Annotated in this window: 78 protein-coding genes and 2 tRNA genes; 38 read left to right on the top strand and 42 right to left on the bottom strand. The window is 60.0% G+C overall.

The genetic code is table 11. From position 1 onward, the window contains the following. From VMW12_05550 to VMW12_05525, 6 genes are all read left to right on the top strand, one after another. The coding region (locus tag VMW12_05550) for a hypothetical protein (GenBank protein ID HUZ49193.1) at positions 1 to 195 on the top strand (195 nt) is incomplete at its 5' end. Between the two features lie 7 nt (positions 196 to 202). Further along, complete coding sequence (locus VMW12_05545; protein HUZ49192.1) at positions 203 to 817, top strand: SCO family protein; 615 nt, start codon at positions 203 to 205, stop codon at positions 815 to 817. Next, positions 814 to 1,761 carry an SCO family protein gene (locus VMW12_05540; protein ID HUZ49191.1) on the top strand — a complete coding sequence of 316 codons (948 nt, stop codon included), beginning with the start codon at positions 814 to 816 and terminating at the stop codon, positions 1,759 to 1,761. Before VMW12_05545 ends, VMW12_05540 begins: the two co-directional genes overlap by 4 nt. 49 nt (positions 1,762 to 1,810) lie before the next feature. Then, positions 1,811 to 2,380 (top strand): sigma-70 family RNA polymerase sigma factor, encoded by a 570-nt coding sequence (locus VMW12_05535; protein ID HUZ49190.1) that lies wholly within the window; start codon positions 1,811 to 1,813, stop codon positions 2,378 to 2,380. Next, entirely contained in the window at positions 2,377 to 2,913 is a 537-nt protein-coding gene (locus VMW12_05530; GenBank protein ID HUZ49189.1) for a zf-HC2 domain-containing protein, read from the top strand. Before VMW12_05535 ends, VMW12_05530 begins: the two co-directional genes overlap by 4 nt. Continuing rightward, positions 2,900 to 3,931: a sigma-E factor regulatory protein RseB domain-containing protein gene (locus VMW12_05525; GenBank protein HUZ49188.1), complete on the top strand. Its 1,032-nt coding sequence runs from the start codon at positions 2,900 to 2,902 to the stop codon at positions 3,929 to 3,931. The genes VMW12_05530 and VMW12_05525 overlap by 14 nt, the downstream gene beginning before the upstream one ends. Before the next feature lie 13 nt (positions 3,932 to 3,944). On the opposite strand, the gene VMW12_05520 is transcribed toward VMW12_05525, so the two are convergent. The 6 genes from VMW12_05520 to VMW12_05495 form a co-directional block, all read right to left on the bottom strand. Further along, positions 3,945 to 4,949 (bottom strand): histone deacetylase, encoded by a 1,005-nt coding sequence (locus VMW12_05520; protein HUZ49187.1) that lies wholly within the window; start codon positions 4,947 to 4,949, stop codon positions 3,945 to 3,947. Positions 4,950 to 4,968: 19 nt separating this feature from the next. Then, complete coding sequence (locus tag VMW12_05515; GenBank protein ID HUZ49186.1) at positions 4,969 to 6,501, bottom strand: tetratricopeptide repeat protein; 1,533 nt, start codon at positions 6,499 to 6,501, stop codon at positions 4,969 to 4,971. 68 nt (positions 6,502 to 6,569) lie between these two features. Further along, positions 6,570 to 7,547 carry an electron transfer flavoprotein subunit alpha/FixB family protein gene (locus VMW12_05510; protein HUZ49185.1) on the bottom strand — a complete coding sequence of 326 codons (978 nt, stop codon included), beginning with the start codon at positions 7,545 to 7,547 and terminating at the stop codon, positions 6,570 to 6,572. Next, positions 7,547 to 8,335 (bottom strand): electron transfer flavoprotein subunit beta/FixA family protein, encoded by a 789-nt coding sequence (locus VMW12_05505; protein HUZ49184.1) that lies wholly within the window; start codon positions 8,333 to 8,335, stop codon positions 7,547 to 7,549. The genes VMW12_05510 and VMW12_05505 overlap by 1 nt, the downstream gene beginning before the upstream one ends. Positions 8,336 to 8,436: 101 nt before the next feature. After that, positions 8,437 to 9,510 carry an NADH:flavin oxidoreductase/NADH oxidase gene (locus VMW12_05500; protein ID HUZ49183.1) on the bottom strand — a complete coding sequence of 358 codons (1,074 nt, stop codon included), beginning with the start codon at positions 9,508 to 9,510 and terminating at the stop codon, positions 8,437 to 8,439. A gap of 55 nt (positions 9,511 to 9,565) precedes the next feature. Beyond that, positions 9,566 to 10,240 (bottom strand): response regulator transcription factor, encoded by a 675-nt coding sequence (locus tag VMW12_05495; protein ID HUZ49182.1) that lies wholly within the window; start codon positions 10,238 to 10,240, stop codon positions 9,566 to 9,568. A gap of 617 nt (positions 10,241 to 10,857) precedes the next feature. On the opposite strand from VMW12_05495, the gene VMW12_05490 reads away from it, so the two are divergent. The 14 genes from VMW12_05490 (at position 10,858) to VMW12_05425 (ending at position 28,547) form a co-directional block, all read left to right on the top strand. Then, complete coding sequence (locus tag VMW12_05490) at positions 10,858 to 11,229, top strand: hypothetical protein (GenBank protein ID HUZ49181.1); 372 nt, start codon at positions 10,858 to 10,860, stop codon at positions 11,227 to 11,229. After that, positions 11,226 to 12,155: a glycosyltransferase family A protein gene (locus VMW12_05485; protein HUZ49180.1), complete on the top strand. Its 930-nt coding sequence runs from the start codon at positions 11,226 to 11,228 to the stop codon at positions 12,153 to 12,155. Before VMW12_05490 ends, VMW12_05485 begins: the two co-directional genes overlap by 4 nt. Then, positions 12,152 to 14,497 (top strand): hypothetical protein, encoded by a 2,346-nt coding sequence (locus VMW12_05480; protein ID HUZ49179.1) that lies wholly within the window; start codon positions 12,152 to 12,154, stop codon positions 14,495 to 14,497. Before VMW12_05485 ends, VMW12_05480 begins: the two co-directional genes overlap by 4 nt. 145 nt (positions 14,498 to 14,642) lie before the next feature. Continuing rightward, positions 14,643 to 16,262: a nucleoside-diphosphate sugar epimerase/dehydratase gene (locus VMW12_05475; GenBank protein ID HUZ49178.1), complete on the top strand. Its 1,620-nt coding sequence runs from the start codon at positions 14,643 to 14,645 to the stop codon at positions 16,260 to 16,262. Then, a complete protein-coding gene (locus tag VMW12_05470) occupies positions 16,262 to 17,623 on the top strand; it encodes a nucleotide sugar dehydrogenase (GenBank protein HUZ49177.1) in 1,362 nt (453 codons plus the stop codon). The genes VMW12_05475 and VMW12_05470 overlap by 1 nt, the downstream gene beginning before the upstream one ends. Then, positions 17,620 to 18,630, top strand: coding sequence for a Gfo/Idh/MocA family oxidoreductase (locus VMW12_05465; GenBank protein ID HUZ49176.1), 1,011 nt, complete (start codon positions 17,620 to 17,622; stop codon positions 18,628 to 18,630). Before VMW12_05470 ends, VMW12_05465 begins: the two co-directional genes overlap by 4 nt. Then, positions 18,630 to 19,223: an acyltransferase gene (locus VMW12_05460; protein HUZ49175.1), complete on the top strand. Its 594-nt coding sequence runs from the start codon at positions 18,630 to 18,632 to the stop codon at positions 19,221 to 19,223. Before VMW12_05465 ends, VMW12_05460 begins: the two co-directional genes overlap by 1 nt. Beyond that, the gene (locus VMW12_05455) at positions 19,220 to 20,344 is read left to right on the top strand and encodes a DegT/DnrJ/EryC1/StrS family aminotransferase (protein ID HUZ49174.1); all 1,125 of its coding nucleotides are present in this window, start codon (positions 19,220 to 19,222) and stop codon (positions 20,342 to 20,344) included. Before VMW12_05460 ends, VMW12_05455 begins: the two co-directional genes overlap by 4 nt. Then, positions 20,341 to 21,432 (top strand): UDP-N-acetylglucosamine 2-epimerase (non-hydrolyzing), encoded by a 1,092-nt coding sequence (gene wecB, locus VMW12_05450; protein HUZ49173.1) that lies wholly within the window; start codon positions 20,341 to 20,343, stop codon positions 21,430 to 21,432. The genes VMW12_05455 and wecB overlap by 4 nt, the downstream gene beginning before the upstream one ends. Then, entirely contained in the window at positions 21,429 to 22,802 is a 1,374-nt protein-coding gene (locus VMW12_05445) for an O-antigen ligase family protein (protein HUZ49172.1), read from the top strand. The genes wecB and VMW12_05445 overlap by 4 nt, the downstream gene beginning before the upstream one ends. Then, the gene (locus tag VMW12_05440; protein HUZ49171.1) at positions 22,780 to 23,982 is read left to right on the top strand and encodes a DegT/DnrJ/EryC1/StrS family aminotransferase; all 1,203 of its coding nucleotides are present in this window, start codon (positions 22,780 to 22,782) and stop codon (positions 23,980 to 23,982) included. Before VMW12_05445 ends, VMW12_05440 begins: the two co-directional genes overlap by 23 nt. A 404-nt stretch (positions 23,983 to 24,386) precedes the next feature. Continuing rightward, on the top strand, positions 24,387 to 25,244 hold the full coding sequence (locus VMW12_05435) for a hypothetical protein (protein HUZ49170.1): 858 nt from the start codon (positions 24,387 to 24,389) through the stop codon (positions 25,242 to 25,244). Positions 25,245 to 25,597: 353 nt separating this feature from the next. Further along, positions 25,598 to 25,762, top strand: coding sequence for a hypothetical protein (locus VMW12_05430; GenBank protein ID HUZ49169.1), 165 nt, complete (start codon positions 25,598 to 25,600; stop codon positions 25,760 to 25,762). Between the two features lie 502 nt (positions 25,763 to 26,264). After that, entirely contained in the window at positions 26,265 to 28,547 is a 2,283-nt protein-coding gene (locus tag VMW12_05425; GenBank protein HUZ49168.1) for a fibronectin type III domain-containing protein, read from the top strand. A gap of 10 nt (positions 28,548 to 28,557) precedes the next feature. On the opposite strand, the gene VMW12_05420 is transcribed toward VMW12_05425, so the two are convergent. Beyond that, positions 28,558 to 30,423 (bottom strand): hypothetical protein, encoded by a 1,866-nt coding sequence (locus tag VMW12_05420; protein ID HUZ49167.1) that lies wholly within the window; start codon positions 30,421 to 30,423, stop codon positions 28,558 to 28,560. A 106-nt stretch (positions 30,424 to 30,529) separates the two neighbouring features. Between VMW12_05420 and VMW12_05415 the strand changes: the two genes are divergently transcribed. Genes VMW12_05415 through VMW12_05405 form a run of 3 tightly spaced genes read left to right on the top strand, consistent with a single transcriptional unit; the run spans position 30,530 to position 34,001 of the window. Then, positions 30,530 to 31,507 (top strand): GNAT family N-acetyltransferase, encoded by a 978-nt coding sequence (locus VMW12_05415; GenBank protein HUZ49166.1) that lies wholly within the window; start codon positions 30,530 to 30,532, stop codon positions 31,505 to 31,507. After that, positions 31,504 to 32,745, top strand: coding sequence for a glycosyltransferase (locus VMW12_05410; protein HUZ49165.1), 1,242 nt, complete (start codon positions 31,504 to 31,506; stop codon positions 32,743 to 32,745). Before VMW12_05415 ends, VMW12_05410 begins: the two co-directional genes overlap by 4 nt. Positions 32,746 to 32,762: 17 nt before the next feature. Beyond that, on the top strand, positions 32,763 to 34,001 hold the full coding sequence (locus tag VMW12_05405; GenBank protein ID HUZ49164.1) for a glycosyltransferase: 1,239 nt from the start codon (positions 32,763 to 32,765) through the stop codon (positions 33,999 to 34,001). Here VMW12_05405 and VMW12_05400 read toward each other — a convergent pair. Then, positions 33,944 to 35,167 carry a glycosyltransferase family 4 protein gene (locus tag VMW12_05400; protein HUZ49163.1) on the bottom strand — a complete coding sequence of 408 codons (1,224 nt, stop codon included), beginning with the start codon at positions 35,165 to 35,167 and terminating at the stop codon, positions 33,944 to 33,946. The genes VMW12_05405 and VMW12_05400 overlap by 58 nt on opposite strands. Before the next feature lie 122 nt (positions 35,168 to 35,289). Here VMW12_05400 and VMW12_05395 point away from each other — a divergent pair, with 122 nt between their 5' ends. The 7 genes from VMW12_05395 to VMW12_05365 all read left to right on the top strand — a co-directional run bounded on the left by VMW12_05395 (position 35,290) and on the right by VMW12_05365 (position 44,004). Continuing rightward, entirely contained in the window at positions 35,290 to 36,771 is a 1,482-nt protein-coding gene (locus VMW12_05395) for an exopolysaccharide biosynthesis polyprenyl glycosylphosphotransferase (protein HUZ49162.1), read from the top strand. A gap of 136 nt (positions 36,772 to 36,907) precedes the next feature. Beyond that, positions 36,908 to 38,215, top strand: a complete 1,308-nt coding sequence (locus VMW12_05390; GenBank protein HUZ49161.1) for a polysaccharide biosynthesis C-terminal domain-containing protein — start codon at positions 36,908 to 36,910, stop codon at positions 38,213 to 38,215. Positions 38,216 to 38,835: 620 nt separating this feature from the next. Further along, complete coding sequence (locus VMW12_05385; GenBank protein ID HUZ49160.1) at positions 38,836 to 39,624, top strand: hypothetical protein; 789 nt, start codon at positions 38,836 to 38,838, stop codon at positions 39,622 to 39,624. Further along, a complete protein-coding gene (locus tag VMW12_05380; GenBank protein ID HUZ49159.1) occupies positions 39,585 to 40,352 on the top strand; it encodes a hypothetical protein in 768 nt (255 codons plus the stop codon). Before VMW12_05385 ends, VMW12_05380 begins: the two co-directional genes overlap by 40 nt. Positions 40,353 to 40,518: 166 nt before the next feature. Next, positions 40,519 to 41,400 (top strand): polysaccharide biosynthesis/export family protein, encoded by an 882-nt coding sequence (locus VMW12_05375; protein ID HUZ49158.1) that lies wholly within the window; start codon positions 40,519 to 40,521, stop codon positions 41,398 to 41,400. An 11-nt stretch (positions 41,401 to 41,411) separates the two neighbouring features. Continuing rightward, entirely contained in the window at positions 41,412 to 43,583 is a 2,172-nt protein-coding gene (locus VMW12_05370; protein HUZ49157.1) for a polysaccharide biosynthesis tyrosine autokinase, read from the top strand. Positions 43,584 to 43,599: 16 nt separating this feature from the next. After that, positions 43,600 to 44,004 carry a hypothetical protein gene (locus tag VMW12_05365; GenBank protein ID HUZ49156.1) on the top strand — a complete coding sequence of 135 codons (405 nt, stop codon included), beginning with the start codon at positions 43,600 to 43,602 and terminating at the stop codon, positions 44,002 to 44,004. Positions 44,005 to 44,007: 3 nt separating this feature from the next. Here VMW12_05365 and VMW12_05360 read toward each other — a convergent pair whose 3' ends face one another. Next, the gene (locus VMW12_05360) at positions 44,008 to 44,715 is read right to left on the bottom strand and encodes a hypothetical protein (GenBank protein ID HUZ49155.1); all 708 of its coding nucleotides are present in this window, start codon (positions 44,713 to 44,715) and stop codon (positions 44,008 to 44,010) included. Positions 44,716 to 44,835: 120 nt separating this feature from the next. Here VMW12_05360 and VMW12_05355 point away from each other — a divergent pair, with 120 nt between their 5' ends. From VMW12_05355 to VMW12_05345, 3 genes are read left to right on the top strand one after another with little or no spacing between them, the layout of a single operon-like run. After that, a complete protein-coding gene (locus tag VMW12_05355) occupies positions 44,836 to 45,441 on the top strand; it encodes an acyltransferase (GenBank protein ID HUZ49154.1) in 606 nt (201 codons plus the stop codon). Further along, positions 45,416 to 45,703 carry a hypothetical protein gene (locus tag VMW12_05350; protein HUZ49153.1) on the top strand — a complete coding sequence of 96 codons (288 nt, stop codon included), beginning with the start codon at positions 45,416 to 45,418 and terminating at the stop codon, positions 45,701 to 45,703. Before VMW12_05355 ends, VMW12_05350 begins: the two co-directional genes overlap by 26 nt. Positions 45,704 to 45,709: 6 nt before the next feature. After that, complete coding sequence (locus VMW12_05345) at positions 45,710 to 46,726, top strand: D-glucuronyl C5-epimerase family protein (protein ID HUZ49152.1); 1,017 nt, start codon at positions 45,710 to 45,712, stop codon at positions 46,724 to 46,726. A 97-nt stretch (positions 46,727 to 46,823) separates the two neighbouring features. Here VMW12_05345 and VMW12_05340 read toward each other — a convergent pair whose 3' ends face one another. From VMW12_05340 to VMW12_05330, 3 genes are read right to left on the bottom strand one after another with little or no spacing between them, the layout of a single operon-like run. Then, a complete protein-coding gene (locus VMW12_05340) occupies positions 46,824 to 47,138 on the bottom strand; it encodes a HigA family addiction module antitoxin (protein HUZ49151.1) in 315 nt (104 codons plus the stop codon). A gap of 12 nt (positions 47,139 to 47,150) precedes the next feature. Next, positions 47,151 to 47,447 carry a type II toxin-antitoxin system RelE/ParE family toxin gene (locus VMW12_05335; GenBank protein ID HUZ49150.1) on the bottom strand — a complete coding sequence of 99 codons (297 nt, stop codon included), beginning with the start codon at positions 47,445 to 47,447 and terminating at the stop codon, positions 47,151 to 47,153. A 45-nt stretch (positions 47,448 to 47,492) separates the two neighbouring features. Further along, entirely contained in the window at positions 47,493 to 48,446 is a 954-nt protein-coding gene (locus tag VMW12_05330) for a S41 family peptidase (protein ID HUZ49149.1), read from the bottom strand. Positions 48,447 to 48,659: 213 nt separating this feature from the next. Between VMW12_05330 and VMW12_05325 the strand changes: the two genes are divergently transcribed. Next, entirely contained in the window at positions 48,660 to 49,085 is a 426-nt protein-coding gene (locus tag VMW12_05325; protein HUZ49148.1) for an Lrp/AsnC family transcriptional regulator, read from the top strand. A gap of 92 nt (positions 49,086 to 49,177) precedes the next feature. On the opposite strand, the gene VMW12_05320 is transcribed toward VMW12_05325, so the two are convergent. The 11 genes from VMW12_05320 to hrcA all read right to left on the bottom strand — a co-directional run bounded on the left by VMW12_05320 (position 49,178) and on the right by hrcA (position 56,733). Continuing rightward, positions 49,178 to 49,261 (bottom strand) — tRNA-Leu (locus tag VMW12_05320). A 14-nt stretch (positions 49,262 to 49,275) separates the two neighbouring features. After that, on the bottom strand, positions 49,276 to 49,518 hold the full coding sequence (locus VMW12_05315) for a DUF2630 family protein (GenBank protein HUZ49147.1): 243 nt from the start codon (positions 49,516 to 49,518) through the stop codon (positions 49,276 to 49,278). An 8-nt stretch (positions 49,519 to 49,526) separates the two neighbouring features. Further along, positions 49,527 to 50,492 (bottom strand): hypothetical protein, encoded by a 966-nt coding sequence (locus VMW12_05310; GenBank protein ID HUZ49146.1) that lies wholly within the window; start codon positions 50,490 to 50,492, stop codon positions 49,527 to 49,529. Between the two features lie 15 nt (positions 50,493 to 50,507). Then, complete coding sequence (locus tag VMW12_05305; GenBank protein HUZ49145.1) at positions 50,508 to 50,864, bottom strand: hypothetical protein; 357 nt, start codon at positions 50,862 to 50,864, stop codon at positions 50,508 to 50,510. Further along, entirely contained in the window at positions 50,861 to 51,193 is a 333-nt protein-coding gene (locus VMW12_05300) for a hypothetical protein (GenBank protein HUZ49144.1), read from the bottom strand. The genes VMW12_05305 and VMW12_05300 overlap by 4 nt, the downstream gene beginning before the upstream one ends. Beyond that, on the bottom strand, positions 51,190 to 52,170 hold the full coding sequence (locus tag VMW12_05295; protein ID HUZ49143.1) for an acetyl-CoA carboxylase carboxyltransferase subunit alpha: 981 nt from the start codon (positions 52,168 to 52,170) through the stop codon (positions 51,190 to 51,192). The genes VMW12_05300 and VMW12_05295 overlap by 4 nt, the downstream gene beginning before the upstream one ends. Then, positions 52,167 to 53,006, bottom strand: coding sequence for an acetyl-CoA carboxylase, carboxyltransferase subunit beta (gene accD / locus VMW12_05290; protein ID HUZ49142.1), 840 nt, complete (start codon positions 53,004 to 53,006; stop codon positions 52,167 to 52,169). The genes VMW12_05295 and accD overlap by 4 nt, the downstream gene beginning before the upstream one ends. Positions 53,007 to 53,023: 17 nt before the next feature. Then, positions 53,024 to 53,740, bottom strand: coding sequence for a polyprenol monophosphomannose synthase (locus VMW12_05285; GenBank protein ID HUZ49141.1), 717 nt, complete (start codon positions 53,738 to 53,740; stop codon positions 53,024 to 53,026). 57 nt (positions 53,741 to 53,797) lie between these two features. After that, complete coding sequence (locus tag VMW12_05280; GenBank protein HUZ49140.1) at positions 53,798 to 54,535, bottom strand: RsmE family RNA methyltransferase; 738 nt, start codon at positions 54,533 to 54,535, stop codon at positions 53,798 to 53,800. A gap of 3 nt (positions 54,536 to 54,538) precedes the next feature. Next, positions 54,539 to 55,663 carry a molecular chaperone DnaJ gene (gene dnaJ, locus VMW12_05275; GenBank protein ID HUZ49139.1) on the bottom strand — a complete coding sequence of 375 codons (1,125 nt, stop codon included), beginning with the start codon at positions 55,661 to 55,663 and terminating at the stop codon, positions 54,539 to 54,541. A 23-nt stretch (positions 55,664 to 55,686) separates the two neighbouring features. Continuing rightward, entirely contained in the window at positions 55,687 to 56,733 is a 1,047-nt protein-coding gene (gene hrcA / locus VMW12_05270) for a heat-inducible transcriptional repressor HrcA (GenBank protein HUZ49138.1), read from the bottom strand. A 127-nt stretch (positions 56,734 to 56,860) separates the two neighbouring features. On the opposite strand from hrcA, the gene acs reads away from it, so the two are divergent. Next, positions 56,861 to 58,813 carry an acetate--CoA ligase gene (gene acs, locus VMW12_05265; GenBank protein ID HUZ49137.1) on the top strand — a complete coding sequence of 651 codons (1,953 nt, stop codon included), beginning with the start codon at positions 56,861 to 56,863 and terminating at the stop codon, positions 58,811 to 58,813. 74 nt (positions 58,814 to 58,887) lie between these two features. Here the strand turns inward: acs and VMW12_05260 are convergent, their stop codons facing one another. From VMW12_05260 to add, 5 genes are read right to left on the bottom strand one after another with little or no spacing between them, the layout of a single operon-like run. Continuing rightward, positions 58,888 to 59,934, bottom strand: coding sequence for a S1/P1 Nuclease (locus tag VMW12_05260; GenBank protein HUZ49136.1), 1,047 nt, complete (start codon positions 59,932 to 59,934; stop codon positions 58,888 to 58,890). Beyond that, positions 59,931 to 61,829 (bottom strand): ATP-dependent DNA helicase, encoded by a 1,899-nt coding sequence (locus tag VMW12_05255; GenBank protein HUZ49135.1) that lies wholly within the window; start codon positions 61,827 to 61,829, stop codon positions 59,931 to 59,933. The genes VMW12_05260 and VMW12_05255 overlap by 4 nt, the downstream gene beginning before the upstream one ends. Next, positions 61,829 to 62,485, bottom strand: coding sequence for a rhomboid family intramembrane serine protease (locus tag VMW12_05250; GenBank protein HUZ49134.1), 657 nt, complete (start codon positions 62,483 to 62,485; stop codon positions 61,829 to 61,831). The genes VMW12_05255 and VMW12_05250 overlap by 1 nt, the downstream gene beginning before the upstream one ends. Beyond that, on the bottom strand, positions 62,482 to 63,147 hold the full coding sequence (locus VMW12_05245; GenBank protein ID HUZ49133.1) for a metal-dependent transcriptional regulator: 666 nt from the start codon (positions 63,145 to 63,147) through the stop codon (positions 62,482 to 62,484). Before VMW12_05245 ends, VMW12_05250 begins: the two co-directional genes overlap by 4 nt. Then, positions 63,134 to 64,210 carry an adenosine deaminase gene (gene add, locus VMW12_05240; GenBank protein ID HUZ49132.1) on the bottom strand — a complete coding sequence of 359 codons (1,077 nt, stop codon included), beginning with the start codon at positions 64,208 to 64,210 and terminating at the stop codon, positions 63,134 to 63,136. The genes VMW12_05245 and add overlap by 14 nt, the downstream gene beginning before the upstream one ends. Positions 64,211 to 64,271: 61 nt before the next feature. On the opposite strand from add, the gene VMW12_05235 reads away from it, so the two are divergent. Continuing rightward, a tRNA-Met gene (locus VMW12_05235) sits at positions 64,272 to 64,348 on the top strand. A 60-nt stretch (positions 64,349 to 64,408) separates the two neighbouring features. Here VMW12_05235 and VMW12_05230 read toward each other — a convergent pair. The 6 genes from VMW12_05230 to VMW12_05205 form a co-directional block, all read right to left on the bottom strand. After that, entirely contained in the window at positions 64,409 to 65,218 is an 810-nt protein-coding gene (locus VMW12_05230; GenBank protein ID HUZ49131.1) for an IS3 family transposase, read from the bottom strand. Positions 65,219 to 65,223: 5 nt separating this feature from the next. Then, positions 65,224 to 65,517, bottom strand: coding sequence for a transposase (locus VMW12_05225; GenBank protein ID HUZ49130.1), 294 nt, complete (start codon positions 65,515 to 65,517; stop codon positions 65,224 to 65,226). A 341-nt stretch (positions 65,518 to 65,858) separates the two neighbouring features. Continuing rightward, the gene (locus VMW12_05220) at positions 65,859 to 67,121 is read right to left on the bottom strand and encodes a hypothetical protein (protein HUZ49129.1); all 1,263 of its coding nucleotides are present in this window, start codon (positions 67,119 to 67,121) and stop codon (positions 65,859 to 65,861) included. A 384-nt stretch (positions 67,122 to 67,505) separates the two neighbouring features. Further along, positions 67,506 to 68,060, bottom strand: coding sequence for a hypothetical protein (locus tag VMW12_05215; GenBank protein ID HUZ49128.1), 555 nt, complete (start codon positions 68,058 to 68,060; stop codon positions 67,506 to 67,508). 12 nt (positions 68,061 to 68,072) lie between these two features. Continuing rightward, a complete protein-coding gene (locus VMW12_05210) occupies positions 68,073 to 68,687 on the bottom strand; it encodes a hypothetical protein (GenBank protein HUZ49127.1) in 615 nt (204 codons plus the stop codon). 398 nt (positions 68,688 to 69,085) lie between these two features. Beyond that, positions 69,086 to 70,510: a hypothetical protein gene (locus VMW12_05205; GenBank protein HUZ49126.1), complete on the bottom strand. Its 1,425-nt coding sequence runs from the start codon at positions 70,508 to 70,510 to the stop codon at positions 69,086 to 69,088. A 462-nt stretch (positions 70,511 to 70,972) separates the two neighbouring features. On the opposite strand from VMW12_05205, the gene VMW12_05200 reads away from it, so the two are divergent. Further along, positions 70,973 to 72,172, top strand: a complete 1,200-nt coding sequence (locus VMW12_05200) for an IS256 family transposase (protein ID HUZ49125.1) — start codon at positions 70,973 to 70,975, stop codon at positions 72,170 to 72,172. Here VMW12_05200 and VMW12_05195 read toward each other — a convergent pair. Together VMW12_05195 and VMW12_05190 are read right to left on the bottom strand one after the other, a co-directional pair. Continuing rightward, positions 72,152 to 72,706 carry a hypothetical protein gene (locus VMW12_05195; protein ID HUZ49124.1) on the bottom strand — a complete coding sequence of 185 codons (555 nt, stop codon included), beginning with the start codon at positions 72,704 to 72,706 and terminating at the stop codon, positions 72,152 to 72,154. The two genes, VMW12_05200 and VMW12_05195, sit on opposite strands and share 21 nt — an antisense overlap. A gap of 792 nt (positions 72,707 to 73,498) precedes the next feature. Next, a complete protein-coding gene (locus VMW12_05190; GenBank protein ID HUZ49123.1) occupies positions 73,499 to 75,181 on the bottom strand; it encodes a hypothetical protein in 1,683 nt (560 codons plus the stop codon). A gap of 579 nt (positions 75,182 to 75,760) precedes the next feature. Here VMW12_05190 and VMW12_05185 point away from each other — a divergent pair. Next, the gene (locus tag VMW12_05185) at positions 75,761 to 77,194 is read left to right on the top strand and encodes a hypothetical protein (protein HUZ49122.1); all 1,434 of its coding nucleotides are present in this window, start codon (positions 75,761 to 75,763) and stop codon (positions 77,192 to 77,194) included. 121 nt (positions 77,195 to 77,315) lie between these two features. Here VMW12_05185 and VMW12_05180 read toward each other — a convergent pair whose 3' ends face one another. The 6 genes from VMW12_05180 to VMW12_05155 all read right to left on the bottom strand — a co-directional run bounded on the left by VMW12_05180 (position 77,316) and on the right by VMW12_05155 (position 83,070). Beyond that, the gene (locus VMW12_05180) at positions 77,316 to 78,356 is read right to left on the bottom strand and encodes a methionine synthase (GenBank protein ID HUZ49121.1); all 1,041 of its coding nucleotides are present in this window, start codon (positions 78,354 to 78,356) and stop codon (positions 77,316 to 77,318) included. Positions 78,357 to 78,401: 45 nt separating this feature from the next. Further along, on the bottom strand, positions 78,402 to 78,785 hold the full coding sequence (locus tag VMW12_05175) for a tautomerase family protein (protein ID HUZ49120.1): 384 nt from the start codon (positions 78,783 to 78,785) through the stop codon (positions 78,402 to 78,404). Positions 78,786 to 78,841: 56 nt separating this feature from the next. Next, entirely contained in the window at positions 78,842 to 79,642 is an 801-nt protein-coding gene (locus VMW12_05170) for an enoyl-ACP reductase (protein ID HUZ49119.1), read from the bottom strand. 21 nt (positions 79,643 to 79,663) lie between these two features. Next, positions 79,664 to 81,082, bottom strand: a complete 1,419-nt coding sequence (locus tag VMW12_05165; protein HUZ49118.1) for a nitronate monooxygenase — start codon at positions 81,080 to 81,082, stop codon at positions 79,664 to 79,666. An 89-nt stretch (positions 81,083 to 81,171) separates the two neighbouring features. Continuing rightward, positions 81,172 to 81,795, bottom strand: a complete 624-nt coding sequence (locus VMW12_05160; protein HUZ49117.1) for a cytochrome c — start codon at positions 81,793 to 81,795, stop codon at positions 81,172 to 81,174. A gap of 81 nt (positions 81,796 to 81,876) precedes the next feature. Beyond that, positions 81,877 to 83,070 carry a glycine C-acetyltransferase gene (locus VMW12_05155; protein HUZ49116.1) on the bottom strand — a complete coding sequence of 398 codons (1,194 nt, stop codon included), beginning with the start codon at positions 83,068 to 83,070 and terminating at the stop codon, positions 81,877 to 81,879. Positions 83,071 to 83,143: the final 73 nt, after the last annotated feature.

The following is an 83,143-nucleotide window of genomic DNA, read 5'->3' as shown; positions in this document are numbered from 1 at the left end:
TACGTCGAGGCGTTCAACGGCTTCGTATTACCGATCGTGCTCTGTTTCTTGCTCGTTCTCGTCAACGATAAACGCGTGATCGGCGAGCGGCACAACCGGCCGCTCGGAAATATCATCACGGTCGCTTTATCGCTGGTCATCGTGGCACTGGGTATCTGGATGACGATTACCACCATCACGCATCCCGGCACCTAAGTCGTAGGTGACGACTTGGGCTAGGCGTACCGTTGAAGCGATGCGCCCGAGCCAAATCCTCGCAGCGGCGACGCTATTGCTGCTTACCGCCTGTGCCGCCCCGCACTTTCGTGGCACGGCGCTCGTCCCGGTGCGCGCGGCTCCCCCGATCTCACTAACCGATAGCTCCGGAAGCGCTTGGCAGCTCGCCGGCCAAACGGGCAAAAACGTTGCGCTTTTTTTCGGCTACACGCACTGCGCCGACACGTGCCCGCTCGCCCTTGCCAAGCTCGTGAAAGCGCGAACGCTCGCCGACCCGGCGGGAACCCGCTGGGAGATTGCGTTCGTCACGGTCGACCCCGAACGCGACACGCCACCGGTGCTGGCAGCGTACCTAAAGCGGTTCGGCGGCGATATCGTCGGCCTTACCGGTTCGCAGCCGGCCATCGCGAGTGTCGAGCGCGCCTACCATGTCTGGGCGCAGAAGATTCCGGGCAAGCGTGCCGGAGGCGACTACGGCTACGATGAAGCGCACGCCTCGGTGATCTTCCTCATCGACGCCCATGGCAACCAACGCGTCTTGCAGGATGCGAGCGATAGTGTTGCGTCGCTCGCGCACGATATGCGACTCTTGAACGAATGATCGCCGCACTCGCGTTCGCCCTGGCCTTATTTCCGATGCACGGCGTGGTGCTCGGCACGATGCCGGGCGACCGTGTGGTTATTCGCAACGACGCCGTGCCGCTGACGCTGCCTCAAGGCGACCGCGTCTACCGGCTCGCTCCCAAGATCGCGGTACGCGCGAACGTCGGCATCGACGGCTACGTCGATCGTTCGACGCAGCCGTGGACGCTTCGCTCGCCGATGGTCGCGGCGCCGTTCTCGCCGGGTCTGCCGGAGACCGGGCGCGTGATCGCGGTTGATGTCGGGAGCACGCTGCCCCATACGGAGCTCATCGACCAAGACGGCCGCCGCTTGCTTCTCGACCAAGCTTTCCGCGGTAAGGTGCTGTTGCTGAGTTTCGTCTTTACGCGCTGCCCGGATGCCACGCTCTGCCCCGCGATTAGCGGCAAGCTCGCCTACATGCAGTCGCACTTGGACCCGGCGAAGTTTGCGATTGCGGAGATCAGCCTCGACCCGCAGTACGATTCCCCCGCGATCCTGCAGCGTTATGGCGCCACCTACGGCGCCGATCCGAAGATCTGGTCGCTCCTCACCGGGACCGGCTCCTCGATCCAGCGCGCGCTCGACCAATTCGGCATCAATTCGCTGCGCGTCAGCTCGAACAACTTCATCCATAACGACAAGCTGTTTCTGGTTACCCCTCAGGGGCGCGTCGCCTACGTCGTGGATACGGCCGGGTGGGACCCCAGCGGCGTGATGGCCGAGGCCCGCAGCATCGCGGGCATGGAGAGCAACCCCTTCGAGCGGGCGAAGCTCTCGCTGCTCGCGGGCGTGGTTGCCATGTGCGGCGGCAGCCAGTACGCGGGGATAGTCTTTCTCGAGCTGGGGCTGGTGCTCATCATCACGATCCTGGTCACCTATGCCCTCTGGCGGGTGGCCCGCGTGCTCTGGCGGACGGAATAGCAGCCGCAGGAGGCGGTCGCGCGCTAAACGGGTATAAGCCGAGCAACCGATGGCAGCACCGCGTAAACCGTTCGACCCGCCCACGCAAGAACAGCGTGCGTTTCTCGAACAGGCGATCGAGCAGTACGGCAAGGCGATCTACAACTTCGCCCTACGCCTGACCCACAACGAGGCGGATGCCCGGGACCTCACCCAAGAGGCCTTCATCCGCGTCTACCGGGCGTGGCGGAGCTTCGTCCCAGGCACGTCCTTCCTCTCGTGGGCCTATCGCATCGTCACGAATTTATACCGCGATGAACTTCGCCGACGAAAAGGACGTTATCAGGAAGAGATCCCTGAAGATAACGCCCCTCAAGCGTTCGGAGGGCAACGGCCCCTAGCCGTAACGCCGATCGACGAGTACGTCGACCGGCAGCTCAGCGAACCGATTTCGAAAGCGCTCCAGGCGCTCTCGGTAGATCAGCGACAGGTCGTGATCCTCGCGGACCTCGAGGAGTACAGCTACCAAGAGATTGCGGATATCGTCGGTTGTTCTATCGGGACAGTCCGTTCGCGGCTGCATCGGGCTCGCAGCCAGCTCCGCAATCTCATCCAGCACTATTCGGCGACATCAACATGAACGAACACCTCAACCACGACGACTTTATCGACTACCTGCACGGCGAATGCGCTCCGGGGCGCGATGCGGCTATTCTCGCGCATCTGAACGGATGCGAAGCGTGCACCACGGCCTACGACGAAGAGGCGCGACTCGGCGAGCTTCTGCGCGCGCATGCCAAACGCACCGAGCGCGAATTGCCGTACGGTATGAGCGCGAGCATTTGGGAGCGCATCGAACGCGAGCAAACCGCACAGCGTCCCGGGTGGGCGGGCGCCGTCGCGGCACTCCTGCGCCCGGCCATCGCCGTACCCGCCGCAGCGGCACTCCTCGTTGCCGCCTACTTCGGGGTGACGGCTCTACAGCACGGCCCGGCTCGGCCTTCGATCGAAGCAGCGTTCTACTTGAACGATCACGCCGCGCTCACGCGCACCGTGCCTTTTAGCGAAGGCGGCTCGGTCGTGCCCTCGACCCTGGCCAGCGATAACGTAGGCACCGATCAGCAAGCGATCGCGCTCACCGGCTCGACATCGGAATCGAATGGATCTCCGTAAGCGCGGTTTTCTCGTCTGCGCGGGCGCGCTCTGCGCGCTTGCGCTGACGCTTGGAGCTACCGCGCCGAAGCCCGCCTCCATTGCGCTGCTACGCGACGCGATGGATGCGCCGGCCCACATCTCGTACATCGGCGAAGTCCAAACGATGCGGATCGGCAAAAAACAATCGGAGGCTGCCGTCTACCGCGTCTATCATCGCGCGCCGAATTTGACGCGCCGATGGTATCTCGCACCGCAAGATCTCTACGGCGACTCGATCGTCTCGCGCGGCAAAACGACGTACTCGGTAGACATCAAACGAAAACGCATCGTCGTGACGCAAGACGACGCGAGCGACGACCAGGTCACCGAAGACGATAATTTTGGATTGCTCGCGAGCAACTATCGCGCGTTGGCGGAGCCGAGCGAATCGATCGCCGGCCGTCGCACCGACGTCATCGCCCTGGTGAACAACTACACCGGGCAGACGACGATGCGCGTCTGGATCGACGATGCGACCAAGCTGCTCCTACAGAAAGAACAATTCGCCCCCGACGGTTCGCTGGTCACCGAGATGCGGTATACCGCCATCCATTTTACCAATTCGATTCCGAACCAATTCTTCGCGATTCCATCGCACCTGCAATCGGTCAAAGGGCCGGACCCCGGCGAACCCAGCCAGGATTACACGCGCATCGTGAAAGCGGCGGGCTTCCAGGCGCGCAGTCCCAAGTATCTTCCCGACGGATTCTTCGCCGTAGCCGGCGACGTGATGGACGTACACGGTATTCGCACGCTCCATTTGCTGTACTCCGACGGCATCCGAACCGTCTCGCTGTTCGAGAACGCACGCGGCGCCGCGGTCGACCTCTCAGCCTACAAAGCAACCAAGATCACGATCGAGCACCACGATGCCGAATACGTGGTCGATGGCCCCACGACGTTGCTGACGTGGTCCGAGCAACACTTGCATTTCGCGCTCGTCGGCGAACTCGACCGCGCCGAACTCCAACGCATCGCCATCTCGGTCGTTCCGTAGCCGCTTCGGGCCGCTAGTCGCCCGAGAGATCTTCGATGCGATCCAGCAGTAGCGACTCGCGCGCGGGGATTGCGGATGCGTGCGCGCCGCTCGGCGCATAATCGCCGCGATCCACGCACCGCGCTATCAGCGCGATCGACGCTGCGAGCGCATCGATGTCGTAACCGCCTTCGAGAACGTAGGCTACGCGACCGCCGCAGAACGCTCCGGCCACCGCGCCGATGGCGGCGGCCAAGGCTCCGGCGGCTTCGACCTCAACCCCTAAATCGCCGACCGGATCGCCGCGAACGTAGTCGAAGCCGGCGCTGACGACGATGGCCGATGGGCGCAGCCGTCGCACGACCTGCGTCAACAGGCGCTCCCAAATGGCGACGAAAGCTTCGGTCGCAATCCCCCTTACCGGCAGCGGGACGTTTGCTATGAGCGCGTCACCCCGCATCTCGCTCTCTTGTCCGGTTCCCGGATAAGCCGGTGACGCATGCGTCGAGACGTACGAGAGGCCGTCGCCGGCGACGCTTTGCGTGCCGTTGCCGTGGTGGTAATCGAAATCGACGATCAACACGTCGCCCCCGTGCCGTGCTTGATATGCGCGGGCGGCGATCGCCGCGTTATTAAAGAGGCAAAAGCCCATACCGCGCGCGGATTCGGCGTGATGGCCCGGCGGTCGCACCAACGCGAACGCCGCCTCTCCCGCGGCCGCCGCATGCTCGAGCGCGACGATCGCACCGCCGGCTGCACGGCGTGCAATCGTTAGCGAGTGCGCGTCGACGACGACGTCGCCGGTGGAGAGATAGCGCGGCGTCTCCAGCGCGCCGATCTCTCGTTTGACCAATTCGAGATACGCCGCATCGTGCACGCGCACGATGTCGGCGTCGGTCGCGTCGCGCGCGGCGAGCGTGTGGTTCAAAAGCCCGCGCGCCCGTAAACGCGCAGCGACCACCTCCACGCGGTCGGGCGATTCAGGATGCCCGAGCCCGCGGAGATGGTCGCCGTAGATGTCGTCGGTGACGAAGCGCAACGAGGTTGCCGCCCGGCGGTTAGCCCTTCTTTTTCTTTGCGGGAACCGGCTTGGAGAGCTGCGCGATCGCGGCTACCACCTGCTTGTACAGGGGGCTACCGCGCTTCATCAGCGGCAGAACGCGGCGATACGCGTGGAGGGCCTTATCGCGCTGATTCGTCTGCTGGTACGCCTTACCGGCCATGAACAGGTACTCCGGCTGCGCCGTTAAGAACTGCGGAGCGGCCTTATCGAGAACGTCGAAGATCTGCGAGGCTTCCTTGTAATTCTTCAGCTCGAAATCCGCACCGGCGATGCACCCGAGCGTCTGGGGCGAACGCTGGATCTGGAAGCTCTTGCTGCAGGCATCGCGTTGTCCGGTGTAGTTGTGGGAGGCGAAATATGCCTGGCCCAAAAGGGCGAAGCCCTGCGCATTGGGCGCGGCAACGGTCAGACGCTTGAGATATCCGATCGCGTCGGTGATCTTATTCTGTCCGAGGGCTACCTGTCCGAGCGAGAGGAGCGCGGGGCCATTGTTCGGGTCGAGGCCGAGCGCCAATTGCCATTGCTGCTGCGCGCTAGTGATGTTCTTCTGCGAGGCAAAGTAATCGCCGTACGCGACGCGCGCCTGCGCGTTCTTCGGAAATTGGGCGAGCAGTTGTTGGAAGACGGCCGTCGCCTGGTCCGGCTTCTTCTCGCCCGAAAAGTACGCAGCCTTACGAACGAGGATCGCGACTTTTTCATCGTCGGTCGTGGCAGCCACGAACGCGTCATCGTAAGCCGAGGACGCGTGCGCATCGTCGTGCTGACGAGCGTAGAGATCGGCCTTGAGCGTGAGAAGATCGACGTCCTTCGGCGAGACGGCGATCGCGCGATCGACGGCCTTTAACGCCATGGGGATGTTGTTCTGTTGAGCCCACGTTTGCGTGATCTCGTAGAGCGGCTGCGGATCTTTCGGATCGAGCGCATACGCTTTTTCAAATTCCGCACGCGCCTGATCCCACTTCTGCTCCGCACCGTAGACGGCGCCCAGGGCGCTGTATGCCTGCGGCTCCTTGGGATTAAACGTGACGGCACGGTTCGCGATGCGCTCTGCGTCGGTCGGACGGTTCGTTCGGAGGTAGAGCGTCGAGAGTTCGCCGAGCACGCCCAGGTTTGTCGGGTCGAGATTGGAGGCTTGCTCGAGGTCGGCAACCGCGGCCGGGATATTCCCCAACTGCTGCTGTGAGTAGCCGTCGAGGTAGTACACCTGCGCGGTCTTATTTCCGAGCTGCAAGAGATGCTGCGTGACTTGCACGGCGAGATCGGGGCGATTGATCCCCAAGAATTGTCCCGCGAGTTCGACCAGCGCTTGCTGGTCGTTTGGATTCGCTTTGAGCTTGGCTTGGAGCCGCGGGATCGCGACGCTCGGTGGCTCGGGCGATGCGGTCGGCAGTGGCGACGGCGACGCCGACGGGGTCGGCGACGCGGCCGGCTTTCCTCCGAAGAGTCCGGCATCGGCGTGGGGCGATGTAGCGGCAATGGCGGCGGCAAAACCGAGAGCCATCAGAGCGGCGAGAGCGAATCGTTTCAAGACGTCGTTTTCCTTTTTCAACGTAACGAACGCGGGAACGCCCGCATTCGTCACGCCATGGGTGTTTTTTAAGCCTTCGAGGCTTGGATCAGCTTGGTGAGTTCCGGTACGATAGCAAAAGCATCGCCGACAACCGTCAGATCCGAGAATTCGGCGATTGGGGCTTGGCCATCTTTGTTGATGGAGACGATCGTTCCCGAGGAACGCATCCCGACTTTATGTTGGATCGCACCCGAGATACCGACCGCGACGTACAGGTTCGGGCTCACCGTTTTACCGGTCTGTCCGATCTGCAGGCTATACGGTACCCAGCCCGCATCGGCCGCCGCGCGCGACGCACCGACGGCACCGCCGAGCGCGTCGGCCAGCGGCTTGAGCAGCGTTTCGAAGGGCCCCGGGCCACCCAGGCCGCGTCCCCCGGCAATCACTGCCGGCGCTTCCTCGAGCGCCATCTCGCCGGTGCCTTCTTCTACATCTTTATCGACCGCGAGCGCGTAGCTCGCCCCAGCCGGCTTGGCCAGCGCGGCAATCGATGCCCCGCTGCCGCCCGAAACCGCCGCGAACGCATTCGGGCGCACCGTGGCGATGCCGTAATCGGCCGGCTTGAGCAGGCACGTGGTGACCGCGGCGCCGCCCATTTTCGGTGAAATGCAGGCGACCGTGCCGCCTTCGATGCGAAACTCGGTGACGTCGGCGCCGATGCCGGCATGCAGCCGTCCGACAAGCCGCCCCGCCACATCCCGCCCGGTGAGCGTGTTGGGCACGAGGATCAGCGCCGGGCCGACGGCCTTTGCGGCGGCTTCGAGATAGTCGATGACCGGATCGAGGAGAAAGCCGTCGACGTCGGCATCGTCGTTGACGTGCACGGTGTCGAGCGGGTAGGCCTTGAGCTTTTCGGCAAGCGCGGTTGAGCCCGCACCGACGACCACCGCATGCGCCGTGCCGCCGAGCGAATCCGCCAGGGTACGAGCCTGCGTGGCGAGCTCGAAGGTCACCTTGGGCGTTTGGCCGTTCTTGTGTTGGACGTAAACGATGACGTTCTTCATCAGACCAGCTTCTTTTCTTTAAGGAAATCGAAGATCGCCTCGGCGCCTGACGGACCGTCGGCAGCCTCAACGATGCGACCCTTGCCGCGAGCGGCGGGCGGCGCGAAGCCGAGCAACTCGGTCTTCGAGCCGGCGGTTCCGACCGGCTGATCCAGGCCGAGATCGCTCAGTGCGAGCGTTGCGATCGTCTTTTTCTTTGCGCCCATGATGCCCTTGAGCGAGGCGTAACGCGGCTCGCCGAAGGTTAGGGCGGTCGTGATCACGCAGGGCAGCGGCCCGTGCACGATTTGATAACCGGTGTCGGTCTCGCGTTCGATCTGCAGCTTGCCCTCGACCACCTCGGCCTTGCGCGCGTTCGTCACCAGAGGCAAGCCCAGGTATTCGGCCAGCGCACCCGGCACGGCGCCGGTGCTGCCGTCGTCCGTGAGACCGCCGACGATCAGAAGATCGAACGGCTGTTTCTTGAGCGCGTGCGCGATGGCGTAGGAAGACGCCCAAACGTCGCTGCCTTCGAGCCCCGCGTCCGTTAGGAGCACGGCATCGTCCGCACCCATTGCGAGCGCCTTGCGGAGCGTCTCTTTGAGCGACTCGGGAGCCATAGAGAACACGGTGACGGTCGAATCGCCGCCAACCTTTTCTTTGATCTGCAGAGCCGCTTCGAGAGCGTACTCGTCATAGGGATTCAACACCGTTTCTACACCGGTGCGAACCAGCCGCTTCGTCGCCGGATCGATGCGTTTTTCCGCATTGGGATCCGGCACAAGCTTGACCGTAACCACGATCTTCACGTGGACTCATGACCTCGTAAGCGTGTGGGGGGAACCCGGGCCCATTAGTGCCGGGCCGCGTCTCTCCCTGCTGATATCCCGACGAGTTTGCGTAGCTGCGACTAAGGGCGCAGGGTCTTGCGAGCCCGCGCATACTGCGGCGGGACGAAAACTTCGGCCCCAAGCTGGTCGGCGGCAGTCCAGGCCCATCGCGGGTCGCGCAGGAAGCCGCGCGCCAGTTCCACCATATCGGCATCGCCTTCGGCGACGATGCGCTCGGCGAGCTGGGGGTCGACGATCATGCCGACGCTCATCGTAAAGATGGCCGCCTGTCTGCGAATCTCCCGCGAGAACTCCACCTGGTAACCGGGGCCCAACGGGATCTGTTGATCGGGCGAGAGGCCGCCGGACGAGACATCGATGAAATCGCATCCGCGCGCTTTGAGCGCATGGGCGAAGGCGATCGACTGCTCGAGATCCCAACCGCCGGGCACCCAATCGGTCGCCGAGATCCGGACGCCGACCGGAGTATCTTGCGGTACGGCCGAGCGCACCGCATCGAAGAGTTCGAGCGGAAAACGCATCCGGTTTTCCAGCGAGCCGCCGTACGCATCCGTTCGCTGATTCGAGAGCGGCGAGAGGAATTGGTGCGCGAGGTAACCGTGCGCGAAATGCAACTCGATAACGTCGATGCCGATACGAATCGAACGCTCGGCCGAAGCCGCGAAATCGCGCTTGACCTTTTGTAAGCCCGCGTCGTCGAGCGCCATCGGAACGTCCCACGCGTCGAACGGAATCGCCGATGGTGCCACGGTCTGCCACTTATCGGGGCCGGTCACCGAGCCGTTGCCCTCCCATGGGGCAAACGTCGAGCCTTTGCGCCCGGCATGCGCGAGTTGGACGCCGACTTTCGCAGGCGTCCAACGGTGAATGTAGTCGACGACACGGCGCATCGCGGCTTCGTGCTCGTCGCCGTAGAGGCCCAGGCATCTGGGCGTAATGCGCCCCTCCGGGCTCACGTGCGTGGCTTCAAAGAAGGCGAGGCTCGCTCCGCCCAGCGCCAAATGCCCCAGATTGACGACGTGCCAATCGTTGCCGACGCCGCCCTGCGCCGAGTACTGGCACATCGGCGAAACCACGATGCGATTATCGAGATGAACGCCGCGAAGATCGATCGGCGAAAACAAGGAACTCATGCCCAAGTGGACCGCTCAATCGGTATAAGGGTTGCGGGATCGCGGCGCTCCCGCGCTATACCAGGCCGTTTTTGATTGCGTACACGGCCGCTTGCGAGCGCGAGCAAATATTGAGCTTTGAAAAAATGCGGCTGAGGTGATTCTTGACCGTCTTCTCCGAGAGCAAGAGATGCACGCTGATCTCTTTGTTCGAGAGGCCTTCGGCGATAAGACGGATGACCTCAATTTCACGCGGCGACATCTCGTTGATGTCCGGGCGTCCGTTATATTGGCTCCGGCGACGCAGCAGGCCGCCCGCCACGCGCGGGTCCACGTAATTCATGCCGGCCCCGACCATCTTTACGGCTCGCAATAATTCGGACGGCATGATGTCCTTCACGATGAACGCTTCGGCTCCCGCGCTCAAGCAGTGCTGCATCACCTCGGCTTGCGGACGGATCGAAAGCACGCACACCTTCGCATTGGGGACGGCATCGTGACACGCCGACATCGCTTGCTCTAAATTGACCTGGACTCCATCCAAATCGAGCAGGATCAGGTTTGGATTCGCTTTGATAAGGGTTGCCGCCACGACGCCTTGCGCGTCGCCGCAAATCTGCAGCGACGGGTCTTGCCCGAAGACGTGGTATAACGCCTTTGCGAATAACGCCTGGCTTTCGATGATAAACAGGCGAGTCGTGGTTGCTGTAGCGGCAGTGCCGACGGTTGTGGAAACGGTGGAAGAAAGCACAATCGAACCTCTTAACCAGTGATAAAAGACCTGGTCTCCGTAGTCTATCAAAACGCCTACGGTACCGTAGTCCCCAAACGACGCATTATTTAATGGGTCCTTTGAAGCGGGCGGACAACAAATGGCGCATGCGACGGCCGAAAACGTCCCGCTTCACTTGCTACCAAAGACCTAGGTCGCGAGCGAGCCCACGCCTGCGGTTAGAACCTCCGACGCTCCGCGGTTTGCATGTTATGCACTTCTGCGAAAACGTTGTGTGCATTGAATCGCCATCTTAGGCCGTTCGGGTTACAACGCTGGGAATTTCGGGCAGACGTGGTTGGAATCGCATCGTTTACCCTCATACTACGTGCATACGTTCCGCAACAGACGGTGGCTAGCTTTGGGAGGGCTCTCACATGGTTCGTTGTTCGCAGTTAGGACGCCGGCATTACTGTCTCGCACGCGCGATCTACATGTGTAGCGATCGCGCGTGCGTCGCTGCCTTTTGCGGGACACACGTCGTCCGCGCCCTGGGGTCCGCGTTACGATGCGCCCAATGCAACGCAACAGTCGAACCGATGCGCCCGATCGCAATCAAGACGCACGTGCCGCATCGTTTCGGGCAGTTCTGAAACATGAGGTGGGCTATCGACACGCGAGATAACGATTCCGTGCGTGCGATTCGCTGCGCGGTCGCCGCCGAACTGATAGGGTACGGTCCGTCGGATAAAGATCGCGTTTTTATCAAAATGCTCACCGACGAAATTCTCACCGTCGAGTCCACGAATCCGTTGGGCGGAATCGCCGTCGAAGTGGTCTCGGCGCCGGACGGAGCGATTTTGGAATGCTGGGGCCAAGGCGACCCGTGGTATCGGCGCGTCTACCCGCTCATCGACGGCCTTTTAGATTACCTGGGGCACGAGATGGAGATCGATAAATCGGAGCAGGGAAACCACGTTCGGGTGCACTTTCGCTTTCGCCTTGACAAACAATCGGGCCCGGCGTGAGCGCTCCGACCGTCACGGTCGTGATCCGAACGACGGGCGAAGCAGAGCGCGTCCCGCTGCTTCTTCGATCGATCCCATCCGCGCTCTCTCAAGCTGACGTCGATGTCACACTCGTGCTGGTCGTCAACGGCGCATCTTTCGACGCCGAGTTCTTTTGCCGCGCGCAGCATGACGAACGCATATCGGTCTTCTACATAGACAAACGGGATAGCGCCATTGCAACCACCGTCGGCCGATCGCTCGTTTCGGGATCATTTTTCTCGTTTATCGACGATGACGATGAGTTTCTACCGAATGCCCTTCGCTCTCGAATAGCCTATCTTCTCGAGGATCCAACTGTCGATTGCCTGGCGACAAACGGCTACTATTTCACGCAGGGGACGCGGCGCCACGTATTCCCAGACGTGCGGATGTTTCACGATGATTACGTGCTGCCGTTGCTCTGCGGGAAGAACTGGATGGCATCAAACGGTGCTACCTTCCGCACCCGGACCGTCGGCCAAAAGTATTTTGACAACGTTTCACAACACTGCGAATGGACGCTCATCGCATTCCGCGTTGCGCTGGAGCGACGCGTGCGCTTCGTCCCGGAAATGACCTTTAACGTCTACGATACCCCAGGCTCGTCCTCGAAGGATCCCCGATATGTACAAGGGGTCGCAGAGATGTTTGCGCTAATGCTTCGCGAGCAACCGCCGGCACGGTATCTTCCGTACATTAAACGCGAGTACATGAGATCGCTCCATTGCGTCTGCTCGTATGCCCGCATAAACGGCGACTGGGAGACCGCATGGCGCTACTACCGCGCGACGCTCGCCCAGAGAGCCGGATGGAAGTATCTTCCCTACGCCGCATTACTGCTGGCAAAGTATCGGCGTCCGGCGCGGGACTTATGGCCGCTCAAGGGCATCGGAGCATCGTGGTGAACCGCAAGCGTACGTGTGTCGTCATCGGAAGCAGCGCTCGCGCCGGATCTCTCTGCGAGCTCCTCGCGGAAGCCGGTGACTGGCAACCGATTCGATACTCGGGACGCAGTGGGCTCATTCGCGCCCTCATTGGGATTCGCAGTACACAAGCGCTGATTCTCGATTGCCGCGAGGTGCCGCATTTTCTCTTGACGCAATCCGCGGCCAATAGGAATATTCCAATACTGTTTCTGTGGGATGCCGCAGGGCTGGAGACGATCGCTCGGTCGCCGGAGGCACTACTAGCGGCCTCGCACGAGGCCTCGATGCACCTGACCATGGATGCGGAGATCCGCGATCGGCTTCTCACCCATGGCATTCGTGCCGGCCACATCCGACCGGCCGATGCCGCGTCCCTGACCGAGCGCTTAGATGCGGCGGTTGCGGCGGCGCACGCTACGGCGACGGGCTTGCGCGTAGCCGTCGACGGGCTCCCGTATTTCGCCAAACAGCTGCTCGACGTACATCGCGACGGGTCGTTTGGCAGCGCGGCCACATACCTGCGGACCGCTTCTAAATTGGAATCCCTGGTTGCCGCGTGGTATCTGGCGCGAGCGCACGTTTGGTATACGATCGGCCCGCCGCCGAATAAATCGAGGCTGGTAAGCATCGTGGGCCGGATATTACGCAAACGTCAAATATTTCACTGGGTGGGCACCGACATCGTGCATCTGCGTTCGAGCCCAAACTTGCAGCGCAAGTATTCTTCGCGCGCATACACCCATTTAGCCGAAAACGACGGATCTGCGGCCGAGCTTCGCGACATGGGGCTTCACGTCCACGTCGCCCCATTGCCGGTCGCGACGCTGCCGACCCGCGTGGCCCCGATGCCGGCGACGTTTACGCTGCTCATGTACGTTCCGCCATCGCGCAGCGAACACTACGGCGAGATGGAATATCTACGGCTTATTGCGGACCTCAAGCAGCCAGACATCCGATTCTGCTTTGTCGGCGGCACGCTCCCGATAGCTGCGGCATCGGATTCCCGCGTTTTCAACTACGGCACGGTCGCAAACATGCAGCCGATCTACGATGCAACAACCGTACTCTTGCGGCTGACACGCTCCGACGGGCTCTCGTTCATGGTTCTCGAAGCCTTGGCCGCCGGCCGATATGTTTGCTGGTCCAAGCCGCTGGAGGAGTGTGAATACGTCACCGATTACGAAGATCTAAAAAAGAGCGTTCTCCGGCTTTACACGCTGCACAACCTCGGTCGGTTGCCGGCTCGCCAAGACTCCGCGCGCAGAATAGGGGAGCGCTATTCGGCCGAAGCCGCCCTAGCGGCCATCGAAGCGTTCTGGGAACGTACCGGGAGGCTTCGCTCGCTATGTTGCGGTGCCGGCGATCCGCTCGACAAGCGTCTTGCTCAGGCGGGGGGGGAGAAACGAGATACCCCTGTGATTCAAAGAGCATTCGAAATGGCGTTTCGCCTACCGTCCTGGAACATCGGCATCGTGAGATCCGCCAAGCGGACGGACTTGCGAGCGGACCTATTAAAGACGGGCAGTCTTCCGGCCCCTATGTGGTTGCCGCCTGCGCCGGGTTTAACATTTCTGGCGGATCCCTTCGTCTGGGAACGAGATGGACGAACGGTCGTGTTCGCGGAACTCTTCGATTACCGCACCGGTAAAGGGCATATCGGCGCACTGGACATCACCAGCCCCGACGGTAGCGGCGAATGGCATCCCATCATTCGCGAGCCTCACCACCTCTCGTACCCCTATTTGTTTCAGGTCGACGGTTCGCTCTATTGCGCGCCCGAAGCGAGCGCCTCGGGCCGGCTCACCGCCTTCGCGTGCGTAGATTTCCCCTATCGATGGGAACGCGCGGGGACGCTGTTCGATCAGCCGGCGATCGATGCGTCCATCGTCTTTACCGGCGGGCTGTGGTGGCTCTTCTGCACGTTTCCCCAGGATTCGAGCGGCGGCTTGCATGCGTTTTGGAGCCGGAGTCCCATGCGCGGTTGGAGCCCCCATAGGCTGAATCCCATAAAGGTCAATTCGGCGAATTCGCGCCCGGCCGGTGCGCTATTTCACTTGGATGGCGCGCTCATTCGCCCCGCGCAAGATTGTTCGCAGCGCTATGGGAGCGCCGTCGTGCTCAACGAAGTTCGAGTCCTTACCCCGAATGAATTTTCCGAAATTCCTCGAGCACGCATCTCGCCGCACATCGAATATCCGGCCGGCTTACATACCGTCAATGCAACCGGCTCGTGCATCGTCGTCGACGGACTCAAAGACTATTGGGAACCGCGCAAGCCGTTTCTTCTCGCGCGTCGCGGCTTTCGCCGTTTCGGCCATTAGGGGTCACCCGAGCAACTAGGACTTTCGCCGCCTTCGGACCGGCAGGCTTGCCCACAATGCCCTACGTGTTGGGCAATTCCGTTCTCCGTGTCGCCCGGATCGTTCGCTATCCTTAGTGCATGAACCGCAATGAAGGTCCCTTGTTGTGATTGCGATCGAAGGGCTAACCATCGTCCTTTGTCTCGTGGTGGCAATCGCGTTGGTGCTGCGTTTTCGCGCTCGCTCGGCGACGAACGCGGGAACCCGGCCGGCTCTATTCGTCGGCACGCACAACAATGCGAGAATCATCGCCCGCTTTTTAGCGAGCAATCCCTACTACGGGTATCACATCGTCAAAGAGTATGCCGACGGTTTACGCGTTTCCCACAGAGAGCCCGATGAAGCGCTGAAGACCGTGCAACTTGCCCTACACCACAGCGGTGCATGCTGCGTCTTTATCGAGCGCGCGTTCATGCGCGTAAAGCCGATCGTGGAAAGCGCCGTCGCCGGCATCGACCGGCCGCCGCAGATTAAGGTCGTGAGTAATCCCGCAAATTTGCTCTTAGGAGCGCAGGACGTGTCCTTCGTATGCGACCTCGGATCCCAGGAATTGCTTCAACGTGGCCCGGTCCATATCGATCTGCGCAACGTCGGAGAGTGCATCGAGAACCAAACCGTGCTTGTCACTGGTGCCGGCGGCTCGATCGGTTCGGAACTCTGCAGACAAATTAGCGTTTTCAACCCCGCGCGACTCATTTTGGTCGGGCATGGTGAAAACAGTCTGTTTTCGATCCAGCAAGAACTCGCATTACATTACGGTTTTACTCGCGCGGTGCCGGTGCTTGCCGACGTGGCCGATGCGGCGCGAATCCGCAGCGTGTTTTCCGAATATCGACCGTACATCGTGTTTCATGCGGCCGCACACAAGCACGTCCCGCTCGTGGAAAACAACATTTGCGAAGCGGTCAAGAATAATATCCTGGGCACCCATGTGGTGGCGCTTGCGGCCGCCGCGGCCGGTTGCGCAAAGCTCGTCCTTCTCTCCACCGATAAAGCCGTCCAACCATCGAGCGTCATGGGCGCGACCAAGCGCGTCGCGGAGCTGATCTGCCAGTCGTTCGCTCACCGGACGCCCACAGAATTCGTATCGGTGCGCTTTGGGAACGTCCTGGGCAGCCGCGGGAGCGCTCTTTCCCTCTTTAAGCTGCAGATCGATAACGGCGGGCCGGTAACGGTAACGCACCCGGCGATGGAACGCTACTTCATGAGCATTCCCGAAGCCGTCTCTCTCGTACTTGAGGCGATGGCCATCGGGCGCGACGGCCAAGTGATGGTTTTGGAAATGGGGAAACCGGTCAACATCACGACCCTTGCAAAAGCGTTTATCCGTCTGCTCGGCCTGCGCCCGGGGACCGACGTGCCGATCTCCTATACGGGAATCCGACCCGGCGAAAAATTATACGAAGAGCTGCTCACGGCTCAAGAGGGCCTTACAAAGACCCAGAACGAGGGGATCCTCGCCGCCCAACAGGAGCAGCTCGACTATCAGGTCGTGCAGGCGGCGATCAAGGATTTCCGTTTCGCCATCCACGTTAGCGACGAGGCCTTGATTCTCAAAACGTTGCGAGCGCTCGTGCCGTCCTTCACTCACGATGACCGCGTGATAGCCGCGCAACCGACAAGCTCGGACGTGCCGCAGGAAGTCGAACCGAAAGAGCCTCCGCGCGAAGTTCAGCCTGCGATCGCCACTCCAGCCATCCTGCTTACAGATGAGGTTCGCATCTAATGAGCGCTCTGCCCGTCATTAAAGAGCAGCATACCGTTGACGAGGGTGCCACAGCGGCGCAGCTCCAACAAGGCATTTTAAACCGAAGCGCGGTTATCGGCGTCGTCGGCATCGGATACGTCGGGCTTCCGCTGGCGGTGGAAAAGGCGAAGGTCGGCTTCCACGTGCTCTGCTTCGACCGCAACGCCATTCGCGTCGATCAGGTCAATCAGGGTTCGAATTATATCCGCGATGTGGACGATGCCGACCTGATCGGCGTCGTATCGAGAGAGTTGCTGAGCGCGACCACCGATTTCAATCTCATGCGCGAATGCGACGTTTTGGTTATATGCGTGCCGACGCCCCTAACGATCAACAAAGACCCCGACATTTCCCACATCAAAAACGTAGCCGGCGAAATCGCTCGCCAGTTACGCCCGGGCCAGTTGGTCTGCCTGGAGAGCACGACGTACCCCGGTACGACCGAAGACGTTCTGCTGCCGATTCTCGCTGCGAGCGGGTTGGTTGTCGGGAGCGATTTCTTCCTGGCGTTTTCACCCGAACGCGTCGATCCCGGCAACAAGCGTTATACGACCAGAAACACCAACAAGGTTGTAGGCGGCGTTACGAGCCGTTGCCTCTCGGTCGCACAAACCTTCTACGAGCAGACGATCTTGCACGTTCTACCCGTCAGCAGTCCCAAGGTGGCGGAGATGACGAAGGTGTTCGAAAACACCTTCCGCTCCGTGAATATCGCGCTCTCGAACGAGCTCGCGCTGCTCTGCGACAAAATGGGCATCAACGTGTGGGAAGTGATGGATGCCGCGGCAACCAAGCCCTTCGGAATCATGCGCTTCAGCCCGGGTCCGGGTGTCGGCGGGCATTGTATTCCGCTCGATCCATTCTACCTCGCATGGAAAGCCAAGGAGTACGATTTTCGAACGCGGTTTATCGAACTCGCCGGAGAGATCAATCTCTCCATGCCGCATTTTACCTGCGAAAAACTGATTCGCGCGTTGAATACCAAGAAAAAGGCACTATGGGACGCTCGCATCCTGATGATCGGCGTGGCCTATAAAGCCGACGTCGAGGACTGGCGCGAATCGCCCGCTTTACACTTGATGGATATCCTCGAAAAGGGAGGGGCGTTCGTTTCGTATCACGACCCGCATGTGCCGAGTTTTCAGGACGGGCACGGGCGTCTGCGTACGTCGGTGCCGCTCTGCGAAAAGGCCCTGCGTGAGGCGGATTGCACGCTGATCGTCACGGACCATGCCGTTCTCGATTGGAACGCCATCGTCGCCCACTCGGATCTTATCCTCGACACTCGCAACGCGTGTAAGAACGTCGTCGAAGGCCGCTCGAAGATCGTGCTCTTATGATGACGGCGTACGCTCCGCGCATCGGCGTCATCGGAGCCGGCTACTGGGGATTACAGCTCATTCGCAATTGCTCGGAGCTCGGCGTGCTGGTTGCAGTATGCGACGCCAGTGCCGGACGGCTGGAGGCCGTTACCGCGCAGTATCCGCAGTGCGCGGTCTATCAACACCTCGAAGCCCTCTGGCACGCCCCGCTGGATGCGGTCGTCATCGCTACCCCAGCCGAAACGCACGCGGAGCTAACGCACGCAGCCATCTCGCATGGGAAACACGTCCTAGTTGAGAAGCCGCTCGCGCTTCGGGTCGAGGACGGTATCGCGATGGTAGAGCACGCGCGCGAAGCCGGAGTCCAGCTCTGCGTCGGCCACCAGCTCCTGTATCACCCCGCATTTATCGCCTTACGCGAAGCCGTTCGCGCGGGCGAGATCGGCGATATCCGGCATATCCGATCGCAGCGTTGCAGCCTTGGAAAATTGCGAAGCCGTGAGAGCGTCTGGTGGAGCTTCGCTCCGCACGACTTGGCGGTCATCCTGTCCTTATACGAGGACGAACCGCTCGCCGTAGCCGCCAGCCACAGCAAAGTGCGAGGCAATCGCGCGGCCGATATCGCATACGCGGACTTCGTCTTTCCGCACGGGCGGTCGGCGCACGTTACGGCAAGTTGGTTCGACGACCGCAAACTGCAAATCACGCAGGTGTTCGGCTCCCGCGGCATCGCGACGTTCGCCGACAGCCGTCAGGGCGCAACGGTGACGATTAGCGACATCGCCATCGGCACCGATGGCTACGGGGAACCGACCATCGAGCGCCTGGGCGAACGCCTCGTGCCATATCAGCCTAGCGAGCCGCTCGAGAACGAACTTCGAGCCTTCATCCACGCAATTGTCCACGCAACGCCGGCACTTTCGTCCGGGCGGCACGGCCTCGCCGTGCTAAGGGCGCTGAGCATGGCCGATTGCGCGGCCACTACAACCGAACCGATCGAACGAATGGAGTACCAACTTCAGTGATGAGTGCTATAGCTTCACAAGCCGGCGTGTTTATTCACGAATCGGCCTACGTAGACGAGCCGGCGACGATTGGAAACGGCACCAAAATCTGGCATTTTTCGCACGTTATGAAAAACGTCCAGATCGGCGAAAACTGCAGTTTCGGGCAAAACGTCTTCGTAGCCTCGAACGTACGGATCGGCCGCAACGTTAAAGTCCAAAACAACGTGTCCATCTACGAAGGGGTCGTTCTGGAGGACGACGTGTTCTGCGGCCCCAGCATGGTCTTCACGAACGTGCTGACGCCGCGATCCGGCCACCCGCGCAATCAATCGTCCGATTATTCCATAACGCGCGTCCGACGCGGTGCGAGCATCGGCGCCAACGCGACGATCGTATGCGGCCATACCATCGGCGCGCATGCGTTTATCGGCGCCGGCGCCGTCGTCACGAGCGATATTCCCGATTATGCCATCGCCCTCGGATGCCCGGCCCGGATCGTCGGCTACGCGTGTGAATGCGGGCTGCGCCTGCAGTTTGAATCCGGGCGCGCGCGATGCCCGGGATGCCCCCGCGAGTACGAGCGAGCCGGGGAACTGGTGAGCGGGATATGACGACGCTACCGATCGTCGATCTTACCACCCAATACGAGATCCTCGCTGCCGAGATCGACGCGGCGGTTAAGGGCGTCTTTGGAAGCGGCCATTACATCATGGGCCCCAACGTCGCGGCATTCGAGCGCGAAATAGCCCAGTACATCGGTACGCCCTTCGCCATAGCCGTCAATTCCGGAACGGACGCGTTGCATCTGGCTCTACGAAGCCTCGGAATCGGCCCCGGCGACGAAGTGATCACCACGCCGTTCACGTTCGCCGCCACGAGCGAAGCGATTGGAATCGTCGGGGCGACGCCGGTCTTCGTCGATATCGATCCGGAGACGTATAATCTCGATCCCTCAAAGATCGAAGCCGCCATAACGCGTAAGACTCGGGCGATTCTGCCGGTCCATCTCTACGGCCGGCCGGCACCGATGGTTCCTATTATGGAGATCGCGCGCAAGGCACAGCTCTTCGTCGTAGAGGATTGCGCCCAGGCCATTGGTGCCCGCGTCGGCGGCCGCCAAGTCGGCACCTTCGGCGATTTCGGTTGCTTCAGCTTCTTCCCGTCAAAGAATCTGGGCTGCTATGGCGACGGCGGGTTGCTAACAACTGCATCCGAAGATCTAGCGGAGCAAGCGCGGATGCTACGCGTACACGGTAGCAAAATCAAATACTCACATAGTAGCCTAGGAATCAACAGCAGGCTCGATGAGGTGCAGGCCGCCATTTTGCGCGTGAAATTGCGGCACCTGGACGGATGGAACCTGGCGCGCCGCGCCGCCGCGTCGCGTTACGACGTGCTATTAGCGGAAGTCCCCGGGGTGAAAATCCCGACGCCCGACGGCGACGGCCAACACAGCGTGTTTCATCAATACACCGTCCGCGTAGATGACCGCGCTACCGTACAGTCAAGTCTGGCGAAGGCGCAGATTCAGAGCATGGTTTACTACCCTATTCCGTTGCATCTGCAACAAGTCCACGCCGACCTCGGCTACACCCTGGGCTCGATGCCGCATTCCGAAAGAGCTGCGCAGGAGGTTCTGTCGCTCCCGATATTTCCGGAATTATCGAGCGCCGACCAAGTTCGCGTAGCGATCGCGCTGCAGGACGCGCTGGCGATATTGGATCCGGCATGAACGTCGTGACGGTTATCGGGGCCCGCCCGCAGTTCATCAAAGCTGCCGTGATGTCGGCTCACCTACGGACCCGCGCGCGCGAGATCACGGTTCATACCGGGCAGCATTACGACGCTCAAATGTCACAGGTATTCTTCGATGAGTTGGCGATGCCGGAGCCGGACTATCATCTCGGTGTCGGCTCCGGCGGGCACGGGGAGCAGACGGGCGAGATGCTCAAACGGCTCGAGCCGATTCTGCAACAGGAACGTCCCGACATGGTGCTGGTATACGGCGATACCAATAGCACGCTCGCGGGAGCTCTTGCCGCCAGTAAGCTGCAGATTCCGATCGCCCATATCGAGGCCGGGCTCCGATCGTTCGACCGATCGATGCCCGAAGAAATCAATCGCGTTGTAACCGATCATCTTTCAACGTTGCATTTCGCTCCGAATCAGCGAGCCAAAGCGCAACTCGAATCCGAAGGCATACAAGGCGCGGACGTCACCGGCGATCTGATGATCGATCTGCTGCGATTGACGCTTCCAACGCTACGGGCCGGCAATACGGTGATTTCCAACTTACGGCTCCTGCCCAAAGAGTACGCGGTCGTAACGATCCATCGGGCCTCGAACACCGATGACGAGGCCCGGTTTTCTCGCATCGTCAAGGGCTTGCGGGCGATTGGAATACCGGTCGTCTTTCCCGTCCACCCGCGCAGCCGAGGCCTCGCCGAGCGTTACGGCTTGGGCATACCGAACGGTACGATCCATATGTGCGCTCCGCTATCGTATCGCGGAATGCTTTCCGTCATGCGCGATGCCAAAGTGATTCTCACCGATTCGGGCGGAATCCAAAAGGAGGCACATGCCTTGGCCGTGCCGTGCGTAACCTTGCGCGAGACGACCGAATGGACCGAAACGCTCATTAACGGCTGGAACGTCCTTGCGGGCGACGACCCCGCGGCGATCCGGGCCGCCGCGCTTCGCCCGTCGCCTAGCGTACCCCCGGCGCCCTATTTTGGCCAGGGTTACGCCGCGCAACAGATCGGCGACATCGTGCTTCGCAGACGGCCAAGCGCGCGAGCGGCCCAGGAGCTCTTCGTATGATGCTCGGAGTTCGTCGCCAATGGGCGCTCCCCGACAAACCCGCGACCCTCGTTGGGTTGGGGGTAGCGGGCTTCGCATTGGTTCTGTGCTGGATACTCCTGGGCGGCTCGAAACACTCGTATGCGGCCGCTGTCGCCCTCGCAGTCTTCCCCTTCTGCTGTTATCTCGCGGCGTATCGTCCGATGATCTTCCCGTTTGGTTTGTTCGCGCTGCTCTTACCGTTTGACAATCTTTTGGACTTTTCCACCTTTGGAACGCTTACCAAGCTCATTGCCGGCGTCTCGGCGATTTGCGTCTTTTTGTGGACGGTGCGCGAGCGCCGTTTTATCGCGCCGCCTCACGCCCTTTTCGTATGGATCGCCTTCTTGGGGTGGGCGGCAGCGACGAGCTTCTGGGCCCTGAACGTGACCGACGCAATACCGATGCTCGTAACCTATGTGTTACTGATCGGTCTTTTTGGGGTGATGTCCGTCGTAGAGATATCGCAACAGGACCTCTGGTTCGTTTTCGCTGCGGTTGTGGGCGGCGGGCTCATAGCCGCGATTTACGGAGCTTATTACTATCATACCCATGCCGTGGGTCTTCAGGCGGGTGATCTGGCGCGACTCTTTGTCCGGGTCGGCGAAAACCGCTCCATCGATCCCAACCACTTCGCAAATGGGCTGCTGCTCCCGCTAGCGCTCGTTCTCACGATGTTTTGGTCGGCAAAACATCTTCTTCTAAAGGCCGGATACTGCGTGGTGATCGTGACCATCCTTGCGGCAATGTATTTTGCCGCATCGCGAGGCGCGTTTGTGGGCGTGGCAGCCATGTTCGCGTTCTTCCTATTCTACGGGCGCCACCGGCTACAAACGGTCGTGACCGCAACGCTGGCCGCCCTCGTCGGCGTCGCCTCGGGGAGTAGTATCGTTCAACGCTTCGCGGTGGCCGGGTCCTCCGAGGGTGCCGGGCGCCTTTCATTGTGGCGAGTCGGCTATCACGCGTTCACAAAACGCTGGCTTTCGGGCTGGGGAGTGGGCAATTACCAAAACGCCTACGACGCCTCTTATCTTTCGGTCTATCAGGATCATCCGAACCCTTGGCATTTTAACGCTCACGATCTCATCGTTTACAGCAGCGTGGAATTCGGAATCATCGGCCTCATCTTAGTGTTGGCCGGGTTTGTGTCCGCATTTCTCATCGTCCGATCCATTGGGAAGGACCACCCGTTGTTCGATTTTCGGATTGCGGTTCAAGGGGCGATCATTGCCATGTTTATCGTGTCGCTGACGGTGGACGTCCTCTGGTACAAATACCTCTGGATGGCCTTTATCGCGGCGGCGCTCGTACGTTCCGCGGGGAGGCGCCATGTTCACCGGCACGGCCCCTAAAGATTCGCCGACGGCGATACCCTTCTTCCGGCCCTCGATTAGCGAGAGCGATATTGCGCGCGTTGCCGAGTGCCTGCGTAACGGCTGGCTCACGAGCGGGTCGCGGGTAGCGCTCCTCGAGAGCACCTTTGCCGAAATGGCCGGCGTTGAGCACGCGATCGCCGTTAACAGCTGCACCGCGGGAATACTCCTGGGCCTTATCGCCCTCGGCGTCGGCCCCGGTGACGAGGTGATTCTACCGTCCCTCTCGTTCGTTGCCGCGGCGAATTGCGTGATTCAGCTTGGAGCGACTCCGGTTTTCTGTGATGTTTCGCCGGAGACGCTTTCCTGCAGCGCCGCCACGATCGAACCGCATATTTCTGCTTCGACCAAAGCGCTGGTCGTGATGCAGTATGCCGGGGCACCGATCGGCATCGCGGAGATATGCGCCCTCGCAAAACGCCACGGCATCGCCATGTTGGAAGACGCAGCTCTCAGCGTCGGGATGCAAGATCGCGGTAGCTGGGCCGGCGTACATTCGGATGGCGCGGCCTACAGCTTTTATGCGACCAAAAATGTCACCTCGGCGGAGGGCGGGATATTCGTAACGCAGCGAGAGGACGTCGCGCAACGGGTGCGCAGCCACGCGTTGCACGGCCTATCGCGAGATGCGTGGAATCGCCACCAGACGACTCGGCCCTGGCAATACGACGTCGAAACGATCGGGCACAAAGCCAACCTGGCGGATCCTCTGGCGGCGCTGGTCCTCTCGCAGCTCGGGCGCCTAGAAGAATTCCAGGCACGGCGCGATCGGCTCGCGCGCCTCTACAACCAGCTCTTCGAGCGGGTCGACGGGATTGAACCCGTTTCCCCCGCGCTGGGTCCCGCAGACCGTCACAGTTGGTGCTTCTACGCCGTGCGGATCGATCCGGAAAGGACCGGCTACACGCGGGATGACGCCATCGAATATCTGCGCGCGCGCGGCATCGGCACGAGCGTTCATTATATCCCCACGCACCGGTTCAGCGCTTATGCGGCGTTCGCCGGCGCCGACGTGCCGGTTACCGAGCGTGCCTTCCCGCAGCTGCTCTCGCTACCGCTATTTCCCGACATGAGTACGGCCCAGGCCGAGCACGTTGCCCTCACGCTAAAGAAGACGACTGCAGTCGCTCGCCTGGCCGGAAAGCGGGTAAGAATTTAACCCTTCCTTTACGCTATCTTTACGCAAATAGTCTTGCTTGCTGGCTTTAGAGATCCGTAGCCCCGTCCGAAGACTCGGGTATGAAAACCTGGTCGGCGGCACTCGCCATTCTTATGCTCAGCGCTTGCGGTGGCGGCGGTGGTTCGGGGGCGTCCTCCGTGCCATCGCTCCCCAACATGGGCGGATCCGGCGTGGGGACCGGAGGCGGCACCACCACAGGCGTTAATCCGACGCCCACCCCGACAGGCGTTAAGCCGGCGCCCACCCCGACAGGCGTTAATCCGACGCCCACCCCGACACCGCCAAGTCAAACGGTAGCGGCAAGTCCAGGCTGTCCAATGTTCCCAGGTACAGCAGGAGGCAGTAGTGGTGGATGGTTTCATACCAACGTAGCTTCTGCCCCAATGGATAGTAATTCAAATGCTTACATTAAAGCTTACGCAGATGTAAGTAATGCAGGATTTAATATCTGGGCACCTGTTGCACCATATGTTAATATCGTCTCGACCTCCACTCCCCTTTTGCCCATCTCTAGTTCACGTCATCAAGCCCAGTATTCACCCTGGTCAATGCCTTGGGGATTACAAACCAGTGGGGCTATGACTCAGATCGAAAGCAGTACTGGTGCTGATGGTCATTACCAAGTAATGACGACCGCGGAAAACGGAAACATTCCTTCCTGTACTTTATGGGAAGCCGGCTATGCCGTTAATAATGGATCGTCTTTTAGTGTCTATAACTCTGGAAGATGGAACACTAGACTACCGTTTTCGCCAACGCTCCAAGGAGGATCAACGGCTGATGCTAGTGGGATCCCATTAACTGCGATGACGATTAAGCCTGAAGAACTAGCAGCGGGAGTTATCAATCACGCATTAGGTTGGAGCGCGATCGGCTGTGAAAAGCAGATGCCATTTAACCCTGCTATCTCTGTGCTGCCAAGCGCAACCGTGGGTGCCGGCTGCATGCCATATAGCGGACCATCGGGCGATACACCGATGCCATACGGTAGCCATATTAGGCTTAAAGCATCTTTTAATGATGCTGGATTTACCCCCGCAGCTAAAATTATCGTAACAGCACTGAAGCAGTATGGGGCATACCTGTTCGATACCGGATGCTGTAACGTTCTAGATGCCTCTAATGACCAACACGGTAGTATCAGCACTTACATAAATGCAACAGTAAATCAAAATCTAAATACGATTGTAATTAAAGACTTTGATGTAATATCGCCACAAAATAGCAACGCACCAAACTGACGTGTAGAGGTTTTCCAAGCCGCGGATGGCTGTGAGAGTTGATTGAGTTCGAAAAGCGCCGCGAACTCCCTCGGCGTCCGATAATCGAGCGATCCTGAACTATAATAAGAAGGCGCGACTGTACGTTTCGGGGCAGCAGACCGATGCCAACGTGCGCCTCTACAGTTTGGCGACGTACTACCTCGTCGCAATCAGAACATGTCGTACGACTACGAGGCAGGCCCGAGGGGTCGCTATATCGCGACGAACAAGTCAACCTCGGGTCGCCGCTGCAAAGCGTTTCGCAAGTCGCCGCTACGTGGTCGCAAACCGACTCGGCATACGAGCGGTCGTTCTCCAACGGCAAAATTTTCGTGAATCCGAGCCAGTCGCAAACGACCGCGATCGCATTGCACAAAACGTATCAAGAAGTTACGGTTCCCGGTGGATCGATCCAGGCCGGAGGCACCATGCGCAAGGTGCCGGTAACGAGCATCACGCTAGCATCCGACCAAGCGGCGGTTTTCCTGAGCCAATAAGCATTTAGCGCTTGCTCGAACATCACTCGTTTGAAATTAGAACTTCCTTTCTGATCTACGAGGTATCCCTCATTCTGTCAACAACCACCCACCTCAAGCACTCGCGTCGCGATCGTTCCCCTAGTACTGAGACCAGTATTGTTGGCGACATCATCGACACGCGGCCTAGGGCCCGGCGCAGTTGCTTATCTCACCCATCGTCCACCCGCTCAGCGCGTTCGAGCGTTCGTCGCATTCGGAGATCGCATGAACAATCGACGAATCACTACGACCTTTCAGCGCCATGTCTCAGCGAGGCGATTGGTGCCCAACACCTTTGTCGGTCACGATCATTTGCTGACCATCACTTACTGAATTTTTTTCGGGAGACTCACCAATGATTCGACAAACCCTCATCAACGTTGGCGCATGCCTACTCGTAGTCTGTTCCGGGTGCGCCCAAAACGCGGCCCAGCCGACTTCGGTCATACCATCGGATTTACGCTCGACAACCACACAAGCCGTGTCGACGTCGGCCCTGCCCCCGGCACTCGCCGCCGGATACGCTCCGATGCCGATGGACAAATATACGACCGGCTTTAAATGGGTGACGACGCAGACAGCTTCCGAGGTTCCTACGCTTGAGGATGCGGGCGATTACACCGATTTCTACATATCGTCCATCCGCGAGCTTCCAAATTATGGCGGCACCGAGCCCGCATGGAGCACCGTGAATCTCCATGAGGATGCTTTTCAACATACGTCGGATCCGGCTACGCTAACGCTCGTGCCGTCCGCTTCCGCTGTGACGCTGAATTGGAAGCCCGATGCACGCGGCGTGACGATCGGTGGATATGCGATATATAGGGGCACATCCGCAACATCGCTCTCTCATGTCGCGACCGTCGCAGCCGGGCAAACATCGTATAAGGTAACCGGCCTGGCGCTTGGGCAGAAGTACTTCTTTAGCGTTCAAAGCATCATCGGCGGCGCGTCGACCCCCTATTCGTGGGCGGAATCGGCAGTAGCCTCGGCGCCAGGCACGCTGAACCTCGATTCACCGAGCTACTCGCTCTCAGCTCAGCCCGCTCCGGGACACACGGTGACGTTGAGCGTTTCGGTGCATGGCAGCTCGAGCGGCGCGCACATGGTCTTGCAGACCGAAGTCGCGCCGACCACGACAACGAAGCCCGTATCGACGTCGATGTCGCTCGGCTCATCGAACGTTTACCACGGGGCGGTTACCGTGAGCATTCCTAGCGGATTCTACGGCGGCATCGCCTATCGAGTGGTGGATACTACGAGCGGCGTGTCCTTACCGGCCGCCGGCCAATCCTATTATGTAACATCCCCTAACAACCGTCTGCACTTCGGCCGCTATGCAAATAACTATCTGATGAATCCCGCCTCGCCGGCATGGCAGAAGCTGCTGGCTTCCTACATCACTTCAGTAGCCCAATCCGGTAAATATAAAGGCGCCCTCCTCGACGATACCGACGAGTATTTCGTCCAGACCCGCCCCGACGCGTTTCCGTACGGCTATTCGGACCAGCAGTATCTCTCCGGTGTCGCGGCACAATACGTCGCTTTACGTGCGGCCGTTCCGAGCACCATTCAGATCTCTGCAAACGGTTTTTCCAACCCCTCCGTCGCTGCCGCTTTGGCGCCGCACGTCAATGGTGTGGAAGTGGAAGAATTCGCCTACGACGTTAGCAGCTGGCACTATGCGCCGACGTCGTACTGGATCAGTACGATGAATAACGTCTATAACATCGCGCAGAACGATCATCTAAAAGCGCGCGTTCTCTCCGACGGGTCGACCGACGCGGGAGTCCGGTCGTACATCTTCGGCTCGTACCTCTTGGTGTGCAGTCCTAACACCTACTACGATCTCGAAACGTCGCTGGGCATGGGGCAAACATTCCCCGAACTTGCAGCGCCCCTGGGCAGCCCCTCGCAGACCTTCAGCAACATCAGCGCCGCGTGGGTCGCGGCCCACGGTGCCTACGAGCGGCACTTTGCCAATGGTTGGGTGATCGTCAATCCGAGCCAGTCGGCATCGACCGCAACGATCGCGGTACCGGCGGGATACAGCCGTTTGGTGATCAATGGCGGCTCCCTGGAGCAAGGCGGCACGACGTCCTTGCAGACGGTTTCAAGCGTCAAGCTCGGTCCGGATCAAGCGGCGATCTTCGTCGGAAAATCCAGTACGGCGCCTACGGCTACACCTACGCCTGCCGTAACGGCAAGCACTACACCGGGAGCGTCACCTACGCCTGCGACAAGCTCCTCGGCGAATCTATTTAAGCCGATCTCACAGGGCACATCGTATACGAGCAGCGTGTTCACATTAGCCGCCGGCAATCCGTCGGGCCTGATGATGAGCAGTAGCCCAAGCGGGATCTCCGGAGGCGTAGGAATCACCGTCCCGGCGGGTGCGACGATCACCCACGGCTGGCTCACCGCTGCGGGCGTCCTATCCAAAACGTCCTGGCCATCGGGCACCTATACGATTCACTACGCGATTGACGGAGCGAACACTGCGCTGACCCTCTCCAAAGTGGAAGTACTGCGCGTCAGTTCCACGGGTTCGTCCGTCCTTTCGGTGGTGGGTTCTCAAAGCGCGTCGCAGGTGCTCAAAGCCGCAACCTACACCTACAGTATTCCCGGAGCGGGACAACCGTCGACCGCTACCAACAATCTGTTAGGAGTACGCTTTACGGTAAGAAACGCAAGCACCAGCCCGCAGAAGTTTTACTTCCAGGTGGGCCCGAGCGGAACGGCGACGGTGCAAGCGCCGTGGTAAGCGCAGACCGTTAAGAAGGACGGTCTAATACGATCGCAGCTTGGCCGGGCGCTAACGCCATACGATTTATGGGTGTTAGCGTCCGGCTTTCCGGGTTTGTATCTACAGAGAGTGCGTAACGCGTCGCTTTGAATTCGACTGGTTGGCAACCGCCGCTCCCCGGGGGACAGACGAATACCGTCGCATTCGCATAGCGGCGCGCGTACATGCCGACTGAGGAGTCGAAGAGCTGCGCAAGCGAACGGGGACGCGCGACGGCGGGCGGCCCGAGACCGACGAATAGATCGGGAAACGTCGTCTGCGTTAACGCGCTGATCCCATAATACAGGCCGCCGTTGCGGTCGTCGAACGGCGCATACTTGAGCAATTCGTAGACGGCGAAGCTATATTGGCGGGCGAGCGCCGAGCGGGACGTGAAGTTTTGGTTACCCGTGGGGATCATCCAGACGATGCGCCCCGCGCGCAAATCGGCGAGCATGTCGGACATCGTTCGGCGCCAACCGGCCAGAGTCGCGGGATACGGCCCGCCCACACCCGCCGACCAAGGAACGTCTTCGTAAATTCTCCCGTCCCCGGAAAAATCTGCGCCTTGTGGGCCGCCGTTGAGAATCGTTTTGATGCCGAGATGCGCGAGCGCGGCGTGCGCGGATCGTGGCCATTCGACGCTATCGCAACGGTACACATCGGCATTCGTCCACATGGACGGATTTTGCTCGGGATAGGTTTCGGGCCGCAGGCGAGCGACCGTATCCACGATGTCGTCGAGTTCGATCGCATCGTTATTCAGCCGCTGATGTAAGTAACCGATCATCCGGATCGCGTCGCTGCGTTCTTGCGGCGAACAGTCGTTTAATATCCACGTATGATCGTTGTAGCGCGGGAACGCCGCGCGATTATTCGGATTGTCCACCCACCAGTCGGTACAGCCGTTTTCGGAGCAATAGCGCAACGCGACCGAACCGAACCAGTGGCCCCGGCCGCCCACCGGCAGGCCCGTAGCAATCGCCCAATGCGTGGGCCCTCCCCGCATCGGCACGGACTCAATCGCACTTTCCGCTCGTGGATGATAGAGGTACTCCAGCCGCGGAGCGACCGCAGAACCGATCGAGTCCACGCTACCGGTAAAGAACAGCATGCCGCCCGAATCGGGCGTGCGAGATGGGAGCGTGAATACAGGCCGCACCAAACCGCGATCCTGGCACGACGCGGGAACTCGGCTTCCCGTTCGATTATCGATCGAGGTGTACGGCACGTCGTTTCCGTCCAACACACTGTTGACGAAAATGCGCGCCGACGCTCGGATCAGCGCTGAAGGGTGATCCGTTGCGGCAGTTGACGCGAGTAATTCGCCGCGACGGCCATAAACGTTGTACCGCTGCGGTTGCCGTGCATCGGGTAGCCACGTCCACGCACACCCTAAACCGGAGCGCTCTCCCGAAAGCATCCCCGGATCGCCGACGTGTACGAAATCCTGCTCGTGGGTTTGCATCCAAGGCAGATAGCTATTGGGATTGGGCGGGCGATAGGCTGTGTCGAAGCGCAGCGACGAGAAGTACACGGCATGAATGGCGGCCGGGTTCACGGACCAGAACTCGTCGGCTTTTTGCACGGTCTGAGCGGTCGCCAACGAAAACGCCTTTAAGCCCGCGCCCCCCGGCAGGTCGGGCAGAAAGGTCGCGAGGGCGGCGGAGGGCGGCGCGGCGTCGCGGCTTTGGACGATCGTAATCGGATTCCCGATCGCATCGAAAGACGGCGCCCGCACCGCCGCGCTCTCCACCAGAGCAAGCGCGGCTCGCGGGTGCTGCAGCGCGCTGCAGGCCATCCCTACGGCGCAGGTGCCGACGCAAAGGACGAACGCCCGCAGAAGAGTTGGCATGGTTCATATCTTACATCGGCAACCCGAAAATGCGATGGACGCTCGGCCCTTCGATAGGTCTCAAAAGTCCCACGGCTCTGGCGCAATTTTGAGGCATGCTACAAGCGTGGACCAACGGATTTCTGTTGTGGGTATTCAGCCCGCACGTACCGGCGACTGGGAAGACGCGCAGCGCGCCTCTCCTCCGGCGACGTTCTTTGCGACCACCTCGTGGGCTGCCGCCTGTGCGGCTGCCTTTCCGGGGCTTCTCAGTTCGCCCGTGCGCGTGCGCTTTTCGGACGGAATGGAATGCATTCTCCCGTTAATGCGCTCGCGGTCGCGCCTGCGGCTTAACGAATACGCGGGCATGCCGCTGGGTTCGTACACTGCATTATTACCCGTGACCGGCGGCGAACTCGTACCGGCGCACTACGAATCGCTGGTTCGCGCACTCGGTTCGATCGGCGACAGAGTGGCGCTGACGCTGTGGCCGCTGGACCCGGGGCTTCCCCCGGCCGGCGATCCATGCTTTTCCACGGCCGCCGTCGATTTGACCGCCGGGTTCGAAGCGGTCATTGCCGGATGGGACGGCCGGGCTCGCCGCATGGCGGGGCAAGCGTTTCGGCGCGGCGTGAGGTGTGAAATCGATCGTTCCAGCGATGCCGTCGGCGCGTACTACGCGCTGCTGTGCGATGCCAGCGAGCGATGGGGATTGGATAAGCCCGCCATTCCGGCCGCGTTATTCGAAGCTTTGCACGGGTCGTCTGATGTTGAGTTCTGGTTCGCGAAGCTCGACAATCAAGTGATTGCCGGCGGCGTGATGCTGTACGGACGCTCGGAAGCGTTTTTCTTTTCGGCTGCGATGCGCGCCGAATTCGGCACGATGCGTCCCAGCAATGCGCTCAACTCCGCCATGATGCAGCAGGCCTGCGCGCGCGGTGTTCGCTGGTATAACCTTGGTGCCAGCGAAGGGCTCCCGGGCGTCGAGCGCTTCAAACGTGGGCTCGGGGCGCGCCTGATCGCATATGGGACGCATCGATCCCAGTCTGCGCGCTCGGCCTTGGTGGAGCGTGCGAAGCAGCTTCTGCGAGTTCGAGCCTCATGAGAAACGCACTGCTGCTCTCGTATTATTTTCCGCCGGAACCCGAAGCGGGAGCGCTACGCGCCGGTTATATGAAAAAATATCTCTCCGAGCTTGGTTGGAATGTCGACGTCGTATCGAGAGAGCTTGCCGGGTGTCAGTCGACGGCTGACGTGGTCCGCGTACGCGACCGCTTAAGCCCGTCGAAAGCCCGCACGGTTGTGGCCTCCCCGAACGTTCCAAAACGAAGCTTTGCCGGAGCCATCTTACGTGAGAGCGCAGGCTTTTTATGCTTTCCGGACCGACAGGTCGGTTGGCTTCCGGCCGCGACCTCCGCCGCGACTCGGCTGATTGGGCGCAGGCAATACCACGCGCTGCTCTCGACCGGGCCGCCGCACTCCGCTCATCTCGCCGCAGCCTTGCTTTCCAAACGTTTCCGCATCCCTTGGGTCGCGGATTATCGCGATCTGTGGACCGGGAACCCCTACCAAAACGTCATACGGAGCGGCCCGCTTTCCGCCGTCCTCGAGCGAACCGTCATGCGGTATGCCTCAAGCATCAGCATCGTAGCGCCGGCACTGCAGGACACATTGAAGCGCTTGTTGCCCGCGGCATCGATTCACGTGATCCCCAATGGGCCCGACGTCGTCGCCGAGGCTCCGATCGAGTCCTCGGCGCCCACGGCATTCACTATCTGTTACACGGGGCTCCTGTACAACGGTAAGCGTTGCCCCGATCCGCTCTTCGCCGCAATCCGTCAACTACGAGACCGGCAGCACGCTGCGGGACGTCTCGTAACGACCGATTTCTACGGTCCCGACGAGATTTACATTCGCGAGCGCGCGCAAGCGTTCGACGTCGCCGATTGCGTGAATGCGAGCGGCATCATTCCTCGCGACGAGGTCGTGCGCAAGCAACGTCAGGCCGCCGTGCTTCTCATCCTGCTCAACATGGACCCGCGTACTGCCGGCGAATTCGGAAGCAAGATTTTCGAATATATTTCGGCGCGCCGCCCCATCCTTGCGATCGGACCCGCGAACAGTGTCCTGCGGCCCTTGCTGCAAGAAAGCGGCATCGGTCTGTTCGCGGCAGACGCCTGCGCGTGTGCCGACGCACTCGTGCAACTCTACGAGGGCTATCAAAGCGGCCGGCATGAATTCGTACAGAATCCCCAGTGGAAGCCATTCGACGCTCGTCAAATGGCACGCGCGTTCGCCGGCCTGTTGGATTCGGCATCCACGGCGGCGATTCGTGAAACGTAAGATCGTCTAGGTTCGCGGTGCGCATCGCCGTCATTACCAGCAAATACCCGTTTAGCCGCTCGGCCGAAGCCTTCTTCGCCGCCGAGGAACGGGCGCTCTTGGCGGACGTTGATGACTTGGTGCTGGCGCCGTTGCATTCGTCCGGCAACGAGCGTTTCTTTCGAAGCCGAGCGCACGCGATACGTCTCCCCGGGCGCCTTCGCGTCGCGCGAGATGCCGCGGTGGAATGCGCGAGATCTCCGCTCCGCACGCTCGGCGCGCTGCGCGCCGTCGCGCTGCATTCCGAGTCGCTCCTATCGTTATTGAAAAACCTGGCGATCTTCCCGCGTTCGCTCTATCTGGCGCGACAGTTTCGTCTCGCCGCGATCGACCACGTCCACGCATACTGGCTTTCGACCCCGGCGACCGCTGCATTCGTCATCGCGCAGGTGCTTGGCATCTCCTGGAGTGCGAGCGCGCATCGCTGGGATATTTACGCGCGGAACATGACGAAGAACAAATGCCGTTCGGCGGCATTCATCCGCGCGATTTCGCAGGAAGGCGCGAGTGCGTTGCGCGACAAGAGCGGCCGGCACGATTCGATCGAGTGCGTTCGAGTAGGGGTCCGTTTGCCGAACGTTGCAAGCATCGATACTCCGCGCCAAGAGCCTGCGTTCTTGTGTGCCGCATCGTTCGTACCGGTGAAGGGGCACGACGCGCTCCTGGAGGCATGCTCGCAATTACGTCGCGCCGGCCGCCATTTTCGATTGGATCTAGCGGGGGATGGACCGTTGCGCGCTCACATCGAACAGAGCATTCTGCGTCTGGACTTGCAGCATGACGTTCGCCTGCTGGGCCACGTGGAACACGACGATTTGATCGACCTGATGCAAGCGGGAACATACCGCGCAGTGGTCTTGACGAGCATCCAAAAGGGCTCGTTGAAAGAAGGCGTGCCCGTCTCGTTGATCGAGGCCATGGCCGCCGGTATCCCCTGCATCGCAACCGATAGCGGCTCCGTACGAGAGTTGGTCTTCCACCCGCACGGGATGCTCGTTCGACGCGATCATGTCGACGAACTTACGGAAGCGATGCGAAGGCTGCTCGACGATCCGTTCCTAGCACAGTCTATGGGAACGGCGGCTCGCCGGCACGTCGAAGCGCATTACGACGCATCCACCAACGTCCGCCGCCTGACGTATCTGATGCAGAGCGCCGTTCAGCACAGCAGCGCTATCTCGGCGCAGAACGCTTCCGCCAGTCCGGCCCGATTGTAGCGCTCCTGTACGAAACTCCGGCCGCTTTTTCCCATTTCCGATAACGCACGCGGATCGCGCGCAAACCGTGTCAGCGCGTCGGCCAGCGCGCGAGGATCCTCCGGCGGAACGGCCACGCCGCCGTGTGCGGCCTCGACGAATCGTTTGGCTTCGCCGTCGGCACAGACGATGATCGGCCGCGAAAGCGCTAACGCGTCCATCATTTTGGTCGGCAAGCTGTCCACGACGCCCTTGCGCAACGGGATCACGCACACGTCGGAGAGCGCCTGGACAGCAAACGTGCGCTGACGGTCGAGCGCCCCTAACAGAACGACGTTCGTGAGCTGTAGCTCCCCGATCAGCTCCAGGATGCGTTCGCGCTCGGCGCCGTCGCCGACCAACACCAGCTTGAATCGCGAATCGTTCCGCAGCAGATGCGCGGCGCGCACCATGATATCGGCGCCGATCGCTAGCCCGAGGTTGCCCGTATACGATGCGACGAATTCTCCCGGCCCTTTCACGAACGGGGCTTCCGAGGCAGGGGTCACCACATCGTATCCGTTGGGAATGATCCGTACGTTCGTATGCCCTCCGGAGCGGGCGCGGATCGCCTCCGCGCACGTTTCCGTCACGCATGTGACGAGCGCCGCCCTGCGATATAGAGCCTTCGCAACGTGCCCGACGACGCGGTACAAGGCCCCGGATTCGCTCCACTCGCCGATACGCGCCGCTACCTCCGGGTAGACGTCCCGAACGTCGACCACGAGTTTGGCACGGTGCCGGAAGCTCGCGAGCAGAGCCGGAAGCGCCAGCGTAATCGGCGGCGAACTCACGTATACGATATCCGCCCTGTGCGTACGGCACAACGCGGCGATGGAACACGTTAGCGCCGACGTCAACATATTGGCCAGCTTGGAGCGCCGGGAGAACGATCGGGTTACATACGACCAGACGGAGAGAACGTGCACGCCGTCGGCCCGCCGCATGTGCCTCCAGAGCTTCCGCCGATACGGCTCGGTTAACTCACCCGTCGGCCAACTGGGGTGGGTGGTGACCACGGTTACCTCGTGGCCTCGCTCCGCTAAACGACTCACAAATGCGCCGACGCGGTGGCTTGCCGCCCCGGTCTCGGGCGGAAAAAACTGCGTGATCACCAGAATGCGGCGCGAATCGTGTAGCGTGTCCATCGTGCAGGCTTTGCGTTAGGGCTTTTGGGTATCCTTGAGTCCTGTGGTCGTGGTGCATTGGAGGCCTTCGTCCACCCTGGAGGTCTCTATGGACCAGTAACGCTTCTGCGTACGCTTGTGCCATGGCAGCAATGGTTATTCCCAAGGGGTCGCCCGATCCTCAGGTATCGAGCCCGGCCCGCGAACTCCTAGAACGCCAGATCAGTACCGCAAAACCGCAACAGAAGCCAGCGAGTTTCTCACGCAGTTCGATCGCCGTGCTCGTCGGCGCCGACATCTGCATGTTCCTCATCTCGACCTACCTTGCCGCCTCCATCGTCCAGGGCACGGAATCCGTGGCCGACACGTATTACGTTTTTTCACATACGGCAATCATCTTCATCGCTATTTGGCTCATTACGTTTCAGCGCCTGGGCCTCTACAAATGCACGTTTGCGCTTTCGACCAAGGACGAAGTGTACTACTCCGCGGCGGCTCTCTGCATCGGCGTCGTCCCGCAGTTCGCCTTGTTTACTCTTTGGCCGGCGGTATCCACATCGCGCTTGATGCTCCTTCTTTCGTTGGGGCTCGCCGTGGTTGGTGTCGGTAGCGTCCGCGCCGCTTTGCATGCACTGCGGAACACGGTTCTCATGCCGCGGACGGAATGCGTTGCGGTCGTCGGGTGCAAGGATAGGGTCGAAGCCGCGATCCACTCGCTCAACTTCCCGGCATCCTGCCGCGTGTTTCAAATATTCATCGATCCCGTAGAAGAGACGTTTTCGAAAAACGTCGCAAACGAAGCGACGGTCACGAGCGCCGACTGGTTTTTACGTGCGGTATCGCACGGGTGCCAGCGATTGCTGCTCACGGAGCTTCTCCCTCCGGATTTCATCCCGGTGCTGGTAAGCGTCGCACAACGCTACAGCATGGATATCGCGTTTGCGCTTCCGCGCGTCGTCTCCCACGCTTATTCTCTGGACCTGCGCCTACAAGGTCAACAGGCGCTGCTCGTGCCACGCTCCCTGCGAGCCTGCACGCCGCTCGCCGGCTTTCTCAAGCGCCTGCTGGATATCGCGGTCGCCACGACCGCCCTCGCGGTAGCGGCGATCCCCATGGGTATCATCGCTCTGGCGATTAGGCTCGTCGATAAAGGCCCCGTCTTGTATGCTCAGACCCGCGTGGGCCAATTCGGAAAGCCGTTTGAGATGCTCAAGTTTCGTTCGATGAGCGCGAATGCCGAGGTCGAAAGCGGGCCGGTGTGGGTGCGCCCGGGCGATACTCGCGTAACGCGGCTCGGCCGCTTCCTGCGCCGCACCAGCCTGGACGAACTTCCGCAATTTATCAACGTGCTCCGCGGCGAGATGTCGGTCGTCGGGCCGCGGCCCGAGCGACCCTATTTTGTCGAGGTTTTTCGCCGAACGCTTCCGCGTTACGACGAACGGCATTTCGTGCGGCCCGGGATCACCGGCTGGAGCCAACTGCACATGGCACGCACACTACAAGAATCGGATATCGGCGAAAAGCTCAGCTACGATCTGTTCTATCTAGAAAACTGGTCGCTGCTTCTCGACCTCTCGCTCATCTTCAAAACCGCGACGGAAGTTTTCTTCGCTTCGGCCCGCTAGAATCCGTAGCGAACGAAAAACAAAAGGCTCGAGCCTCCGGGTTCGGGCCTTTTTACTTTCGGCAAGGACGAAAGCCCCAAGGGTTCCTACCGCCACCTAGGGCCAACGCGCACCGAAGAGCTGATATGGTATAGGGGTGCCCAGCATCGTTTCTAAATCTGCCGAGACGCTCGCCATCCGTTTGCTTGCTCAAGCCGCCGGGGTCGCAACCGGCATCGTGATCGCGCGCACGCTCGGCCCGGGCGACAAAGGGCTCTTTAGCTACGTCGCGGCGGTGCTGGGCCTGCTTCTGACGGTTTCGTCCGGCCAATCGGCAGCCGTCTCGTACCAATATGGCCGCCTAAAGATCGCAAGCGGTACCGTGCTGCACGCGCTTCGTCGAGTTATGACCGTCATCGCGGCGTCGCTGGCCATCGCCCTTACGATCGCATCGGTCGCATTGCACCAACCGCTCTTGCTCGTGGTCGCGGCCGTATTTCCGTTTGCTCTATTCAACCAGACGTCTCTAGCCTTTCCGCTGGCGGATGGCGACGTTCGTACGCAAAACGTTCAAAATTTATTGCTCACCACGCTTTTTTTCGCCGCGGCGTTTGTGGCGTGCGTTCTCTTTCACGCTACCTTGGACATACTGTTTGGCTGTTGGATCGCCGTCTATGCGGCGCTCTCGGTCCGTTCCTTTTACATATCGCGCCGATACGACGGGCCGGCCGATAACGTCGCGGCCGCAGTAAAGCGCCAACTGCAGTTTGGCACCAAAGCGACCCTCAACCAACTCGTTGCCGCGCTGAACTACCAGATCGACATCTTCATCGTCTTCGCGTTTTTGGGCGCCCCGGCCCTTGGAATTTATACGGTTGCGATCGGGGTCGGGCAGATGCTGTGGCATCTGAGCCAGCCGCTGGCATCGTCCACCTTCGGTCTGGTCTGCTCCGGAAGCTTCGAACGAGCAGCGGAGCTTACCGCAACGTGCGTACGGCACGCCTTTACGGTCGTGGGTGCGGGAGCCTTGATTCTCTTCTTTGCGGGGCCGCCGTTAATCACCGCGATGTACGGCCCGCGTTTTACTCCCGCCGGCGAAGTGCTTCGATGGCTGCTACCCGGTATTATCGCCTATTGCTCGACGCCGTTTTTTGGAACGTTTCTCGTCCAACAGGTGGGTAAGCCGGGGGTCATGACCGTCATACTAGGCGTTTCAACCCTGTCGTGCGCGCTCGTAACCATTGCGCTGATTCACCGCTTTGGCATGGTAGCGGGAGCGATCGGTACGTCGGCGTCGTATTCCATTTCGCTGGCGATCGCGGCGGTCTATTTTTGCAGAATAACCAACGTGCCCATGCACCGCCTCTTTCTTATCGATCGCAGGGACGTTCAACACTACGTGTCCGCCTTCCATGGCCTGATAGCGCGCGTGCGAGCGCTTAAGGCCGGCGCACCCGCGCAATGAGTGCCCCGAACCCCTCTAGATCGAGTGGCCCCTGAACGATGCTTGTTACGCGTCCGTCCGGTCCCACAACGATGGTTGTCGGGATGAGGCTAGCTCCGAGCGCGCTTGTGGCCAAGGACGCGTCCAGGAGAACCGGATACCGGACGTTCATGGCCTGGACGAAGCTGGATACTCGCGTTGCAGGCTCGCCTTGATCGATACCGACGATATCCACGCCTCTTGGAACGTGCCGATCCAGCGCAGCCAGGGCGGGCATCTCGCTCTGACAAGGCACGCACCACGTGGCAAAGACATTGATGACGAGGACGCGGTTGCGTCGCGCCGTTAACGTGACGGGAACACCACGCAAATCGGTGAGATGAATGGCCGGCAATGCATCCCCGACGCGAAGTGGATGCTGGGATCGAACCGCATCGTACAATCGACGAGCCTCGGAGCGCAATAATGGGACTTTGAGAGCGGCCGATAGGACCAATGCGGCGGCGCACGCTGACGCGATCCCGTAGACAAGAGCCTTGCTCATCGGCGCATTTTACCCATATTTTTAGGGCTTTTCGTCGCTCCCGGCCGTCCCTGCCGCATGAAACAATCGCGTCATGAAACGTACATATTGGGCCACCATGGCTACACTTTTCCTCCTCGCCGCGTGCGGCGGCGGGGGAGGCTCAGGTTCGGGTTCGGGTTCCACGGGCACGCCGACGCAGGTTGTACCCGTGCAGACGCCGCAGCCGAATCCCGCCGCGATCCTCGCTCAGGTTAACGGGCCCACGGGCCCAGAGACGCTAGCGTTAGACTCGGTTGTCTTTTCGTGTGGTTGCCAGCCCGACGCGGGCCAAACCGCACTCGCCGGCCAGACTTCGACCGATGCGAACGGAATGATCGCTCTGCCGAGTAGCAGTTCCGGCATCCCTTCCGGGACGTACAGCCTCGTGGGAGGCCGCAACTATCTCATCGTTACGAGCGGCTTTAATACCGAGAGTTGGACGATGGAGCACGTCGGCACGGTGCCGGCCAATAACCTCACGCTTAGCGCCGGCCCCGGCGCTGGGACCGACCCGGCTCAGGCAGCAGCCGCGCTCTACGTGTTTCGATTCTCCGACGCAACGCCGCCGGCCAATCTAGCTTACGACGATTGGAATTTTTCAACGATCGCCAGCTGGGTCGCACGCATGCGCTCGGGGCCGGTGAGTGCCGCAGAAAGTACATTACTGACCGACATCAGCGCGTCCCAGGCAGCGGGAAAGTCGCTCTATCCCATGGCGCCGCCGTGGAATCGAAATCTCCCGACAAATCCAAACGCGGGCACCATCAATACGGATTTAGCAAACGTGCAGCAAAGCGCTGCGACCGAACCGAGTCTGCCAACCCCATGCCCGTCGGGCGGCTGCACCGGGACGCCGACGCCGTAATGCGCGGCTTTGCACTCGCACTCTTGAGCTTGTGCGCTTGCGTACTTCTCAACGTTCGTGCAGTCGACGCGAAAGCGGTCGTCATCTCCGAACTGGGCACGTTCCCACTGTTAGGAGATAGTGCTTCGACTCCCGATCTTCGGCAACATATCGCCGTTCGGCAAACGCTGTTCAAAGCGGCGGGCGCCGAACTCGGCTTAACGAAGGCCGAATACGCACAACTCTCCGATCGCATCGAAAGCAACGAGCTCGCGTGGGTCACGGTGCCGCAACATTTGGATGCGATGACGTGGTCGGATGCCGGCCGCGTATATGTTATCCACGACGTCACCATCCCGGCGAACACGCGCGGCTGGGAAGCAGATCTGCACGAACCCGATGCGATCTTGGCTGTCTTCATTCCGGCCCGTTGCGGAAATCTTTCGCTCGTGCGACGCGCGCTTCCGGTCGTCGCCGAGGTTCCGAAGGTACCCAGCATTCAAACCGTTGCCGTGAACGTGCCCGACGCGATCGTGCCGAAAGACGCCCCGACGCTTCCCGCTCGATATTCGGTGGTAGATGCGCCGCCGCCGCCGGCAGATACCATCATCCGGCCCAGCCGCCGGCGCACGGACATCCTACCCTTCCTTCTGAGCGCACTCGTCTTTGTACTCGGTGGCCGCGGCGGCACTATTAGCGGTTTCACGCCGCCATATATACCGCCGGGGGCTTGTACGTGCTCGTATTGATCGCGTCCCAACGCCTACGACCCAATGGTCCTAAACAACGGCGCGATACGCAGTTCTTTTATCCTAGCCAAGCTGACAAATTGGAGCCTGCCGTGGCGTCGATCACATGCTACATTGACAACGACACCGCCAAGCCGTTCCACTAGTCCTAAAAACAGGAGACGCCATGCGTCAATTGCTCGCCCTTCTCACCGTGTTGTGCCTCCTCGCGTGGGGAACGCCGCTACGTGCACAGACATCGCAATATCAGGTACACGCCGGCGACCAGCTCGCCGTTCAGGTCTATGGCGATTCAACGCTCACGCAGACCGTCACGGTCCTGCCCGATGGTTCGATCGAGTATCCGCTGATCGGGCAAGTGCCGGTTGCGGGACTGACTCCCGTAGGAGTGGAGAACGCCCTGAAGCACCGCCTGACTCAGTACGTCAAGCACCCGGTCGTCACGGTGATGATCGCGCAACAGGGCCAGCCCAACGTTTTGGTCCTCGGCAACGTGAAGACGCCGGGCAAATACACGCTTCGTTCCGGCGCTCGCTTGACCGACGCGATTGCGGCCGCCGGCGGACTGGGCGAAGTCGACGGACTGCTGCCGAACGCGCGCGTCTCTGACGGCGCCCAGCAAATCCAAACCGTGTCTCTGCAGAAATTGCTGCACGACGGCGACACCGCGCTCGACTTGCCGGTGCAGGAAGGCACCGTCGTCTACGTTCCGGGCCCGATGCAGTTTGACGTAGAGGTCGTGGGAGCCGTCGACCATCCCGGGCAGATCGTGCTCAACCAAGGCGACCGTCTCTCGATGGCCATTGCGAAGGCCGGTAACAGCGCCGGCGCTCAAGCCGATCTCAATAATATTCGGCTCGTAAGAACGCTGGCGGACGGTAAATCGGCGACCTACAAAATTAATCTCTATCGGGCACTCGAGCAAGGGCAAACCAACTATGACGTAGCGCTTCAAAAAGGCGACGTCATCTACGTCCCTCAGGCCTCGCAGCACAATCATAGCGGTGGGCTGACCGCATTCCTCTACCTGCTTAGCCGCATCCTCTGAAGGAGCACCACGTGGACCGTTTGCAGACCAACGGCAACGCCGTTGCCGCACTCCCCGGCACAACCACAATCCCGACGCAATCCGCAGATACGCGCGACGGCCGCTCCCTCCTACGGCTCTTCGAACGCCGGTTCAAGGTCATGATCGCCGTCTTCGCCGGATTCGTCCTCCTCGTCGTGATCGCGTCGCTGCTCGCGCCGAAGTCGTACACGACCGTGGTGAAGCTCATCGCTGGGACGAGCGGAACGTCGAATGGAAACGCGGCGCCCGATAGCGAGCTCCCCATATTAAATGCCTTGCTGCTCGCGAACAGCAATCAATCGGCCGAAACGTATGCCGAACTCTTTCAAGAGACGCCGGTAGCGCAGCAGGTCATTCAGAATCTCGGCCTCCACACATCGCCCGGCGCGTTGCTCAAGAACGTCAGCATCCAACCCGTTACCAATACGGCGATCCTGGCTCTGGCCGTGACGTGGTCGGATCCGGTAACGTCGGCGAAGATCGCGAACGAGTTCGGAACGGTCGTCATTTCACGACAGCGCGATTTGATCGCGGCACAAGCGGTTAGCGCTATCGGTTTCCTCTCCAAAGAGTTACCGGCGGCGCAGCAGCGGCTGACGGACGCCCAGACTGCGCTCGCCGCCTACGAGACCTCACATAATATCGCCGACATCAATACACAAACGCAGGGCCTGATCTCCGCGCTCTCCGCGATCGATGCTAGGGTCGGCCAAGAACAAGTGGACCAACGGCAGGCGGCGGCGCAGTTGGCGACCGTTCAGTCGCAGATGAACGTGACGCCGGCAAACATTAACGGACAGACGTCGATCGATCCTAATCCGGTACGCGCCCAGCTCGATACTCAGTTGGCGCAAGTGGACGTGCAGTTGGACACGGCGCGCCGCCAGTACACCGAGAAGTATCCGGCCGTGACGGCGCTCGAAAACCAGCGGGCCGAACTTCGACGTCAGATCGCGGTGACGCCGTCGACGATCGTCGCGTCCAGCAATACCGTTCCCAATCCGGTGTACCAGCAGTTGGAACAGCTTGCGGCGCAATTGCGGGCACAAATTGCTTCGGCTCGCTCGCAGATTAGCACACTGCATAGCCAGCGCGTGGCGATGCATCCTTCGCTCGCCAAGCTACCGAAAGAAGCGGCACAGCTGGCGGACCTCGAGCGCGCGCAAAAATCCGCCGAAACCGTATACTCCGCTCTGCAGTCCAAATACGACAACGCCTCCGTCGCGAAATCGACGGCACTCAGCGACGTCACGGTAACGCAACCCGCAACGGCAGCGGGAGCCGTCGTGCGGCCAAATCTACTCCTCAATACATTGGTGGCGATTCTGGTTGGATTGATCCTTGCGATTACGACCGCATATGTGATGGACTTCTTCGATCGCAAAGCCCGAGACCAGGAAGACGTCGAGCAAGAACTCGCGCTCGCGCCCTTGGCATCGGTGCCCCTGATTCAGCTCAAGGACGGAGCACTCGTTCAGCCGTGGGTAAAAGCCCTCACGATCGAATCCTTTTGGCAACTTCTCATGTCGGTACGGTATTCGCTGGACCATCCCGTACGTTCGTTATCCATCACCAGCCCGACTCAGGGCGACGGCAAGTCTACGATTGCATTGAATACCGCCATCGCGATGGCAGAGTTCGACCCCTACATCTTGTTGGTCGACTCAGACATGCGCCGGCCCTCGATCCATCGGATGCTGGGGCTCAAAAACGATGTCGGCCTGTCGGACTTCCTTGCCGGAACGAAAGATCTGAGCGATGTCATCCGGCAGACTCGCTATCCCGGACTCGACGTGATCACGAGCGGTACGACCGCGCCCAACCCCTTGAAATTACTGGAGTCCGGCCGCTTCGATGCGTTAATGGAGCGCGCCCTCGAAAGATATCGCTGCGTGATTTTCGATAGTGCCGCGACCACGGCGACGCTCGACCCGGCAGTTGTAAGCCTGCGCACGGACGGCACCATTTTCGTGGTCTCTTCCGGCGCGACGGATCTACGAAAAGCCAAAGAAGCGCTCAAGCGTTTCGAACAGGTCGGGGTGCGCAATATCCTGGGCTTCGTGCTCAACCGCGTCGCACCGACCCACATCGACTATTCGGGTTACTATTTAGGACAGGGCAATCAATCGGCGGTCGGCCAAAGCATGATCACATCCGGGTAGTCCGATAAGAGGTAGCATGCGACTGCTTTCGTTCCTCATCGAAGCACAGGACATCTTCGTCCCGGCGCTTTCGGAAACGCTTATTGCGGCGGATTTCGACGTAACCGAAGTCACGCCGCAACCGGACATGCACGCCCTGCTACAAGCCAAGCCGGATGCCGTATTCATCGACCTAGATTTTGTCGAACGCGACCCGTTGGAAGCGCTGAACATCATTCGCACGCTGCTCCCCGAGACGCTCCTTTGCGTCTCCACCAGCGATCCACAGTCCGGATGGTGGCGTTCTTGCCGCGCGGCCGGCGCGAACGCCGTTTTCTCCAAAGCGTCGACACGCGATGAGATTATCGCCGGCCTCAAATACGCCGCGTCGAGCGGCGGTTTTATCGACCGGCGGCTCGACGAGCGTACTCGAAGCCGGTAGCGTTCAGAAGCCGCTGGGAAAGCTGACGCTCGGGATCTGCGGGGGGACGACAAACGGAGCGCCGACTTCCAGAACGATCTCTTCATGTTGCAGCAACTGGATCGCGTTGGGGTCTCCGCTATATTGCGTAAAGGCCGGTCCGGCGGTCCCATTTCCGGGATCCTGCGCGGTAAAGATCATCGTCTGCGCACTATCGCCGGCGATGTCCGTCGTGCTAAGCGGTTCGCCCCAAATATCGAAAAATTCACCAAGCGTGAATTGCGCGATAGTTGTCGACTCGACGTGAATGATGCCGGATGCGTCGTGCGTGTGGAGATCGTAGTCGCACTTCCCACCGCTGACAATTCCGTTGACCGCAGCTACGGGATCAAACATGCCGATCGCTGCCGGGATCGCAACGCGCGTTCCGCCCATGTACAGCGACAGGTGAGCGTGATGATGTAATGCGAGCGGGCCCGAAGCGCCGTTGCACGTGAGGCCGTCGCTCGAGGGCGCTCCATTTTGAGGCCCGCTTGAGGTATCGCCTTCGGGAAACGTTGGGTTTCCGAGTACCTCCCCTTCGAACAACACAATCGGCGTAGGGGCCGCTGCCGGAACAGGCAGAACGCCGCCGGGTGTTGCGCTCGGACTCGAACTATTCCCACCACCACATGCGGCAAGCGCGATCGCGGCCGCGGTAAAGGTTGAGAATATCTTGGAACGCTGATGCATAATGAAGTCCTCCACCCGACCGGTTTTCCGCCGCTCGACTTCGGCCTTGGGCCCTTGCACCTATCGGCATTGGAACGTTGGGGCCTATGGCTGGGGGCTGCCGCAACGGATACTGACACTATGAACATCCTATCGACGTTGCGCAGCTATATTTCGTCCGCGCGGCATAGCGTACGCGAACAGCGTACGATCGAGCGCTTCCCCGACGTGCATTTTGCGACCGGTGTGTTGCTGCGAGCCGAACACCGCTTCTTCCCGGGACCGGGCCTCTTTATCGATCACCGCGCGTATCTGAATTGCGCCGGTGGGGATTGGTGCGATGGCAGCGGGTATATCCGAACCGGCAAGAACTGCGAGATCGGGCCGTACTGCGTCATCTGGGGAGCCGGCGGCGTAGAGCTCGGCGACGACGTCCACTTGGGACCCCACGTGGTTATTTCAAGCCATGGATCCAATCCAATCGAACCTTGGGTGAACGACCCCTACACAAAATTGCGATTCAGTTTCGAGCCGGTTATCGTCGAATCGCACGTCCTGATCGGTTCCGGCGCGGTATTGGTCCCCGGGGTCCGCATCGGGCACCACTCGCTAATCGGAGCCGGCGCGATCGTAACGTCGGACATCCCGCCGTATTCCGTGGCGGCCGGCAACCCGGCTCGCGTGATTCGGTCGGTCGACACCGGGCTTCGTGAAGCGGCAGATGCTCGATACAGCGCCGCAAAGTGAGGCTCGCGCGATGTACGTCGTTTTGCACGGGGAGTATTCGACACAAGCACAGGCGCTCTATTTCCGCGAACGTGAGAGCGCCCAAGCCGCTCTGGTTCAGATCGAAGAACAGCGCGAACGGCCGAGCGTAACGGTCGTGAACGAGTTCGGCGGGCAGCTCACATTTGCTCCGTCGCGTTTTCCCCGCGTGGAGTTAGCCGATAGCGCGCCGCCAGGCACGTCTCCACAGCGATACTCCGAATACGGCGGCATTTCGTGGTGAGGGCGCATGCAGCAGGTACTGCCTAGAAAATATCGACGCTCGCTCGCCCTTGCATTTCCGGTGCGCTGGGAGGCAGATCGCCCGTACCGATTAGCCTCGCCGGACGGCGATACGCTCGGCCCATATTACATCGATTGGTTCCCCGGTCAACAGACGTTGGGCGAGGATTGGACTTGCGCTCCGTTTGACGAACGCGGCGTCATCCTCACGCCGCAAGGTGGTAAATATCATCCCGTCCGCATCGCGCAATTTGGACTGCACCATCATGCGGCGTGGCTCGCGAATGCAGATCGCCGATCCCATGCGAACTTCTTACATCAGGCCCGTTGGCTTCGCGATCATCACATGCAGATCAACGGCGTGCCCGGAGCGTACGCGTATGATTTCCCGAATGCGCCGTACGGCGCGGACGCGGGCTGGATATCGGGGATGGCTCAAGGCGAGGCCATTTCGCTTCTGTTGCGGGCCGCCGAGGTATGCCCGAACGACGGCTATTTCGAGGCGGCTTTGACCGCCGCGCAGGTGTTTCGGCACGACGTTCGAGAGGGCGGCGTCTGCTGGCGCGCGGGCAAGCTCCTTTTTTTTGAAGAGATCGCCGTGGCGCCCGCCACACATATCCTCAACGGCAATATCTTCGCCTATTGGGGCCTGTGGGATCTACATAAAAAAACCGGTGACGCCTTGATTGCCGGGTTGCTCGCCAACGCGCTGGAAACGATCTGTCAAACGCTGCCGCTGTACGACGCAGGGTATTGGTCGTATTACGACCTGTTGGTTTCGAAGAACGGCCATCGGAAAGTGGCCGTTTTGAAATACCACGCCATTCACATCGCCCAGTTACGCGTGTTGAGCGCAATGACGTCGAACGCACAACTGGCCGAAGTCGCGAACCGATGGTCCGCCTACGTGAACGACCCGCTCTGCCGCGCCCGCATGCTCGCGAACACGCTCGCCGGCCTACCCGAGCGCTTCACAACCAAAGCCGATACAATCCCAGGCGGCGCCCAGCCGCTACTTCAGTAACACGCGCGCCTGCGGGACTACTCGCGCGCCAACGAGGTATCCGACATCGACGTCGCGGTCCGCACGAGCGTCGGCTTGATACCCTCCCAAGGCGGCGTCATGCCGCGACGTTAAGAAGCCTGATCTTGCGACGCTTCGCAGCAGCCCGTTTATCACACTCTACAGCAAAAAGGTCGCTCGCAAGCTGCGCATTTAGCCAAAACCGCGCTGGCATTTTTAAGGCCGCCTCAAAGCGGAGTGCCATCTCAGGTGATATGCCGCGTCGCCCATGCACGATATCGCTTACATAAGCGGGGCTGACGCCAATAGCTTTGGCAAACGCTCGCTGCGTAATGCCTAGTGGTTCAAGGAATTCGCCTATTAGTATTTCGCCAGGCGTTATCGGCGGCTTGCCCGCAATAGCTTTCGCCATAATCTTCCTCCCTTAATGGTAATCAACAATCTCAACGGCGGTGGCATACTCTTCCTCATCCCACCTGAAACAAATACGGTATCTCCGATTGATTCGAATCGAGTACTGACCCTTACGATCGCCATCCAGCGCTTCCAGATGATTGCTCGGAGGAATTCGGAGCATCCCCACATCGCTTGAATAATCGATCACCGCGAGTTTGCGGCGCGCTATGGCATGAAGCTCAAGAGGAAGCACTCGACGCGCGGCTTTAGTGACGCGACCACGAAAAATGTCTTCGGTGCCCGTATCCGCGAAGACCTTAATCATAGTCCTATATTATCAGAATATAGCAACAACGACAAGGCCCTTGACCTACGGCTGCGATAACAGCGCTTTCTGCGGATCCGCAATAGCCTGCGTTGCCTCGTCATGCACACCGGCATTTTTGTCGTGCATCAAAACGTAGCGCAGTGCGAGGCCGTAGGCTTTGGGTAGCGCGTTAGCCTCTGCTACGGGGACGTCCGGAGCGATCCCCGTGCCCTCCCAGTTCGTCTTCGTCACAGGGCTATACGCACGCCCCTCCGGAATGAAAATTGCAAACGAATGGCCGAGGTTATGCGGGTCGCCAGGATTCGCGCCACCGCCGGTCGTTTCTCCAACGATGGTTATTCGCTTAAGATTGTGCAGATCGTATGTAAACTGTTCGGCGCATGAAAACGCGTGCGCGCTAGTCAAGACATAAATGGGCTTGCCAACATACAACGGACCCGGGACGGTCGGTGCCGTGTACTGCTGAATTTCGGTAGTGATGGCGGTTTTCGGATTCCGCAACATCATCGATGTGATGGGTTGCTGCGAGTCGAAGAAGTAGCCTTCGAGCGTTTCTGCGGCGATGGGATTGCCGCCCATATTATGACGAAGGTCGATGATCAGCGCGTCGGTACTCGCGACGAACATCATCGTAGCTTGCACCGCTCGAGCGACCTCGGGGTCTCCCGAAAAATACTCGAAATCGACGTAGCCGACGTCTCCCGGTAGGCGGCGTACCGAGACGAATCCGAAGTTGTTCTTCAGTTCGCCTTCGTGTTGCGCAGACTTCGCGGCTGCGGAGTGATCGCTCGGGGCATCTTCAGGATTGAAGGGATACCAAAGACCAACATGTTTGTCGTGCGTAACAGCAAAAAGGTCGCGATTCACCGTGATACGCAGGGCCTTCGGATTCGTAATCTCTTCGTATTGCGGGGTCTTTGCCTTCAACATTGCGGCAGCTTTATCGCCGAACTCGGGAAAGACGTAGGCGCTGAGCGCCTTCTCGGCGTTTGCCATGACGCTGTCTACTTGAGCGCTAGTCAGTGCTACAGTTGCCGCAAGGGCAAACGCCGGAATCATTACACGAATCCCCTTCGTTCGAAGACGCTAAATCGGACGGCATGCGTTCCGACGATGATAACGCGGAAAGCGCCGCGCTTCACACCGTTTTAAGGGAGATTTGGCCTAATCAAGCGAAGAAAACAAGGTGATCGACGCAATTGACCGCGTATTCTCTGTGCCTTACAATCCGATGCACGCATTTCGTTCAAAGATTTAGCCGAACGCGTCGGTTTGAGCGCGAACGCGGTTGCCGAGCGCGTGCGCAAGCTGCAAGAGCGACGTGCGATCCTCTCCTACGACGCCGAGATCGACCCATCGATATTCGGGTTGACGATTCATGCGCTCGTCGAAGTAAAAATGGAGTCCACGACGACGGCCGAACAGTTCGAGGCGCGGGTCGCAACCGTACCCGGCATCGTGCGTGCCCTAGTCACAACCGGTCATTATGATTGGGTGCTGGAAGTGCTCGCGCGCGATCAGCACGATCTCCAGCGCATCATCGAAGCGCTTCGCGTCGGCGGCATTACACGGGATACCTACAGCCGCGTTATCGCAAGCGACCGAAAATTCGAGTTGTTGCGCAAACGCCGTTAAGCCCCGCAATAAGCAATCGAGTTCGAGGCTTTGGAGGCCTTGCCGACCGGCTACAGGTCCCTCAAAGCGCCGTCACATAAGGGCACATTTCATGGGATGACCGGGACTCGAACCCGGACGCTCTTTCGAACTGCAGATTTTAAGTCTGCTGTGTCTACCGATTCCACCATCATCCCGTGGGCACTACCGGCTACTGTTGGTAGTGCTCTACCGTACTTGCCGAGCGGAGCTGTGCTTCGCCGGGATTTTGGCCCGCATCGCGGCGGGCGCGGCGCTGGCGGAGTAAATCCCAATACCGGTCGAGTTGAACCTCGAGCGATTCGAGGCGAGCGAGATCGTTCTCGCTAAGGGTCCCGCGGTCGCCGTGTTCGAGCAGCGCATGCTCCTGGGCGATCAGGTCTTCGATCTGCGCGTGAATGTTCTGGTCTTCCATCGTGTGCGTTACCTCCGGGGGCGTGTCGGCTGCATCCTGCCTGCGTGTTCGTGTATAGGGGATGCGTCGCGTTGCTGTAGCAGAAACCCCAACAACAAATCGGCCGTCGTCGCGGTCGCGATATCGCGCTGTAGCAACTCCAGGGCGGCATCGAGCACGATGATGCCGGCCGGGAGGATGTCGGCCCGTTGCGGCTTCATGCCGGGGAGATCCTTACGCTCTTTATACCCCAGGGCGCACAGCCGTACTAGGGCGCGCTGCAGGTCGCTGCGCGTAAGCTCGAACGTCGCCAGCTTCCCCTTCTTGCCGCGCACGACCGCGGCGGTCGTCGTTGCCGAGCCGCCCACCAGCGCTAGGCGCTCGACGGCGGGGAAGGCTGCCAGGGGCACCAGCGCCTCGCGAGCGATCGCGCGGGCTCGCTCGATGGTGAGCAAGTCCACGACGCCTTGTCGCCCCGCTAACGCCGGGACGGCTTCGGTGAGGCGCACGGCGCCGATCTCGCACGAAACGGTCTGCTCGGGGTCGTGCCCGTCGCCGACGGCATATTCGGTGCTCCCGCCCCCGGTATCGATGACGCCGAGCCGGGCGCCGGGCGCAGCGGGAACCGCCGTCGTCGCGCCGCGATACGAGGCCGAGGCTTCTTCATCGCCCGAAAGGACGCGCAACGGCACCCCTACGATATCGTGAATGCGCTCGGCAAATGCGGCGCCGTTGGTGCTGCGCCGCACCGCGCTCGTGGCGATAGCGAAGATTTTGACGTAATGCCCGCGCACCGCGCGAAGATGCGCGCGGACCGCATCGGCAGTTCGCCGCATGGGCTCTTCGGCAAGCGCGCCGCCTTCAACTAAGCCCTCGCCGATCCGCGTGCCGATCGAGCGCGCAAGATCGATATGCGGTTGCTCGGGTGCCATATCGGCAAGCAACACACGCGTTGAATTGCTGCCAATGGAAATAACGGCGTAGTGTCGGCTCACGGTCTAAGGGGGGTCTTACGAGTCTTGCTGCGCGTCGAAGAGCGTTGCGCGGCGCTTCTTTTGTAGAAAGTGCCGCTCCACCGACGTGCGCCCGTCCACCACGTCCCACTCCTGCGTGCTTTGGAGGTAGGCGGCGATCTGCGCTTCGAGCTGTTCGTCGTTGAGCTGCGGCACGAGCGTCACCATCGGGCGGCGCGCGCCGGCGTGCACGGTGAACGCCAGGCGCTTGCGCGAATTCAAGGCCCGTTCGTAGACGGCCAAATGCGACTCGACATCGCCGACCGGAACGCTCGCAAGTTCGCCGCTCTCCAGCCGAACGGTCGCTCCGAACGCGTTGAGATTGATCACGATTCCGTAGGTGCTGTCGGTCACGGAGCCGTCGACGGTTCGGCCGAGGGTGCCGGGCTCACGAAGATCATCTCTTCCTTAGGCCCAACCAGCCGCAGCCGCTCGTGAATGTCCGGGATGGCGCCTTCGGGATCCCGCAACCGGCGAAGTTCGCGTAGTTGCCGCTCGCGCCGAAGTTTGAGGGCTCCGATATCGGCCTGGGTCGCGCTGAGTTCGTGCGCCATCGCAATGTTCTGATCGATCAGTCGAGCAAACTGAATGCCCGCCAGCGAGAATAGCAGCATCGCCACGAGCATTACGGTAATGCGCCCCGCAAGACGAAGCATCAGCGGAGCACGCGTACGCTGCTTCACGGGCTCTTTCCGATGGTCTCCTGGCGCCCTACCTGCCATGCGCCTACCCGCCGATATTTCCGATAGCGTTGCTCCCGCAACGTCTCCGGCGCTAATGCCGAGAGCCGCTGCACCGCGGCGTACATCGTTCCGAGCACGCGCGCGACCACGCCGGCTGGATCGCGATGTGCCCCTCCCAGCGGCTCCGGCACGATTTCGTCGATGATGCCGAACTGCTGCAGATCTTGGGCGGTGAGTTTCAACCGCGAGGCCGCCTCTTCCGCTTTTGTCGCATCGCCCCACAGGATCGCCGCGCACCCTTCCGGCGAAGCTACCGAGTACACGCTGTGCTCCAGCATGATGACGTCGTCGGCGATGCCCAGCGCAAGCGCGCCGCCCGAGCCGCCCTCGCCGATGATGGCGGCGACGATCGGCACGCGTGCTTCGGTGAATTCATATAGGCAGCGCGCGATCGCTTCGGACTGGGAGTGTTCTTCCGATGCAATCCCGGGGTCCGCGCCCTTCGTATCGATGAAAGTGACGATCGGCACCCGCAGGCGCGACGCGGTATGAGCCAGACGCTGAACTTTGCGGTAGCCCTCCGGGGTTACCATGCCGAAGTTGCGGCGCAGGTTTTCTTTCGTATCGCGGCCCCGTTGCTGGCCGATCGCCATCACCGGGCGGCCGCGCAGCATCGCAAAGCCGGCAACGATCGCCGGATCGTCGCGCATGTGGCGATCGCCGTGCAATTCGTCGAAGCGGTCGAGTTGCGAGAGATAATCGAGCGAGGTGGGGCGGCTCGGATGCCGCGCCATGTTCACTTTTTCCCAGGGACTGAGCCGGCCGAAAACTTCGCGCAGGATCTCTTCGTACTTCTGTTCCAGCGCGGCGATCTCGGGAGACATATCCAGCGGTTGGCTCGCGTTCGCGGCGCGCAGCTCGGCGATACGTTTTTCGAGTTCGAGAAGGCCCTTCTCGCGGTCGACGATGACGTTCATGCCGGCACCGCGACGTACTCGAGCAAACGTACCAGCGTATTTTTGAGCTCGTGGCGATCGACGACCATATCGATGTGGCCCTTTTCCAGCAAAAACTCCGCGGTTTGAAATTGGTCGGGTAGCTTTTGACGGATCGTCTGTTCGATCACGCGGCGTCCGGCAAAGCCGATCATCGCTTTCGGTTCGGCGATAATCACGTCGGATTCGAAAGCAAACGACGCGGAGACGCCACCCGTGGTCGGGTCGGTGAGCACGGTCACGAAAAAGTTGCCGTCTTCAACGAAGCGAGCGACCGCCGCCGTCGTTTTCGCCATCTGCATCAGGGCAAACATGCCCTCTTCCATGCGCGCGCCGCCGGATGCGGTAAAGATGATGCACGGCACCTTGCGCTTAAGCGCCTCTTCCAGCAAGAGCGCGATCCGTTCGCCGACTACCGTCCCCATCGTGCCGCCGCGAAAGTGGAAATCCATGACGCCTAGCGCGACGTCGTGGCCCCCGATTTGCCCGAAACCGCACACGACGCCCTCGGTGAGCCCGCTCTTTTCGCGATCGCCCGATAATTTCACGGGATATGTTTTGCGATCGACCCAGCCTAATGGGTCGCCCGGCAGAATCTCGCTGCCGACCTCGTTGAAGTCGCCGTCGATCAACGTGCTGATGCGATCGAACGCCGTCATGCGAAAATGATGGCCGCACTTCGTGCAGACGAAGAGGTTCGCCGCAAGATCGCGACGGTAGAGTACCTCGCCGCACTTCGAACACTTACTCCACAATGCGGCATCGCGCCCATCGTCACTTCGGCTACGGCGAATCCGCAGCCATTCCGGGATCGCCACGATCTACTCTTCCATTCCTACGATTTGCCCGGGAAAAGGCGCGCCGTGTAGAGCTTGCGTAATTGCGTGAGATAGTTGACGATCTCTCGCTGATTGAGCTTCGATTCGCCGACGATCCGGTCGGTAAACACGTACGGAATTTCGATGGCGCGGCCATAATGCGCTTTGGCGATAACTTCGAGCCCGATCTTGAAACCGATCGGGTCGAGTTCCACGCCGTCGAGCGCCTCGCGACGCACCAAGAAATATCCGCTCGTGATGTCTTTGACGTTCGTGAGGGGACGAGCCAGCCAACACGCGACCTTTGAGGTGATAATCCGCCGCGCGGGCCAATTCGTAATGCCGCCGCCTTTGACGTAGCGGCTGCCGATGGCCAAGCCGTATTCGCCGGAGGCCAGGGCCGCAACCATTGCCGGGAGGATGGCGATATCGTGGCTGAAATCGGCGTCCATCGCCCCCAGAGCGCGCGACTCGGGGCGGGCGGTCTTCCATCCATCGATCACGCCGCTCGAAAGCCCGAGCTTGCCGGGACGGTGGAGGCACCGCACGGGCAGCTCCTTGGAAAGCGCATCGACGATCGCGCCGGTACCGTCCGGCGAGTTATCGTCGACGACGATAATCTCTCCGTCCAGGCCGTTGGCGAGGAACAGCGCACCGAGCTCGCGCAGCAACTTTTCGATGCCGCCGGCTTCGTTGTACGTGGGGATGACGATTGAAAAGGGAAGTCCAGGCATAGTCAAACGCATATTATACGACGCGGGGCACGCCAACTCCGGTCAGGGGGCCTGATTTTACACGGTACCGAGGTAGCCGATCACCGACAGCAGCATCAAGCCCGCGGTCTCCGTTCGCAGCACGCGCCCTCCCAAATGTAGCAACGTTGCCCCGGCGTTCTTCGCAGCATCGGCTTCGCCGTGCGAAAACCCGCCTTCAGGCCCGATGACGATGAGGATCCGCGCCGTTCCCTCGAGTAATAGCGGCAGCGTTGTGCGCAGCGCATCGGGCGGCGCCAACTCCCACGCAAACAAGACGCGGTCGTACCGTTCAAACGACGAGAGCAGTTCCTCGAACGATTGCGTCGCCGCGATGATTGGAACGTCGCGGCGCCCGGATTGCTGCGCGGCTGCGACCGCCAGCCGCCGCCATCGTTCGATCTTCGCTGCACCCGTCTCGCGCGCGATGGCGCGCTCGGAGGTGAACGGAAGGATCGACGCAACGCCGAGTTCGGTCGCCTTCTCGACGATGAAATCCATTTTTTGCCCTTTGGGCAATCCTTGCGCGAGATCGATGCGGATGCGCGCGGGCTCGTTCGACGGAGCATGGAGCGTTTTCTCCAACGCAGCTCGTACGCGCGCGCCTTCGATCCGCAGGATTGCCTCGAACACGCACGCCGCCGAATCTACGGCTTCGATCGTATCGCCGTCGCGCAGCCGTAACACGTGCACGATTTTGTGCGCGTCGCTGCCTTCGATCTCGACGGTCTCGCCGGTTGCGCGCACGCCCTCGATGAAAAAGCGCCGCGCGGGCATTCCTTACTCCGGGCGGAACGCGTCTTTGACGCGGTCGAAGAAGCTCTTTTCGTCGATCGCATCGCCGCCGGCGCGCGCGTACTCTTCCAGCAGCTCTCGCTGACGCTTATTCATCTTGGTAGGCACCGCGACGTGGATCGTTACGTGATGGTCGCCGCGCTGGCTACCGCGCACGCTGGGCATGCCGTGGCCGCGCAAGCGCAACGTCGAGCCGGTTTGCGTGCCGGCCGGAATCGTGAGCGGCAGCTCGCCTTCGAGCGATGGAACGCCGATGGTGGCGCCCAGCGTCGCTTGCGGAAAACTCAGCGGAATATCGACGTACGTATCGAGCCCATCGCGCCGAAGCAGCGGATGCGGCGCAACGTTGAGGTACACGTACAGATCGCCCGCCGCGCCGCCGCGAATACCCGCTTCGCCGCTGCCCGCGATGCGAATGCGCGACCCGTCGTCGACACCGGCCGGAACCTTGACGCTCAAGCGTCGCTCCACTTCGCGCCGTCCGCGACCGTTGCACGTTTCGCACGGTTGCGCGACGACGTGGCCCTCGCCATCGCAGAACGTGCAGGTCGTTTGCGTCACGAACTGTCCGAGCGGCGTTTGGCGCACGGTGCGCATGATCCCCGAGCCGCCGCATCGCTCGCACGCCGTGATCAGCGTGCCCGGAGCCGCGCCCGCTCCTTTACAGGTGTCGCATTGCGCCAAGTGGGAGAACTGAATTTCCTTGGTGGTGCCGGAGAATGCATCTTCGAGCGTGATTTCTAAATCGTAGCGCAAGTCCGAGCCGCGCTGCGGACCGTTTCTGCGGGGTTGGCCCTGGGCGCGCGCGTCGCCGAAAAACATATCGAAGATATCGCCGAAGCCCGATTGCGCGAAGCCCCCGAATCCGAAATCCGCGCCGTTGCCGGCGCCGTTCACCGTGCCGAAGCGATCGTACTGCGCGCGTTTCTGCGGATCCGAGAGCACTTCGTAGGCTTCGTTGATTTCTTTGAAATGGTGCTCCGCGGTCGTTTTATCTTCCGCGACGTCCGGATGATGCGTGCGCGCGAGCGAGCGGTAGGCACGCTTGATTTCCTCGGCGGACGCGGCGCGTGCGATACCAAGCAGTTCGTAATAGTCTTTGGTCGGCATGTTTGGAGCGTATCAACCTTTACTTATTTGAGTTCGACGTCGGAGAGACGCTCGGAGAGTGTTTCGGCGGTACCTGAAGCTAGGGCCAGCAGTCTGCCGTACGGCATGCGCCTCGGGCCCAAAATCGAGAGCATCCCAACGGCATGCTCTCCAAAGCGATAGGGAACGGTGACGACCGAGAGATCGGTGAGTTCGTCGAGCCCCAGCTCCTGGCCGATGATGACGCTGGGTTTTTCGGAGCTGATCGCCTCTGCGACCAAATCGTAGAGCGTCTTCTGCTCTTCGACAATGCGTAAAATCGAGCGGAGCTTCCGCAAATCTTGGAACTCGGGCTGATCGAGCAGATTCTGCGCCCCGGCCGAGGTGATCGTCGCACTCTCGTTCGAGCGCGCCGCGCGCAATGCTTGGGTGACGGCGCCGCGCAATTCTTCGTCGATGCCGAGTTCGCTCGCGGCGGCGGCCACATGATCCTCGCCGATGTCGCGCAGCGGACGATTGGAGAGCCGCGCGTTTAACGCGTTCGAGAACCGCGTCAAGTCGTCGGCGTGGATTTCGGTTGCCAATTCGAACAGGCTCTGCGTCGCAACGCCGAGGGACGTCACGACGATCGCTACCCCGGAGCGCGGCGAGAGCCAAATCAATTGGAGATGGCGGAACACCTGCGAATCGGGTTGCGGCTTCGTAACGAACGCCAGGTTCTTGGAGAGCCGGCCGACCAACCGCGTGGTGTGGTCGATGATCTCGTCGAGCTCGCGGCTGGCGTCGCGCAATTCGTCGCGGATGCGCCGGCGGTCGTCGCCCGCCAGCTCCTCCGGCTGCATCAAGTCGTCAACGTAGGTGCGGTAGCCGGCATCGGACGGCACGCGCCCGGCGGAGGTATGCGGCTGGACCAGGTAGCCCCCGGCTTCCAGCTCGGCAAGCTCGTTTCGAACGGTCGCGGAACTGACGCCCAGGTTATATTTCTGGGTCAGTGTGTTCGAGCCCACCGGCTCGGCCGTGGCGATGTACTCGTACACCACCGTGGCCAAGATGTAGGCCTTGCGCTTGTCTAAACCGCCCTCGCCCTTCATAGCCCCTTATCCTAGCACTCCATGCCAAAGACTGCCAAATGCTTTCGTACTTCTCCCTCCGAGTTCCGCCCGCCCGGGGACGACTTTTCCGGCAGGCTTGGCGCAGGGTCGACGGTAACAAATCGGCATGAATACGCAAGCGATCGAAGCGCTCGCTCATGAGGGGCGGCGGTTCCCACCGTCGCCCGAGTTCGCGGCGCAGGCCAATGCCAAGCCCGGCATCTACGAGGAAGCCGAGCGCGATTACCTCGCCTACTGGGCTTCGTGGGCGCGCAAACTCGAATGGATGAAGCCGTTCAACCAGGTTCTTGAGTGGAACGAGCCGTTCGCGCGCTGGTTCGCCGACGGCGAACTCAACGCGAGCGTCAATTGTTTGGATCGCCACGTGCGCGCCGGCAAGGGCGCGAAAATCGCTTATTACTACGAAGGGGAACCGGGCGATCGCTGGACGATCACGTACCAGCAGTTGCTCGACGACGTCTGCCGCTTCGCAAACGGCCTGCGCAAGCTCGGCATCAAGAAGGGCGATCGCGTCGCCATCTACATGCCGATGATTCCGGAACTGCCGGTGGCGATTCTGGCTTGCGCGCGCATCGGAGCCGCGCACTCGGTGATCTTCGGCGGTTTCTCGCCGGATTCCATCATCGACCGCGTGAACGACGCCGAGTGCGTCGCGCTCATCACCGCCGATTTCGGATGGCGACGCGGCAACAAGGTGCCGCTCAAAGCCAACTGCGATATCGCGATGGCGCAGACGCCTTCGATCAAGCACTGCATCGTTGCCAAGCGCGTCGGTGATGCGGTCGAGATGAAGGACGGGCGCGACCATTGGTGGAGCGACCTCGTCGACGGCTTGTCGACCACGTGCGAGCCAGAGCGCATGAATGCCGAGGACTTGCTCTTCTTGCTCTACACGAGCGGCACGACGGCCAAACCCAAAGGCATCAAACACACGACCGGCGGTTACCTCACGCAGGCGGTGGCGACGCATAGCCTCGTCTTCGATCTGAAGCCCGAAAACGATATCTACTGGTGTGCTGCGGATATCGGCTGGGTGACCGGGCATACCTACATCGTATACGGACCGTTGGCCAACGGCGCGACCAGCGTCATCTACGAAGGCACACCCGATTTCCCCGATAAGGATCGGTTGTGGGCGATTATCGAGCGTTATAAGGTCTCGATTCTCTACACCGCTCCCACGGCGATTCGCAGCTTCATGAAATGGGGCGACGCGTACCCGAAGAAGCACGACCTTTCGTCGCTACGCTTGCTCGGATCCGTCGGCGAACCCATTAATCCCGCGGCATGGATGTGGTATCGCGACACGATCGGCGGAGGCCGCACGCCGGTCGTCGATACGTGGTGGCAAACCGAAACCGGCGGCATCATGATCTCGCCGCTCCCCGGAATCACCACCACCATGCCGGGAAGCGCGACACAACCATTACCGGGCATCAGCGCCGATATCGTGAACGATCAGGGCGAATCGGTGCCGCTCGGCGGCGGCGGATATATCGTTCTCAAACGTCCGTGGCCCGGGATGCTGCGCGGCATCTGGGGCGACGACGAGCGTTACGTGCAGACGTATTGGTCGAAGTTCCCGGGAATGTATCTGGCCGGTGACGGCTGCAATCGCGATGCCGAAGGCAACTTCTGGTTCATGGGCCGCATCGACGACGTGATGAACGTGAGCGGGCATCGCATCTCCACCACGGAGATCGAAAGCGCTCTGGTAGGTCATCCCAAAGTAGCCGAAGCCGCCGTGTGCGGAAAACTCGACGAGATGACCGGGCAAGCGATCTACGCGTTCGTTTCGCTACGCGGATCGAATCCGGGGTCGCCCGAACTAGCCGACGAGCTACGAGAGTTCGTGGGCGAGAAGCTCGGCAAATTCACCCGCCCGAAGTACATCACGTTCACACAAGAGCTCCCCAAGACGCGTAGCGGCAAAATCATGCGCCGTCTGCTGCGCGATATCGCCGAAGGCCGAACGCTCGGCGACACCACCACGCTCGCCGATTCGGCGGTCGTCAAAGAACTCCAAGACCGCGCTAAATTGGAAAGCGGCGAAGAGTAGCGGCAACGTCACTCAACGCAACAAAAAAAGCCGGAGCGGCCATCGCCGCCCCGGCTTTTTTTGGACGGGTGCGTCTAGATCGGTCGCGACGGGGTGACGCGTCCGGCGAGGATATCTCGGACGGGGATCGGCGGATAATCGACGCTCTCGTAGAGGCTGTTCTGCCACGCGAGCGCGATCAGATTGCGATACATCGTGGCGCCGCGCGCGAGTTGTTCGTCGGTAAACGCTACGGCGCGCGCCGACCCGCGCTGAAAATCGCCGCTACCGTAGAGCGCGTAGAGCGGATCGACCGCGCTCGCGGTACCTTGCAAATAGTTTCCGACCATCGCCGCGATCTCGCCTTGCGAGAGCAGATGCCCCGGCGCTCCAGCCGAATACGCCGGAATTCGCGCGGCGACCGCTCCCGCTTTCGCATAGCGATCCACGAACGTGCTCTCGAAGTACGAATGGATGTGCTTGCGCGTATAGCCGTGCGGATTCGGATAACGGCCCCAGCCGTTGTAGTGAATCGTGATGTGCAACGGTTGGCTGCCGTCGGCGACGAAGTGGCCCCAATCGCCGAGATCGCGCAACGTCAGCGTCTCGCGCAGCGCTCGCGCGGCGGAGAATCGCTGCCGCGCAGATGCCGTATGCGCATGTTGTGCCATGTATGCATCGACGCGCCAATATGCGAAATCTTTGCGCACCCGCTCGAATCCATCCATGATCGTGTACGGCACGTAGCCGACGCGATACGGCGTCGTGCGCGCGTTGGCCAGCGCATCGGCGAACGCCGCCATGCTATCGGGTAGCGCGTTCAAACGCACGACCCCCGCGACGCTGCCGTCGTCGCCGACATCCAGAAAGTGGCCGGCATCGTGATCGGCATCCCATGACTCACCGGCGCCCTTGATGTTATCTTCCTCGGGGCCGAGGGCGGCAATTTCCGCGATTGCGGCGGGCGAGCGGACGAAGGCGGGGAGCGACGCGGGCAGCTTCTCCGCGGCGAGGCGGCTGATGAGGGTGTGGCCGGCCGTGCCCCAGGCTAATGCGGCCGCCGGGCTCAGAGACACCGCTGCAATCAATGCGAGGGTGAGCGCGATCACCTGCGCGCGCGCACCGATCGAACGATGGATCATGCAAAAAACTCCGTTAGTTGATCGAGGTGTTCGATCCGCGTCGCCGGCGGCAACGCGGCCAGAATGGTGGCGCCGTAGCGCGTCGATGCGGCACGTCCATCGAGGAGTGCCACCACGCCACGGTCGTTCATGCTGCGAATCAATCGTCCAAAGCCCTGTTTGAGACGCACCGTAGCGGCCGGAATCATATAGTGCTCGAACCCGTCGAGGCCCCGGCCTTCCAGCGCCTTGATGCGCGCCGCGACGAGCGGCTCCGTAGGCGAAGGGAACGGCAGGCGATCGATGATGACGCACGAGAGCGCCTCACCGACCACATCGATGCCTTCCCAGAAGGTGCCGGTGGCGAAGAGTACGGCGTTGGGCGTTCTGCGGAACCAGTCGAGCAGATGCGCGCGCGGCATTTCGCCCTGCAGCTTGATGGGGAACGGCACGCGTTCGCGTACGAGCGCGTAGACTTCACGCAAGCGTGCGTACGAGGTAAAGAGCACGAACGCGCGGCCGCGCGTGCGGTCGAGGCACTCTTCGACGATCGGCGCGGCGCGGCGCGAAAAATCGTGCGATTTCGGGTTGAGCTGGGCTGGCGCGATGTAGAGCCGCGCCTGCTTTGCGTAATCGAACGGCGAAGGGGCGACGAATTCTTGCGCGTCGTCGATGCCGAGCGAGCGTTTGAGGAAATCGAACGAGCCGCCCGCAATCGAAATCGTGGCGCTGGTCAGCACAACGCTTTGCGTGCGCGCAAAGAGCGACGCGCGCAGAAAATCCGCGACATCGTACGGCGCGCTGTTGACTTCGTAGCGGGCGTCGCCGTCGCCGCGCTCGACCCACGCGATCGCTTCTTCTTCGGGCGCGTGCGCTCGGTCGATCGTCGCTTCGTGGGCGAGGACGCCGCGCAAGGCGAGATCGCGCCGTCGCTCCGCCTCCGCATCGTTCTCCGGCTTCTTCTTGAGCGCGTCGTGCCAGTTGGCATAGACCCAGTTCTCGAGCTTGTAGAGCGTTTCGCGCAAGCGTTCGAGCGCCGGCCATGCAGACTCGTTCGCACGCAGGGGATAGCGCTCGCCCGGGACGCTCGCCAGCGCCGATTCGAGGCCGCGCAACCCATCGTCAAACTCGCTATCGAACATCGCCGGCAAGTGATAGGTGCGGTGCATCTTGCGCAGCATGCGGGTGAGCGAGCTGCGCGAGAGCGTCGCGGTGAGCGCATCGGTCGCCCAACGCTCGGCTTGATGCGCTTCGTCCAGCACCGCGACATCGTATGGCGGCAGCAGCCCACCGCCCATCGCGAGATCGAGAAAAAACAGCGCGTGGTTGACGACGACGAGATCGGCGTACTTCGCCTCGTCGCGCTTCTTAAAGAAATGACACTCGCGAAAGCGCTCGCAGAACTCGCCGACGCAATCGTCGGCATCCGCATCGAGTTGCTCCCACTCATCGCCGGTGGGCAGGAACGGCAGTTCCGCGCGATCGCCGTTTTGGGTGCGCCCCGCCCACTCCCAGATCTCTTGCATCGAACGGGACGGCGCGACCAATCGATCGGCGCGCATGCGTTCGAACTTCTGCCGGCAGAGATAATGGCTGCGCCCCTTGAGGAGCGTGACGCGCAAGGGGATGCCCAGAGCCTCGCGCACGAGCGGAATGTCCTTATGGACGAGTTGTTCTTGCAGCGCAATCGTGCCGGTAGAGAGCACGACTTTTTTGCCGCTGCGGATCGCCGGCACGAGGTAGGCCAGCGATTTGCCGACGCCCGTGCCGGCTTCGACGATCGTGTGCATGCCTTCGAGGATGCCGCGCTCGACGAGCTGCGCCATTTGCACCTGCCCGAGGCGCGCCTCGAAGCCCGGCAATGCGGTCGCGATCGGCCCTCCCGGCGCGAAGACGCTCTCGATGGTTGCGGGCATTACAGCGAGTGCGGCCGCTCGCCCGGTGACTGGACTTCAGATTCCAGATACGCGCCGGTATTCGCATCGACCACCCGCGCGCGAATGGGTTTGGGCGGGAAGTAGATGAGCGCCGTCACGATAAAGCCGGAAATCAAGCCCCCCACGTGCGCCTGCCACGAAATCGACGGCACCGTAAACGTAATGATGAGATTCAGTACTAAGATCCCGATGTTCGCCTTCACCAGTTCCATGCCGCGCGGACCGAGCTTGAACCCGATTGCGAAGAGCGCTCCGAAGAGGCCGAAGATCGCGCCGCTCGCGCCGACCGTCGGAACCAGCGGCGGGCTGAAATACACGACGCACAACCCCGAGGCAACCAACGCGACGAGATAGACGACAAGCATGCGCACGCGGCCGATCGCCGCTTCGATGAAGCGCCCGAGGATCCACAGCGAGATCATGTTCACGCCGATGTGCAAGAGGCTGCCGTGTAAAAACGCACCGGTGACGATGCGCCACCACTGGCCGTCTTGCAATACCGCCGCGGGGAAAAGCGACCCCGCCTGCAACACCGCCATGATGTTGCCGCCGCCCGAGAGCAGGCCCGGCCCGGCAACCGAGAGTTCCCAGAAGAACGCGAGCACGTTGAGCAGCACCAGAATACGCGTCATCATGCCTTCACCGCGATCATGCTGGCTAATTCGAGCGAGATGGCGTGGCGCGCGCCGTCGATTTCAATCGTGATCGGCCCGCCGAGCGGGGCCTTGTGCGCGATGTGCAAATCGACGCCCGGACGAATGCCGATCTCGCCGAGATAGCGCAGCATTTCAGGCAGCTCTTCGGTCACGGAAACAACGCGCACGCGCGCTCCATCGGAGACTTGCGCGAGCGGCTCGCCGAGGCGCTCCGGATCGCTCAAGTCTTTCGGCGGAATCGGCTGGCCATGCGGGCACGTCTTCGGGTCTTTGAGCAGCTTCATCAATTGCGCTTCGACCCGGTCGGAGATGGCATGTTCGAGCATGCAGGCCTCTTCGTGCACTTCATCCCACGGCATGCCCAGGACGTCGGTCAGCAAACACTCCGCAATCCGATGGCGGCGCAGCACGCGCACGGCAACCTCAAGCCCCTTGCGCGTCAGTGCGACCTCGCCGCGCGCGACGTGTTCGACGAAGCCGTCCTTGCCGAGTTTCTTGAGCATGCCCGAAACCGAGGCGGGCGCAACGCCCAGCGCTGAGGCCAGGCCGGAGGTCGTAACCCCGGGCCCCTCGCGCTCGAGCCGGTAGACGGCTTCGAGATACTCCTCGATCGATTCGGCGAAATGACTATGTCCGGACATTCTGCTCCAACTTCTCGCGCACGGGGCCGAGTTCCGTGCGAACGCGCTCCCGCAAGGCATGCTTATCCGCATCGGCCAGAAAGGTTGCGTCGACCGCCTGTGCGATGAAGCGCCGCAGGGCCGGTACGCCCAGGCTCCGCGCCACCATAGCGTATTCACGCGAGATCGAGGTTTCGAAAAGCGTCGGATCGTCGGCGTCGATGGTGATGTGGGCCCCCTGGCGGTCCAGTTCCGCGAGCGGGTGCTCCGCATCGCGCTCGACCGCACCGGTCAAGGCGTTCGAGGTGGGGCAAATTTCCAACGGGATCCTCCGCTCGCACAGCAGTTCGACGACCGCCGAATCCTCGATGGCGCGCACGCCGTGCCCGATGCGCTCGGCGCCCAAAATCTCGACCGCGGCCCGAACGCTGTGCGCGCCCGCCGCTTCGCCCGCATGTGCGACCGTATGTAAGCCCAGCGCGCGCGCCTGAGCGAAGACGTCGGCGAAGAGTTCCGCCGGAAAGCGCGCCTCGTCACCGCCCAAGCCGATCCCGATGACGTCGAGATCGCCGAGCGTTGCCGCGAGTTGCATGGTTTGGCCCGCACTCTTCACGCCGAAGTTGCGCGTCACGTCGGCGATCAACGCGAACGCCGCGCCGTGCGCCCGCGCCGCTCGCAATTCCTGAGCGACGGCCGCGACGGCGTCGCGCAGATCGAGCTCCGGGTGGAAGAATCGCCACACGGACGGCGAGATGAAGAGTTCGCCGTAGACGACGTTTTGGGCCAGCGCATCGGCCACGAACTCGCGCGCCAGCCGCGCGTAGTCGTCGGGCGTACGGAGCGCGCGGCTGACCGCCGCGAAGGTGAGCAAGAACTCGCGAAAATCCGCGAAGCGATAGACCTCGGCCGGGTCGGTCGGACCCGCTGCCTGCTCGCCAGCCCCCTCGCCCGGCCGGTACCGCGTCGAAAGGCCGTCGCGCTCGACCAGCTCCAGAAAAGTGGCAGCCTGCAACGAGCCCTCCAGATGGCAATGCAAGTGCACCTTGGGGGCCCGTGCGACAAAGGTATCCACGTCGTCGCTCACCGGATCACCCTTCGAGAAAGGAACCCGAACCGCCCGCGTCGCATTATGATCCTTCGCCCATCGCGGGGTGGAGCAGTCCGGTAGCTCGTCGGGCTCATAACCCGAAGGTCGCAAGTTCAAATCTTGCCCCCGCAACCAATTCAGGTCCGACACGGAAATGTTGTCGGACCTGTTTTTATTTTGACCTGAGGTGGCATCTTACGCAGCTGATAACTGTGAGAGTTGGTTGATTTTGAACTCTTCCGCAAACTCCCTTGGTGTTCGGTAGCCAAGAGCCGAGTGCGGTCGAACGTCGTTGTAGTCTCGTTGCCAATCTGCGGCCCTTCGCCGGGCTTCGAAGATCGTCGTGAATTGATGCATATTGAAGAGTTCATCGCGAATCTTCCCGTTAAGCGATTCGATGTTAGCATTTTGCGTCGGCTTGCCGGGCTCGATGAAATGCAGATGTATATCTCGCTCGGAACCCCAGCGGAGCATGGCATGGCTCGTGAACTCGGATCCGTTGTCGAACCGAAGTGTTTCCGGGAAGCCGCGCTCGAACGCGATTTCCTCAAGCTTTCGGATTACGTCGTGGCTGCCGAACGAATACCCAATCTCCAACGCGAGGCATTCCCGCGTGAAGTCATCAACGATGTTCATCGAACGGATGTTCCGATGGTTGCCGATTCGGTCGTGCATGAAATCAATCGACCAACGCTCGTTTGGTCGGCTGACCGGCGCGATGCTATTGCCTCGAACGTAGTTCACCTTGCGCTTACGCCGAGGCCGTACTTGCAGGCCAAGCTCGCGGTAGATACGTCGAAAACGATGCTCCCCGACGCGGATGCCTCGACGACGGAGCATGATGATCAGACGTCGCCATCCCCACCGCGGGCGCTCGTGCGCAAGATCGTTGATCGGCTGTGCGATCGCCGTATCGTCTTTCGGTTTCCGCGGATAGTACAACGTTCGTCGGCATTGCCCAACGATTGCACAAGCACGCACTTTCGAAAGACCGCGCTCTTCCAACGCCCTCACGGTTTCTTTCCGCTGCGAGGGCCCCATCCGTTTTTTGAGATCAGGTCTCGCACGGCGTCGACTTCGAGCGTGAGTCGGGCGATGATCCGATCTTTCTTTGCGCTCTCTTCTTCGAGCTGCTTGAGCCGAGTCAGGTCGCTCGTTTCCATGCCGGCGTACCGATCTCGCCAAAGCCGGATGGTGTTTGCATGAATGCCGTTTTGTCGCGCAAGCTCTGCTGCGGGAACGCCCGCGTCAAGTTCTTTGAGGACGGCTACGATCTGCGCCTCGGTGAAGCGACTTTTCTTCACGTGAATCTCCTTGGGCTAAAGGCCCGGGATTCACAGTTTCAACTTGAGCAACTTTGCCACCTCAGGTCAATTTCCCGGCGTAGTTGTTGGACCTGTCGATGTTAGTTGTTGGATCAGTTTACAATGGACATTGGTCGGATTAATCGACGTGCCTAGTTGGGTATTGCATTGCGCAAGTCGGGACCGCTATTGTAAGGATGCCCTCAGGCCTCGCCTGACGGGACGCCCGTAGTCCTTCAACGGCTGAGTCGGGCCCGCCACCTCGATTCTGGCGGCAGATCGGACTCCGCGGTATTTAGTAACGCGAGCGGAGCGCAATTTACGGAAGCTGAGATGGCCCCCTATGAACAAACCGTTTTAATGACCTTAATCCACGTTAAGAGATGTTCGACGGACTCTTCGGCGTCGATTCCCTGCAAGAATTCGATGTTCTTAACAAGGCTCTCGATCCGTTCCCCTGGCGTCAACGACTGCATCTTGCTTATTTCGTCGTGTCTCGCAAACAGAAAATGATAGCGACATAGCGCGTACGCACGCGGCATAAACTTTCCCTGATCGCTTGCCTCTGCAAACTGTGCGAAACGCGTAACGTCCTGCTCATCATCAAATAGGCCGGAGCAGATTACGCAATCGCATACGTTTGCAAGGTAAGCAGATGCCGAAAGCCCACCTAATACCAACTCAGCTCCGCGAACGTTCATACTGACATGCGCCGGCTTCATATAGTACCGCGGTGGCGGCTGACCACCACCCACGACCGGTGTAAATGACTTGTTCTCGCCGTAGACCAGCCCATGCGCAAAGCCTGTGAGACCGATGCATTGAGCAAGGCATGAGAAAAAGCCGCCAAATAGATTTACTACTGCCACGCCTTGGTCACTCAGGTAACGGACGAGATCACAGTAAAGCTTGAGGTCGGCTTCTTCAGCTTGGTCCTCATCAAAAGACTCTATCCACAGGAACAGCGTCTTGGGCTTCAGGGCGCAGTAGCGATCGGCGACGACCTTCCAAGCATCATTTCTCAATGCGCTAAGCTCAACAGCAATCACACCGGCGCATTGCGCATCGGATTTTAGAGCTGATTCCAAACACTTGAGGTTTATCTCGAGCCAGCTCATTGATTTTCGCAACGGAAAATACGGTGCCAGAAGCCACTTTGGCACGAACACAGCCGGATCTGCATTGGCCATATTGACAAGCTCCTCACCAGGACCAGTGAGAATTGTTTTTTGATAGTCCAACACACGCAGCGTGAACTCATCTACTGAAACGTCAGCCTCGGCTAGAGCTCTCTCACCCAAGAACGGTGCGCTCGAGAAGTAGCGTCCAGCCAAACCTGCAAATGATCGTTTGACCCGGACTTGCTGAGTCTTGCCCTTGCTCTTACTCATAAGATATTTTGGGTTAAGGCTGAACGCATGGGTAAAGGGATCAATCAAGAACGGCTTGCCAAGCCGATAGGCCAGGGCTGCACATGCGCCCGGCGTCGCCTCCACAAGGTTGGCGTTGAAAATTAGCGCATCGTAGAGCGGCCGCGCCTTCTGGAATATCTCAGCCTCGCTGTGAATCCCGATCCGCAAAAAATGCGTGAACTCAGCACTCACCGAAATGCCGCAATTCTTTGGATACTAGCGTGATGTAGCGCGTTACGCATCGTGGATTCGGGAGCCGCGATAATTTGCGCGGAGGGCCATTCTGGAGGTGGTCCTATCGTTATGAGCCCAATACCTTCGGCCTCGCAGCGATTCTTAATTGGATCAGTGAGCTTGACTGAGGGGATTACTAGATAGACCTCGTCACAGCACAGGCGATATATCTTAGTTTGCTTCATTGCTCTCTTCCAAGAACTAAGCTTAACTTCGAAGCCAAGAATCCTATTGCCCTTAGACGCCACGACGTCAAAGCGTGAGTTTCCAAACAAAACTTCCTCGCGAACCTGATAGCCCTGCATGTGCAAATGCGCGGCAAGCGCCCGTTGAAGAAAGACTTCAGGAAGGTAGTGTTGCATCGGCACCCAAGCTCCTCGTATGTAGCTGTCGCACGGCTTGCAAACATCCTTCGGCCAGGGCGAACGACAGAATCGCTACGCTAACGACGACGGCGCCAGCCATGGCAATGGGCACCAAAGCGCGCTCCCAATCTCGTATCAGCGCTGCCGCAGTAACAAGGACCATTACCACGCCCAGCATTGAAGTCCATTTGGCAATCTCGCAGAACAGCCTTGCGTAAACAAAAGCGGCGCGGCAGGTTCGAACGCGGCTAAAACATCGCATCACATACCGAGTCTTGTCGTATGCGAACGCTTCAATATCCAACGTATGGGAGGCATAGTTGGATTGCGGGTCACTAAGGTCTCTGCCGATCCATTGAAGACGAACCATCGCGGCGTTCAAGTTCTTACTCTCAACCACTCCAAGTTTTTCAGCGTAGTCTTTGTCGCTATCCAAAACCTTCTTAGCCTGCGTCAAGATAAGCAGCATGAAGGCAACAATCGCACCCATTCCGATGCTGAGTAACGTTAAGGTGGACTGTGTAACGGTCACGCTTGGATTCGGCTAGCGCAATCGGAGTTCTTCAAGTATCGTGGAATCGGCCGCGCTCTCGGGGTACCTACGATACACGTCCCTCAGCAAATCGCGCAGCGGCATCCTGTTATATCGACGCTTCACTTGCTCAATCTCATGCATTATCTTCAACCGCTCAGCGTTAGTGCCAAATGCCATGACCGCAGGCTTTACCGCGTCTTCGCCTCTCGGAGATAGAGCATACTTCCGCGTTTCGTAGCGCTCCGGCAACTCTTCCGAAACGCCACCCATCAGATAGTCGAAGGACAAATCGGCCTCATAAAGCTCGGGGCGCTCCTGGAACGCGAGCGCATTTTCGTCAGGTCCCTGCATTGCGACAAGCTCCTGAAAGGAAAGATCCGGTTGTGGAACTTCGTCGCTTAGCGGGCTCCCTCGGAGCCACCCCATGTTCTCAAGGAATGCAAGATCGTCGTATACTTTGGCGTCATACGGGCCAAACGCATATGGCTCAAACTCAAGCTTGGCTAGCTTCCTGAAAGCATCGTGTTCCTTGTCCAGAAGGAACAGCATTTTCGTTAGGCGTGTACGTCCCTCAACAGCCTCGTTGCTTTGGCCAGACGCCCCCTTCGCGTAAAGAAGCAGCATCAGCGCCAATCGCCGACCGGTAATCAATCCTCCTGGCTGCATAAAGTGCTCCTCGACTGCACGAACGTATGTTCGCGTGCTGTTAGTATAGCATGTTCGCGCCTACACTATCTGGTGCATCCATCCGCCTGCCTATGCTATATACGGAATGAGGCCCTTCCTCGATCCCCAAAGGGGGATTCGCCTCCGTCCCGGCGCCTCCGTCTATCTCGCCCGAATTTCAGAGGAGCCCCGCGACGATTCGACCGGCACCAGCATCTGCTCGCCTTGCGCGCCGTTCGGAGGAGTTGGCTTTCAGGAAGCGCTCAGGTACAGACAGAGCATGTGCCTAGCATGCCAAACGACAGACAGACGGACTGCACGGGAACGACAAACTAGTGCTGGACATCGGCCGAACGCTAACCTGGAGCCCCCTTCGAGTCTTTTTTCTTGCTTCGCGCGATCTGAACTCGACGGCGTAAATACGCGAAATCGAAGTGCTTCGCGCCGCCGTATGATTTCGGAACAACATTTGCCCACTGGAGAGCGTAGGGGACTAGCTCGTGACTCTGCTTCGCGATTGCGTCCAAGCAAAGGCGTGCAACCATCTGCCTCTCAATACGCTGAAGATCGTCGCCATATAGCTCCGGGAGGGGGAGCCAGTTATAAAACGGGCGGCATCGATCAAATACAAAGATATCTAAGCACATCTCTCTCTTCCGCGCTCGATATGCATATCGACGATGCCTTTCAACATTTGCGTGATGTGGCTCACCGAGCTGGTTAACTGCCGTCTCGATCCATAATGGCAGCGTCGGGGAGTCAGCAAACAGTGCGACATCCCTATCGGGCAGCGCGCGCGCTACATTTTGGATCGCCAAAAACAGTTTCTCTGATAAGGTGTCAAGATATCCCTCAGCAGCGCAACGCAGGAGGTCCCCCCACTCTACAGCCTCACGCCGGCTGATATTTCCAGGGAGTTTTGCCTCGTACATGCGGCACCATCGCTGCCCCACCAACCCTTCAGGCTGCTGCTGGCAGAGATCAAGCCACCATGAAAGTGGCGCGCTTTCCGGCGACAGCATCCGAAATCCAGACCTATCCCGGTCCTCCCTGGGAGGTATGCCGACCATCGCGCTCAACGCCGTGTGTATGTCGTTGAATCGATGAAGCTCCTCTGCGATAACGTCGCCCTTAGCGAAAATGCGATGTCTCAGCGCGGCTTGCTTTAGCGTTCGCAAGAATGGTTGAACCGCTGCAGCATAGGCTATCGGGTACCCCGTTGAAAACGCTGAGTACAAATCGCGGATGCCTGCTTCTGCCAACTGATCGCAGAACTCGAAAGGCGTGTCTGCCCGCGGACCAGCTCCGTCGGTGTAGCGCTCGAACTTTCGGTCGAATGAGTTATCTCGGTCACACGCATCCTCGGTCAACGCGGCTGGCACCGATGGCATGGCGGCGACAAACGATGCTAGAAATTCAGCGATTCCTTGCCCCTCGTCAGGAAAGCATGAATTGACAACAACAACTGAGAGATCCGAGAGCGCCTGACAGTCAAAAAGAGAATGTAGGGCTTCGAAATGCTTCTTATCCAGGCTGAACAACGGCGCGGTAAAGTCCAAGTAGACAACGTCGAACTTTACCGGGGCCATTTCGAAAAACGCATGCGCCTTAAACGGAACAATTTTGAGTTCAGGGAAGGACCGGCGCGCTTCCTCAAGCGCCTTGGTCGATGTATCGCGGTCTGCCTCAATCGCCCAGACATTTTGGATGCGAACTCCGAGATTAACTAAACAATCTAGATCGTTGCGGGGGTTTGGACCGCACAGATACGCGATCTTCAAATCTCTTGGTAAGCGGGTGCCATACTCGCTGCTCGCATAGCTTCTCCACCGCTTGAGTACACCGGGGAACGCAGTTCCCTTCCCGAAGGCGCCGGGATACTGCTTTGCAAGATATGCGCCTGCTTCGGCCATAAAGCCGTCGGCGATAACTCGAGAAGACGCGCGCGACGAAGTCAGTAAGTCAACCGCTCGATTCCAAATAATTCGTCGGGCGGCGCGCTTCTCGGGTCGGCTATACATCGTAAGCCCCAGTCAGACAGGGTCGGCTTTCGCGCTTTATCATATATCGCCAGCACTAAATAAGAGCAGATTTCTCCGTGCTAAGACCCAAGCGGCTGCCCATCGAAGATCGTGTCCCGCGGCGTGGTGTATGAACCGGCCGCCGCTCTAGGATAGAAAGCGGCCACCGTGGCTTTCGGCGAAGGTTGTTTTTGCAGAAAACTACCGTCGAAAGGACCCACGATGACCAAGGCTAGTATGGCACTTACGGAGCTCGCTGAAAAGGGCCCCGACCTGGATATGCTGCGCGAGATGCTCGAATTCGCGACGCAGCGCCTGATGGAATTCGAGGTAGAGAACCGCTGCGGAGCGCCCTACGGCGAGCGGGGCGTACCGCGCGCGAACTCCCGCAACGGCTATCGCGATCGAACCTGGGAAACGCGGGCCGGCTCGATCGATCTCAAGATTCCCAAGCTGCGGCAAGGCAGCTATTTCCCGGGCTTCCTGGAGCCGCGTCGGACAGCCGAGAAAGCGCTGGTCGCGGTCATCCAAGAAGCGTACATCCAGGGGATCTCCACGCGCTCGGTCGACGATCTGGTCAAGGCCATGGGCATGACCGGTATTTCCAAGAGCCAAGTCTCCCGACTGTGCGCTGATATCGATGAGCGCGTGCATGCGTTTTTGGATCGGCCGATCGAAGGCGACTGGCCTTACGTCTGGATCGACGCGACGTACGTGAAGGTTCGCTCTGCTGGTCGCATCGTTTCCGTTGCGGTAATAATTGCCGTTGGCGTAAACACCGATGGAATAAGAGAAATTCTTGGCATGGCCGTTGGCCCGAGCGAAGCCGAGCCGTTCTGGACCGACTTTCTGCGCAGCTTAAGCCGCCGGGGATTACGCGGCGTCAAGCTCGTCATCTCCGACGCGCACATCGGGCTCAAAGCGGCGATCGCTAAGGTATTCAAGGCCAGCTGGCAACGCTGCCGCGTGCACTTCATGCGTAACGCCTTGGCATACGCCGGCAAAGGCCAGCGGCAGATGGTACTCGCGCTGATCAACACCGTCTTTGCGCAGGAAAGCGCAGAGGCTGCCAGCGCACAGTGGCGCATCGTCGCCGACCAACTACGCGAGAAGTTCCCCAAGCTCTCCGCGATGCTCGACGATGCAGAATCCGAAGTCCTGGCCTATATGCAATTCCCCAAAGCACATCGCGTTCAGATCGCCTCGACGAACCCACTGGAACGATTGAACGCCGAAATAAAACGTCGCACCAATGTTGTGGGGATCTTTCCAAACGATCCGGCCATCGTCCGCCTTGTCGGCGCTCTGCTCCTCGAACAAAACGACGAATGGCAACTGCAGCGGCGCTACATGCAACTCGAAGGACTTCAGACCGTCAGCGACAACACCTTGCATCGCATCTCAGCCGTCGTAACCGGCTAGGCGCGAACCCGCCGATGGCCACGGTTCATACACCACGCGCCGGGGCACGATCCCATCGAATTTAGCTTCTCGCGCCTCGCGCTCGAAACGATGCGTGAGCATGAACTCTCGTACACTCGTCTTGCACATCATCGTAACATAAATCCATAGATACCCGTTTGGCATCTCAGCAACGCTTTTCGCATATGCCGCAAGATCTTCACTTAATACGGTCGCTACTCGGATATCCGTAATCTGCGACCGACGTGGCACGTCAACAGGCACCAGACTTGAGAACATCGCCGTTGGTTGACCGAACCAGGCTTCGACAGAGATGCGATCGATTCTAAGGTCCAAGCTACTTTGATTCACCAGGGTAAACCAGAGTGAGAGCACCTTTGGGTTTCCGGAAACGTGTAGCGGGGCCTGACTCCGTAAGGACAGGCTTATCTGCGAGCCTAGTTTTTCGACCGTAAAGACACGTCGTGCGATGAACTTCGGCACCCATTTGGCCATAAATGAGCCGCCTTCGATCGCAAGTGACACAATTTCCATAGAACCGTTCTCCTTGCAATCACCACGTACGACCAGATGAGCAGAACTCCGCCAGGCAGCGAGTCGGAGGAACCCGACCGTAGTCCACACGGCCCATACCGGGCCGCGAGTTTCAGCAACCCCAACGTCGAATTCTAGGCAAATGCAAGGCCTTACGGCAAGGGTAAATGACCAGCAATTCACCTGCGACTCAGCTAGGGCCGTGGCGGAGGAACAGACTCGGGAAGGCATGATAGTCGCTACACGAGACGCTCGATACAAGAAATCGCTTCATCGAGGACCATACTACGACGCTCGCGCCATGGCAAAGAATGGCTATGTATTTCTTTCTGATTTCTTGCCCGAATGCACTACCCAAGTGGCAGCGGCCCAGCTTGGCATTACCATCCACATGGCGCCGCTACTCCCGGGATACGCAACCGTGCAGGATCTTCGCCCTTCGCATGTTTAGCTCACAACATGGTGGTAGCACCATGGCTGGAGCCTCCACCCGAACGGCCTGCGCGACGATCACGACGCTTCTGTCGTCAGCACCGCGCGTGGGTGTCATGTGCGAAACATGCTTCGCGCTCACGGAGGTTATCGTACCGGCTACGGTATTTCGTTTGCAGCGATACCGAGCCCACGGGTTTGCGACACGTGCGCCCCGCTCGCTCAAGGCGACTTCGCATGAGCGGCGGTTTACAGCACTTTTCGCGCGGCGGAATAGATCAAGGGCACCCGCGCATACCGTCACGGCAACGCGTAGCCAATATGCCGTGGCGCCATGTCGCAAGGTCGCTTCCTAGTGCATTACAGGACGACGGGATCATTATAATTGAATTGCGGGCTCCGTTCATGCAACACGATAGCGTCTTTCACATTAATCGGCCACTCCTCTAGGCAGCTGATACGCCCCTCCTTCAGTTTCGTCCCTAGCGTTTCCGCACTAAAATATTGCGACAGCAGGATGGAAGCAGCATCGGAATAGACGTGATGCAGTGCCATCGATGTCAATAAGTCGAGCCATGTGTTTGTGAGATACTCCACCTGCTCGAGCGCGGGGATAACTATTATATCGTCCACGTATGCGTCGTGGACTATGCTATTTCTAATCTGATAGATAACCGCAAGACTCTCGGTTAGATTGGTACGCACTCGCTCGACGACAGATGCGGTTCGCCTGTCAAACTCAAAGAACTCTGAGGCACAATCGATCAGTCTCAGAACATTGCCCGAGCATACAGATCTCTTCAGCATAGGGAAACTTTGAACAATCTTATCGACACTCGTTCCCCCCATGATTTGTTCGCGAAGCGACCCGTCGCGAAATCTAAATCTAGAGCGTGATATGGGCAAGGGGCCCCTGTATGGCGGGCGCGAGGCAAAAACAATCCGGCTTACAAGATGTGAACAGATTGTGTGTGGAAGCCTCAGCAGGAACGGTGATGCGAGGAAATTGCCCATCCGGTCCGTCAGAGTACTGCCCTTGCTCGGCGGCTGAATCCGCAACACGTCCGCCTCATCGCAAATTCGCTCAAGAATTGTCCAATATGAAAGGAACTTCTCAATACGGCTATGGGAATCACGAGCGCGTTTTGCGTGTGACCAGATAATCTCAAGAAGATCTCTGATAACACATTCTCTAAAAGAGGCGTAAAACGAGTGATACTGCCGCTCCACGTTGCGGTCCAAATTAACGCCAGAAACGAAGTGATGCGGCTCAAACAGTCGCACCAGCTCACTTCTAGACGGATCTGATCGCATAAAGGCAAGGCTGATCGAAACTGGCGAGCGATGGACCGGGTGCAGGTTCTGTAGCCGATCGAGAACATCCTCAATCTTCTTACGCGCTCTTCTGCGCGCAACGGCTGCATTGGGGGCCGACATGCGGACCTCAACATGCACACTTTCCTCGTCATCTCCGTAGAACATCTCCGGGTTCTTGCCATCATGATTGACCGCAAACCTAGACTGCGCCGCCGGATGATAAAAGCGGCAATCGTCCAGCGTCATTTCATCGCTGAGCTCGGCACCATTAATGCCGAAAACAAACGGATAGGCCTTATCTGCTCCAAAAAGTTCACTTCTTAAAGCGTCTAACCGAGAATCAAAAGTCGGCGTTGGATCGGCTTCTCGTGCAGGGTACATCGATTCACGGTTTTTCGGAGCTAGAGAATCAAAGGCACGAAGTACAAGGTCCTGAGCTTCTCGGTCGGTATAGCCCATACATAGGAGTTCAGCAGCCGTCAGCCGACCGAGCTGGCAGACTTGTTCAACGGACACCCCCGCGGCGACATCGACCTTCGTCTGAGCAATAATCGCACTGAGGTACTCGCCAGCCTCAAAACGGGTCCTTGCCTCTAGCGCAAGCTTAGAAGCAAGTAACGAAAACGGTTCCCCGGCGAGGCCACTCAGATCGGCGAACAAAGGATAAATTGACGTGGCTCGCAGAATGCGATCCGAGCTCACGTGTGTCGTCATGCGCTTAAACAACGCAGCTGTTGATGGCGCAGACTTGTAACGCGGGTCACTTACCTTCGAAGAAATCCGCCGGATCAGTACGTGTGGCGATTCGAGTGGGTCAAAAGGATCGAGAACGGAGCCCTTCGTTTAGTGCGTCAATGACTGTGTCGACCCATGCGGACGAGAGCTCAGGATGGGCGGAGTCTCGTATGCACGATTCGTCAGCGTACGAGAAAATCAAAAAGGCATTGTCGTAGAGCGGATGGCAGTTCATTGCGACGACAGCTCCCTAAGTAAAAGACCTCGGATGATCTTTATACCAGGTTGCTTTGGCGGCCTGTCCCCGAGCAGATGCGTACTCGGGCGTCCTGCGCTCCAATCCGTTTTGGAACACCTTTATCGCCTAGCAAGGCGGCCGTCGTACTAGGAGCGCCGAACTCCGTGGAATCTCATTATTTTCGGTATTTGGCCCAACCATTCGATTTCTATCTCAGCAAAAGCTAGCGGGCAGGCGCCTTCCTCAACTTCGATGGGCCTAATGGATCATCGATACGTCTCAAATGAACGAAAAGCGTGTTTTTATGCGCCCCCGCGAACTTGCCCAATAGCGTGCTTGAGGGACGTGAATTGGACCAAACAACGCCGCCGAGGCAGATAGGGGAGATGCAAACCCTGGCCACTACCGGGGCCAGAGAATGGTTCGACGAAACCCTTGCGCCTCAGACGAAACCCTTGCGCCTCAAAAGAGGAACCGCACTGATGGAGACGCCACGCCCAGACCTAATCGACGATTTTCTTGACTCGTACAAGAAATCATACGATTTCTGGAAAACGGTAGCAGACGAATGTGCCGATCGTTGCAGAGCGATACTTGACACAAACGGAATACGCGCCATCGTTACCGATCGCGCCAAAGATCCTGAACGCCTAAAGCAAAAAATCGAAAACCGTACTAAGACGTACGTTTCACGGAACGACATCGAGCAGGATATAGCTGACCTCGCCGGCGTCCGCGTTGCGCTCTATTATCCCGGTGACCTAGACGCGACAGCCGCGTTGTTTCACTTGCACTTTGACAACGTGCGTGTCAAAGAATTCCCTTTGAAGGGCGTACCGAGCCCACGCCGTTTTTTGGGCTATCGCGCCACTCATCTAAGGGTTCAGTTGAAACCAGACTCTCTGGACGACCGGTACGCCGCCGTCTCGATCGAGGTTCAAATTGCCTCGCTCTTCATGCATGCGTGGGCCGAAGTCGATCATGATCTCTTATATAAGCCGCTATACGGGACGCCGTCGCCCGAAGAAATTGCGGCTCTCGATGAGCTTAACGGTCTAAGCCTTATCGCAGAACTTGCTCTAGAGCGGTTACAGAAGCTTACAGTAGGTCGCCGAGAATCTGAAATTATACCCTTTGCGAATCCATTTGCCCTCGCCTCATTTATCCACGACTACCTTGCAGTCAAGTTCCCGAAAAAGCAGATATCGATGAATCTTATAAAGGAGCTACACGCCTTTCTACGCCTCATAAGGAAGGACACACCGGCCGCAGTTAAGGCTCTACTCGATGACCTCGACATTGAGCCGGATTTCTATGTACCACAGCAAATCGAAGACTCTCTCGTCTTCGGCAGCCTTGCAGCATACGATAAACTTGGAGAAGCCCGTGGAGCGGTATGGTCCTTTCGGCCCTTTCAGCTAGGCGCTCATGACCTAGAGGGGTATGGGCGTACGAAACACCGCTTTATCGTCTCGTGGATAGCATTGCAACAAGCGACCTATCAAAAGCTAGGCCAAAAACCCATTAACAAGGTACAATGGGAAAACGCGCGCCAAAGGCTACTCAAGTTCCATCAGATTCCGTTTCTCGCTGACCAACTAATATTTCATGAATCCTACGAGGAGTTTAGAAAAGTCTTTCATTCCCTTGTTGGGGCAGACGTCTCGCAGACTCTGCCTGCGTTGCACGACGCAGTCAAAGCGATAACGGCAACGCTAGACGACGTGCCCGCGGCAACAGTCGCCACCATACTTGAGCATGCGTAGGTCATAAACGCAGGGTAGATGCTGCCTTGGCGCTTATGGGTCTAGACGGCAACCTGCGCTTTGCCCGTTCCGCGTCAGCTTGTTGAGCGACGAACGGGCATGTTTTACGATCGCGCGAGGATCAGTGCTGTGCGGTAGCGGAGGCGTAGCGCGCTCTCATGGTTCGCGCTCCCTCGGCGAGGGCGTGAAGTTTCCCATAGGCGGCGCTGCGTGCCATGGGGGCCATGCCGCAGTTCGTCGTTGCGACGATCGATTCCGGAGGCAGATATTCGAGCGCAGTTTCGATCGTTCGTGCGACGTCTTCCGGCCGTTCGATCTCGTCGGAGGCGACGTCGATGACGCCGACCGCGACGGATTTCGTCTTGAGATGCGCGAGCACGTGCGGAGGGACGCGCGACCCGGCAAGCTCGATCGCTACTTGGTCGACGGTGCTGCGCGCCAACATCGGAAGCACGATGTCGTACTGATCCCAATGAGTGCCGAGCGAATGTTTCCAGTCGATGTTCGCTTGAATCCCGTAACCGTAGCAAACGTGGACGGCCGTCTTGCACGGCACGTCGCGAATGCAGGCGTCAAGGGCGTCGATACCCCACTGGTCAACCTCTTCGAAAAACACGTTAAACGCCGGCTCGTCGAGCTGAACGACGTCGACACCGAGCGCACAGAGATCGAGAATCTCATCGCGAATCACCTCTGCGAAGGCGAACGCGAGATCGCGCCGCGAGCCATAGAATCCGTCGTACAGGGTATCCACAATCGTCATCGGCCCGGGAATGGTGACCTTCAACGTTCGGTCGGTCACGCCGCGCGCGAAACCCACCTCTGCCGCGTGCACGCTGTTCTTGCGGCGAATTGGAGCGACGACGCTCGGGCAATCGGCTTCATAGCGATCGGCGCGGATGCCGCGCCGCACCTTTTTCGCAAAGTCGACTCCTTCGACACCGGCGACGAACCCATGGACGAAGTGTGCGCGAGATTGTTCACCGTCGGTCACGACGTCGATCCCCGCGCGCTCCTGTTCGAATAGCGCAATCCTTGTCGCGTCGCGCATCGCCTCGGCCAGGGCGTCCCCGCTCTGGCGCCATTGCGGCCAGAGGCGCTCCGTCTCGGCAAGCCAAGACGGTTTTGGGAGGCTACCGGCGATCGTCGTTGGAAAGAGCATTTTCTTAGGGTACTACTACAGGCTTTCGCCTCCTTCGTCTTTCATTTACGTCGCGTATTGGGCTTCGCCGTTGCCGAAGGACCAGTTCTCTTTCTTCACCTCGACTAGGCTGATGAAGACGTCCTCGCGGCGGAGTTTGAGGCGTTCGTGGAGAGTGTCGGCGACGGCTTTGTAGAACGCGCGCTTGAGCTCGACGGTGCGTCCTTCGTTGAGCGTGAGTTGTATGACGATCGCGGCGTCGCTGCGTTGGACGCCGAGATACGTTGGGTCGATCACGAGATCGGCTTTGGCATGTTCGGCGATCACCAGGAAGCGATCGTCCTTGGGCACGTTGAGCGTCTCGGTCATCGCGGTGTACACCACATCACCGACGGCGCTGCGGTACTCGGGCGATGAACCGGCGGGGAGATCGATTCGAACCAGTGGCATAGCTTCTCCTTATGCGATATACGCGTTCGGTGTCGCTCCTCGGTATCAATCGCCTGCTATGTCGGGGAGTCTACGGGGCGCGAATTGGCAAAGACACCCATGGCGTGGAAGCCCGAGTCGACAAAATGCACTTCCGCCGTCACGGCACCCGAAAGATCCGAGGCGAGATAGACGGCCGTCTTACCGACATCCTCCGGCGTCACGTTCCGGCGCAACGGCGATTCTGCAGCCACCATATCGAGAATGTATCGCAGTCCATGGACCTGGCGCGAACTCGCCGTTGAAATCGGCCCGGCCGAAATGGCATTGACGCGGATTCCGCGCGGGCCAAGATCGTACGCGAGATAGCGCACGATCGCTTCCAGCGCGGCTTTCGCGATGCCGGCCAGGTTGTAATTCGGCACGATCGCCGTCGAACCGAGATACGTTAACGCCATGATGCTGGCGCCGTCGGCAAAAAGATCGACGAACGCGTTCGAGAGCGCGATCAGTGAATACGATGAGATGTCGAGCGCTAGCGCAAACCCGTCGCGCGAAGTCGTGTATACCTTACCCTGCAGATCTTCTTTACGAGTATAGGCGATGGAATGGACCAGCACGTCGAGGTGGCCGTAGTCTCGGCGCACGGCTGCGGCCAAATCGGCAAGAGCTTCGTCCGAACTTACGTCGCACGGGTAGCAGTGCGCTCCCCCAAGTTCCGCGGCAAGTTTTTCGACCTCGTCGCGAACGCGTTCACCCTGATAGATGAAACAGAGTCGAGCCCCGTGCGCGTGTAAGGCTCGCGCGATACCGGTAGCAATCGACCATCGATTGGCGACGCCGGTGACCAGTGCGATCTTGCCATCTAAAAGTCCCACAACGATTCACCATGCTCCGATTTAGCGAGTTAGGTTGGAAATGACGTCGGCTGCAGTATACGTGAGCTGACCGGGCGGTAAGAAGCGCACGATCTCCGTCAGATCGTCTCCGGCGGTAACGAGGCCCGCTTCGGGATTGCCGTCCTTGCGCATCTGCGGCAGCCCTACCGTTGCAAGCAGCGCGTTGCAGATGCACTTGCGTCCAACCGCGTTCTCGATGGCTCCGCCCTTAGCGGCATAGGCTTTAGCCGGTTCGCTCGCGCAGCGAAAAGCAATCTTGCCCGAAGGCGTCTTGTAGGCTTCGCGGAGATATCCGAGGTCGCACACGCGCTCGCGCTCCGCATACATTTCGTCTTGCGATAGGGTGCCTTCGAGGCTTGCGACTTTGAACGGGAACCCCGTCGGCGAAGCCAGCGGATCGGTCCAGACCTTCGCTTCGCGCGCGGCGGCTTTCTCTATCAGCGCGCGCTTGTAGTCGTCCCGTAGCGAGGATTCAGCGCAAAAGGCGAACGCGGTTCCGATCTGTACGCCTTGTGCTCCCGCAGCTAACGCCTCGCGTAATTTCTCCCGGGAAGCATATCCGCCCGCGAGCCAGAACGGCAGATTCAAAGCGCGCATTTTTTCCAGGTCCACGATGTCGCGCTCCCCGTACACGACATCACCGGCTTCGTTGATTTGGAGTTTCCCGCGCGGCGGAGCGTTATGTCCGCCTGCGCTGGGGCCTTCAACGATAAAACCGTCGACACGTCCCTGTGTTTTTTTCACCATCGTCGTCGCCAACGTATTCGACGCAACGATGGCGAGAAACGCGGGACGTTGTAACGGGGGAAGATCGCATTCCATGAATTCGCGCGGGGCAAACCGCAGGGTGGTGTCGTCGCCCTCTTGCGCCCCGATAACGGTCAACGGATATGTGGCGGGCTCGTGATCGATAAACCGATCGATCGCGTCGGGAATCTTTATGGGAATGCCGGCGCCCATGAGGACGTAGCCGACGCCCGCAAGCATCGCGCCGTACAGCGATGGGAGATGCGGTAGTTGAGACTTTTCGAGGTAGTTGATGCCGACGGGATTGCCGTGCCCTTCGCGAGCCAGGAAGACTTCGACGAAGTTGGCGATCATGCAGAGCATCTGCATCGCAGGGCGGTTTTGCTTCACCCACATCGGCAGCGTCTTGTAGGGCTGGTTCGGCGCTCTGCCGCCGGGATTGTAATAGGTCTTCCACACGCGTTCGACCATGCGTTGAAAGGGAAAGCGCTCTACGCCGCGCCGCATATGCCCGCCCGGGTCGCCGTCTTGCAGGCGCCGGGCAAAAATCTGGTCGAGCGCCGCCCCGGAAACGACCCCGAGCTGGCCCAGGCCGGAAACGGCGCCGGCTAGCCGCCAGCTAGAGACGCCCACGCCCATGCCGCCCTGGATGATCGTCGGAGCGCCGTTCATAGGCGTAGTATCACACGGCGCGATGGCCTTCGGGCACGCCTTCTCATGCAGCTAGGGGTCGGAGGCTTGGGCGCTCTAGCCAAAAACCGCTATTTCAGCGATTCAACATAGGTCGCGACGTCCAGCACGTCTTTATTGCTCAAGGTGTCCGGATAGAGCTTTGGCATGGGGGAGACCGGGTTTTTAATCCATGCGATCGCCTGATCGAGATTTTTCCGCGACGCCTCGTTCTCCAAGGACGGCCCCATGCCGCCTTGCCCCGTCGCGCCATGGCAGCTCGAACAATTTTGCATGTAGAGTTGCTTGCCGTGTGCCGGATCGCCGACGACGGCAACGACAGCCGGGGCCGCAGTTGCCGGCGCCCGAGTCGCTACAGCAATGGCGGGCGCGCTCGTTTTGCGGACCGGTGCAACGACGGTTTTCGGGTTCACCGGCTTGGCCGTTTTGGCGGGAAGAACCGGCCCGGCGATGATGCTCCGGGTCGGTGCAGGCGCGGCTTTTTTGGTGGGCGCAGGCGCGGCCTTTTTGGCGGGCACAGGCACAGCCGTATGCCGCGGCGAGGCGGTTATCTCGGCAACGGCCTTGGCACTCGCGCTGGGGGCGGCCGTGGCCTGCGTGGTCGATGCCGGCTTCGAGCATCCGGTGATGGCGAGAACGCCCAGCGTCGCCGCCGCGAGCAGGCCGGTAATCCGTATGCGCATGGTTTCTCTCACTATCTGTAGCTGTCGTGCTTCCGCCGCGCAATCGTGAAGCGACGAACTAGCTCCCTTCGACAGCCGAGGAACCGAGCCTCGCTACTTTAGGATGCCGAGTTCGTGTCCGACGGTTTGGAATGCGGCGAGCGCTTTGTCCATCTCCGATTCCGTGAGCTTGGCGCTGAGCTGCGTGCGAATCCGCGCCGTGCCCTCGGGAACGACCGGGAAGCCGAAGCCGGTCACAAAAATCCCGCGCTTGAGCAGCCGGTCGCTCATTTGGATCGCAAACGCGGTGTCGCCGACGATGATCGGCACGATCGCGCTTGGGCCCTCGAGCGGTTTGAAGCCGAGCCGCGCGAGGCCCGCGCGAAAGTACGCGATATTCGAACGGAGGCGATCCATCAGTTCGGGGTGCGCGTCGAGATAGTCGAGCGCGGCGAGCGAGCTACAGGCGACCGTTGCCGGGAGCGCGTTCGAAAAGAGCTGCGGTCGCGATTTTTGAATCAGCGTATCGATGAGCGCGTGGCTGCCGGCGACGAATCCGCCCGCCGCTCCGCCGAGCGCCTTGCCGAGCGTGCCCGTGATGATATCGATTTCACCGGTTAAACCGAAGTGCTCGATCGTTCCACGGCCGGTCTTCCCCATAACCCCGGTGCCGTGCGAATCGTCGACCACGCTCACGGCGCCGTATTTCTTACAGAGCGCCACGATCTCGGGAAGCTTCGCGAGCGAACCCTCCATCGAAAATACGCCGTCGGTCACCACCAGAATCGGCGCGCAGCCTTGCGCGTCTTTGAGCTTCTCTTCGAGCGAGGCCATGTCGCCGTGCTTGTAGACGGCACGCTTGGCCTTACTTGCCAAACGCACGCCGTCGATGATCGACGCGTGATTCAGCTCGTCGCTGATAATCGCCGAGCCTTCGCCGCAGATCGTCGCGAACAGCCCCGTGTTCGCGCTCCAACACGAGACGTACGTCAACGATGCCGGCGTCCCGAGAAACGCGGCAATCCGCTCCTCCAGCGTGCGATGGATGTCGAACGTTCCGCAGATAAAGCGCACCGATGCGGTGCCGGCGCCGTACGTATCCAGCCCGCGTTTACCGGCTTCGATCACTTCGGCTTGGTCGGAGAGGCCGAGGTAATTGTTGCTGGAGAGCACGATCACGTCGCCGGCTTCTTCCATGTGCACTTCGGGCGCCATGGGCGTCGTAATGTGGCGCAGATGTTTGTAGGTTCCCGCCGCTTTGAGCGCGTCGAGATCGGTTTGGAGGCGGGTTTCGAATGCCGTATTCACGATGCGATATCACCTTTGAGATCGAGAACGATTTTGGCCGCTTCGCCGCTGCGCATCAGTTCGAATGCACGAT

This window comes from Candidatus Dormiibacterota bacterium, assembly GCA_035532835.1.
Lineage (GTDB): Bacteria > Vulcanimicrobiota > Vulcanimicrobiia > Vulcanimicrobiales > Vulcanimicrobiaceae > DAHUXY01.
This window is presented reverse-complemented; position numbering and strand designations above follow the sequence as displayed.

Excerpts from the sequence above, each read along its gene's own strand:
- VMW12_05540 (HUZ49191.1), top strand. The coding sequence starts at position 814 with ATGATCGCCGCACTCGCGTTCGCCCTGGCCTTATTTCCGATGCACGGC.
- VMW12_05535 (HUZ49190.1), top strand. The coding sequence starts at position 1,811 with ATGGCAGCACCGCGTAAACCGTTCGACCCGCCCACGCAAGAACAGCGT.
- VMW12_05530 (HUZ49189.1), top strand. The coding sequence starts at position 2,377 with ATGAACGAACACCTCAACCACGACGACTTTATCGACTACCTGCACGGC.
- VMW12_05525 (HUZ49188.1), top strand. The coding sequence starts at position 2,900 with ATGGATCTCCGTAAGCGCGGTTTTCTCGTCTGCGCGGGCGCGCTCTGC.
- VMW12_05510 (HUZ49185.1), bottom strand. The coding sequence starts at position 7,547 with ATGAAGAACGTCATCGTTTACGTCCAACACAAGAACGGCCAAACGCCC.
- VMW12_05500 (HUZ49183.1), bottom strand. The coding sequence starts at position 9,510 with ATGAGTTCCTTGTTTTCGCCGATCGATCTTCGCGGCGTTCATCTCGAT.
- VMW12_05490 (HUZ49181.1), top strand. The coding sequence starts at position 10,858 with ATGAGGTGGGCTATCGACACGCGAGATAACGATTCCGTGCGTGCGATT.
- VMW12_05470 (HUZ49177.1), top strand. The coding sequence starts at position 16,262 with ATGAGCGCTCTGCCCGTCATTAAAGAGCAGCATACCGTTGACGAGGGT.
- VMW12_05465 (HUZ49176.1), top strand. The coding sequence starts at position 17,620 with ATGATGACGGCGTACGCTCCGCGCATCGGCGTCATCGGAGCCGGCTAC.
- VMW12_05460 (HUZ49175.1), top strand. The coding sequence starts at position 18,630 with ATGAGTGCTATAGCTTCACAAGCCGGCGTGTTTATTCACGAATCGGCC.
- VMW12_05455 (HUZ49174.1), top strand. The coding sequence starts at position 19,220 with ATGACGACGCTACCGATCGTCGATCTTACCACCCAATACGAGATCCTC.
- wecB (HUZ49173.1), top strand. The coding sequence starts at position 20,341 with ATGAACGTCGTGACGGTTATCGGGGCCCGCCCGCAGTTCATCAAAGCT.
- VMW12_05445 (HUZ49172.1), top strand. The coding sequence starts at position 21,429 with ATGATGCTCGGAGTTCGTCGCCAATGGGCGCTCCCCGACAAACCCGCG.
- VMW12_05440 (HUZ49171.1), top strand. The coding sequence starts at position 22,780 with ATGTTCACCGGCACGGCCCCTAAAGATTCGCCGACGGCGATACCCTTC.
- VMW12_05435 (HUZ49170.1), top strand. The coding sequence starts at position 24,387 with ATGGATAGTAATTCAAATGCTTACATTAAAGCTTACGCAGATGTAAGT.
- VMW12_05420 (HUZ49167.1), bottom strand. The coding sequence starts at position 30,423 with ATGCCAACTCTTCTGCGGGCGTTCGTCCTTTGCGTCGGCACCTGCGCC.
- VMW12_05410 (HUZ49165.1), top strand. The coding sequence starts at position 31,504 with ATGAGAAACGCACTGCTGCTCTCGTATTATTTTCCGCCGGAACCCGAA.
- VMW12_05400 (HUZ49163.1), bottom strand. The coding sequence starts at position 35,167 with ATGGACACGCTACACGATTCGCGCCGCATTCTGGTGATCACGCAGTTT.
- VMW12_05395 (HUZ49162.1), top strand. The coding sequence starts at position 35,290 with ATGGCAGCAATGGTTATTCCCAAGGGGTCGCCCGATCCTCAGGTATCG.
- VMW12_05385 (HUZ49160.1), top strand. The coding sequence starts at position 38,836 with ATGGCTACACTTTTCCTCCTCGCCGCGTGCGGCGGCGGGGGAGGCTCA.
- VMW12_05380 (HUZ49159.1), top strand. The coding sequence starts at position 39,585 with ATGCCCGTCGGGCGGCTGCACCGGGACGCCGACGCCGTAATGCGCGGC.
- VMW12_05375 (HUZ49158.1), top strand. The coding sequence starts at position 40,519 with ATGCGTCAATTGCTCGCCCTTCTCACCGTGTTGTGCCTCCTCGCGTGG.
- VMW12_05365 (HUZ49156.1), top strand. The coding sequence starts at position 43,600 with ATGCGACTGCTTTCGTTCCTCATCGAAGCACAGGACATCTTCGTCCCG.
- VMW12_05360 (HUZ49155.1), bottom strand. The coding sequence starts at position 44,715 with ATGCATCAGCGTTCCAAGATATTCTCAACCTTTACCGCGGCCGCGATC.
- VMW12_05355 (HUZ49154.1), top strand. The coding sequence starts at position 44,836 with ATGAACATCCTATCGACGTTGCGCAGCTATATTTCGTCCGCGCGGCAT.
- VMW12_05350 (HUZ49153.1), top strand. The coding sequence starts at position 45,416 with ATGCTCGATACAGCGCCGCAAAGTGAGGCTCGCGCGATGTACGTCGTT.
- VMW12_05345 (HUZ49152.1), top strand. The coding sequence starts at position 45,710 with ATGCAGCAGGTACTGCCTAGAAAATATCGACGCTCGCTCGCCCTTGCA.
- VMW12_05340 (HUZ49151.1), bottom strand. The coding sequence starts at position 47,138 with ATGGCGAAAGCTATTGCGGGCAAGCCGCCGATAACGCCTGGCGAAATA.
- VMW12_05335 (HUZ49150.1), bottom strand. The coding sequence starts at position 47,447 with ATGATTAAGGTCTTCGCGGATACGGGCACCGAAGACATTTTTCGTGGT.
- VMW12_05330 (HUZ49149.1), bottom strand. The coding sequence starts at position 48,446 with ATGGCAAACGCCGAGAAGGCGCTCAGCGCCTACGTCTTTCCCGAGTTC.
- VMW12_05315 (HUZ49147.1), bottom strand. The coding sequence starts at position 49,518 with ATGGAAGACCAGAACATTCACGCGCAGATCGAAGACCTGATCGCCCAG.
- VMW12_05295 (HUZ49143.1), bottom strand. The coding sequence starts at position 52,170 with ATGAACGTCATCGTCGACCGCGAGAAGGGCCTTCTCGAACTCGAAAAA.
- VMW12_05285 (HUZ49141.1), bottom strand. The coding sequence starts at position 53,740 with ATGCCTGGACTTCCCTTTTCAATCGTCATCCCCACGTACAACGAAGCC.
- VMW12_05280 (HUZ49140.1), bottom strand. The coding sequence starts at position 54,535 with ATGCCCGCGCGGCGCTTTTTCATCGAGGGCGTGCGCGCAACCGGCGAG.
- dnaJ (HUZ49139.1), bottom strand. The coding sequence starts at position 55,663 with ATGCCGACCAAAGACTATTACGAACTGCTTGGTATCGCACGCGCCGCG.
- hrcA (HUZ49138.1), bottom strand. The coding sequence starts at position 56,733 with ATGAAGGGCGAGGGCGGTTTAGACAAGCGCAAGGCCTACATCTTGGCC.
- acs (HUZ49137.1), top strand. The coding sequence starts at position 56,861 with ATGAATACGCAAGCGATCGAAGCGCTCGCTCATGAGGGGCGGCGGTTC.
- VMW12_05260 (HUZ49136.1), bottom strand. The coding sequence starts at position 59,934 with ATGATCCATCGTTCGATCGGTGCGCGCGCGCAGGTGATCGCGCTCACC.
- VMW12_05255 (HUZ49135.1), bottom strand. The coding sequence starts at position 61,829 with ATGCCCGCAACCATCGAGAGCGTCTTCGCGCCGGGAGGGCCGATCGCG.
- VMW12_05250 (HUZ49134.1), bottom strand. The coding sequence starts at position 62,485 with ATGATGACGCGTATTCTGGTGCTGCTCAACGTGCTCGCGTTCTTCTGG.
- VMW12_05245 (HUZ49133.1), bottom strand. The coding sequence starts at position 63,147 with ATGTCCGGACATAGTCATTTCGCCGAATCGATCGAGGAGTATCTCGAA.
- VMW12_05210 (HUZ49127.1), bottom strand. The coding sequence starts at position 68,687 with ATGCTGCTTCTTTACGCGAAGGGGGCGTCTGGCCAAAGCAACGAGGCT.
- VMW12_05200 (HUZ49125.1), top strand. The coding sequence starts at position 70,973 with ATGACCAAGGCTAGTATGGCACTTACGGAGCTCGCTGAAAAGGGCCCC.
- VMW12_05195 (HUZ49124.1), bottom strand. The coding sequence starts at position 72,706 with ATGGAAATTGTGTCACTTGCGATCGAAGGCGGCTCATTTATGGCCAAA.
- VMW12_05180 (HUZ49121.1), bottom strand. The coding sequence starts at position 78,356 with ATGCTCTTTCCAACGACGATCGCCGGTAGCCTCCCAAAACCGTCTTGG.
- VMW12_05175 (HUZ49120.1), bottom strand. The coding sequence starts at position 78,785 with ATGCCACTGGTTCGAATCGATCTCCCCGCCGGTTCATCGCCCGAGTAC.
- VMW12_05165 (HUZ49118.1), bottom strand. The coding sequence starts at position 81,082 with ATGAACGGCGCTCCGACGATCATCCAGGGCGGCATGGGCGTGGGCGTC.